We start from the raw sequence: 114,245 nt of genomic DNA, 5'->3' as shown, positions 1-114,245 counted from the left end.
TCTCGCGCTATACCGAACGGCGCTACGGCAAGCCGTTCGACGAGAGATTCTCGGCGATCATGGCGGACACGGCCCGCGCGCTGCTGGAGGAGCTCGGCGGACGCTACGCCTACACCGAGAGCGACGAGGTCTCCGTGGTGCTGGCGCCGGACTTCGCGATGTTCGGCCGCGGACTGCAGAAGCTGGTGTCGATCTCGGCCGCGGTGGCCGCCTCGGCGTTCACGCACGGGGCGGGCGAGCCGGTGCAGTTCGACAGCCGGGTGTGGCTGGGCGCGGACGTGGAGGACGTGATCGACTACCTGTCGTGGCGGCAGGCGGACGCGGCCCGCTGCGCGGTCAACGGCTGGTCCTACTGGACGCTGCGCGGCACCGGCCAGAGCCGGCACGAGGCCGCCAGGGCGCTGGAACGTACCAGCGTCGCGGCCAAGAACGAGCTGCTGTCCCGTCACGGCGTCGACTTCAACGCCCTGCCCGCCTGGCAGCGCCGCGGCGTCGGCCTGTGGTGGGAGAACCACGAGCACCCCGGCCACGACCCCATCCGCGGCGTGGACGTGATCACCCGGCGCCGGCGCGTACGCGTCGAGCGCGAACTGCCCATGAAGGACGACTACCGGCGGCTGCTCGCGCGGCTGCTGCACGAAAGGACGTGACCTTGCGCAACCCTCCCGCCGACATCCGTGCCGACGACCTGCTGCGCGCGCTGCGTGAGCACTGGGACCTGCCCTTCGAGCGGCTGACCCACGCCCCGGTCGGCTTCGGCGACCACCACTGGACGGCCGACGGCCGCTGGTTCGTCACCGCCGCGCGCCCGGCCCGCTCCTTCGCCGCCCTGGCCGCCGCGATGCGCACCGCCGCGAGCCTGGACCTCGACTTCGTGGTCCGCCCGCTGCCCGCCCGCGACGGGGCGCCGATCGCGGCCTTCCCGCCGCACTACGCGCTGACGGTCTACCCCCTCGTCGAGGGTACGGCCGGCGAGTTCGGCCAGGAGCAGACCGGCTCCGACCGTACGGCGATGGCCGCCCTGCTGGCCGACCTCCACGGCAGCACCGCCACCGGCGTCCCGGTCTTCGACCCGTCGCTGACCGGCCGCGCCACCCTGGAGCGGGCCCTGGACGAGCTCGACCGGCCGTGGACAGGCGGCCCGTACGCGGAACCGGCCCGCCGCCTCCTGTCCGGCCACGGCGCGGCGAAACTGCGCGAGGTCCTGGCCGGGTTCGACGCCCAGGCGGCCGCGCACGGCACCGGCACGGTGATCACGCACGGCGAGCCGCACCCGGGCAACGTCCTGCGCGCCGGGTCCAGGCGGCTGCTGATCGACTGGGACACGGTGGCGCTGGCCCCGCCCGAGCGGGATCTGTGGCTGGCGCTGGGCGAGTGCCGCCGGGCGCGGGAGGCGTACACGGCGGCGACGGGTCACGAGGTCGCGCAGCCGGCCATGGACTTCTTCCGGCTGCGCTGGCAACTGGACGACATCTCCATCTACGTCCAGGACTTCCGTTCCCCGCATGAGGACGACCCCGACACGAGGACGGCCTGGGCGGGTTTCCGCGAATACGTGGCGGCCGTGGCCCGCTGACCGGTCACAGGGACGCGGAGAGCCCGGCCTTCACCTCGCGCGTGAACACGTCGGCCAGGACCTCTTCGCGCCCCTGCTCTACCGCGTCGAGCGCCTGCGCGGCCACCTCGGCCGGGCTGATCTTGGGCTGGGTGACGCGGGCGGCCATGTCGGTGTCGATGAACGCCGCGTGGACCCCCACGACCAGGGTCTTCTGCTCGCGCAGCTCCTGGCGAATCCCGTTGGTCAGCGACCACGCCGCCGCCTTGGAGACGGAGTAGGAGGCGGCCTGGGGCAGGACCATCCAGGACAGCACCGACAGCATGTTGACCAGCGCGCCGCCGCCGTTGCGGGCCAGCACCGGGGCGAAGGCCCTGGACATCTCCAGCGTGCCGAAGACGTTCGTCTCCATCTCCGCCCGCGCGGCCCGCGCGTCGGGCTCGGTGACGAGCCCGCCGGTGCGGGAGATCCCGGCGTTGTTGATCAGGAGGGTGACGTCGCCGAGCTCCGTGGCCGCGGCGGCGACCTGGTCGGGGTCGGTGATGTCGAGCCGGACCGGCACGACGCCCGGTTGCGTGACGGCGCGCGGGTCGCGGGCGCCCGCGTAGACGGTCCGCGCGCCCCTGTCGAGCAGGGCCCGGGTGAACGCCCGGCCCAGCCCTCGGTTGCCTCCGGTCACGAGCGCGACCGCGCCTTCGATCGGCAGTCCGGTCATGGCGGCCCTCCTAGTGAGTTTGAATTTCCAACTCACTCTACACTCGGCGGATCACCTCAGGACGGGCACCTTGTCTCCGTGCTCGTTGACGGCCGACAGGGCGGGGGCCGCGCTCGTGGCCTTGGCGGCGTACCGGCCGGTGCTCTCGCGGCCGGCGAGCGTGATCCGGACGACCCGGCGGCTGCCCGCGCTCACGAAGTACCGCCTGCCGGAGGGCGCCGTCCACATCGCCCCCGCGACCACGTCCCTGCTCAGGCGGCTGCAGTCCCAGGTGCCGGTCCTGGCCGCGGTCGCCGTGCCCACGATGCGCCCGCCGCGCCGCGTGACCAGGACCGCCCGCACCGAGTTGCCACCGGTCGCGTCGGACAGCCGCAGGCACATCCACCGCCCGCCGACCCCCTCGGGCAGCCGCCCGGCCCAGAACTCCCACGCCGTCGCCGCCTGGATCTCCCCCGACGGCCGGTCGAGCACGCAACCCAGCGCCCGCCACGCGCCGAACCCCTCCTCCAGCGCGTCCAGCTCCCACGGCCCGTACCGGTTCACGTCGGCCGGTGGCGGCGGCTGGTAGGTGGCACTCGCCGACGACAACCTCCCGAAGTCCAGCATGGTGTACGGCATGCCGTGCGCGATCTCCGGCGCCCGCAACCGCAGCACCGGCCCCCGCCAGCACCCCTGCCCGGAGGCGGCCGATCCCGTGACATCGGGGGCGATCGGGGCGGTGACCCCGTCCTTCAGAGTGATCTTGCGCCAGCGTGGTTCCCCGCCCGACAGGGCCGCCGCCGACACCTCGGTCACCCACGGGGGCACCAGGTAACGGCTGCCGCGCGGGGTGAGGAGCAGCTTCAGCGGGCTCGTGCCATCGGGCTTGACCCGAGGCGCGGGCAACACCTCCAGCCCGTCCCGCCCTGCGTCGGCACCCTGCCCGCCCACAACCTCCCGCCCGCCCGTGACACCCTGCCCACCCGCAGCACCCTGCCCGCCCGGACCGCCCGCAGCGCCCTGCGCGCCCATGGCCTCCTTGCCGCCCGAAGTCCCCTGTCCGCCCGTAAGCCCCTTGCTGCCCGTGACGCCCTGCCCGGCCGGGGTGCCGTCCGGGGTGCCGTGCCCGTCCGGGGTGCCCTGACCGGCGGGGGTGCTCTGACCGGTCGTAGCGCTCTGCGCGCCGGTGGAGCCCGTGGAGGGCTGGCCGGTGGTGGGGTTGTGGCCGATGGTGGTGAAGCGGGCGATCCGGTCGTGGCGGCGGAGCAGGACGATCCGGACCCCGTCCAGCTCGCCCGCGTAGATCAGCTGGACGGGGCCGGAGCCCCAGGCTCGCTGGGCCCGCCGTACCAGCTCGACGTCGTCGGTGAGTGAGCCGCGCGGTGGCCAGGAGGCGAGCGTGAGGTCGGTGCCCGCGCGCCAGGCACCGGCCTGCGCGCGCTCGACCCGCAGCGGCGCGGCGCTGACCGGCCCGCCGGAGCCCACGTCGGGCGCGGCCACGGCCACCGCGCCGAGCAGCAGGAGGGCGGCGAAGGCGATCCGGGCGCGGCGCAGCGGGCGGCCGTAGACGCGGGCGACGGTCGGGTCCAGGGCGAGGGTGCCGTGCGCCCGCTCCACCGCCCTCGCCTCGGCCAGCGCGCCGCCGGGGTCGGCGGCTCCGGCGCCCGCGAGGATCTCCACCACCTCGGCGGCCGGGCGGCCCTCCAGCAGGAGCATCGCGTAGGCGGCACGGCCCGCCCCGGTGAGGCCGTTGAGCTCGCGCAGGAGCGCGACGTCGGACCTGGACACCACGACGGGCACCACCTCGACCGGCCCGAGCCGCCCCGACCACGGCATGAGGCGCAGCCGCAGCACCCTGCGCAGGAACACGCGGCGCAGGCCGGCCTCGTCCAGCCTGCCGTGGCGGGCGACGGCGGCGGCGGCCAGCCGGTGCGCCCAGGCCAGGCGGCGGTCCTCGCCGCCGGTCGCGGGCAGGGCGAGGTAGCCGAGCAGGACCAGGTCCCGGTAGGGCTTGGCGAGGATCCGGTTCCCCCGTATGGACCGCCGCATCACAACTTCACCGTCCGTGTCCGCATGCCTGCATATCGTGACTAGGAAGGTACGGCAGGCATTGCGGCCGTGAGGGCGTTATCAGGAAATCTCCGCCGGCGGCCTCAACGCTGAAACTTCAATCCCCCAGTAACAGCTCATGCCGCCGACCTGCCAGAACACAAGCCGTCTTCAGCGTTGAAGGCGGATTTATCAGCGTATTGGGGCGGCCGCCCCAGCGGGTGGTTGTTGCCCTGCCGCGGACTGGTGGACGGTACACGGCGAGAGACCGCCTCCGGAGTGAGAAGGAGAGCCTTCGATGAGGCACCGCCGTTTATCCACCGTTTTCGCAGTCATCGTCCTTTCCGCCGCGTCCATGGGCGCGGCGGCCCCCTCAGCCTCCCAGCCTGACCTCGACTCGACCGTCGTCCAGCTCATGACCGCCCGCAGCCAGGCCGACGGATCCCGACTCGCCGCCGCCGGCGCCGGCACCGAAGTCAACGTGCAGCGCCGCAGCCCACGGGGCGACTGGGTGTTCGGCTCCTCGGTGATCAAGGCGCCCAACGTCGAGGGCGCCTACCCCGAGGGCTGGCTGTTCGTCGCCCAGCGCACCGCCGCCGGATGGAAGGCCGGCCTGGACGGCACGCCCGAGTTCGCCGCCCTGGCGCAGCGGGCGCCCACGTCCGTGGTCAGCGACGGCGAGAAGCGTACCTTCGCCGGCAACGCCAGGGCCCAGACCCAGGCCGCCCCCACCGGCCTGTCCCTGCCCTACCAGCAGGGCGCCTCCTGGAAGATCATCGGCGGACCGCACGGCTGGTCGGGCCAGCCCAGGCCGTGGAGCTCGATCGACCTCGACAGCCGGGCCAGCGACCGCAGCGTGCTCGCCGCGCAGTCCGGCCGCGCCTACTGGGTCTGCTCCAACGGCGGGCACATCCGCATCATCCACGACAACGGCTGGACCACCGAGTACTACCACCTGCTCAACGAGATCCGCCCCAACGGCACCCAGCTCAAGATGGGCGACTACCTCGGCCTGACCAGCACCCGCATCCCCTGCGGCGGCTCGGCGGGCAGCAACCACGTGCACTTCGCGCTGAAGAGCGGCTCCTCGTGGGTCCCGCTGCAGGACAAGACCATCGGCGGCTGGACCTACTTCGAGGGCTCCGGCGCGTACGGCGGCGGCGCCCGCAGAGGCACCACCACCCGTTACGTCGGCGACTGGATCCAGAACTACGGCCCGGAGACCCCCGGCGGCCGCACGTTCGAGAACGCGGCCAACGTCGACGTCGCCGACCTGGGCCAGGGCGAGTCCCCGATCACGGTCACCGGCGTGCCGGGCAACGCGCCCGCCACGCTCAGCGTCTACGCCGACGTGCACCACGGCTGGCGCGGTGACCTGCAGCTCGACCTCGTCGGCCCGACCGGCGTGGTCTACCGGCTGCGCGATCCGGCGCCGGCCGACGACGGCACGATCATCCACGAGACGTACACGAAGAACGCCGCCGACTCGCCCGCGAACGGCACCTGGCGGCTACGGGTCAAGGACGTCGACTCCAACCACTCGGGCTACATCGACGCCTGGAGCCTGACTTTCTGACATATGCGCTGTAAATTCGGGCTGATCACTCCTGAAACAGGGGAGTTGTCCCGATGGAGCAGCATTTCGACCGCCTTCTCCGTGACGCGATCACCGCGCGCGGACTCAGCCTGGAGCGCCTGCACGCCCGCCTGTCCCAGCGCGGCATCAAGGTCAGCCTGGCCAGCCTCAGCAACTGGCAGCGCGGGAAGTGCCGCCCGGAGCGATCGCAGTCGCTCCGGGCGCTCCACGCGCTGGAGGAGATCCTCGCCCTGCCGGGTGACACCCTCATCGCCAGCCTGGGTCCGCCCAGGCCGAGGGGACGCTGGGTGAGCCATGTGCCGGGCGCGGTGCCGTACCGCGATCTGTGCCCTGAAGCGGGGAGCCTGCAGCGGCTTCTCGGCGAGATCAAGAACGTCACCGACGGACAGCTCGCGCTGCTGTCCTACCACGACCACATCACCACGGGGACGGACCGCGACGAGCGCTCGGTGCGCACCCGGGCGGTCTTCCAGGCCCGCTCGGACGGCGTGGACCGGCACGTGGCCATCCACTACAACGAGCGCTCGCACCTGCCCGAGGACTTCTCGGCGTCCTTCTGCCGGCTGGGCCGGGTCAAGAAGGACGAGCCCGCCGGGCTGACCGCGCTGGAACTGCTGTTCGACCGGCCTCTGGCGGCCGGGGAGACCTATGTGGTGGAGTACGAGTTCCGCTACAGGAAACGCGGGCCGCAGGCGCTGTTCTACAACCGCTGGTTCCGCTTCCCCGCGCACGCGTACCTGCTGACCGTGCAGTTCGCGCCGGGGACGACGCCGGTGCGCTGCTTCCGCACGCACCAGCCGACGACCGCGACCCCGCCCGCCGACGTGGGCGAGTTACGGCTGAGCGGCTGGGACTCGGTGCACATCGCCGACGTCGAGGTACGGCCCGGCGTGCACGGCGTCCGGTGGGAGTGGGCCTAGTGTTCCTCGCGGGTCATGGCGGCGCGGTAGGCGCCGACCAGGGACGCGAGGATGACCAGGTCGAAGATGATCTGCGTGGCGACCAGCGCGCGGGCCAGTTGCCCGACCGCGTGCACGTCGCCGAAGCCGACGGTGGCGATGGTGGAGACGGTGAAGTACAGGGCGTCCGTGCGTGTGCGCAGGCCGGCGAACTGGGCCGGGTCGATCGTGGCCACCATGAGGTAGCCGAGGGCGAAGAAGATCGTGACCACGTACAGCAGCAGCAGGAGCGTGCGCAGCCTGGCCTGCTTGTCGTGGTGGGCGACCGCGATCGTGTGCCGGCCGAACACCCAGACCAGCACCAGCACGCCGAGCATGAACAGCCCGGCCGCGACCCCGAGCCGCGCCACGTTGGAGCCGTCGCCCAGCGGGACCAGGTAGTAGAGGGCGACGAGTCCGGCCATGACGGCCAGGTGCTGCAGGCCGGTCAGCAACCGGCGGCGATCGGCCATGACTCACTGTGACCGCACGGTGGCTCCGGCTTCGGGCGGGACACGCCGGGGTAGTGGGAAAACGTGAAGGTGCTCCTGCTCACGATGGGCAGCCGGGGCGACGTGCAGCCGTACGTCGCGCTGGCGCGCGGGCTGCTGGCCGCCGGGCACGAGCCGGTCGTGGCGGGGCCGCGGCGTTTCGGGTCGCTGGCGGCGCCGTTCGGGATCGCCTTCCGGCCGCTGCCCGACGAGATGCTCGACCTTCAGGACCAGGTCAAGGGGCAGGGGGCGGGCGCGGCCATCACGGCGGCGCGCTCGGTGAAGCCGATGGTGCGCCGGGTGCTGGATGAGGAGGCCGCGCTGATCGAGCCGGGCCTCGACGTGATCGTCTACCACCCGAAGGCCCTCGGCGGACCCTATCTGGCGGAGAAGGCCGGGATTCCGTCGCTGGCCGGGCTGCTGCTGCCGCTGTACGTGCCGACCGCCGCCTTCGCCTCCCCCATCCTCCCGGTACGGCTGCCGCCCGCCGTCAACCGGGCCACCTGGCGGGTCGCGGCGGCGGTCGAGGCGCCCTACCGCTCGGTGGTGCGCACGTGGCGGACGGAGGTCCTGGGCCTGTGCGAGGGTTTCCGCCCGGCGGCGGAGCTGATCGCGGCCGGGCCGGTGCTGCACGCGTGGAGCCCGCGCCTGCTGCCGGCGCCGGCCGACTGGCCCCCGCGGGCGGATCCGATCGGCTTCTGGACCCTGCCCGCCGCCGGTGACTGGACCCCGCCAGAGCGGCTGGCCGCGTTCCTGGAGGAGGGACCGCCACCGGTCTACGCGGGGTTCGGCAGCATGGCGGGGCGTGATCCGCGCGGTCTCGCGGCGACCGTCGTGGAGGCGGCGCGGCTGGCCGGGCGGCGGGCGATCCTGGCGACGGGCTGGGGCGGCCTGCGCCCCGGCGAGGACGCGGAGGACGTCCTGGTGATCGAGGAGGCGCCGCACGACTGGCTGCTGCCGCGCGTGGCCCTGGCCCTGCACCACGGCGGCATCGGAACCGTCGCGGCGGCCCTGCGCGCCGGGATTCCGCAGGTCGTCCGCCCTTTCCTCGGCGACCAGCCGTTCTGGGCCGACCGCCTGCACCGGCTGGGCGTCGCGCCCCCGCCGCTGCGGGGACGGCCGCGCGCGCCGGAGGTGGCCGCCGCGTTCGCCTCAGCCCTGGAGCTCTCCGGTACGGCGGGCGCCGTCGCCGCCGACGTGGCCGCGGAGGACGGCGTGGCCGAGGCGGTCTCCCGCATCGAGGCCCTCGCGGCCCGCTAGGTTCATTCCTTCCGGAGGGCGGCGCGGCCCTCGGCGGCGCCGACGAAGCGCATCTTGCCCAGCGGCACCTCGGCCGGGCTCGGGTCGGGAGCCTGGCGGCGCTGCGGGCGGGGCCCGTCGCTGGGTAGCACGTACGGCCGCTTGAGCACCTCGTCCAGGATGAAGACGGTCTCCGTGGCCTTGACCGCGGGGATGCCGGCCAGGCGGTCGGTAACGAGCGTGTGCACCTCGGCCACGTCGGAGACCCGCACCTGGATCATGGCGTCGTGCTGCCCGGTGGTGATGGCGCAGTACTCCACCTCCGGCATCCGGGCCAGTTCCGCGCGGAACTGCTTCCACATCTGCTGGCGCACGGTCACGAAGATGAGCGCGGTGATGCCGAGCCCGGCCCTGACATGATCGATCTCGGCGGTGAAGCGCTTGATGGCGCCGTCGGCGCGCAGGGCCTCGAAGCGGGTGTAGGCGTTCGCCCGCGAGATGCCCACCCGCTCGGCCAGCGCGGCGACCGAGATGCGGCCGTTCTCGCGCAGGACCTGCAGGATCTTCAAATGGACGGCGTCCAGCTCAAGGCCGATGCCGATCCGTCCAGAGCGCAACCCACTCTCTCCACCATTTCTGGAAATTTCCGCCATCAGTACCACACTCCTCGACAAACCGTCTCACCGACGTGACACGGGCTGGACGTTCTGCCGGACAATCCACGACAACTTTCACAGAATATCTGGAGGACCCATGGCGACCCGCTCGCAGACGGCGGCTGTACTGCTCGCCGGTGCACTCGCCCTCGCCGCCTGCGGAAGCGGCGGCTCCAAGACCCCCGCTGCCGGTGGCACCGCAGCCGGCAAGACCCTCGTCATCGACACCTCCTTCGACCTCAAGACCGGCGACCCGGGCCGCACCTACGAGCCGACCGGCCTCATCATCGGCAAGGCGGCCTACGAGACGCTTCTCACCTTCGACGGCGCCGATGTGACCAAGCCCGTCCCGGCGCTGGCCGAGTCGTACGAGCTGTCGCAGGACGGCAAGACGCTCACGCTCAAGCTGAAGCAGGGCGCGGTCTTCGCCGACGGCTCCCCGGTCACCGCCGACGACGTGGTCTTCTCGCTGACCCGCGTGCGCGACATGAAGGGCACCCCGTCGTTCCTGCTGGACGGCGTGGAGGTGGCCAAGGACGGCGACTCGACGATCAAGCTGACGTCGAAGGCGGCCAACCCGGCGCTGCCGTTCATCCTGCCGAACCCGGCGCTCGGGATCATCAACAGCAAGGTCGCCCAGCAGCACGGCGCTACCGCCGACGCCAAGGACAAGGCGGAGCAGTACCTCAACTCGGCCTCGCTCGGCTCCGGCCCGTACGCGATCGAGTCCTTCAACGTCAGCAGCCAGGTCGTCCTCAAGGCCAACCCGAAGTACTACGGGACCAAGCCCGCCTACGACAAGGTCGTCATCCGCAACGTCGAGGCGGCCACGCAGAAGCTGAACGTCCAGCGCGGCGACAGCCAGGTGGCGCTCAACCTGTCCGGCGACCAGGTCACCGGCATGCCGAACACGCTGCAGGTCAAGAAGACCGCCTCGGCCAACGTCATCTTCCTGCTGGCCAACCAGAACTCCGAGATCAGCAAGACCACCACGAACGCCAAGTTCGTCGAGGCCGTGCGCAAGGGCGTCGACTACGCGGGCCTGCTGGAGCTGGCCGGCGAGGGCTCGACCCAGGCGCCGGGCGTGATCCCGTCGCAGCTGCTCGGCGCGCTGCCCGCCGACCAGGCCGCCAAGCGGGACGTCGAGGGCGCCAAGGCCGCGCTGGCCGCCAGCGGGCTGTCCAACCCGAGCGTCAAGCTGGAGTACCCGAGCGAGCTGACCGTCAACGGCCTGTCCTTCCAGCCGCTGGCCGAGCGCATCCAGGCCAACCTCAAGGAGGTCGGCATCACGGTCGAACTGGCCCCCGCGCCGGTCGCCACCGCCCTGGACAACTACCGCAACGGCAAGGAGGAGATGGGCCTGTGGTACTGGGGCCCTGACTACCCGGACCCCAGCGACTACCTGGCCTTCCTGCCCGGCAAGACGGTCGGCCTGCGCGCCGGATGGAAGCCCGGCGCGGCCAAGGAGATCGAGGCGGCCGGCGAGAAGGCGGCGGCCACCATCGGCGACGACGCCCGCAAGACCGTCTACCACGACGTCCAGACCAAGCTCAACGCGGGCGGCCCGTTCGTCCCGCTGATCCAGCCGAGCCAGAACATCGTGACCGCCGCCACGGTGACCGGCCTGGAGTACCACCCGGTCTGGACCGTCGACGTGGCCGACCTCGGCGTGAAGTGAAGGCCACCGGCACCCGGGCCAGGCACCCCCTGGCCCGGTTCCTGATCCGCCGGATCCTCATCGCCCTGCTGCTGGCCTGGGGGATCACGCTGGTCACTTTCGTCCTGACCAACATGGTGCCCGGCGACCCCGTCGCCGCCAACCTGGGCCAGCGGGCGCTCGGCGACCCGGCGATCGTCGCCCAGTGGAAGGCCGAGCACGGCCTGGACAAGCCGCTGCCGGAGCAGTACCTGCTGCACCTGCGGGGCATCCTCCAGGGCGACCTGGGCACCAGCCAGCAGAGCCACCGCCCGGTCAGCGACGACCTCGCCGAGTTCGTCCCGGCGACGCTGGAGCTGGCCGGGGCGGCGATCCTGATCTCGCTGGTGCTGGGCGTGGCGTTCGGCGTCGTGGCGGCCCTGCGCCGCGACCGGCTGCCCGACCACCTGCTGCGGGTGCTGAGCCTGATCGGCATCTCGGTGCCGACGTTCTGGCTGGCGCTGCTGGCCTTCTACGTCTTCTTCTACCGCCTGCAGCTCACCCCGGGCAGCGGCCGCATCGACCCCGGCATGACCGCGCCGGGGCCGATCACCGGCCTGCACACGCTCGATGCGGCGCTGACCGGGCAGTGGGACGTCTTCGCCAGCGCCGCCGGCCACCTCATCACCCCGGCGCTGGTGCTGGCCCTCTACACGATCGGGCTGCTGACCCGCTTCACCCGCAGCGCGGTGCTGGAGGTTCTGGGCCAGGACTACGTGCGCGCCGCGCGGGCCAAGGGGCTGCCCGGGCGGACGGTCCTGTTCCGTTACGTCCTGCGCTCGGCCCTGGTGCCCATCATCACCGTGGCCGGTCTGGCGTTCGGCTCGCTGTTGTCCGGGACCGTGCTGGTCGAGGCGATCTTCGCCTGGCCGGGGGTCGGCCAGTACGCGTACAAGAGCGCGACTTCACTCGACCTGCCCGCGGTGATGGGCGTCGGCCTGGTGGTCGGCGTCGTGTACCTGGTCATCAACCTGATCGTGGACGTCTTGTACGGGATCATCGACCCGCGAGTGAGGCTGCAATGAGGCGTGCTCTGAGGCGTGACCCGCTCGCGCCCCGCAGGCGGCGCGTGCCCGAGGCGTGGCGGCAGCCGCTGGCCGTCGCCGGGGCCGTCATCGCGGTGGCCTGGCTGGTCATCGCGCTGGCCGCGCCGTTCCTGGCCCCGCACGACCCGCTCGCGCAGGACCTGCCCCGCCTGGCCGAGCCGGGCCCCGGGCACTGGTTCGGGACCGACCAGCTCGGCCGCGACATCCTCAGCCGCGTCATGTACGGCGCCCGCGTCTCCATCCCGCTCACCCTGCTCCTGGTGGCCATGAGCGTGCTGGTCGGCGGGTTGCTCGGCGCCGCCGCCGGATATTTCGGCAGGTGGGTGGGTGAGACCATCATGCGGATCGCCGACCTGGTCTTCGCCTTCCCCACGGTCATCCTGGCCATGGTCGTGGCCGCGGCGCTCGGGGCCAGCCTGACCAACGCGGTGCTGGCCGTACTCGTGGTGGCCTGGCCCGCCTACGCCCGCGTCACCCGCGGCCTCGTGCTCGGCGTGCGCGAGCGGGAGTTCGTGCTCAGCGGGCGGCTGCTCGGCTTCTCGCCCTGGCGCTCGCTGCGCGTGGACGTGCTGCCCAACGTGACCGGCCCCGTCCTGGTGCTGGCCACGCTCGACATCGGCACCGCGCTGCTGCTCCTGTCCGGACTCAGCTTCCTGGGCCTCGGCGCGAAGCCGCCCTCGCCCGAGTGGGGCGCGATGGTCGCCTCGGGCGTGGAGGTCTTCGACTCCTGGTGGGTGGCGACCTTCCCCGGTCTCGCCATTCTGACCGTGGTGCTGGCCTTCAACTTCCTCGGCGACACCCTGCGCGACGCCCTCGACCCGCGTACGGCCCGCGCCATCAAGGAGCGCGCACTGTGAAGATCACCGACCTGAAGGTGGACATCCACGGACGGCAGATCCTCAAGGGCGTCTCCGTCACCCTGCGCGAGGGCCGCGTCCACGGCCTGGCCGGCGAGTCGGGCTCCGGCAAGACCATGACCGGCCTGGCCGCCCTCGGCCTGCTCCCGCACGGCGCGAGCGCGACGGGCTCGATCGTCCACAACGGCCGCAACCTGCTCGAACTGTCCGCCAAAGAGCTCAACAAGGTACGCGGCGGCGAGGTCGCCATGGTCTTCCAGGACCCCGCCACCAGCCTGCACCCCATGCTCACCGTCGGCAGGCAGCTCACCGAGCACATGCGCCACCACCTCGGGCTGGGCAAGGCCGAGGCGCGGGCGCGGGCCGTCGAACTGCTCGGCAAGGTCCGCATCCCCGGCGCCGACGAGGCGTACGGTCGCTACCCCCACCAGTTCTCCGGCGGCATGCGGCAGCGCATCGCCATCGCGATCGCGCTGGCCTGCTCGCCCCGGGTGCTGATCGCCGACGAGCCGACCACGGCGCTCGACGTGACCGTCCAGGCCGGCATCCTGCGGCTGCTGCGCGGGCTGTGCGACGAGCTGGGGCTGGCCGTGCTGCTGGTCACCCACGACCTCGGGGTGATGTCCGCGGTGGCCGACGAGGTCAGCGTCATGAAGGACGGCCTGATCGTGGAGAGCGGGCCCCGCTCCCACGTCCTGCGCACCCCCGACCACCCCTACACCCGCTCCCTCCTGGCCTCCCTGCCCGAGAGTCCGCTCGCCCCCGCACCCGACGAGGAGCGCTCATGAGCCTGCTCACCATCGACGACCTGGTCGTCGAGCACCGCTCCCCCGGCCGTCCCGTCGTCCGCGCGGTCGCCGGGGCCAGCCTCACGGTGCGCGCCGGTGAGGTCGTCGGCCTCGTGGGCGAGTCGGGATGCGGCAAGTCGACGCTGGCCAGAGCCGTCTGCGGGCTGAACCCGGTGACCGAGGGCGCCATCCGGTTCGAGGGGCAGCCGGTGACGCCGCTCGGGCTGCGGCGCCGTACGCTGACCGGGATTCAGATGGTCTTCCAGGACCCGTACGCCTCCCTCAACCCGCGCCGGCGCGTGGGCGACCAGATCGCCGACGGCCTGCGGGTGGCGCGCGGCAGCACCGCCACCCCGGCCGACCTGCTCGAACGCGTGGGACTGCCGAGAGAGTTCACCGATCGCCATCCGCACGAGTTCTCCGGCGGGCAGCGGCAGCGCATCGCCATCGCCCGCGCGCTGGCCGCCGAGCCCCGCCTGCTCATCGGCGACGAGCCCATCTCCGCCCTGGACGCCTCGGCGCAGTCGCAGGTGGCCCGCCTGATGCGCGACCTGGCCGTGGAGTCGGGGGCCGGGCTGCTGTTCATCAGTCACGACCTGTCCGTCGTACGCCTGATCGCCGACCGGATCGCCGTCATGTACCTGGGCAAGATCGTCGAGGTCGGCGGGACCGCCGAGGTGTGGGACAACCCCCGCCACCCCTACACCCAGGCCCTCCTGAACGCGATCCCCCTGCCCGACGGCCAGGGCACGCTGCCGGCGGAGCTGCCCGGCGACGTCCCCGACCCGGCCAGCCCGCCGGGAGGCTGCCGCTTCAACCCGCGCTGCCCGCACGTGATGGACGTCTGCCGCGACAAGGAGCCGGACTTCGGCCCGGTCGCCTGCTGGCTCCACGAGCCCACGTGACCCCCACACCCGACCCCGGCCCCTTCGGTTCCGGCCGTCCGGGGTCCGGCACCCCGGGCTTCGACCCCTCGGCCGCCACCCCGCACCCCTCCAGCTCCCCCGAGGCCACGGCCAAGCCCCGTCAGGGGGAAGGCGGTCAGGCTGCAGGCTGCCGGGCCAAGGACACGCCCGCCGAGGGTGGTTCGGCTGCTGGTGGCCTGGTCAGGGATGTGCCCGCCCCGCGCGGACTTCCCGAGGACGGCCCGCCCGGCGACGCACTTCGGGCGAGCGGACACGATCAGGACCAGCCACCCGGCGACGCGCTTCCGGCGAGCGGACACGACCAGGACCAGCCACCCGCGAGCGGGCTGAGCCAGGACCGTGGGCAGAGGCAGGACCGGCCTGTCGTGTGCGGGCCCAGGCAGGACGGGCAAGGCGCGGGGCCGGCTGAGCGGGTGGAGGCGGTGCGGGCCGCCATGACCGCGGCCGAGGTGGACGCGCTGGTGCTGCGGCCCTCGCCCGACTTCCGGTTCCTGGGCGGGCGGGGCGAGGGGTTCCTGGTGGTCACGCGGGACGACTACGCCGAGACCACCACCCCCGGTGCGCTCATCCCGGCCGCCGCCCGCCGGGTCGGGGTGGATCCGGAGATGCGGGTGCGGGAGCTGTTCGGACTGTCGGTGGACGCCGAGCTCGTGCCGGCGGGAGCCGTACTCGCGCCTCTGAGGTTGCGGAAGGACGCGGGCGAGCTCGACGCGATCGCCACGGCGGCCGCGGCGGCGGACGGGGTGGTGGCGCGGGCTCGGGAGTGGCGGTGGTTCGGGGCCACGGAACGCGCCATGGCCCGCCACCTGCGGGTCGCGATGCTGGAGAGCGGCTGCGAGGAGATCCTGGGCGTTCAGGTGGCGGCCGGGGAGCACACCGCGGTCCCCGCGCACCGCCCGACCGACCGGGTGATCAATCCGGGCGACGCGCTCCAGGTCGCCGTGCGCGGGCGGTGGGACGGCTACTGCGCCGAGGTGGCCAGGGCTCTCGCGGTGGCCGAGCCGCCGGAGGACTTCGACGCCCTGTACTCGGTGGTCCTCGCCGCTCAAAGCGCCGCCCTCGACGGTGTACGGCAGGCCCTCCCCGCCGCCTCCGTCGCCAGGTCCGCCCAGTCGATGATCGAGGAGTCCGGCTACGGCCAGTTCGCCGCCGGCCACTACGGCAGAGGCGTGGGCCTGGCCGACGACGAAGCGCCGCACCTGTCCCCCGCCGACCCCACCCCGCTGGCCCCCGGCATGGCGCTCTGCCTCGAACCGGCCGTCTACCTCCCCGACCTGTTCGGCGCCCGCCTCGCCGACGTGGCGGTCTGCACGGAGTCCGCCCCACGCCTCCTCACCACCCCGCCCCCGGCCCTCCTCGTGCTCGACCGCTGACGACCCCCAAGACCCGGGGCCGAGGTGCGCCTTTTCTCCCGGTGCCCTGTGGCACGCTGGTTGACGACGATCATCGGGGGGTGTCGTGGGCCAGTTCGTGCTGCTCATGCTCGTGCTGCTCGGGGCGCTGGTCACGGTGCCGCTCGGCGACCGGCTGGGGCTGCCGGCACCGGTGCTCATGACGTTGTACGGCATCGTGCTGGCGGTGCTGCCGTTCGTGCCGAACGTGGACATCCCGCCGGAGCTCGTGCTGCCGGCCCTGCTGCCTCCGCTGCTGTACGCGGCGGCCAGCCGTACCTCGTGGCGGCAGTTCGCGGCCAACTGGCGGCCCATCTTCCTGCTGGCCGTGGCGCTGGTGTTCGTGACCACGGCGGCGGTCGCGGGGGTGGCGCACGCGCTGGTGCCCGGCCTGTCGCTGGCCGCGGCGGCGGCGCTGGGCGCGCTGGTCGCCCCGCCGGACCCGGTCGCGGCCACCAGCGTCGCGGGCTCGCTCGGGCTGCCCAGGCGGCTGGTGTCGCTGCTGGAGGGCGAGGGGCTGTTCAACGACGTGACGGCCATCGTGCTCTACCACGTGGCGATCGCCGCGGCCCTCACCGGCAGCTTCTCGTGGCCGGTCGCGGCGGGCGAGCTGGTGTTGTCGGCGGTGGTGGCGGTCGTGGTCGGGTTCGGGGTGGGGTGGGTGGCGGCCCGGCTGGACAGCCTGCTCGGCGACCCCACGTTGCAGATCGGGCTGTCGGTGCTGGTGCCGTACGCCAGCTACGTGCTGGCCGACCAGTTGCTCGGCTCCGGCGTGCTGGCGGTGCTGACCACCGCCTTCTACCTGCGCGAGAAGACCAGCGACGCCGACGACTCGATCGGCCGGCTCACCGGCGCCGCCTTCTGGCAGGTCGTGGACACGCTGGTGACCGGGGTGGCGTTCGGGCTGATCGGGCTGGAGCTGCACAACGTGCTCGGCACCGTGACCAGCAGGTTCGGCGAGGTGATGGTGTGGAGCCTGATCGTGGTCGCCGTGGTCGTGGGGGTCCGGCTGCTGTGGCTGCTGCCGACCGCCTCGCTGGCCAGGCGGCTGCACCAGTTGCGCGGCGACGACTCCGAGACGCCGATGAGCTGGCGCGAGACGGTCGTGATGTGGTGGGCGGGCATGCGCGGCGTGGCCTCGGTGGCGCTCGCGCTGGCCATCCCGCTGGAGGTGCCGCAGCGCGACGTGCTGGTCTTCGTCGCGTTCGCGGTCATCCTCGCCACGCTGCTGGTGCAGGGCCTGACCCTGCCCTGGGTGGTACGCCTGCTCGGCGTCACCTCCGACACCGAGGCGGAACGCGCCTTCGAGCGCAGGCTCGCCAAGCAGGCCGCGGGCGCGGCGAAGCAGCGGCTGAGGGAGCTCGTCGACACCGAGCAGGTGCCCGACGACATGGTGGAGATTCTCGGCCGCCGCCTGTCCGACATCGCGGTACGGATCAGCCCCGAGCTGGCCGACGAGGAACGCCGCGAGGCGTTCGGCCAGCGCCTCGAACGTTTCAGGGTGGTGCGCCGGGTCAACGACGAGATGATGTCGGCGGCCCGGCGCGCCGTCCTGGACGCGCGCCGCGACCCGGACGCCGACCCGCAGGTCATCTCACGCGTGCTGCGCCAGCTCGACCTGCGGAATCTGGGCTAGAGCGTGATCCACTCGGTGGACGTGGTGACCTCGTCGAGTATCGCCTGGATCGGCTCGACGCCGAGCCCGGGTCCCGCGGGGACGTCCAGGTGGCCGTCGCGCAGCTCGAACGGCTCGGTGATGTCGGTCGCGTAGTAGCGGCGCGAGCCCGAGGTGTCGCCGGGCAGCGTGAAGCCGGGCAGCGCGGCGAGCGCCACGTTGGCGGCCCGGCCGAGGCCGGTCTCCAGCATGCCGCCGCACCACACCGCGACCCCGTGCGCCCGGCACAGGTCGTGGATGCGGCGGGCCTCCAGGTAGCCGCCGATGCGGCCGGGCTTGATGTTGACGATGGAGCAGGAGCCCAGCGCGATCGCGGCCGCCGCGTGCTCGGCCGACTCGATGGACTCGTCGAGGCAGATCGGGGTCCTCAGCTGCTTGGCGAGCTGGGCGTGCTGGACGAAGTCGTCGTTGGCCAGCGGCTGCTCGATGAGCAGCAGCTCGAAGTCGTCCAGTTTGGCGAGCTGGCGGGCGTCCACGAGTGTGTAGGCGGCGTTGGCGTCGACCTGCAGGAGCACGTCGTCGCCGAAGCGCTCGCGCACCGCGCGCACCGGCTCGACGTCCCAGCCGGGTTCGATCTTCAGCTTGATCCGGACGTAGCCTTCGTCCAGGTAGCCGCCGACGGCCTCCAGCAGTTCGGGGATGGAGTCCATGATGCCGACGGAGACGCCGCAGGGCACCCGGTCACGTTCGGCGCCCAGGAAGCGGCCGAACGACTCGCCGGCCGCGCGCAGCTGGGCGTCCAGCACCGCGGTCTCCACGGCCGCCTTGGCCATCCGGTGGCCCTTGATCGGCTCCAGGGCGCGGCCCACGCCGTACGCGTCGACCTCGGCGGGCAGCGACGGCAGCAGGAACCGCTTGATCACCTCGGCCGCGCCGTCGACGAACTCGGAGGAGTAGAGCGGCTCCGACATGGCCACGCACTCGCCCCACCCCTCGGCGTCCGGTGTCACCACGCGCACGAGCAGCACGTCGCGCGAGGTCTCGGTGCCGAACGAGGTGCGGAACGGCGCCACCAAGGGCATCGCGATCCTGCGCAGCTCTACTCCTGTGATTTTCACGCCTTCTCCACTACGTAGTACTTCTTGTCATGAAATCCAGTGACCTTGCGGCCTTCGGCCAGCATGCCGCCCAGCACGTCGCGTACGGCATGCCGCCACGCCTTGGCCGTTCCCGGATCAACGCCGCGCAACCCCTCCACATCGGCGGGGATCGCCACCAGCACGACCGGCGCGTCCATGTCACCGGGCACCGGCCTGCCGCCCTCGTTGCGCAGGGCGATCACCGTTCCCGTGGGGATGTCCGGCGTGTACGGCTCCCGCCGTACCGCCGCCTCGACGTGCGGCGCGGTCAGGTCCCAGACGGCGAGCACCCGATCGGACTCGTCGCCCTGGTTGATCGCATCGCCCATGACCCCGTAGAAGCTGGGCAGGTACTCGTGCGGCCTGGCCCCCAGCTTGGCGAGGTTGAAGTGCGCGTTGCGGCGCACCAGGGGGTCGTAGGTCCAGGAGATGCGCGTCAGCCCGCGCTCCAGTGCCCAGCGGCGCTGGTGCATCTTGAGCTCGAACCCTATGCCGCGCCCGACGGCCGCACCGGTGATGTGCGAGTGCAGTACGCCGCCGACCGCCATGAAGCCCACCGACGCGCCCACCAGTGTGGCTCCGTCGTATGCGCCGGTGATGTAGTTGCCGGCGTGCGAGAAGGCCCGCATCAGCTCGACCGAGATCGGCTCGCCGCCCGGGTCGAAATGCCAGATATCACCGAACAGCGCGTGGACCTCTTCCAGGTCCGCGATCTCGTGAAGCTCCCTGATCGCGATCACGCATGCCCTCCGAGTCGTCCGTTGTCACGGCGACGGTAAACCATCGTGAGGACGCGTCGATTCGTGCCAGCCCACCAAGCACCCCCGCACCCTTGGTGCGCGTGCCCAATGGCCCGATCTTCGTCGGGGCGGCGGGTACGGCGCGGTCCGTACCGCGCCGGGGCGGACGACCAGGTCGGGTCTCATAAGCGGGCGTTCCACCCTCCGGCTCGGGGCGGGCCGGAGAGCCCGCCTGGTCCGTACCAGGGATATTTCGTGACTTGTACTGGTATTGACCAGTTGCGGGGAGGATGATCCTATGGTGGCACCTTCTCGTCTAGGAGACAGTGTGCACCTGAACCGTCTTTTAGCCACCGCCCTCCTCGCGACTCCCCTGCTCATCGCCGCTCCCGCCGCGGCCGGCACCCTCCGGCTCGCCCCCGTGGCCCAGCAGCTGAAGCCCCGCTCCGACGGCTTCCCGATCCCGTCCGTCGTGGGACTGGTCCGTACCAGCGAGAGCGACCCCCACGCCGAGGCCGTCGTCAGGAAGGTCCTCGCCGACGCCGGCGTCAAGCGGGTGACCACCACCGACGGGACCGACCCCCGCACCCCCGTGACCGTCTGGCTCGGGGACGGCGACGCCCGCCTGACCAGGCTCGGCGTCAAGAACGCCGACGGCCTGCCCGCCGAGGGCTACGTCCTGGCCGCCGGGCGCGGCGACATCGTCCTGGACGGCGTGGACGCCGACGGCACCTACTACGCCGCCCTTTCGCTGCGCCAGCTCGTCCAGAGCCGCCACGGCCGCGACCGGATGCCCGGCGTGGAGGTCCGCGACTGGCCGTCGATGCGCTACCGCGGCTCCATCGAGGGCTTCTACGGCACGCCGTGGTCCCACCAGGACCGGGTGAGCCACCTGGACTACCTGGGCGCCCACAAGATGAACACCTACGAGTACGCGCCCAAGGACGACCCCTACCACCGGGACCGGTGGCGCGAGCCGTACCCACAGGACAAGCTCGCCCAGCTCGGCGAGCTCGTCACCCACGCCCGCCGGAACCACGTCGACTTCACCTTCGCCCTCTCGCCCGGCCTGTCCGTCTGCTACACCGACCAGGCGGACGTGGCCAAGCTGCTGGCCAAGTTCGAGGCGATCTACGGGCTCGGCGCGCGCGCCTTCAACGTCGCGCTCGACGACATCGACGCCGGCCGGTGGAACTGCGCCGGCGACCAGGCGAAATACGGCCCGCCCGGCGGCGCGGGCGCGGGACGGGCCCAGAGCGACCTGGTCAACGCCGCCCAGGCGTGGGCGCGCTCGAAGGGCGACGTCGCGCCGGTCCAGATGGTGCCGACCGAGTACTACGACGCCAGGGAGACGCCCTACAAGAAGGCCATCAGGGAGGTCCTCGGCAAGGACGTCGTCGTGCACTGGACCGGCCTCGGCGTCATCCCGGCCACCATCACCAAGGCCCACGCCGCCGAGGCGAGGCGTGTCTTCGGCCACGAGATCCTGATCTGGGACAACTACCCGGTCAACGACTACAACCCGGGCAGACTCCAGATCGCCGACTACGCCGGGCGCGAGCCCGGCCTGTCGGAACACCTGGCCGGCATCATCTCCAACCCGATGAACCAGGCGGCGGTCAGCGAGATCGCCCTGTACTCCTTCGCCGACTTCGGGTGGAACGACCCGGTCTACGACGCGCAGGCCTCGTGGCTGCGCGCGCTGGACGAGGTGGCGGGCGGCTCGCCGCAGGTCGTGCGGGCGCTGCGCGACTTCGCCGACCTCAACACCTACGACGGCACCGTCCACCACAGGCAGGCGCCCGCACTGGCCGCCGAGATCGCCCGCTTCTGGCCCGCCTGGCGAGCCGGCGACCGATCCTCACACAACGCCCAGACCCCCGCCAAACCCGATGAAGCCGGCGAGCGCGCGGAAGCCGCCGCGAGTGCCAGGGACGCCCTGCGGGAGCACGCGCAGCGGCTGCTGGCCGCGCCCGGCGTGATCGAGCGCGGCGTCGCCGACCGGGCCTTCCTGGAGGAGGCCGGGTCGTGGCTGGAAGCCGCCCGGCTCTGGTCGCGCGCGGTGCTCAAGGCCCTCGACGTGCTCGACGCCGTCCGCCGCGACGACGGACGTACGGCGGTGCGCGCCAGGCAGGAGGCGCTCGACCTGGTCACGCGGGCCAAGGCCATCCGCGACCCGCGCCAGCCGCACGCCGGCACCTTCCCCCGCGTCGGCGACGGCGTGATGGACCGCTTCGTCGAGGACGCGCTGAAGGAGCTCGACCGCTGGATCGGCGTGGCCGACGAGCGCCCGTCCGCCTCCAGCACCCTCGGCACCTACGCGGACAACACCCCGGACCGCATGACCGACCGCGACCCGGCCACCTTCTACTGGAGCAACAACGCCCCCGGCCCCGGCGACGCCGTCACCCTCGACCTCGGCTCCGTACGGTCCATCGGCGAGGTCGCGGTCCTCATGGGCAAGCAGGGCAGCCCTGACGACTACATCCGCGCCGGCGTCCTGGAGCACTCCCCGGACGGCGCCGCCTGGACGCCGCTGGCCACCGCTACCACGGCCGAGGTGAAGGCCACCGCCCCGGACGGCACCCGCGCCCGCTACGTCCGCTACCGCGCCACGGGCGCCAACGCCAACTGGCTGGTCGTGCGCGAGTTCCAGGTGTCGACGCCGGACGACGACCGTACCCGCATCACGGTCACCGGCACTCCGGCGGGCACCGGCCTGGCCGCCGCCGCGGACGGCAACCTCGCCACCGCCTGGACCGCCTCGGCCGCGCCCGCCGCCGGTGACGCGCTGGAGGCGGCGCTGTCGCGGCCCAGGGTGCTCGACCGGGTCGCCGTTGTGGGTACCGGGCAGGCGTCGGTGCAGGTCAGAGCAGGTGGGCAGTGGCGGACGATCGGGCGGCTGGCGGGGCCGTACACGGAGATCGATCTCGCGGACACCACCGCGGACGCGGTACGGCTGGCCTGGACGCCCGGCGGCGCGGCGCCGAGCGTCGCCGAGATCGTCCCGCGCTACGCGGACGTGCCCGGCGTGATCCTGGCGGCCGACCCGGCGGCGCTGGAGAGCGCGGCGGGTGCCGAGGCGACGACGACGCTGAGCGTCAGCGGCGAGCGGGCGGCCGACGTGGGCGGCACGCTGGCCGTCCGCGGCCCGCGGGGATGGAAGCTGCCCGCCGACCGGCGGCTGACGCTGCCGCGCGGCGGGCTGCTGACGGTGCCGGTCGTGTTCACGCCGTCGGGCTCGGGCACGCTGGAGATCTCCTTCGCCGGTGTGACGACCAAGGTCGAGGTCACCGCCCACCGGCCCGTCGGGACGGAGAACCTGGCCAGGGGCAGGACCGCCACGGCCTCCGGCGTCGAGGGCGGCACCACGTTCGAGCCGGGCAAGGCGGTCGACGGCGACCCCGCCACCCGCTGGTCGTCGCCGCCCGCGGACGGCGAGTGGCTCCAGGTGGACCTCGGTACCGCCGTGGACGCCGGCCAGGTGGTGCTGCGCTGGGAGACCGCGTACGGCGCCGCCTACCGCGTCGAGTCCTCCACCGACGGCGCCGCCTGGACCCCGCTGGCCGAGGTCAGCGCGGGCGACGGCGGCGTGGACACGCTCTGGATCGACCGGCCCAACGTCACCCGCCACCTGCGCGTCCAAGGGGTACGGCGGGCCACCGACTTCGGCTACTCGCTCTGGGAGGTGGAGGTCAGGGCGGCCGCCTGACCCCGATGGAACGGCCGTGGAACGGGATGTCACGCCCCTTCGCTGTGAAGCACGAAATCAGTGAGAGGAGCAGGCGTGGTGTCACGATGGAAGACCTGGGCGGCGGCGCTGGCCGTCGCCGGGGCGGCCCTGGCCGTTCCCTCCCACCGGGCCGCGGCACAGGCGGACCCGCCCGTGCACGCGGTCTCATGGGGAGACAACCACACGGGGCAGCAGGGCATCGGCTCCCTCATCCCGGACCGCAGGACCACGGCCGGCGTGGTGAACCGGATGGAGCTGCGCTTCGCCAAGGTCGCGGCGGGCTCGGCGCACGCCCTGGCCGTCGCCGGTGACGGCACCCTGTGGGCGTGGGGCCTCAACGGAAACGGCCAGCTCGGCGACGGCACCACGACCAACCGGCCGAACCCGGTCCAGGTGCCCGGCCTCACGGACGTGGTCGGCATCAGCGCGGGGTCCGGGCACAGCGTCGCGGTCACCGCCGACGGCGGCGTGTGGACGTGGGGCGACAACTTCGGCGGCCAGCTCGGCGACGGCACCACGCAGGACCGCCCGGCCCCCGCCAGGGTCGCGGGGCTGCCCAGGGCCGTCTCCGTGGCCGCCGGGATGGACCACACCCTGGCGGTGCTCGGCGACGGCACCGTGCGTTCCTGGGGCAGGAACCTGTCCGGCAAGCTCGGCGACGGCACCACGACCAACCGGCCCACCCCGGTGCCGGTGCTCGGCCTGACGCAGGTCCGCGGCGTCTCGGTCGGACCCGAGCACAACCTGGCGCTGCGCTCGGACGGCCGGGTGTTCGCCTGGGGCAACAACAACCACGGCCAGCTCGGCGACGGCACCTTCCAGACGCGGATCACCGCCCAGGAGGTGGGAGGGCTCCCGCCCATCGCGGAGGTCTCGGCCGGGTTCTTCTACGCCCTGGCCCGCGGGGTGAACGGCGCCGTCTTCGGGTGGGGCTCGAACACCAGTGGCCAGCTCGGCGACGGCACGTTCACCGACCGGCTGCTGCCGATCCGTGCCCAGGCAGGGCCGGTGTCGCAGATCTCCGCCGGTGACACGTTCGGGGCCGCGGTCCGCGCCGACGGGCGGGTGGTGGCGTGGGGCGCCAACCACAGCGGCCAGCTCGGCGACGGCACGCTGACCTCGCGGCCGGTTCCGGGACTGGTCACGGGGCTGGTCGACGTCCGCCAGGTCGCGGCGGGCGGCCAGTTCGCGCTCGCCGTCCAGAAGATCCCGCAGTTCACCCTCAAGGTGACCTCTGGCAGCGGAACCGTCGGTTCCGGCACCTCGATCACGATGACCATCGAGAACGTGCCGCGCAACGGCTTCTCCCCCACGGTCTCCCTGTCGCTGTCCGGCCTGATCGCCGGCCTGGACTTCACCCTCACGTCGGAGACGCTGGGCCCCGGTGAGATCGCCGAGCTGACCATCGCGGGCACGGGCGACGTCATCTTCACCCCGCCGCGCAAGATCCTCATCGGGATCCGGGGCAGCGCTCCCGGCGTGCCCACCGAACAGGCGGCCTTCATCCTGGTGGCCAGCGGCTGACCGGTGAAGCTCCGGCGGCGCCTGCCCGCCGCCGGAGCGGCTTCAGCGCTGCAGGCGGGGCACGGCCTCCAGCAGCGTGCGGGTGTAGTCGTGCGCGGGCCGGCCGACCACGGCCTCGGTCGGGCCGTGCTCGACGATGCGGCCCCGGTGCATGACCGCCACCGTGTCGCAGACGTAGCGGACCACCGCGAGGTTGTGCGAGATGAACAGGATCGACAACCCCAGGGTGTCGCGCAGGGAGCGGATGAGGTTGAGCACGGAGCCCTGGACGGAGACGTCCAGGGCGCTGGTGATCTCGTCGGCGACCAGCAGGTCGGGGCGGGCGCCGAGCGCGCGGGCGATGGCGACGCGCTGGCGCATCCCGCCCGACAGCTCCCGCGGGTAGCGGGAGGCGAGCTCCGCGGGCAGGGAGACGAGGCCGAGCAGGCGGGTCACCTCGTCGGGGCGGGCGGCCCTGGGCAGCTCCAGCAGGCCCTCGGCCACCGACTCGCCGACCTTCATGCGCGGGTCGAGTGAGGCGTAGGGGTCCTGGAAGACCATCTGCACCCGGGAGGCGCCGGTGATCTCCCCGGAGTACCGTACGAGGCCGCTGACCGCCTTGGCCAGCGACGACTTGCCGGAGCCCGACTCTCCCACCAGCCCGACGATGCCGCCGGGCGGCACCTCCAGGCTGACGGAGTCGACCGCGGTGAACGATCCGAATCGCACCGTCACGTCAGTAAATTTCATGAAACCTCCCAGCAGGCCACCGTGTGCGCGATGCCGTACTCGGTGACCGGCGGCAACGACGTCGAGCAGCGATCGGTCGCCAGCGCGCACCGTCCCGCGAACGCGCACCCCGCCCCCACCATTGCGGGCGCCGGCTGCGTGCCGGGGATGCTGGCCAGCGGCAGCGAGCGGTCGGTCTCCATGTCGGGCAGCGAGTCCACCAGGGCCTTGGTGTACGGATGCGCCGCCCCCTTGGCCAGCGCCGACACGGGCAGTTCCTCCACCACCCGCCCCGCGTACATGACCACGACCCGGTCGCACAGCTCCCCCACGACCGCGATGTCGTGCGAGATGAACAGCGCCGCCGCCCCGCTCTCGTCGACCACCTCGCGCAGGAGCTTGAGGATCTGCCGCTGCACGGTGACGTCCAGCGCGGTCGTCGGCTCGTCGGCGATGATCAGCTTGGGCGAGCCCATGAGCCCCATCGCGATCACCGCGCGCTGCCGCATGCCGCCCGACAGCTCGTGCGGATGCCGCCTGGCCTGCTTCTCCGGCTCCGGCAGGTGCACGTGACCGAGCCGGTCCACGGCCCGCCGGGCGGCCTCGGCGCGGGTGGCGCCCTGGTGCACGATCGCCACCTCGGCCAGCTGCCCGCCCACGCGCAGCGCCGGGTTGAGCGAGGCCATCGGGTCCTGGAAGACCATGGCCAGGCTCGTGCCGAGCTCCTTCTGGCTGAGCTCGGCGACCTCCCGGCCGTCCAGGCGCAGCGCGGCGTGCGTGACCGTGCCCGGATAGGGCACCAGGCCGCCGATCGCCGCCGCGGTCAGGCTCTTGCCGCTGCCGGACTCGCCGACGATGCCGACGATCTCGCCGGGCCGTACCGTCAGCGACAGGCTCCGCACGGGCGTGACGCCGCCGGGGAAGGTGACGGTCAGGTCCCGCACCTCCAGCACGGCCCGCGGATCGGGCGCGCCCGCCGGCTCCGGCGCGGCGAGCTCTTCCTTCCTCGCCGGTACGGCGGTGCGCGAAGCCCGCTTGGCCAGCGTGTCGCCGAGCAGGTTGAACCCGATGCCGGCCAGCGCGACCGCCACCGCGGGCCCGATCGCCACCTCCGGCGTGACGTAGATGCGGGCGAAGCCGTCGAACAGCAGCCGCCCCCAGTCGAAGTCCGGCGGCTGCACGCCGAGGCCCAGGAACGACATGCCGGCCAGCCCCAGCAGCGCGCCGCCGAGCGCCTGGGCGAGGTTGAGGATGAGCGGTTCGGCGATGTTGGGCAGCACGTGCCGGCCCAGCACGCGCCGGCGCGGGACGCCGAGCATGCGGGCGGCCAGCACGTAGTCGGCCCCGGCGACGGAGGCGGCCAGCGTCTGGGTGAGCCGGGCGAAGCTGGGCGCGATGGCCACGCCGATGCCGAGGACGGCGCCGCGCGCCCCCATGCCGGACACGACCGCGGTGAACATCGCCAGCAGCAGTCCGGGGAAGGCGACCAGCGCGTTGACGGTGCCGGTGACCAGGCGGGCGCCGCGCCGCGGCAGCACCGACGGCAGCGCGCCGAGCACGATGCCGATGACGGCCCCGATGAGCGTGGCGGCCAGGGCCAGCGCCAGCGAGTAGCGGCCGGCCACGAGCACGCGGGCCAGCAGGTCGCGGCCCAGGTTGTCGGTGCCCAGCGGATGGGCGGCCGAGGCGCCCTGCAGGATGGCGCCGGCGTCGATCTTCTCCGCGGCCTCGCCCCAGATCGGCGGGCCGATGATCGCCAGCACCACCATGAGGGTGACCAGCACCGCCGAGACGACGGCGGCGGGAGTGCGTGGCATCAGGTCTCCTTGATGGAGGAGGTCGGGTCGAGCTTGCCGAGGAGCAGGTCGACGGCGAAGTTGACGACCAGGACGATGGCGCCGTAGACGAGGATCACGCCCTGGGCCACGGGATAGTCCTTCTGGGTGATCGACTCGACGATCTTCAGGCCGAGGCCGGGCCAGGCGAAGACGTACTCCACCAGGACGCTGCCCGCGATCAGCGCGGTGAGCAGCAGGCCGCCGATGGTGAGGGTGGCGGTCAGCGTGTTCGGCAGCACGTGGCGCAGGTAGAGGCGGGCCGCGGGCAGGCGTTTGGCACGGGCCAGCCGTACGTAGTCGGTGCCGAGCTCGCGCAGCGTCTCCACGCGGGAGATGCGGGAGATCATCGCGATCGGCCCGATCGCGAGCGCGAGGATGGGCAGCACGTACGAGGCGGGCCCCGACTTGCCCGCGGGCGGGAACAGCCCGAGGCCGATGGCGAAGACGGTGACCAGGCCGATGGCGTAGAGGAACTCGGGAACGGCCACCGCGGTGCCGGTCACCGAGGTGAAGGTGGCCTCGGTGCCGCGGTTGCGGCCGTTCTCGGTCCTGATCGCCGCCCACATGCCGATCGGCACGGCCGCCAGCATCGCCACGACGGTGGCCAGCAGGGCCAGCCCGAGCGTGTTGGGCAGCCGGGTGAGGATCACCTGTCCGACGGGCTCGCCGGTCAGGAACGAGACGCCCATGTTGCCGGAGAACAGGTTCGCCACGTAGGTGGTGAACTGCTCCAGCAGGGGGCGGTCAAGCCCGAGCGCGGCCGTCCTGGCCTGAACCAGCTCGATCGGCGCGGCGGGGCCCAGCGAGGCGCGCACCGGGTCGCCGGGGATGAGGTGGATCATCGCGAACGACGCCACCAGCAGCACCCCCAGCGACACGATGAAGCGCACCAGATGCCGCAGCACTCAGCCTCCTTCGGTCAGGCGGATGGACGTGGGGATGAGGACCGTGGAGACCAGGTCGAACGTCGCGCCCTTGCCGGCCACGAGCACGGTGTTCTCGGTGACCGGGACCATGTCGGAGTTGCCGAACAGCGCGGACTCGGCCTCCAGCCAGAGCTTGCAGCCCTCCTCGCCCGGCTTGAGCTTGGCCTGGGCGATCAGCTCGGAGTAGCGGGCGTTGTCCAGATGGGCGAAGTTGGCGCCCTTGGGCGCGGCCGGGCCGGACAGGAAGCCTTCGAGCTGCGAGGGCAGGGAGACGCCGATGGGCAGCCAGACCACGTCCCAGTCCTGGGTGGCGTTGAGTGACTCCGACATCTTGGTGTCCAGCACGCCGTTGAGCTTGACCTCGGCGCCGGCGCTCTTCCAGGCAGCGGCCACGTACTCGGCGGCCGCCTGGACGCCGGCGCCCCTGGTGGTGCCGTAGAGGTAGCGCAGCGTCAGCCGCTTGCCGTCCTTGACCCGGACGCCGTCGGGACCGGGCTTCCAGCCGGCGGCGTCCAGCCCCGCGGCGGCCGCGGCGGCGTCGAAGGCGGGCACGTGGCCGGTGACGGTGTCGCCCTTGCACGGGCGGGGCTCCATGACCAGGCCGGTGGCGGGCCTGCCGGTGCCGCTGGAGGCGATCCCGGCCAGCTCCTTCAGGTTGAGCGCCTGGGTGAGGGCCTTGCGTACGGCCGGGTCCTTGGTGGGCCGGTCCTCGCCCTGGTGGTAGAAGAACTGGCCGTTGCCCGCCATCGGGGTCTTCTTGAGCAGGCCGGGCGTGGCCTCCAGGCGGGTGCGGTCGGCGCCGAAGAAGACGGCGGCGTTGAGGCCGCCGGAGATCAGCAGGTTGGCCGAGGTCTGCTCGTTCGGCACGATCTTCAGCACGACCTTGTCGGGCATACCCTCGGTGCTCGCGCCGCCGGGCGCCCATTTGTAGTCCTTGCGGCGGGTGAAGGTGTAGTGGTCGCTGGGCATCGACTCGCTCAGCACGTACGGGCCGCTGCCCGAGGTGGCGCGGGCGATGAGCGAACGGTCCTTGACCGCCTTGCCGCAGACGATGAACAGGTCACGGGCGCTCTGCAGGATGAAGGCGAACGGCTTGTCCGTCGCGAGCGTCACGGTCCCGGCCGCGTCGTCCGCGGTGGCCTTCATCCCGGACGGCAGGAGCACGCCGTAGACGGGCGACTTGGTGGCCGGGTCGGCGATGTGGTTGACGTTCTGGGCCACGTCGGCGGCGGTGAGCTTGGAGCCGTCGGAGCAGGTGACGTCCTTGCGCATCGTGAAGGTCACCGAGTCCGGCTTGACCTCCCACTTCTCGGCCAGGCCCGGGACGGTCCGCCCGTCGCGGTCGGTGCTGACCAGCGTGTCGTAGGCGAAGCCCAGCACGGTGTTGGTCACCGACAGGACGGCCGTCGCGGGGTCGAGCACACCGGGGTCGGCGGGGATGGCATAGGTGAAGGTGCCGCCGGCCACAGGCCGGCCGGAGGGCGCTTGGGCCGTTCCGCCGCCGCACGCGGAGGCGAACATGGCCAGGCAGGCGAGCGCCGCGACTTTCTTCATACGGGACTCCGTGTGAGCGGGTGGGGGGTTGGTCACCCACCTTCGTCCCTGCCCGGCGCGGGTTCTTCGTGCCCTGTGACGAAAACTACAGCCGCCCTCGTCCTAGGGCCCGAAGATCCGCATCTGGAGCATCACGGTGAGCCGGGCGTCGGGGTCGGCCAGGTCGAGACCGCTGATCTCGACCAGCCGCTTGAGCCGGTAGCGGAAGGTGTTGGCGTGCACGTGGACCTGCGCGCTGGCCAGGTTGACGTCGCCGAACGCGTCGAGATAGGCCCGCAGGGTGGCCACGAGGTCGCTGCCGTGTTCGGCGTCGTGCTCCAGCAGCCGCTGGTACGGCCCGGTGGGCGTCTGTTCCTCCGCCGTCACGACGTCGGCCACCTGCATGAGCAGCGACTCGAAGTGAACCGTGGTGTAGCCGGCGGCCTGCCCGGAGGTGCCGCGGGCACGCAGCACGCGCAGCGCCCGGTCGGCGTCGGCACGCGATCTGGCCACCTGGGCGAGGTTGGCGGCCAGCCGGCCCACGCCGATGTTGGCCTCGTAGCGCGGGCCCACCCGCGACAGGAAGCTCTGGGCGACCCGCACGGCCCGCTCCTCCTCCTCGCCGCCGGTGCTGAGCGGCAGCACGGCGTAGGCGACCGAGCCGACGAGGGCGGCGGCGGCCCGCGGGTGGATGGCGCCCACGTGCAGGGCGAAGGCGTCGCAGAAACGCTGGCGGTCGCTCTCCCCGCGCGCGGGGTCGGCGTCGGTCAGGTCGGTGAGCTGGGCGGCCAGCACGCAGAGCCGTTCGGTGGCGACGCCCAGCCGGCCCGCCGCCTCGGCGGCGTCCGCACCGCCGGCCAGCACGGTCGACAGCAGGTCGGCGCGCAGCCGCCGCTGGGTGTCGGCCCCGGCGCGCTCGCGCAGCAACTGCAGCGCGACGATCTTCGCCGCGTCGGCGAAGGCCCGCTGGCGCTGCTCGCTGAGCGGTTCGCGCACCGCAGCCCAGATCGAGCCGAGGATCTCGTCGCCCGACCGTACGGCGACCGCCGTCCTGTTGATGCTGGTGCCGTCGTGGAGTTCGATGTAGACCGGCTCGCGGCTCTGGTAGAGCTGCTTGAAGAAGCCGCGCTCGTCCAGCATGCGCTGGAAGCGCTCGGGCACCTGCAGGCCGAGCACGGTCTCGACGCGCCCGGGGTCGGCCTCGTCCTGCCGCCCTGAGTAGGCCAGCACCCGCGAGGAGCGGTCCTCGATGGTGACCGGCGCGTCCAGGAGCGCGCAGACCGCGTTGGCCAGCGCGAACAGGTCGCCCTGCGGCTCCTCGCCCGGCTCGTCGAGGTCGCCCTCGGCCAGCAGGGAACGCAGCAGCGCCGCCACCTGCGACCAGGACGCCGCCCTGGTCAGCCCGAGTACGGCGATGCCGGTCTCCAGGACGGCGGCGCGTACCTGCTCGTCCACCTCGACCGGCACCTTGACCACGATCGCCGCCGCGGTCCTGGCCCGGTAGAGCAGGTCGCGGATGTCCCCGGCGGCATGCACGCCGACGGCCAGCAGGATGCCGCCCGGCGGTACCAGCAGTTCGTCGAGCGGGTCGTAGATGTGCACGCCGGTGACCTCGGTGCCGAGGTCGCCTGGCGACGCGGCCACTCCCATCACGGTGGTGCCGAGGTCGAGCAGGATACGACCGAGGCTGGCGAGCGGGCGGTCGATCACCCGCTCACCATACGTCACCTCGGACATCAGACCCGCAACCGGTCCACCGCCACCCGCGCGGCGCGGCCGATGGCGGCGTCGGCCGCGGGGTCGCGCAGGCCGAGGCCGACGGTGCGCAGGAACACCGCGACGGCGTAGCGCCCGCCGTCGGGGAACTCCACCACGCCCACCTCGTTGCGCACGCCCCACAGCGTGCCGGTCTTGCCGGAGACCTTGACCTCGTCGCCGAAGCCGGAGCTGAGCCGGTGCGGCCACACCTGGTTGCCCATGATGCGCCGCACCTCCTCGCAGGCCTCGGCAGGGCCGGCCTCGTCGCGCCAGATCAGGCTGAGCAGCGTGGTGATCTCGCGCGGCGTGCCGGAGGTCGTGCGTTCCGGGTCGCGGATGGCCAGTGACCTGATCCGCTCCCCGGTCAGCTTCTCCAGGTCCACCGGGCCCAGCTCCTGCCTGACCTGCTCGAACAGCTCCGCGCAGCCGCCGATGAGCCGGGTGCGCGACAGGCCCAGCGACCTGAGCGTGGTGTGCACCCGGTCCAGCCCCACCCGGCGCAGCAGCACGTCGGTGGCGGCGTTGTCGCTCATCGTCATCATGAAGTGCGCCAGGTCGCGCAGCGTCAGCGAGATGTCGTCGGCGCAGCCGGAGGTGCCGATGCCGCCGTCCTTGTCGGCCGCGGTGACCATGAGGCGCTCGGTGCGCTCCAGCTCGCCGGCCGCCGCCTGCAGGGCGTACTCCAGCACGATCGGGATCTTGAACACCGAGGCCAGCACCACGGGGTCGTCGGCCCCGAAGGCCACCTCGGCGTCGCCGTCCACCTCGCGCGCGTGGACGAACCCGGCCGCGCCGGCAGCGTCGAAGATCTCACGCACGCGGGACCGCCCGGCTGTTGTGCAGGTAGGCGGCGACGCCGTCGCGCATCACGAACGTGACCGTGGCGTGCATCCCGCCGTCCGCCTGCTCGGCGACGAAGTGGTCGTCGCTCAGGTGGACGTACCGGGTGGTCCTGCGGGTCGCGCCCATACTGGCCATGAACGCGCCGGGGATCTCGGTGATGTCCAGGCCGCCGTCCGCGCCGGTGACCTCCAGCGACAGGACCGGCCCGGTGAACGTCCCGGCGTACGGCGCGGCGTCCACGGCCGAGGGCCGCTCGGGGGGAAGCGGCAGCCCCGGCACGTCGATCCCGGTCGTCTCGCGCAGCACCGGGAGCACCACGTCCTCGATGAGGCCGGCGAAGGCGCCGCCGTTCGCGCTCATCGCGAGCACGACGTCGCTGCCCGGCACGATCCGCCACAGCGTGCTCTGCCCGGGGGTGCCGCCGTCGTGGCCGAAGGCGCCCCAGTCGAACAGCTCGAAGCCCAGGCCCCAGGCGGTGGCCAGCAGTCCGGGCACGGTCGGCACCTCGGTCTGCGGCGCGCGCATGTCGGCCAGGGTCTGCTCGGCCAGCACGCGGGTGCCGTCCTCGGCCAGCCCGCCGGCCAGCGCCATGCGGCCGAAGCGGACCAGCTCGCGCGGCGCCAGGCACAGGGTGGACCCGGCGGGCCCGTTGGAGCGCGGCATCTGCCACTTGGGGTAGACGACCTGGTCGGGGCCGATGTGCCCGGCCGAGGCGCGGAACAGCACGGCCTCCTCGCCGAACAGCGCCGTCTGGGTGGCGCCGAGCGGCTTGAACAGGTGCTCGGCCATCGCCTCCTCCCAGGTGACGCCGCGTACCCTGGCCACGATCGCGCCGAGCACCGCGAACCCCGAGTTGCAGTAGGAGAACAGCGCGCCCGGCTCGTGCACCTTGGTGGTGCCGTGCAGGTAGGTCAGGTACTTGTCGAGGCAGTCGTCGCCGCGGCCGGTGTCCTCGAACAGGTCGCCGTCGAAGCCGCCCGTGTGCGTCAGCAGGTGCCGCACGGTGATCTCGGCCTCGTAGGCGAGACCGAACTCGGGCAGGTAGTCGGTGACCGGCCGGTCGAGCTCGACCTTGCCCTCCTCGACGAGCTGCATGATCAGGGCGGCGGTCCACACCTTGGTCGTGGAGCCGACCTGGAAGACGCTGTCGGGCGTGGTCTCCACGCCGGTGTTCTTGTTGACGACGCCGGTGGCGGCCTCGTGCAGCTCGCCACCCGCCCAGACCGCGATCGCGGCGCCGGGCACGCCGTGCTTGGCCGCCGCCTCGTCCAGGCGCTTCTGCAGGTCCATGGTCAGCTCACCTTCGGGGTCGCGCGGGCGCCCGCGTGCAGGTAGAGGGTTCCGTCGGGCAGCTCGAAGAAGACCGCCGACAGCCAGTCGGGGTCGCCGGGCCGGCGGCCGACGAAGGTGACGTCGTCCACGGCCACCAGCGGGATCTCCTCCGGCTGGTCCAGGCCGGCCAGTTCGCCGGTCGACTCCATGAGCAGCGACGGCCCGCCGTCCTTGAGGCCGACCGTCAGGCGGGCGCCGGCCCGCTCGTAGACGCCGAGGTAGCGGGAGAAGTCGGTCTCGACCGGCTGCGCGGGCGGCCCGAGCGTGGGCGGCACCTCCAGGCCGTCGAGCTCGGCGAACAGCTCGGTGGCCACCGCGTGGGTGAACGCGCCGCTGTGGCCGCCGTTGGCCACCACGCACACGACCGTGCCGGTGCCCGGCACCGCCCAGAGCATGGCGTGCTGGCCGATGGTGTTGCCGCCGTGGGAGATGACCCTCTGGCCGCTCCACTCGTCGAGGATCCAGCCGACGCCCCAGTGGGCGCCGAGCGTGTGCGGGTTGGGGATCGCGACCTGCGGCTCCCACATCGCCTGCGGGTTGTCCAGCAGCCCGCCTTCGAGGTGGGCGCGGCCGAAGGCGACCACGTCGGCGGGGCGGGCGCTGATGAGCCCGGCCGGGCCGCACGAGCGCATGAGGCCCCAGACCGGGGCGGGCTCGCCGCCGTCCATGTGGCCCATGGCCGCGCGGAAGCGCAGCGCCTCCTCGGGCAGCGTGACCGCGTGGGTGAGGCCGAGGGGCTCGAAGATCTGCTCGCGCAGGGCCTCGTCCCACGTCTTGCCGGTCAGCTTCTCCACGATGCGCCCGGCCACGATGAACCCGGAGTTGCAGTAGGACTGGGTGGCGCCCAGCGGGTGGTTCTGCGGCAGGTCCGCGCAGGCCGCCACGTACTTCTCCACGCAGTCGTCGCCGCGCCCGGTGTCCAGGAACAGGTCGCCGTCGATGCCGCTGGTGTGGGCGAGCAGGTGGCGTACCGTGACCGCCTTGGTCACCTCCGGGTCGGCCACCTTGAACTCGGGAAGCAACTCGGCCACCGGCGTGTCCAGCGTCAGCAGGCCGCGCTCGGCCAGCTGCATCAGCAGCGTCGCCGTCCAGACCTTCGTCACGGAGCCGATCTGGAAGAGCGAGTCGGTCGTGGTCTCGACGCCGGTGCCGCGGTGGAGCACGCCCGCGGCGTACTCGTGCAGCTCGCCGTTGTGCAGGTAGGCCAGGGCGGCGCCCGGGACCTCGTACTTCGCGATCAGTTCGGCGAGCCGCTGACCCATTGCTCCAGCCACGCGATGATCCTCTCGTTGTAGTCGTAACGGTGTGAGGGACGCCCCTGGACGATGAACAGGTGGGAGCCGCCCGGATAGCGAACCAGCCGGACCGGCACCTCCCGCTCGCGCAGGGCTTCGAACCACTGCTCGGCCTGTCCGACCGGGCAGCGTTCGTCGGCGTCGCCGTGCAGGATGAGCGTGGGCGTCGTGACCTCGCCCACGCGGGTGAGCGGCGACTGCGGCGCGGGGTCGCCCGAGCACTCCCACATCTTGAGGAAGTACCCCGCGTCGGAGGTTCCGGCCATGCTGGTCAGGTCGCTGACGAGGCCGCCGGGGATCGCCGCCCTGAACCTGCCGGTGTGCCCCGTCAGGTAGCAGGTCATGTAGCCGCCGTAGCTGTAGCCGGTGACCGCGAGCCGCTCGGGGTCGGCCGTGCCGTCGGCCACCAGCTCGTCGACGGCCGACAGGAAGTCCTGGGCGTCGGCCACGCCCCATTCGCCGAGGGCGGCGGTGTAGAAGGCCTCGCCGTACCCGTCGCTGGCGCGTGGGTTGAGGGTGAGGACGGTCCAGCCGCGGGCGGCGAGCACCTGGTGGTAGAGGTGGACCCCGTCGAAGACGGGGGCCCAGGCGTTGTGCGGGCCGCCGTGGATGTCGAGCAGCAGCGGGCCGCCCTTGCCCTCGCCGGTCAGGAAGCCCTCGACGCGGGTGCCGTCGGGCGCGGTGAACATCCGGCTGCGTGGCGGGTAGAGCTCGACGTCGGCGAGGGCGTAGGCGGTCAGCTTCTCGCCGTCGAGGTAGACCTCCCCCACCGTGTACGGCGAGGCCGCCACATAGGCCAGCAGCCCGCCGGCGACACCGGCGCCGGAGACGCTGAGCTCGCCGCCCACGATCTTCTCCGCGGCCGCGGCCCCGTCCCGGAGCCGGTACAGATGGGTGGCCCCGGCGTCGCGAGCGCAGAACAGCAGGTCGCCGCCGTCCAGCGCGGGCGGCGCGCCCGGGTAGCCGGGACCGCCGATCATCACGTTCCTGTCCAGCCCGGTGGCGATCTCCTCCTGGCCGTCCTCGCCCACGGCGAACAGCCGCGTGTGCCCGATCGGCCCGTCCTTGAACGCCGTCGCGACCAGCCTCCCGCCCAGCCACCACACGCCCGTGCAGACCACGTCCTGGGTGGTCAGGCGCTTGGGCTCGCCGCCGGTGGCGTCCACGACGTAGACGGCGCCGCTGGGGACGAGGTCGCGGTCGGGCTCCATGGACGTGGTGAACGCCAGCCGCTGGCCGTCGGGCGACCAGGCGGGCCCGGCGGCGTGGAAGTCGCCCTCGGTGACCTGGGTGAGCGCGCCGGAGGCGACGTCCGCCACGAACACGTGCGAGGTCAGCCCGCGCAGCAGCCCGGGGCCGTCGGCCTTGTAGTCGAGCCGGTCGGCGACGATGGGGGCGTTCGGATCGGGGCCGTCCGCCGAGGGCGCGAAGTGCGGCCCGCCGTACGCGATCTTGGTGCCGTCGGGCGACCAGACCGGCGCGCCGGCGCCGAGCGGAGCGGTGGTGAGCACGCGCGGCTCGCCCCCGTCCATCGGCAGCAGGTGGATCTGCGGCTTGCCGTCCACGGGGCGGACGAAGGCCAGCGTGCCGCCGTCCGGCGACCAGCGAGGGAGGTTGCCGGTCGCCAGACGGCGCGGCTCGGACCCGGGGGCGGCGAGCCAGATCTGGGTGATGTTGTCGTCGGTGTCACGCTCGGCGGTGGTGAGCGTGTAGGCCACGGCGACCCCGCCGGGACGCACCTGCGGATCAGACGGTACGGCCAGGCGGTAGAGGTCGTCCAAGGAGAGACGGGGCATGGCCGAACGCTAGGCGACCGTCGCGGGCCCATGCTTCGGCCTTTGCGACGAACCACCGCCCCTGTGTTGTGCGCCACACCAACGCGGCGGGAATATCCGTTTGCCTCCTGTTGCTCAGGTACGTCACTATGACGCTCATGTTCCGGCACGTTCACCCGATGACTCCCGCGATCGCCGCGGGTGTCTTCGAGCGTGCCTGCGACGGCCTGGAGCGCTGACCTCTCCCCGTAAGTCCTGACGGTGACCCGGCGGGGGGAGGTTGACCGGCCCGGCCACGGGTCACACATCCAAGGCTCTCGCGAACGGAACAAGATCATGGCCAAGCAGGCCTACGTGCGGAACAAGCCGCATCTCAACATCGGCACGATGGGACACGTCGACCACGGCAAGACGACGCTGACCGCCGCGATCACGAAGGTGCTCGCCGAGCGGGGCGGCGCCACGTACACGCCGTTCGAGAGGATCGACCGCACGCCCGAGGAGGCGCAGCGGGGCATCACGATCAACATCTCGCACGTCGAGTACGAGACGGCCACGCGCCACTACGCCCACGTCGACATGCCGGGCCACGCCGACTACGTGAAGAACATGATCACGGGGGCGGCGCAGCTCGACGGCGCCATCCTGGTGGTGTCCGCGCAGGACGGGATCATGCCGCAGACCCGCGAGCACGTGCTGCTCGCCAAGCGGGTCGGCGTCGAGCACCTCGTCGTCGCGCTCAACAAGGCCGACGGCGCCGACCCCGAGCTGGCCGACCTGGTCGAGCTGGAGCTGTCGGAGCTGCTGGCCGAGCACGGGTACGCGGACGTGCCCATGGTCCGGGTCTCCGGGCTGCGGGCGCTGGAGGGCGACCCCGAGTGGACGGCGTCGGTCGAGGCGCTGCTCCAGGCGGTGGACGACCACATCCCGGTGCCGGTGCGCTACGTCGACGCGCCGTTCCTGATGCCGGTGGAGAACGTGCTCACGGTCACCGGCCGTGGCACGGTCGTCACCGGGGCGATCGAGCGCGGCGTCGTGCGCGTCGGCGACACCGTCGAGGTCGTCGGCTTCGGCGAGACGTTCTCCGCCGTCGTGACGGGGGTGGAGACGTTCGGCAAGACGATGGAGCGGGGCGAGGCGGGGGACAACGCCGCGGTCCTGCTGCGCGGTGTGCGCCGCGAGCAGGTACGGCGGGGCATGGTCCTGGCCGAGCCCGGCACGCAGCAGGCGCGCAGTTCCTTCACCGCCCGCGTCTACCTCCTCACGGCCGAGGAGGGCGGCCGGCGCAAGCCGGTCGCCGACGGGTACCGGCCGCAGTTCTACCTGCGCACGACCGACGTGCCCGGCCGGATCGACCTTGCGGCCCCGGCCCAGCCGGGTGACACGGTCGAGGTCGAGGTGGAGCTCGGCAAGGCCGTCGCGCTGGAGGAAGGGCTCGGCTTCGCGATCCGCGAAGGCGGCCTGACCGTCGGCGCGGGCACGGTCGTCGCCGTGACCGGTTGAAGCACGGGACCCGTGGACGGGTCCCGTGTGCGCGAAGAAGGCTACGGCCGGGTTCTCAGGAGGGAGCCCGGCCGTAGCGCCGTGGCGAAGCGGACGGTGCGCGGCAGCACGTACACCTCCTCGGGCAGCGACGACTCCAGTGCGGCGCGCGCGGCGTTGTGCCGTTCCCGGGGGATGCTCTCCAGGGAGGCGCGGCGCGCGGCCGACCACAGCCAGTCCCAGACCTGGCCGCGCTCGACGCTGACCTCGAAGACGACCTCCTCGCATCGCACCCCGGCCAGCCCGTTGCCGGACAGCAGGTCGGCCAGCTCGCGTTCGGTGTTGAGGCGGTGGGTGAACGGCGCGCCGCCGGCCCCGGTGGTGAAGGGGGCCAGGGCGAGCGCCACCTGGCCGAGCAGGTCGGCCTCCGCGGGGCTGGGCTGGGCGAGGAGGCTGGCGGCCAGGCGGCCGCCGGGGCGGAGGAGCCCGGCCATCGCGCGTACGGCGGCCGCGGGGTCGGGCAGGAAGTACAGCATCATCCCGGCCAGCACGGTGTCGAAACGCGCGGCGGGCAGCAGGATGGACGCCTGTTCGACGTCGCCGGACAGCACGGTGGCGTTGGACAGGCCGTGCCGTTCGATCTCGGCGTTGGCGACGGCGAGCATGCCGGGCGCCAGGTCCAGCCCGACGACCAGCCCGAGCGGGCCGACGGCGCGGGCGGCGGGGATCAGGCTGGCCCCGGTGCCGCATCCGGCGTCCAGGACGCTCTCGCCTCGCCGCAGGCCCGCCTGGCGCACGAGCTCGGCGCCGACCGGCCCGAAGAAGGGCACTCCCACCCGCTCGTACGTCCCGGACGCCCGGTCGAACACCCCGGCCATATAGGTCTTGGCGTCCACGCAGCAACCCCCAACCCTGCCGATTCAACCCCGCCGATGATCCACCTAACTCGGCACTTTTCAACGCTGGAGGTGGTTTGTCAACGGCTGATTCTGGCAGAACGCGGCGCGTCCCCCTTGGGCAGGCCCGCACGGGCGAGGTGCAGGAGGCTCGCGGGATCGTCCACGCCCAGGTGAGCGGCCAGAAGCGCGCGCGTGGGCGGGCTGTCGATGATCTGGCTGAGGGGATGGGTGGTGTAGCCGCGCGTGGACAGCGTCAGCCAGAGCCGCATGAGCTCCCGCCCCATCGCGACCTCGCCCCCCGGCGGCCCGACGAGCACCAGCGCCTCGCCGTCGTAGTCGAGCAGCCCCTTACCGGCCGCCGCCAGAACCCTGGGCAGCCCGGCCCGGCGCAGAACGGGATGGACCGCCAGCGCCGCCCGCAGGCCGAGGGCCTCGGTCCTGGAGAGCGCGAGCGCCCGGTCCGTCAGCCCGTCGAGGTCGTAGCGCCGATGCCGCGGCGTGAGCCGCAGCCATTCGCGCAGCTCGGCGGTGACCGCCGCGTCCCCGAACTGGTGCAGGTCCGCCGCGTACAGCAGCGCCGCCAGATCCCGGCAGGCCACCCGCCGCACCCCCGGCACCAGGTCGGCGGGCAGCCGTCCCGGGTGGTAGGGGCCGCGGTTGGAGCCGCGCCCGCGCACGTCCGCCGTCGTGAACTCCGTCCGGTACGGCTGCGCCGTCTCGTGCAGCACCCCCACCCGCAGCGGCCCCGGATCGGCCCGGAACCCCACCCGCAGCCCCGCCGACGCGCAGACGATCAGGCAGGTCTCCACGAACGCCCCGAGCCCGAGCCGCAGGTCCCGCCCGGTGGGGTCGCTCACGGGCAGCGCCCGCTCCGGGTCCCAGCCGACGACCGCCCCGGTTTCGGTGTAGGTCAGAGTCCAGGGCTGGGTGTTGTGCGCGCTGGGAGCCCGCCAGAAGTCGGCCTCCAGCTCCCGCAACGCCTTCACAGCGCCTTCTCGTAGAACGTGTAGCCGTGCAGCGGCCGCCCGCCCATGGCCTGGAACTGGGCGGCGGAGCCGGGATTGCTCCGTTCGACGTAGGTGCTGCGCAGCGTGTGATAGCCGCCCTCGGCCAGCCCCCGGTGAAGCTCCCGCGAGAGCAGCCGCATGTAGCCGTGCCCCTGCTCGGCGGGGATCGTCCCCTTGATGATCAGGACCGCCTCGCGCCGGTACCGTCCCCGGGTGAGCAGCAGCCGGAGCTGGTTGACCAGGTGCAGATCCCCGCGAACGCGGGCCACGAACGCCGAGATGTCCGGCACGCACAGCACGAACGCCACCGGCCGGCCCGCCTTGGTCAGATACAGCAGCAGCGACTCGTCCAGCAGGAACGACAGCCCGTCGGTCTGCCGGGCGAGCTGCTCGGCGGAGATCTCCGTGTAGTACCCGAGCTGCGCGAAGGCGGCGTTGAGCATCTCCCGCAGAATCGGCAGCTGCTCCCCCAGCCGCCGCCGCTCGCCGCGATGCACCTCCAGCCCCTCGGCCGCCAGGCGGGCGTCATCGAAGCCGAAGACCGGTTCGCCCGGCACGGGACAGATCCACGTGTCGGCCTCGAACCGGCGCACGAACCCGTGCTTCTCATAGGCCGGCGGGTAGTAGGGGTGGTTCCAGGCGCTGTCGATGAACCCGCGATCCCCGAACCCGGAGGTGATCACCCCGCCGCTCTGGTTGGGCAGCAGCGAAACGGGCCCGAAGACGCTCTGCCGCCCCGCCGCCCGCCCCTCGGCCGCGATCGCCTCGAACAGCTCCCCTGCCGCATCCTCCTCGAACTCCGTCAGCCCGAACAACTGCGTCCTCCTGCCCAGCTTGGCGTCGAACGCGGCGTCGGTGTGCAGGGTCGTCCTGGCCACGACCCGGCCGCCGCGGCGCAGGACGGCCAGCCGTACCCCTTGGCGGTGCCAGGCCCGGACCTGCGCGCGCAACGGCGGCACGTACCCCGAACCCGCCGGATAGACCCGGTCGGCGAGGGCCAGGAACTCCGCCAGGTCCCGGCGCGACTCGACGGTGCGCAGACTCACGCCCGCGTCACCGCCGGCCCGTCGCCGTCCTCGCCGGACAGCGGAGTGAACGTCGCGATGTGCGCCATGGGCCCGCCCTCGGCCCGCCAGACGCCGTTGGAGTAGCCCTCGGGCTCGGCGTTGTAGAGCCGGATGTACCCGCCCGTGGCGTTCTTGGTCCCGTCGGTCACCCACCGCATGAGCTCGCGGTGGTGGCGGCTGCGCGCGAACACCAGCAGCGAGTCGCGGTCCTCGAAGAAGGCCAGGGTCCCGAGCGTGAACGGGAACTCCCAGTAGACCTTGTGCCAGCGGTATCCGCGCATGCGCTTCATGTCGCGCACCATGCGTACCCACGTGAAGGTGAGCGTGAGGATCGACAACGGCCCCCGATACCGCGTCGCGCCCACGAACATCGCCCCCGCCTGCCCTTGGGGCGGCGCCTTACTGAAGTCGGTGGTCCTCATCAGTCCTTCACCAGCTCGCCGGAATCACCCACGAGCACAATATCCAGCAAATCACCGCACGCCGGCCCCTCACTGATCGGGGGGAGAGGTCTGGTTGAGCTCGGCGAGCGTGATGAGCCCGTCGTCGAGGGCACGGCCGACGAGTTCGCTCTTGGTACGCGCCGCCCGTCCCACGTTGGCGTACTTCACCCGGACCCGCGCGATGTAGGTGTCGACGGTCTTCACGGTGATGTTGAGCTTGGCGGCGACCAGGTCCTTGGACGAGGACACGAACCACGCCCGCAGCACCTCGGACTCGCGCTGGGACAGGCGTGGCCGGCCGGGGTCCTCGTCGGCGATGAGCGCACCGGACAGCGACGGCGCGGTGTAGGACTCGCCCCGCGCGACCGCCCGGATGGCGGGTACCAGGTGCTCGGGCCCTTCGCGCTTGGTCAGGTAGGCGAGCGCGCCCAGGTCCACGCATTTGATCGCGGTCGCGTCGTCGGTGTGCTGGGAGTACACGATCACGCGCCGGCCGCTGTCGACCAGCCTGCGCAGTTCGCCGAAGTCCGGCCGGCGCGGCACCAGCTCCAGGTCGAAGATCACGACGTCGGCCTCGGCGCCGGGTCCGGTCCAGACGTCGGCGAGCCGGTCCCCGGCGTCGATGAGGGCGATCTCCGGGTCGGCCCGTGAGCACCAGGAGTGGACGCCCGCGCTAATGGCCGCGTGATCATCGACGATCACCGCGGTGATCAACTCGCCACCTGCCATCGGGCCTCCATCCAGACCGTGCCGCGCCGCCTCCCCGGCCGACCGTCACGCCCCACCGCTCGCGAACTCGCCCGCAGCCGCAGCCAGCCTAGATGATTGATTCCAAGGCTGCTGGCTATGATCAATGGTCGTAGGCGGTGAGGGATCGGGTGGTGGGCTGGCCGGTCTTGTCGTTGTGCCAGATGACTGCGGTCAGCGCCAGGATGCGGGTGATGACGCGGATGATGACGCCCGCAGGGGTTCGTCCGCCGTGTCGTTCCAGGTTGAGCTGGCCTTTGAGGGTCTGGTTGATCGACTCGATGGTCTGCCGCAGGGGTTTGAGCAACTCGCTGCCGGCCCGTGGGGGTTCGCCCTTACGGGCTTTGCGCAGCAGCCGCAGGTCGCTCTCGGTGAGGGCCTGTTCGAAGTCGCGGCCGTAGTACTGCATGTCCGCGATGATCGTCTGTTGCGGGTGGCCGGCTGCCAGGTCGGGGTCGGCCTCCAGCATGCCCAGCAGGGTGGTGCGTTCATCGGCCTTGGCGCCGGTCAGCGCGAACGCCACCGGCAGCCCGCTCAGCAGATGCAGCCGCAGCCCCCAGAAGAACCGGGAGTGCGAGGCGCAGTATCCGTACTCGGCCCAGCCCGCCAGCGCCGAGCGGCGGGCTGTCTGCCGGGACCGGCCGCACTCCACCGGGGTCGAGTCGGCCACCCACACGTCATCACTCCACAACGTGGTGTCCCGGCCCAGGATCTGGATCATGTGCAGGACCAGCCCGATCGCGGCCCGCAGTCGCTTGTTGTAGCCGGACTGACCCGGCAGGTACGGGAACATCCCGGCCAGATGCGCCCGCCCGTACCGCAGCCATCTGCGCTCGGAGGTGAACCCGAGCAGCGCCGACAGCACCGCCAGGGTCACCAGTTCCGCGTCGCTCAACTGGGGCTTGATCCCCACCGCAGGACGTTCGGGTGCCAGGTCCGGGAAAGCCCGCAACTGATCGTCGATCTTCACATACAGTGCCGTAGCGAGGGTGTTCAGTTCTGTCGTCACAAACGGATCTTGGACACCCTCGCTGCATGCCCGCAGCCGATCAACAAAACTCAGCCCTTGGAATCAATCATCTAGTGGCCGCCGCCGGCAGCGAAGCCGTGGCGTGCTCGTGGCTAGCCGGCCATGAGCCGGGCCAGCCGGTCGTAGGCCGGGGACGAGGCTCCGGGCTGGGACTGCGCGGCCAGCCGGGCGATCTCCGGGTTGTGGACGGGGCGGCTCTCGGCCCGGCTGGGGTGCCGGGCGAACCAGTCGCGGGTACGGTCCGCCAGGCCGGGCAGGCGGGGGTCGTCGGGCGACCAGTCGTAGGCGGCGTCATGGTCGAGGTAGAGAGCGCGGAACTCGGGATCGGTCATGAGCTCGCGTTTCTCCGCGATCCACACCAGGGCGTCCTCGGGCGAGGCCGTCTGCATGAGGATCCAGCCGTCGCGTTCGACCTGGACGGCGCGCTCGCTGGCGCCGAGGTCGCACAGGTCGTCGAGGTAGTCGGCGACCTCCGGGGAGACGAAGAGCCGGTCACCGCCGTGCAGCTGGGCGAGTTGTTCACGGGACCGGGTCAGCTGCGCGATGCGATCCTCGAGGTCGTGGTCGATCTCGGCGATGGCCACCGCGAGCGCCTCCGGGCCCGCGTCGAGAAGGTCCCTGACGCGGGCCAGCGGCACACCCGCGTGGGCCAGAGTCCTGATCTTGACGAGGGTGATGGCGTGCGCGGCGGTGTAGCGCCGGTAGCCGGAGGAGTCGCGGCCGGGCTCGGTGAGCAGGCCGCGCTCGTGATAGTGGCGGATGGCCTTGGTGGTCACTCCGGCGTAGTCCGCGAGCTGGCCTATCGTGAGCATGCCGGCCATCCTTCCACCTCGGCGTCAACCGGTCAGACCCGGCGGGTCAGGCGGCCGCCGCCGTTGCGGAAACGCGTCTGCCCGTCGCGGACGTCGTGGAAGGAGACGAGCAGCAGCCGCAGGTACCCGTCGAACACCTCCGTCGGGTAGCCGGCGGGCGCGAAGAGGCCGGGCCGGATCGGCACGTAGCGCTGCGGCGGGGCGGAGGTCGTGCCACCGGCGAACTCGGTGAAGATGCGCTCCTGAGAGGCGTCCGCCGGTTCGTAGGTCGTCCGCTCCTCGAGCTGGCCGTCGACGATGCTGACGTCGACGCGGAGCTGGTTGGAGCGGTAGGTGCCCACGTAGGGGGTGAGGTCGACGTCCTGCTCCCACTCGGTGATCAGCTTGGGGATCCGGACGCCGAGGTGCTCGCTCAGGAGCCACCCCAGGAGCTGGTCCTGCAGCATGATCGCCGCCGGGTTGTTGCCGTAGGCGGCGAAGACCAGGTCGTACTCGGGGATCACGCACAGGAGGGAGACGCCGCCGGGCGAGGCGCCCGACATGGCCAGGACGGTCGTGCCGCCGAACGGGTACAGCACCCAGCCCAGGCCGATCGGCGGGGTGTTGGGGCTGCCCATGTCGTGGGAGACCCGCTGCATCAGCGCGGTCGACTCGGCCGACAGGACGCGCGTACCGGAAGGCGACACGCCTCCCGCGAGGTGGGTGCGCCCGAACGCGAGCAGGTCGGCGATGGTGCCGATCGGGGTTCCGCCGGCCGGGCCCCAGGTGTCGGGCAGCGTGAACATGTTCGTGGGCCTGGGCTCCATGGTCTCCGGGTCGGGAAAGTGGCCGACGGCCGTGCTGCGCAGGATGGCCTGCTCGGCCGAGGTGCCGGAGTCCTTCATGCCGGCGGGGGCGTAGACGTCGCGTTCGAGCAGGTCGGGGAAGGACAGGCCGGTCACCACCTCCAGCAGGCGGCCCGCGACGATCATGCCGCCGTTGGAGTAGCTGAGCTGCTCGCCGGCTTCGAACAGCGTGCCGCAGCCGGCCAGGCCCTTGACGTAGGCGTCCAGGGCCCCGCGGCCCTTGTCGGCGGGGAAGTACAGGTCGGCGTCGATGCCGTTGGTGTGCCCGATCAGGTGCCGGACCAGGATCTTGTCCGCGGCCCCCGGTACGGCCAGCGCGAACTCGGGCAGGTACCTCGTCACCGGCGCGTCGAGGTCGAGCGCCCCGCGGTCGACCTGCTGGAGGACCAGGGTGGTGGTCAGGACCTTGGTGACGGAGCCGAACAGGAATCCGGTCTCGCCCAGCATGGGCGCGCCGGTGGCGACGTTGGCGGTGCCGTGGGCGACGATGATCTGCTCGCCGGCCTGGTAGACGCCGGCGACGAACCCGGGGATCCCGGCGGACTCGCAGTGGGCGGCGACCTGGTCGCGGATCTGGGCTTCGATGGTGTGCGGTGCGTTGTTGTTCATGTGGAGCATCCTCGAAGCTTGCCCCTGGGGCAAGGTCAAGCCGTGAGGTTCAATCGCCCGCGGAGGGCGCGGGCCCACGCAGCAGCCACTGCCCGAACGTCCGGCGCGGGGGCCGCACCACCACGCGGCCGTGGACCTTCTGACCGACCAGTTCCACCCGCAGGGTGACCGGCGCCTCGGGATGGCGGCGGTGCTTGACCTTGCTGTGCACCAGCTGCAGACCGTCGGTGTCGACCACGACGCCCGGCCGCGTGACCAGCGTCAGGGTCTTGCCCGCCATGCTCACGTCGATCCGCAGGGTGTCGTGCGTGATCACCGCGTCGGTGAAGTCGAGCGTCACGGCGCAGTAGGTGACGGCGAGCTCCAGCCTCCGGGGCACCACCCAGCGTCCCGTGCGCTCGATCGGCCCGCTGTGGACCTGCTCGATCCGCACCAGGTCCTTGACCTCCGCGACGGCCGCCCCGGAGGTGGCCGACACGGGCGGCAGGTCGGCGGTGAGCGGGGTCAGTTCGCTCAGGGTCCGCGCCGACAGGGCGGCCTCCACGCGCTCGTCCAGTTCGTCGGCGGTCAGCAGCCCTTCGCCCGCCGCGATGCGGAGCACGTCCACCACGCGGTCCCGGTCGGCATGAGAGGCTCGCAGCTCCGGCGACGAGCCCTTCCCGGTGGGCGGAGTCTCTCTCGGCATGCTTCCATCCTGGTCCTGTCGAGCCGGTGCGCGACGCGACCAAAGCCTAGCGCTCTCCTCAGCGGGGACGGCTGTGCGCGGCCTCGGCCAGATCCGTCCATTCCCCGGCCGAGGAGTGGGGCACGACCACCCAGTCCTTCATCTCCCTGCCCTCCCCCGAGGGGTCGAAGAGCGACGCCCCGGGCAGCTTGAGCGCGGTCGCGTGCTCGGTGGTGTCCCTGACCAGCCGGAACACCATCGCGCCGTCACGCTGCAGGCTCGCGAACACCTTCCCCGCCTGATCCTTGAGCGCCGGTCTCCCCATCATCCCGGAGATCCGCACACCCAGATCGGCCAGCTCGGCGCCGACCTGCTCGAAATCCTCTTCAGCGCTCATCGTCAGTCGATCCCCCACTCCATGGCGGGGTCGAGCGGCTCAGCCCCGTGACACGATCGCCTCGGCCCCCGCCTCCCGGCAACACGGCGATCAGGCTAGTCGTCGCGGGGACACCGATCAAGGCCGGGGTGGAGGCGCCGGTCAGCCGTCACGAGAGGTTTCGCGGCCACGGCGGTACGACCTCTGGCGGCACGCGGGCGAGCAGTACGTCCGGCGACGCCCCCGCGCGGGCTGGGTGAAGGGCTCTCCGCAGACCGCGCAGCGATCCACGGCTTTTTCGTCACGCGGTGGCGGTATTTCGTCACGTGCCGACCGGGCCGCGGCGACGAGACCCCGTACCGGGACGAGCCCGCGCGGCGTGTGGCTGACCAGTTCGCCGTCGAGATCCGGGCACTCGCCGACGATGTCGTCGTCCGGGCACAGCAGCAGGTGCACCAGATAGTCCTGCGCGCTGCGCAGATGCCTGATCCTCTCCTCGATCAGCTCGGCGTGGCGCCGCACCGTGTCCTGCCAGTGCCGGTTCCGGCTGCCCGCGGTGACGACGGACGCCTGTTCGAGCGGCATCGCCCCCGTCACGCAGCACAGGTACGCCAGCCCGATCCGGCGCAGCCCGGTCTCGGTGTAGACCCGGCGCCCGTTGACCCGCGGCGGCTCGGGCAGCACACCCTGGGACTCCCACCAGCGCAGCGTCGAGGGGGCGAGGCCGTAGAGGGCCGCCGCCTGGCCGATCGAGACGCCGAGAGGCTCATCCATGGAGCCCATTTGACATCAAGTCGCCTTCAAGTCTCAAGCTTGGACTGAGGTTAGGCATACCTAAGTCCCTGTGGTCCCAGGAGGAACGAAGACTTGAGCACGACAACAGCAGATCCCCCGGCCGCGCTCGCGAAGGCCGGGGCCCTGGCGCGGCTGCTCGCCCCGATCCGGGCCCACCTCGTGGTCTGCGCGACCCTGTCGACCTTGAGCGCGGCGGCGGGCATCGTGCCGTACATCGCCGTCGCCGAGATCGCGCGCGTCATGCTCGGCGACCCCGCCGGGGCCGGCGCCGCCATCTGGACCTGGGTGGGCATCGGCGCCGCCGGCGCCGCCCTGTGGCTCCTGCTGCTGGTGCAGTCCTCGCGCGTGGGGCACTACGCGGACGCGGCGATCCTGCACGACCTGCGGGTACGGATCGTCCGTCACCTCGGCGCGCTGCCCCTGGGCTGGTTCCGCGCCTCGGGCTCCGGCCGGGTCAAGCGGGCGATGACGGGCGACCTGGAGGAGATGCACGAGGTCATCGCGCACGCCCTGGGTCAGCTGACCGGAGCGGTCACGGTGACGGTCGTCGGCGCGGGATACCTGTTCTTCGTCGACGTCCCCATGGCGCTCATCGCGCTGGCCGTCCTGGGACTGATGGCGCTCTTCTACCGGGTCTCCATGCGTTCCATGACGACCCACATGAACCGGCTCATCGCCGCCGACGCCCGCATCAGCGCCGCCAGTGTCGAGTACGCCGACGGGATCCAGGTGGTCAAGACGTTCGGCACCGGAGGCCGCGTCCTGCGCCGGTTCGACGACGCCGTGGACGAGCACACCCAGGCGTTCGCCGCGTGGGTCGCCGAGGTGCGCTACAGCTCGGCGGTGTCACGGCTGCTCGGCTCGGAGATGGCCGTCCTCGCCGTCGTGACCGCCGCCGGGCTGGCCTTCCTCGGCCACGGGTCGCTCGCCGTCGCCGACCTCGTGGCGTTCCTGGTCGTCGCCGTCGGGCTGCCGAACTCGATCCTCCCGGCCGTGAGCGCCGCCCAGGGCGTACGCAAGGGCCGGATGGGCGCGGCCAACATCGAGCGGCTGCTGTCGCGCCCGCCGCTGCCCGAGCCCGCCCGCCCCGAAAAGCCGCGGGGGCACGGCGTGGAGTTCGACCGCGTCACGTTCTCCTACGACGGGGTGACCCACGCGCTCGAGAACGTCAGCGCCGTCTGCCCGCCAGGACAGGTGACCGCGATCGTGGGCCCGTCGGGCGCGGGCAAGACGACGCTCGCGAGCCTGCTGCCGCGCTTCTACGACGTGACGGACGGCGCGATCCGGATCGGCGGAACCGACGTGCGCTCGATCCCGTCGGCCGACCTGCTGGCGTCGATGTCGCTGGTGTTCCAGGACGTGGCGCTGCTGCGCGACAGCGTGGCGGAGAACATCCGCATCGGCCGGCCCGGCGCGAGCGACGCCGAGGTTCGCCGGGCGGCCACCGACGCGCACATCCACGAGGTGATCGAACGCCTGCCCGAGGGCTACGACACCCTGCTCGACGCGGGCGGCGGCAGCCTGTCCGGCGGCGAGCGCCAGCGGCTGACCATCGCGCGGGCGATCCTGTCCGGGGCGCCGATCGTCGTGCTGGACGAGGCGACGGCCGCGCTCGACGCCGACAGCGAGGCGGCGGTCCAGGACGCGCTGGCCACCCTGGCGATCGGCAAGACGGTGATCGTCATCGCCCACCGGCTGCACACGATCGCCGGCGCCGGCCAGATTCTCGTGCTCGACAGGGGGCGGCTGGCCGAGCGCGGCAACCACGACGACCTGCTCGCGAGCGGCGGCCTGTACGCCAGGATGTGGGCCGCGCAGGAAGGGGCGCTCGCATGATCCGGCGGCTGTACCGGCTCTGGCCGGAGCCGAAACTGCTGGCCCGGCTGTGGCTGCTCACCGCCGCGCAGGCCGTTCTGCAAGGTCTGCTGCTCGGCCTGCTGGTCCCGATCCTGGACGCCGTCGTACGGCCGGAGCCCGACCTCGCCGCGGCCACCCCCTGGCTCGTGCTCGGCGCGGTCGGCGCGCTCGCGTACGCGGTGCTGAGCGTCATCGCCACCCCCGTCGGGTTCGCGGCGTCGGGCGCGCTGGCGGCGCAACTGCGGCGGGGCCTGATGCGGCAGGTGAGCGCGCTGCCGCTGGGGTGGTTCACCGCCGAGCACAAGGCGCGGCTCGCCCGGGGCGTGACCGCGGACGTCGGCGACTCCGCGCACCTGGCCGTGACCGTCGCCGGTCCCGCGATCACCTCGACGTTGCTGCCCGCGACGATCGTCGCCGTGACGTTCGCCGTCGACTGGCGGATGGCGTTGCTGCTGTGCGCGATCGCGCTGATCGCCTTCTGGGCGCTACGGCGGGCCGCGCGCATCGCCGAGATCGCCGAGATCGAGCTGGAACGGGCCTCGGCCGGGGTCGCCGGCCGGGCGATCGAGTTCGGCCAGGCCCAGCCGGTCCTGCGCGCGGCCGGATACGCCGACGGCACGCCCAGGATGCGCGCCGCGCTCGTGGACCACCGCGAGACCTACCGCGACGGCATGCGCCGCGCGCGCCGGCCGTTCTTCGTCTACACCGGCGTGATCATGGGCGGCTTCGTCGCGGTGCTCGCGCTGGCGGCCGGGCTCGTGCTCGGCGAGCACGTCCCGGTTCCCGAGGCGATCGCGCTGCTCGTGCTCGCCGCCCGCTTCCTGGAGCCGCTCGGCAACCTCATCGACCTCATCGGGGCGCTGCGCGCGATGACGAACAAGATCACCCGCATCGAGGAACTGCTGGCCACGCCCACGCTGCCCGTGCCGGCCGACCCGGTGCGCGGCATCGAGGCGGCCGACGTCGAGTTCTCGCGCGTCAGCTTCACCTACCCGGGCGGCCGGGCCCCCGCGCTGCGCGAGGTGTCGCTGCGCTGCCGGCCGGGCACCACCACCGCGCTGGTCGGGCCCTCCGGCTCCGGGAAGACGACGGTGACCAGGCTCGTCGCCCGGTTCTTCGACGTCGGCTCCGGGCACGTGCGCGTCGGCGGCGTCGACGTCCGCGACCTCGATCCGGGCGCCCTGCTCGACGAGATCGCCATCGTCTTCCAGGACGTCTACCTGTTCGACGACACCATCGAGAACAACCTGCGCCTGGCCCACCCGGAGGCGAGCTGGCACGAGCTCGAGGAGGCGGCCGCCGCCGCCCGGCTCGACGAGGTGGTCGAACGGCTGCCCGACGGCTGGCGTACCCGCGTGGGCGAGGCCGGCGCCCAGTTGTCGGGCGGCGAACGCCAGCGCGTCGCGATCGCGCGGGCGATACTCAAGCGGGCGCGCATCGTGCTCGTCGACGAGGCCAGCTCCGCGCTCGACCCCGAGAACGAGGCCGCGATCACGCAGGCCATCGCCAACCTCGGCGACGACCCCTCCCGGACGGTGATCGTGATCGCCCACCGCCCCGCCACCCTGGCCGCGGCCGACCACGTGGTCTCGCTCGACGAGGGCCGCGTCACCGAGACCGGCACACCCTCGGAACTGCTGCGCACGGGCGGGGCGTTCGCGCGGCTGTCCCGGCAGTACGAGCGGGCACGGCACTGGCGCATCGCCGAGAAGGGACACCCGTCGTGAAGCCGCGCCTCCTGGCGATCGTGCTCGCGGTGGCGCTCTCGCTCGCCGCGTGCGGCACCGCGTCGCCGTCCGCGCCGGAACCAGGCGGTGGAACGGTGACCGTGACGTCAGCAAGCGGCGAGGTCACCGTGCCCGTCACCGACTCCGGGATCTGGGCGCTGGACTACCAGACCGCCCTCAACCTCCTGGCGCTGGGCGTCGTCCCCGGGCACGCCGGGAAGTACGGCTACGACACCGACCCGTTCGTGTCCGCCGCCTACACGATCCTGGAGAAGGCCGGGGTCGAGCTGGTCGAGCCCGGCAAGGCCGAACTCGTCGCCGCCGCCGGGCCGGAGCTCGTCGTCGGCCTGCCGAACACCGGCAGCGACACGATCGTTCCGCAACTGCGCGAGATCGCGCCGGTCGTGATCCTGCCCGGCCTGCCCGTGCTGGAGGACACCCTCGGCACCCTCGGCGCGATCACGGGACACCAGGCCCAGGCCGCGGCCGTGGCTGGGCGTCTCAAAACGGCACGCACCGACCTGGCGCGCCGCGTCAAGGGCTCGAAGTTCGCGGGCGCCGCCGTGTCGGCGCTGTCCGCGTGCGGCGAGGACACCTTCTGCGTGTACGGCAACGCGCGCGGCTTCGGCCCGATCCTTACCGAACTCGGCCTGAGGCGGCCCGCCGGGCAGGCGCTCAAGGGCAACGAGTGGGGATACGAGAACCTCTCGCCGGAGAAGCTCGGCGAGCACAAGGCCGAGATCATCATCGCGTTCGCCGGCTCGGTCACCTTCGGGGCTCCGTCTCCGCTCGAGAACCGGCTGCTCGACACCTCGGGATCGCGGACCGGCGAGGTGGACTTCTCCGCGTGGTTCGGGGTCGGCCCGCTGAACCAGCTCTGGGTGCTCCACGACCTCGACGCGCTGCTCTTCGGCGACGGCCGGGCCGCCGGGGCGGCGGACGGTCCCGCGCTGTGGTCGCAGGTCACCGCAGCCTCATGAGCGCGCGGCCGTTTCGCCTGGTCGTGGCCGCGCTCGCCCTGGTGGTGGCGGCGATCCTGAGTGTCGCCGTCGGGGCCAAGCCGATCGACCTCGCGGCGATCGCCGGGTCACTCACCGGCTTCGACGGGTCGGGCGACCACCACATCGTGCGTGACCTCCGTCTTCCGCGTACGGCCGCCGGGCTGCTGGCCGGGGCCGCGCTCGGCGCGTCGGGCACGCTGATCCAGGCGCTGACCCGCAATCCGCTCGCCGACCCGGGACTGCTCGGGGTGAACGCCGGGGCGGCGCTGGCCGTCGCGATCGGGATCGCCGTGTTCGGGGCCGGGTCGGCCGGCGGGTACCTGTGGTTCGCGTTCGCCGGCGCGCTGGCCGCGACGCTCGGCGTCTACCTGATCGGGTCGGCGGGGAAGGGAGCCGCCGACCCGATCAGGCTCACGCTCGCCGGTGTCGCGATGGGCGCGGTGCTGATGGGCGTCACCTCGGCGATGATGCTGCTCCAGCCCCGCGTCTTCGACCACATGCGCGGCTGGAACGCCGGCACGCTCGCGGGCCGCGGCCCGGACGTGCTGCTGCCCGCGCTGCCCTTCGTGGCCGCGGGCCTGCTGCTGGCCCTCGTGGCCGCGCGATCGCTGAACGGCGTCGCCCTCGGCGACGAGGTCGCCGCCTCCCTCGGCGTGCGGGTCGGCCGTACGCGGGCCCTCGTGGTCGTCGCGGTGACGTTGCTGGCCGGTTCGGCGACCGCGATCGCGGGCCCGGTCGCGTTCGCCGGTCTGATGACGCCCCACGTCGCGCGGTGGATCACCGGTCCCGACCAGCGATGGATCCTCCTCCAGACGATCGTCCTCACGCCGGTCCTGCTCCTGCTGGCCGACGTGATCGGCCGGGTCGTGACCGCACCCGGTGAGGTGCCCGTCGGCATCGTCACCGCCTTCGTCGGCGCGCCCGTGCTCATCGTCCTGGCCAGGCGCGCGCGGGCGAGCCGGCTGTGACCGGGGTCCGCGCCATGGTCGTGAGCCTGTCGCTCCTGCTGCTGTGCGGCGCGGTCGTCCTGTGGTCGCTGACCACCGGCGATCTCCGGCTCGGCATCGGCGAGGTCGCCGCCGCCCTGACCGGCGGGGAGGACCGCGTCACCCGCATGGTCGTGCTCACGTGGCGCCTGCCGCGCGCGGTGGCGGCCGTGGTCTTCGGCGCCGGGCTGGGCGTGGCGGGCGCGATCTTCCAGTCGCTGACCGGGAACCCGCTGGGCAGCCCGGATGTCATCGGGTTCTCCAGCGGCGCGTACACCGGCGCGCTGATCGTGATCATCGGCGTCGGCGGCGGCTACCTCGACGTGGCCGCGGGCGCGCTGATCGGGGGCCTGGCCACCGCCGCCGTGGTCTATCTGCTCGCCTTCCGTCGCGGCGTCCAAGGGTTCCGGCTCATCGTCGTCGGCATCGGCGTCTCCGCGATCCTCACCGCGGCCAACACCTGGATGCTCCTGCGCGCGCAGCTGGAGACCGCCATCACGGCGGCGGTCTGGGGCGCCGGAACGCTCAACGGCATCGGCTGGGATCGCGCCGCTCCGGCCTGCCTCGCGACCCTCTCCCTCTTGATCGCCCTCAGGCGGTTCCAGCCGTCCCTGCGCGTCCTGGAGATGGGCGCCGACACCGCGCGGGCCCTCGGCGTCCGCGTCGAAGGCAGCCGCCTCATCCTGCTGTTCACCGCCGTCGTGATCACCGCCGCCGTCACCGCCGCGGCCGGGCCGATCGCCTTCGTCGCCCTGGCCGCGCCACAGATCGCCCGCCGCCTCACCCGCGCTCCCGGAGTCACGTTGACCGCCTCGGCGCTGACGGGAGCGCTGCTGCTGGCGAGCGCCGACCACGCGGCCCAGCACCTGATGCCGCGGGTCCTCCCCGTAGGTGTCGTCACGGTGATCGCCGGCGGCGGCTACCTGGTCTGGCTGCTCATCCACGAACAGCGCCGCCGCTGACGAATTCCCGATGGGGTCCGAACCTTTGTCGCGCCGGTGCCATCCAACCCTACGAAAGATCCACATACGACCGGGGGCTGATATACATGCGGATCGCCATGGTGATGACCGGAGTAGCGGTGGCGGGAATGCTCACGAGCCAGGCGGCCGCGGCCGAAAGCCGGTCGATTCCGAAAAACTTCCTGCTTTACGAGAAGCAGGCGCGCCAGGACGTCAAGAACAAGCACTGGTATGTCAACGAGGGCGAGGGGCGCGATCTGGCCGAGGTCAACAACATTCAGTGTTCCGACGCCAGGCTCAAGGGCTGGATCGACCGGCGTGACGTCACCTTCAACCCGAAGAACGACGGCAACGAGAAAACCCACTCCTCCCGCGGCGAACAGGTCTTCCTCTTCGCCAGCACTCCGGGGGCCGAGAAGATGATCAAGCAAATACGCGAGCGCATGGCACGATGCGAAGGCGTCAAGGTCGTCCGGCCGGCGATCGGCGACGGCGCGGTGGGCGGATCGCGCACGGTCCGGCAGGCGGGTGCGGCCGCGCAGGTCCAGAAGTTCGTGGCGGTCCGCAAGGGTGCCGCGGTCGCGCTCTACTGGGACCTGCGCAACGACGCCGAGGCACTGCGCACCCTCGCCCAGCACGGCAAGGACGCCGAGCGGATGGCCGCCAAGCTCTGCCGGATCGGCGGCTGCTGAAACGCCTCCGGCTCCTATCGCGTCAGCGGCCTTCTTTCTTCCGGCCTGAAGTGCCATGAAGCTGCCGCGAGAATGAGAAGAAAGAGCGCCGGAAGCAGCTGATACCAGGCGTCGCCCGTGGCGATGTGCGAGAACATCCCTCCGGTGAACAGAAAGAACATGCCCGCGTACGCCCATTCCTTGAGCAGCGGATACTTGGGAAGCAGAATCGCCAGCGCCCCCAGGAGCTTCCACCCGCCCAGAATGGTGAGAATGTAGACGGGGTAACCCAGTTCCGCGATACCCCACGCATAGGGCGGCGCCAATGCCTCCTTTCCCTCGATCCTCAGAATTTGCTGAACTCCAGAACCGACCAGCCCCGATGCGAGCCCAATGGTGGAAACCCAGTAGACGATCCTCCGTGTCTTCGCCATATCGCATCGACTCCTCGCTGATTTCGTTCCGTGACTACCCAGGTCACGTTATTGCGAGGCGATCGGCCGACGCTTCTCGATTCCTGATCGATGCTTCGGTAGAGGCGCGTACCACCCATCGGTGTGCCTGCGGCGGCCGCCCCCCCTGAAGGTGAAGCTCAGACGAGGTAGACGTTCTTCATCTTGGTGAAGGTGGCGAAGGGGCCCTCGCCTTGGTCGAAGAGTTTGACGCGGAGGTCGGCCGCCGTCGGGTCCTCCTTGAGGGATTCGGCGAAGTCGCGGGAGACGTGGCTCAGGTGGGCGACGACGCCCTTGCGGCAGATGTCGGTCAGCGCCTCGCGGTCGGTGGTGGCGCCCTCGCGGAGTTCGATGTTGATGACGGGGCGGTATTCCAGGCCGGGAAGTTCTTCCAGTGACAGGCAGAAGCGGGCGATCGAGGCGGCGTAGGGGTTGCCTTGGTAGAGGCCGTATTCGACGTCCTGCGGGTACAGGTTGGCGCCCATGTAGGAGATGGTCGAGTCCTTGCGGCCGAACAGGAACAGCAGCGGCAGGTTCATGCGCTCGTCGGTCCACATGCCCGCGTAGTCGGCGCCCAGGGCGCGCTTCACCTCGGGGAGCGTTCTCAGCAGGGCCTCGTCGCCCACGTTGTAGCGGAGTTTGGGCTGCAGGCAGCTCTTGGTGTTGATCGTGCACAGGAGTTCGCCGGAGTCGTTGACCTCCAGGAACGTCTCCAGCGGGTTGTAGTGGAAGATCATGGGGAGGCGTTGCTCGTCCGGGCCCAGCAGGGTCTCGCGCAGGTGGCGGTCGGTGGCCAGGCGTTTGCGGAGCCGTACCGTGAAGCCGGTCTCCGCGCCCATCCCGATGGTGAGGTCGCTGGCGCCGTAACCCGAGCGGACCTCCTCGAAGCGCTCCTCCAGGTAGTCGCGCAGCGCCTCGGTCATGCCCTCGCCGCCGACCATGCCGCGGATGCGGTAGTCCGTCCAGGGGAAGCCGCTCGTGTCCAGGCGGTCGCGCAGATGTTTCAGGAACGGCGGGTACGCGGCCACCACGTAGTCGTAGCCGGGGCCGAAGTGTTCGAGGGTGTCGGCGATCTTCTCCAGGTCGGGGCCGGTGTTCTTGACCATGGCGATGCGGGCCATGGCGGTGCCCGTGGTGGTGCCGGTGGCCCAGGCGCCCATCGAGTACGCGTTGATCACGAACAGGCGGCGGCCGGGAAAGACCAGCTCGATGTAGCCGGCGGCGTTGCGGTAGATGCCCTTCAGCTCACGCGGGCCGCGCACCCAGTTGTACGGCTTGCCGCTCGAACCCGATGACTCGTCCACGATCACGCCCGGCCGGTGCAGGCGGCCCTCCTGGCAGCGGCTGCGCTCGTCGTAGGCGCCGGCGTAGTTCTGCTTGGTGGTCTCGGGGAAGTCGGCCAGGCGCCTGGCCTGCCCGGCACCGCGTTCGCGCAGGAAGTCGCGGTAGGCGGGCACGTCCACGGCGGCGAACTGGCAGGCCACGCGGGCGTGCCGGGCGGCCAGCCGGTCGAGCGCGGGGTGGTAGGAGCGGGCCACGAACTTCCACACCGCCGGGTGCATGGCGCCGAGCCGGTAGGCGCCGGTCAGCAGCCACGAGTAGGCCTGGAGCCGGGCTCTGCGCCAGTGCTGGCGGGGGGTGAGCGGTCCCAGACGCGGACTCAGTCGGGTCATGGCCGGTTAACCTAGCGAATCGCGATTGATGATCGCTTGATACGCACTGTCACGAAACAGCGGAGAACGCCCGGCGGCTGCGGCCACCGGGCGTTCTTGACGCCGTCAAGATCGGGGTGAGAGGTCAGGGGTGAGGGGTCAGGCGGCGGCTCTGGCGGTCAGGGCGATCGTGGCCTCGCGCTTGACGCCGTTGACCGTCACCGCCACCACGATCGAGCCTTCCCGCAGCGCGGTCAGGGTGCCGGTCTCGGGGTCGAGCACGGCCTTGTGCCACGGCCGGACGCCGGAGCGGGCGCCGATGTGCAGCGCGGGCGAGCCGCTCCACGACGCCGAGACCGGGTAGGCCACGGGCACCTGGCGCGCCCCCTGCTTGACGGCGGCGGTGACCGCCGCCGGACGGCCCACGGCCACGGTGGCGGGCGCGGTCAGCGTGAGCTCGTCCACGTGCGGGCGTACCTGGGTGCCGATCCACGCGGGCGCGTCCACGAACCAGTTGCGCCGCACGTGCTCGGCCTCGCGCGGGGTGACGGGGTCGACGCCCCACAGCGACCAGCCGGTGAAGCCGCCGTCGCCGGGCGCGGTGGCCGGGTTCTTGCCGGAGTTCCCGTTGATGAAGTACGGCACCGCGTCCACCCGGGAGGCGTGGAAGGTCCCGACGTGGGCCCCGATGTAGGCGGCGCCCTTGCCGGTCTCCCGCTGGAAGTCGGCCAGCCACTGCTCCACCAGCGCCGCTTCCTTGCGGTCGCCGAGCTGGCTGCCCTTGCCCGGCGTGGGGTCGCGCGGCGGCACGTGGAACAGCACCGCCACCGACCCGATCGCCGGGTCCTTCGCGGCGGCGTCGAGCCGTTCGCGCAGGAGGGCGACCTGGTCGAACCCGCCGCCGCGCACGTTCAGCCGCGAGGTGTCGAGGGTGACGAACCGGGTGCCCTTGTGGTCGAAGCTGCGGTAGGTGTCGCCGAAGACCGCCCGGAAGTTGTCGATTTTGCCGCCCATCACCTCATGGTTGCCGGGGATGTACTGATATTTCAGCTCACCGCCCAGCTCCTCATCGAGGATCTTCTTGGCCAGCGCGAAGTCCGCCGGCGACGCCTCGTCCACGAGGTCGCCGTTGATCAGCAGGAAGTCCGGCTTCGCCGCCTTGATCTCCCGCAGCGTACGGCGGGCGTTGCGCACGATGTCGCTGTCCGGGTCGCGCGCCACGAACTGGGCGTCCGACATGACCGCGAACCGCCACGGCATCGCCTCGACCGACGCCTTCACCACCGGGTCGGCGATCTTCTCCGCCGGCGGCGCCTGCACCGGCGGCGGCACCTTGGCCACGAGCCCGTCGATGAGGATCTCGTTGGTGTACGAGGCGTCCGCCTTCGTCTCGGCCACGTAGAACCGGCGCAGCTTGAGCGGGTAGGACACCCCGGGCGGCACCTGGAACTCCACGTACTTCCACCCGGTCCAGGTCAGGAACGGCCCGCGAAGGATCTGCGACTGCCCCTGGGCGTCGTAGAACTCCAGCGAGGGCCACTCCCCCTTGCCGGTGGAGTTGATCCAGAGCCCGAACGCCTGCGGCTGGCCGGGCACCACGATCTGCTGCGGCGGGCTGGCGTACGCCGCCCGGGTGGCCGTCGACTGGGTGAAGTCGTAGGCCAGCTTGAGCCCGCCGCCGCTCTGGCCGGGCGCGGCCGACAGCGAGCCGGTGGCCCGCGCGGCGGCGAAGGCCCAGGAGCCGGCGTCGTCGAAGGTGGCGACGCTCTGCTCCTCGGTGCCCACGGTCACGGGCACGGCGGTGGTGACGCGGCCGACCTTGGCGGTGATGAGCCCGGCGCCCTTGTCCTGCTTGGCCTTCACGGTGAAGAAGCCGTTGGGGCTGGGCGTGACCTCGAACAGCGCGCGGTCGTAGTCGAGCGACAGGTCGCCCGGCTCGATGGGCGCTGAGTTGCCGTTGCGGTCGTAGCCGACCAGGCCGAACGTGCCGGTGGCCTGCGCCGTGGCCAGGCCGACCCGGTCGGTGGTGGCGCCGAGGCGGGCCAGCGGCTGGAGCACGGTCAGCTCCAGCGTGCCCTTGGCCTCGCCGCGGGCGGCGGTGACGGTGGTCTGGCCGGGGACGAGGGCGCGGAAGACGCCCTTGTGGTCGACGACTCCGTGCACGACCGGCTTGGAGCGCCAGCTCGGGGTGCCGGCGGCGGGGCCGTACGTCTCGTCGAAACCGGCGGCGCTCAGCCGCCGCGAGAGCCCGGGGAAGACGCGGTCGGGGCGGCCACCGGCGACGGGGCCGACGCCGGGCGCCTTGGCGGGGTCGCTCGCGGTCTCCAGCCAGAAGCCCTTGAGCTTGCCGCTGCCCTCCGGGGCGTAGAGAGCCAGGCCGTTGGGGACGGGGCGCTCGCCGCCGTCGGAGGGGCTGTTCTCGACCTGGGGCTCGGCGGCGCCGGGCTCGCGGGCGAGCATCGTGGAGGAGCCGCCGCCGTCGAGGTTGAGCGCGTTGTGGGCGCCGAGCTCGATCATCATGGCGGCCAGCTCGTTCAGCGTGACGCCGCGGCTGTCGGCCTGGCGGCCGTCGACGGTGAGCAGGTACATCTTCCTGCCGTCGGCGGAGAAGCCGACCGCGGTGCGCGGGTGCGCCGCCTGGTCGGTGGAGTGCTGGACGGCCCCGTCCTTGACCAGGACGTAGTTGCCGCCGATGGCGGTCTCGACCTGGCCGCCGTCGGAGGGCTTGGGCGTGTACCTGACGTCGATCTTGTCACCGGGCTTGAGCGCGGCGAGGGCGACGGCCCCGGCGTCCCTGCCGAGCAGGATCGTGGTGCCGGCCGGGATCGGGCCGCTGCCCGCGGTGGTGCGGACCTCGGTGACGGCGCCGGCGGTGAGGACGACCTCGGTGACCTTGGCCGCGCCCTCGACCGCGCGGGCCCGGGTGTGGCTGCCCCACAGCGGGGTGAACAGGCCCACGCCGTCGTTCTGGATGAGCTGGTTGAACTGGGTGAGGGCGATCGGGGAGCCGGAGCTCGCGCCCTGCGGGGTGGCGCTGCCCTCGAAGTACATCTTGAGCACGCGGCCGACGCCCTCGCCGGTGAGGGCGACCGCGTTGTTCCAGCCGCTGGTGGGCGACTGGACGAGCGTGCCCTTCTGGACGCCGATGCCGAGCGCGGCGCCCGAGCGGTTGATGTCGAAGAAGTCGCCGTTGACCGCCGCGACCGCGCGGGCGCGCTTGGCGGGGCCGGACAGCGGCTCGGTCTTGGAGACCTCGCCCGAGTTCAGGTAGCCGGCCTTGACGCCGCCGGACAGGTCCGCCGACAGCGCGTCGGCGCGCAGCCAGCCCGCCGCGTCGTAGCGGTCGAAGGCGGTGAAGGTGATGCCGGGCGCCACCGGCCGGCTCTTCTTGGCCGTCTGCAGGTGCTTCGGGGCGGGGGCCGCGAGGAGGGTGGAGGCGGGCGGGTAGGACGACGCGGGGGGCGCGTCCTCGATGGGGGCTTGGGGGTCCACCGCCGCTGTTAACACCAAGGCCGCGGCGGCCACGACTTTGAGGGTGATCACGCCCCGAACTCAATCGCTCGCGGATATAACTTTCAAGACCCAGGGGTGAACTAAAAGAAAATTTCATCGTCCGAGATGGGTAGGTCTGGGCGAAGATGGGCCCTGTGGATCTCCAGGCCTTGTACCGCGACCCGTTCCCCACCTACGAAGCCGCCCGGCGCGAACCGGGCCTCACCTTCGTCCCGGAACTGCAGGCATGGCTCGTCTCCCGGTACGAGGACGTGCGCGAGGTGCTCGGCCGCCCCGAGGACTTCTCCTCCGAGGGCGCGCTCCGGCCCGACCACCTGCCGCGCCGCGCCGCGCTGAGCGAGCTGGTCAAGGGCTTCGGCGGGCGGCCCGCGGTGCTGAGCAGGGACGGCGAGGAACACCGCCGCCTGCGCAAGCCGCTGGTGCGCGGCCTGTCGCCCGCGCGGGTCGCCACCGCCGTGCCGTTCATCGCCCGCCGCGCCGCCGAGCTCGTCGACGCCTTCGCCGCCGACGGCCGCGTGGAGTGGATGTCGGCGTACGCGCGGCCGCTCGCCGCCGACGTCATCGGCCACCTCATGGGCCTCGACCCCGCCGACGTACGGCCGGCCGTCGAAGCCGGGAACCGGGCCGAGGACCTGCTGTTCCAGCCCATGACCGACGACGAGCAGGCCGCGGCGGCCCGCGACATCGTCCGGCTCCAGCACCTGCTCGACGACTACGCCCGTGCCCGCAGGAAGGAACCGCGCGACGACCTGACGACCGAGATGGTGCGGGCGCTGGCCCCCGGCACCGCCCTGCTGACCACCGAGGAACGCAACGAGATCGTCTCCAACCTGCAGAACCTCCTGCTGGCCGGGCACCTGACCACGACCGCGCTGATCGGCTCCGCCGTACACCATCTGCTGCGTGACCGCGCGCAGTGGGAGACGTTGTGCGCGCGCCCGGAGCTCATCCCGGCCGCGATCGAGGAGACCGCCCGCTTCGAGGCGCCCGTGCAGGGCTTCCGTCGTACGGTCACCCGCCCGCTCACCTTCGCCGGAACCGAGCTGAAGGCCGGAGACGCGGTCTTCGTCTCCTACGGCTCCGCGGGCCGCGACGGCGCCGGAGGGTTCGACATCACCCGGCCGCCCGCCCGCCACCTCGGCTTCGGCCACGGCGTGCACGGCTGCCCCGGCTCGCAGCTTGCCCGCGAGCAGCTGCGGATCACGCTGGAGGAGCTGATCCGCAGGCTGCCCGGGATCCGGCTGGAGAGCCCCGAGGTCACGATGGCGCCGACGTTGATCCACCGCGCCCCGGAGGCGCTCCATCTGGTCTGGTGATCAGCGGGTGCCGGTCACCTTCCAGACCTTGCCGTTGGCCTTGGACAGCACGAACAGGTCTCCCGCGCGGTCCATGCCGAAGCGCAGGTCCACGCGGGAGTTGCCGGCGAGCGTCTGCATGGTGACCTGGCTGCCCGCGGCGTTGTAGATCTTGAGCTGGTGCAGCGGCGCGAGGTCGGTGCCGCCGCGGGTCATCTCGGTCTCGTTGGTCGCGAAGATCCAGCCCTGCACGAGGTCGCCGAACAGGTACTTGCCCTGCAGGGCGGGCAGCGCGGCGGCGCGGTAGACGAAACCGCCGGCGATGGCGCGGCCGAGGTCGCCGGTGCAGCCGGGCGGGCCGTTGTGGTCGTAGGCGGCGACCGGGTAGGTGTAGCCGAACCGGCTGTCGTCGGCGGGCAGCGGGTAGAGGTAGCAGGGTTCGTTCCGGTCGAAGCGGAAGGCGCCCTCACGCTCGCTCCAGCCGAAGTTGTCGCCGGCCCGCACGTCGTAGACGGCCTCGATGTCGTGCTCGCCGATGTGGCCGAGGAACATCCGGCCGCTGCCGCCGCGGTCCCAGCTGAAGCGGTGCGGGTCGCGCATGCCCAGGGCGTAGATCTCGCCGAGCGTGCCCTGCTGGCCGGTGAACGGGTTGCCGGGCGGGATGCCGTACCGGCCGTTGGCGCTGTCGCTCCCGCGCGGGTCGATGCGCAGGATCTTGCCGAACGGCTGGTTGCGGGCCTGCGGGACGGTGCCGCTCGTGCCCCTGCCGCCGTCGCCGGCGGCCACGTAGAGCAGGCCGCGGTCGGGGCTGCCCGGCGCGGCGTTGGGGTTGAAGTCGATCTGCTGGATCCCGTGGATGTAGGTGCCGAAGCCGAGGCGGAGCAGTTGCCTGCGGGTGCCGCTGAAGACGGGCGCCGCCGGGTCGCTCGCGGTCCACTCCGTGACCACGCCCTGCACGACCGCTCCGGACTGCGTCCAGTCGGCGCGCTGGGTGTTCAACGCCTGGAACGCCTCGCTGTGCGCGGTGTAGAAGCGGCCGTTGGCCGCGAAGTCCGGATGGAAGGCGACGAAGCCGAACCCGCTGCCGAGGCCGCGGCCGGAGAAGAAGTTGCCGCCCACCGCGGCCCGGAGGTCGAGGTAGACGCTGGGTGCGCCGCCGCCCGCGGGCAGGGTGTAGAGCCTGCCGTTGAGATCGGGGACGTACCTGCGGCCGTCGGCGAGCTGGCCCAGGTGGTTGATCCGGGCGTGGCGGCGCAGGCGGGAGTCGGTGGGCGAGGGTACGGGGTCGGTCTTGGGGAACTGGGCGTACTCGGTGAGGACCAGGCCGAGGCTGGACTGGATGGGGTTCTGCGGGATCGGGTCGGCGATGGGACCGGTGCCGCCCCCGTCCTGCGCGCCCTCGGTCAGGGCGTCGACGTTGGGCAGGCCCGCCGCGGTGGTGGCGGTGAGGCGGACGCTGTTGGCGCCCTGGGCGAGGCCGGCGGCGACGGTCTCGTTGTTCCACGTCGTCCACGCGCCGGTGCCCGCGAACCGCAGGGTCTCGATGGCTGATCCGTTGATCGTGAGCGTGGCCGGACGGTCGGTGGCCGTTCCGTTGGCGTACCTGAAGGCCAGGTTGGTGTCACCGGCGCCGGTCACGGTGAACTCCACGTACGCGCCCGCCGCGTTGGCGCTGTTGACGAAGCCGGTGCCGGAGAAACCCGCGTGGTTGCTCTCCACCACGCCGTTGCCGATGGCCGCGCTCTCGGCCTCGTAGACGACCGAGGCCGCGGATGCCGTCTGGCCGGGCCAGACGAGCAGGCCGGCCACTAAGATCATGGCCAGCGTGGTTCTGTGCATGGGGGCCCTTTCCCGCGAAAGATGGGATCTCTTATGAGAGATCGCTTCCCACTCCTCCGATGTTTCGAGGGGCCGGAGGCGAGTGCCTCCGGCCCCTCCCGTCACTCAGGTCAGCGGGTGGACGCGTTCGAGTTGCCCGCCAGCTTGGTCGAAGCCAGGTCGCGGGCCAGGATCGCGCTCTCCACCGCCGCCACCGACGAGCCGGAGGTCACGCCCGGCAACGTCGCGGTGTCCAGCGCGTAGAGCGTGAACTCGTACTTGTGGGTCGAGCCACCGGGGCAGGGCCCGAAGTACTGCAGCGACTTGTTGCCGCTGCTCATCGCCTTCTGCTTGGCCGGAGCCTGGTTCGGCACCTCGAACCCGAGCCCGAGCCCCTCCGGCAGCGACGACTTGGCGGCGGGGATGTCCCAGATCGCCCAGTGCTTGCCGCCGTTGGCCGTGTCGATGAAGGTGATCGCGTAGCTCTGCGTACCGGCCGGCGGGCTGGACCAGGCCAGCTGCGGCGAGATGTCGTTGCCCGACACCCCGTCCTGCGCGCAGGTGAACCGCGCCGGGATGTTGCCGTTGTTCGCGAAGGCCGTGCTGGTCAGCGCGAACGGCGGGCCGGCGAACTTCAGCCTGACGATGTCGTTGTCGATGGTGCTGGGGGTGCCCCCGTTCTTGTCGTTGTTGGTCGAGGTCAGCCAGAGGCCGCCGTCGGGGGTCTTGACCACGGTGCGCAGCCGGCCCCAGTTGCCGTTGAAGAAGGCGCGGGGGGTGTCGGTCGTGTTGCCGGTGATCTTCATGACCCACAGGCGCGAGCCGCGTACGGCCGCCATGTAGATCCAGTCGCCCACGATCTCCAGGCCGCTCGGGGAGGCGCTGGAGACGCTCCACGTCCTGACCGGGTTGACGTACCGGCTGTCGCTACAGGTGCCCTCGCAGGTCGGCCAGCCGTAGTTCTTGCCCGCCTGGATGATGTTGAGCTCGTCCCAGGTGCCGTCGCCGAACTCCGACTCCCACAGCCTGCCCTGGGAGTCCCAGGCGATGCCCTGCGGGTTACGGTGGCCGAGGCTGTAGACGCGCGGGGCGTTCGGGAACGGGTTGCCGGGAGCGCCGGCGCCGGTCGGCGTGACCCTGAGGATCTTGCCGTTGAGCGAGTTGAGGTCCTGCGCCCTGCTGCTCGTCTGGGCGTCGCCGGTGGTGATGTAGAGCATCCCGTCCGGGCCGAACTTGATCCGGCCGCCGTTGTGGAACTTGGCCTTGCTGATGCCGGTCACGACCGGCTCGCGGGCGCCGATGGCGTTGTTCTCGTACTTAAAGCGGACGACCCGGTTGTCGCCCGAGGCGGTGTGGTAGGCGTAGACGTAGTGGTCGGTGGCGAAGTTCGGCGACAGCGCGAGCCCGAGCAGGCCGCCCTCGCCGACGGTGCCGACCGCCTCGGTGATCTTGCCGACCACGGTCTTCTGGCCGGCGGCCGTGACCCGGACGATCTCGAACCGGTCGCGCTCGGCGACCAGCGCGCTGCCATCCGGCAGGAACGCGATGCCCCACGGCAGGTCGAGCTGGGTGACGTCACGGTCGAAGACCGGGTCGCCGCCGGTCGCCTGCGTCGAGGTCCTGACGTTCAGCGCGGGGCTCTTGGCCGAGATGTTGCCGTTGGCGTCGAAGGCCTCGACCTGGAAGGAGTACTGCGTGTTCTGCGTGAGCCCGTCCGCGGTGGCGGTCAGGTCGGGCACGGTCGCGAACTTCGTCCCGTCGCGGTAGACGTTGTAGCCGGTGACCTCGACGTTGTCGGTGGAGGCGTTCCAGGCCAGCGTGATGCTGGTGGCGGCCACGTTGGTGGCGCGCAGGTTGCCCGGCACCGTCGGCGCCTGGTGGTCGTCGCTCGGCGGGGTGGTGAAGGGGACGTTGTCGCTGGCGGGCGAGCCGTTCCCGGCCGCGTCGTAGGCCAGCACGCTCAGCACGTAGCCGGTGTTCGGCGTCAGGCCGGTGACCGTGGCCGTGGTCTGGTTGCCGCCCACGGTCTTGATCACGTTGCCGCCGTTGTAGATGACGTAGCTGGAGACGCCCACGTTGTCGGTGGAGGCGTCCCAGGCCAGGTCCACGGCGTTCGGCCGGACCTCGCCGACGAGGCGGAAGTTGCCCGGCGCGGTCGGCGGCTCCGGGTCGGGCGGCACGGTGGTGCTGATCCGGTCGAGGTTCGGCCCGCCGTTCGCGGTGGTGGCGGTGGCCCTGATCTTGTTGGCGCCCGCGATCAGCGAGGCGGTCACGGACTTCTCCACCCACGTGGTCCAGGCCCCGGTACCGGGGAAGCTCACGTTCTGGGCGGCGCCGCCGTTGGCGGTGATGGCCATGGCCCGGTCGGCGGTGGTGCCGTTGGCGAAGCGGAACTTCACCTCGTAGTTGCCCGCGGTGGGCGCGTTGACCGTGAACTCCACGTAGGAGCCGACGACGTTGTCGTAGTTGACGAAGCCCGTGCCGGTGAACCCGGCGTGGTTCGACTCCACCACGCCCTGGACGATCGTGGCGTCCTCGGCCTGCAGGTCGGAGCTGGGCGCGGCCACCTCGACGTCGACGTAGTCCAGGTTGGGGTTGCCGTTGGCCGTGGTGGAGGTGATCCGGATCTTGTTGGCGCCCGCGGTCACGGGTGCGGTGAGCGTGGAGGTCGCCCACGTGGACCACGCGCCGGTGCCGTTGAACGCGCGGGCCGCGGAGACCACGGTGCCGTTCACGGCGATGTCGGCGGCCCGGTTGACGGCGGTGCCGTTGGCGTAGCGGATGGCGATCTCGGCCTGGCCCGCCGCCGCGGCGTTGACGGTGAACTCGGTGTAGCTTCCGGCCACGTTGTCGCCGTTGACGAACCCGGCACCGGAGTAACCCGCGTGGTTGGATTCCACGAGGCCCTGAGAGATGGTGGCGTTCTCCGCTTCGTGGCGGGTCGGCGCGGCCGAGGCCGGCACGGCCGTCACCACGCTCATCAGTAACGCCGCCACAAGCGCGCCGGCTAACACGCGCATGGATCCTCCTTGATGGGGGGTGATAGTTAGGAAAACTTCCTAACTCGTATTGATGGGATCACTCCCCACCATCACTGTCAAGCGAGTTGACTCCGTTCCCAAGACCTCCCACCACTGGCTTCTCGCGCGACAGGAGCGCAGACTGGAAAGACAGGCGAACGTGGAGTAGTGGAGCATCCGTGGACAACCACCTCGACCACATGCCGGTTCTGTCGCGAGGCAGGCACCGCAATCCGAAACGCGGCGCGTGCTTCATGGAGCTGGCTTCCTACCTGGCAGGAGAGCGCTGGAGCGACCATCCGGCCTGCACGCACCCGCTGCTGGCCGCGCTCGCCCGGCTCGTCAACGACAACACCGGCGACGAGAACCGCAACGGCCTGGCCGAACTCGTCCCGTCCATCATCGGGCTGTCCAGCGACGACCTGCGGGTCGACGCCACGATCGCCCTGCGCTGCGCGACCACCGCCCTGCCCGTGGCCGCCGCGGAACGCCAGCTCGCGCTGGCCGTCTCCGTACTGGCCGCCGAGGAGATCCTCGCCCGGCTCGACGGGCGACCGGCCGGGCAGTTGTCGGCCGTGAGCCGGCGGGCCATGGACCAGGTCCCGCAGACGGCGCGCGAGGCACGCAGGTTCAGCCGGGCGGCGCGGATCACCGAGAAGGGCTTCCGCCGGTACGCGGCGCCGAACGCGGTGCAGTTGTCGGTGGTGGGGATCGTGCAGGCGTGCATCCCCCATCCCGACCAGGTGCTGCGGACGTTGCTGGAGTCGGCCATAGCGGACTGCCGCCGCCTCATCCCCACCCCCGACCCCCACCCCCACGCCCTCCCCACCCCGGTCTGACCACCCCCCACACCCCCGGGCCCGCCCTTCGACACGCCCTTGCCCTCATCCGCGTCCGCGCGATGGGGGCAAGCTCGCTTTCGGGCCAGGCAGCTCCGCGACTGCCTCCCTTCGCACCGCGCCCCCTGCGGATCGCACCCGGCCTCGCGGGCTCGCGGTCCTCCCCTTGCCATGCGCCGCGTTCGCCTCCGAACCTTCGCCGGTTTTCGGGAAGATGTTCGCGTCATGGTGTCACCATCGGGTCTTCCCGCAGGTCAGGCTAGCCTCCCCTTCGTTGCGGATCTTCCTGAAATATGCCTAGATTTGGCGACAAGGTGTCATCATGTGGAGGAAGTCATGACTGTCGAGCTGGCCGCGCCGTACTCACCTGAGAGACATCGCCATCACCGCGATGTCACCGGCGGGTGGTTGCGACCGGCGGTGTTCGGGGCGATGGACGGGCTGGTGTCCAACTTCGCGTTGATCGCCGGGGTGGTCGGTGCGGCGGGGGCCGAGCGTGGGGCGGTGCTGGCCGGGTTCGCGGGTCTGGTCGCGGGGGCGTGCTCGATGGCGGCGGGCGAGTACACGTCGGTGAAGTCCCAGACCGAGCTGATGCGTGCCGAGATCGCCGTGGAGCGCCGTGAGCTGGCCCGCGACCCGGAAGGCGAGCAGGCCGAGCTCGCCGCCCTCTACCGTGCCCGCGGGCTCGAACCCGATCTGGCCGCCAAGGTGGCCGCCGGGCTGTCGGTCAACCCGGAGCAGGCCCTGCGCGTCCATGTTCGTGAGGAACTCGGCGTGGATCCTGACGACCTTCCCTCGCCGTACCTGGCCGCGGCCTCGTCGTTCGGCGCGTTCGCGGTGGGGGCGCTGGTGCCGTTGGCGCCGTTCCTGTTCGGGGCTTCCGGAATGGTGGTGGCGGTGGTGCTGAGCTTGCTGGGGTTGTTCGGGTTCGGGGCGGTGGTGGCGCGGATGACGGCTCGTCCGTGGTGGCTGGGCGGCCTGCGCCAGCTCGCCCTGGGCGTCGTGGCCGCGTCGGTCACGTTCGGCCTCGGACATCTGCTCGGCGTCACGATCTCCTAGCCGGTACGGCTCCCGCCCAGCTCCCCCGGGGCATGGTGACCCCCATGCACCGTGTCCCGGGGATCACCACCACGGGCCACCCCGCTCCATGCCGGCGGCCGAGTTCAGCGCGAGCGGTCGCCGAGGTGGCGCGGACCGCACCGCTGCCGACGCGCATGGGGAGGGCCGCTCCCCCGGAATGCGTGCATGAGTGATGGAGCGCCCCGTGTTACCCGGGGCACGTGGGCAGGGCAACGGGGCAGGACATATGGGCAGGGATCTGACGCGACGGCGGCGGACGGGGTGGGGCCGGTGGTTTTCGGTGCGGGTTGGAGGTCGCGGTCCAGGAGCCGACGGCAAGGTCGTGGCGGCGTGGGGTGGTTACTCGGCCATGGCCGGGGTGCGGCGGAGGGTTGGGGAAAGGGTGGCGATGGCGCAGCAGACGGCCAGGTAGCCGCAGATCACGAGGATGGCGACGACCGGCCCGCCGTACTGGGTGAGGACTCCCCCGACCAGCGGGGCCAGCGGCGTGATGCCCATGGTGGCGACGTTGAGCAGCGACTGGACGCGGCCCTGCATGTGGTCGGGGACGGACCTGGCCACCTCGACCACCAGCGCGATGTTCAGGGCGGGCGCGACCAGGCCGGTGACGAACAGGACGCTCGCGGGCCAGTACCAGCCGAGCGGCAGCACCATCAACGGCAGCGCGATCGTGAGGAACCAGCACCCGGCCAGCATGAGCGCGCCGATGGGCAGCAGCCTGATGAGCCGGCCGGAGATCGCGGCGCCGATCAGGCCGCCGACGCCCAGGGCGGCCATGACGAGGCCGACCTGTTCCGGGGCGCCGACCAGGACGATCAGCGGGATCGTGGTCGCGTTGAACGCCAGGTTGACCGCCAGGACGAGACCGCAGACGGCGCGCAGCAGGCGGCGGCCCCACATCCAGCGGACGGCTTCGGCGATCCCCTGGTACATGCTCTGGCGCGGGGCCGGCTCCTCCGGCCGGCGGGGTACGCGCACGAGTGCCACGCAGACGAAGGAGACCAGGTAGGTGAGCGCGTCGACGACGAACGGTAAGGCCCGCCCGATGGCGAACAGGAGGCCGCCGAGGGGTGGCCCGGCCAGTTCGGCGGCGTGCTGGCGGGTCTGTTCCTGGGCGTAGGCACTGGGCAGCTGCTCTTCGTGCACCAGTGTGCGCAGGGAGGCGGCGTGGGCGGGTTCGAAGATGGCGCCGGCGGCGCCGTTCACGATGGCCACTACCACCAGGTGCGGCAGGACCAGGCTGTCGCTCACGGCGGCCAGCGCGACGCTCGCCATCGTGGCGGCGCGGACGAGGTCGGCGCCCAGCAGGACGCGGCGGCGGTCCCAGCGGTCCACCAGCACGCCGGCGGGCAGCGCGAAGAGCATCCCGCTCGCCAGGCTGACCGCGCTGATCAGCCCGGCCTGGCCCGGTGAGCCGGTCAGCGCCAGGACCAGCAGCGGATAGGCCAGCAGGGTGAGGGTCGAGCCCAGTCCCGAGGCGGCCGAGCCCAGCCAGAACAGCTGGAAGCGGAGGTTCTTTCTCAACGGCTGCACGATCGACGACAATAGTTGTACAAGAATCCTTGTACAACCTTTCCAGTAGGGTGACGGCATGGAACAGGCTCGCCGCCACCTAGGCCCCAAGGACGCCGGCACGCTCAAGGCGCTCAGCCACCCCGTGCGGATGCGGCTGCTCCTGCTGGTGCACGAGGCCGGCCCGGCCACGGTGGGCATGCTCGCCGAGCGGCTGGCGCAGCCCGTGGGCGTGGTCAGCTACCACATGCGCCAGCTCGCGCTGCACGGGCTGGTGACGGAGGTTCCCGAGCTGGCCCGCGATCGGCGCGAGCGCTGGTGGCGGCTGGTGCCGACCGAGAGCGTGTCGATGACGCCCTCGGAGTTCGTCGGCGACCCGGTCGGCCGCGTCGCCTCGCGGGCCACGATGCTCCAGCTGATCGACGCCACGGCCGAGCGGATGCGGGACTGGGTGAACGGCATGCACACCTGGCCCCCCGAGTGGCAGGACGCCTCGACCCTCGCCCGCAAGGGCCCGATGCGGCTGACCGCACAAGAGCTGAGCCGCTTCGACGAGGAGCTCGACGACCTGGTGATGCGCTACCAGACGCTCGGCGAGAACGCCGGGGACGACCCGGCCGAGCGCCGTCCGGTCATCTTCTTCTGCTACACCGAGCCGATCGGCCCGCCGGTCAGCGAGTGACCCGTACGGCCAGCGGCGTGCAGGCGTAGCCGTTGGTCGGCCAGTTGTCCACCGAGCACGAGGTGAGGACGAACCACAGGTCCCGCAGCGCGCGGAAGGTGATGCCGTCCCCCGCCTTCGAGGCCGCCGTGCCGACGGGCAGGGTGCCGTCGGGCCGTGGCGGGGAGTTCTGGAAGAGGTTGACCGGATCGGGCACGACCGGCAGCGACAGGCCGGCCGCCGACACCGCGCCCAGGAAGTTGTCGTGGCAGTTGGGGTGCCCGAACAGGCCCTCGGCCTCGTACAACGGGGCGTTGCACGGCGGGTAGAGCATGTCGTGCGGGCCGGGCGAGGTGTCGGCGACCAGTTCGAGCATGGGCTCGCCGGCCTGATCCCTGAACGCCTCGCCGGTTGTCGGGAACAGGCGCTCCAGCCGGTCGCGGGTGTGCGCCGTGGACAGCCAGCGCTCCGGAGCGGCGCTGTCGATGGCCCACATGTCACCGACCTGACGGCCTTCCAGGTCGACGACCTCGATCAGGCTGCCGCGCGCCACCTCAAGCGCCCGGCCGGTCTGCGGTTCAATGATCACGTTTTCCATGGGGACCAGCCTACGGTAATTTGTTGTACGCACGTTCAATTAGCAGGGGAGGACGGCATTGAACGAGGCCGTGGCCGGCACGGACGGGCGTAAGGCCAGAGGAGAACGACGCCGGCGGGAGATCATCGAGGCCACGCTCAGGGTGATCGAGCGGGAGGGCGTCGCCGGGGTGACGCATCGCTCGGTCGCGGCCGAGGCGGGCGCGCCGCCGAGCCTGGCGCTCTACTATTTCGCCACGCTCGACGACCTGCTGGTCGCGGCGCTGACCGCGGCCTCCGGCGAGTACGCCCGCCAACTGCGCGCCATCATCGACGAGGGCCGCGACGGCGTGGACGGCCTGGCCCAGCTCATTTCCGACGCGGCGGGACCCGGCCGCGCCCGTGCGCTGGCCGAACGCGAGCTGACCATGCTGGCGACCCGCCGCCCGGCGCTGCGCCCCATCGCCGGGCACTGGCGCGCCACGGTCGCCGAGATGGCCCGCCAGTACACCGACGACCCGATCCTCATCCGCTCCCTGGTCGCGGCGTCGGACGGTGTCTGCGCCGGGGTCCTGCTCGACGACAACCCGATCCCCTACTCCGAGATCCGCGCCCTCCTCCGCCACGCGCTGGGGCTCCACGGCTCAGGCGCGGACCAGCACCCGTCCCTCGGGCATGAAGGCTGACAGCTGCCACGTCCACGTACCCACCGTGACGATCTCCGCGTCCCCCGGCAGCGGCACCGGAGCGTCCCGCAGCCACGACAGCGGCGACAGTGCCAGCCCGCCCGGCGGGATGACCACGCTCTCCAGCGGCGTCCGCGTCGTGGGCCCGTCGGCCTCGTCCAGCAGGCTCGGCACCCACGTGGGCGGGCCGGCGAAGTGGGCCAGCGCCACGGCGCCGTCCGGGGCGGCGGAGTCGTGGCGGAGCGTGCCGGCGGGCAGCCAGGCGTGGTGGCCGGGCAGGTAGGTGACGCCGGAGACGTGAAGGGCGCCGGCCAGGATGACGAACTCCTCCCCCGCCAGATAGTGGCCGCGCCCGCGGCGTTCCCACCCGGCGGGGAAGCGGACCACGGACGTGGCGCCGTGCAGACGGGCCAGGCGGACCGGCAGCGTGGAGCCGGGAATGTGGAACTCGGGCCCCGGCGCGGCCGTCAGCAGGTCGATCATCACCCCAGTGTCTCGTACGCGCCGTCCTCGTCGTTGAGCAGCACCTACCCGGGCCGCCCGCTCGCCTCCAGCAGCCGGGCCAGCACCTCGCCCACCGGCGGAACGGCCGGCGCGAGCATCCAGGACACCACCGAGCGGCCACCGCCGAGGTCGTACTCGCTCTCCAGCCCGGGGACTGCCGCCTCCATCTCCGCCACTCCCCCGAGGCCCAGGCAGTCGGCCCAGTAGGGCACCCGCACGACGAGCCGCAGCGCGGCGGTCAGGTCGCCCGCGGCCGCTCGAGGGGGTCGCCCGAGGCCGGCCGTACCGCTTCGACATGCTCGGTGCGCGTGACGTCGAACCCGAAGGGCCAGGCGAGCAGCCGGGCGGCCTCGGGGGTGCGGCGGACGAGGTCGAGGAGGGGTTCCGTCATGGCGGGCAAGCTCTCTCACCCCTCCCGTGGTACGGCGGGCCGCGCCCGCAGGGCGGCGGGCAGAAACGCCGCGCAGGCGATCAGCAGCACGACCCCGGAGGCGACCAGCGACCCGGCCACCCCGAACGCGCTCGCGGCGGGCCCGCCCAGCGCCACCCCGCCCAGCGTGAAGTTGACCATGACGGTGTTGAGCAGCCCCACGCCTCTGCCCCGCAGCTCCTCGGGCAGGTCGCTGAGCATGGTGTTGGCCAGCGGCACCTGGAAGAGGCTGGCGAAGAGGCCGACGACCAGGCACCAGCCGACGATCACGGCCAGCCCGGGGCTGCCGCCGAGGAGGGCGGGGGTGAGCAGGGCCAGGCCGAACAGGGTGACGGTGGCCACCAGCATCCGGGGCGTCGAGCCGTAGCGGCGGATCAGGGCGGGGCCGAGGAGGGCTCCGGCGATCGAGCCGCCGGCGAACAGGGCCTGGGCGGTGCCGTACTCCATGGCTCGGAGGTCGAAGACGGTCAGGAGCTGGGCGTTGAAGCCGGTGGTGAACAGGCCGGTCACGAGCGTGACGGGGACGAGGAAGGCGAGCAGGAAGCGCAGGGACGGGATGGCGAGCACGCCGCTGACCCCGGCCCGCAGCGCCTGCCAGTACGGCTGCGCCGCGGCCCGCGCGATCGGCCCGTCGCGCAGCACGCCGAGGCTGCCCAGCAGCACGGCCGAGACCACGAAGGTCGCGGCGTTGAGTCCCAGCACGACCGGCACGCTGCCCAGGGCGACGAGCAGGCCGCCGAGCGCGGGACCGATCATGTTGACCGTCTGGTTGGTGCTCTGGAACAACGCCACCGCCGAGGCGATGTCGTGACCGCCGACGACCCTCGGGATGGCGGTGATCCTGGCGGTCTCGAAGAACGCCTTGCCCACGCCTTCGAGCAGGATGAGCGCGAGCAGCAGCCCCATCGAGTCGAGCGCGGGGATCATGGCGAGCACGACGGGGACCCGGGCCAGGTCGGCGCCGATGAGCAGCGTCCGGGTGGGCAGCCGGTCGGCCAGCGGGCCGACGAACGCGCCGAGCACCCCGGAGGGCAGCAGTTGTGACAGCACGACCAGCGAGATGACGACCGGGCTGTCGGTCAGCCGGCCGGCCAGGAAGATCAGCGTGACGCGGGTCATCGCGTCACCGAGGAAGGAGATGACCACCGCCAGCCAGTAGCGCAGGTAGGTGCCGTCCTTGAGGAGCTCGATCATGATGCGCTCGACGCTACTGGCGGGGCGGACGGCCGGGACAGGCGTTACGCCGGGCGCGGATCCGCCGTGAGCGTAGTGATGACGGTCAGCGTGAACAGGTCGAGCGCCAGGTCCTCGGTGGTCCGGGCGAGCACGGTCAGTCCGAACGGGCGCTCGGAGGAGGTCGCGGTGGGATCGGCCGTGAGCGTGAGCTCGGCGGACTCGCCCGCCACCACGGCCGGCGGGTCGAAGGTGGCGCCGACCCGCGGCGGCAGCCCGGTCACCGCCAGGTGCACGGGCCCGGTGAAGCCGGCGACGGGCTCGGTCCGCACCCGCACGGTGATGGAGCCGCCGGGCGGCAGCTTGCCGTCGGCGGGGTCGAGGGCGATCACGATGCCGGGCTTGGCCGGGGGCACGGGCGTGCCGAGGTCGCGCAGGGCCAGGACGTGGCGCGAGGTCGCGGAGGCGGCGAAGGAGGTGAAGCCGGGCTGCGCGATCGCCTTCGGCAGCGTGCGCGTGGTGAGTGTGGCGTCGCCCGCCTCGCCCAGGCCGTTGGCGCCCCAGGCGAACGTGGTTCCCGCCGCGCTCTGGGCATAGCCCGACTGGCTGCCGGCGGCGATGCGCGCGATCCCGGTCAGGCCGGGCACCTGCTGCCTGACCAGGCGCTTCTGCTGGGTACCGTCACCGAGCTGGCCGGCCTCGTTGGCGCCCCACGCCCACACCCGGCCGAGGTTGTCGCGGGCCATGCTGTGCGCGCCGCCCGCGTCGACCGAGGTCACGCCGGTCATGCCGAGGCTGACCGGGGTCGTCCGCTTGACCAGGGTGCCGTCGCCGATCTGGCCGTTGTTGTTGTGGCCCCACGTGATCACGTTGCCGTTGGACAGCGCCGCCATGCCGTGGACGCCGCCGGCCGCGATGTCGGTGACGCCGCCGACGTTCGGCATCTGGATCGGCAGGGGGCGCGCCAGGATGGTGCCGTCGCCGAGCTGGCCCAGGCCGTTGGCGCCCCAGCCGTAGGCGTTGCCGGTGGCGCCCCTGGCCAGGCTGAAGGCGGCGCCGGCCTCCAGTTCCACGATGTCCTGCGGCGCGGCGACGCGGCGCGGGCTGAGCCGTTCCGTGGTGGTGCCGTCGCCGAGCTGGAAGGAGGAGTTGAGTCCCCACGCCCAGACCAGGCCGCCGGTGTCGACGGCGAGGCTGAAGCGCTGGCCGGCGGCGACGTCCACGATGTTCGCCAGCCCCGGCACCTGGGCCGGAGTCAGGCTGGGTGAGCGGGTGCCGGTGCCGAGCTGGCCGTTGGAGTTGTCTCCCCAGGCCCACACGGTGCCGTCGTCGGCGATGGCCAGGCTGTGCGTGAAGCCCGGCTCGACCTGCTTGAAGCGCGAGTCGCCGGCGGCGGCGACGGGCTGGTTGACCGCGACGCGGGCGTCGCCGAGGCCGAGCTGGCCGAACTGGTTCCACCCCCAGCCCCAGGTCTGGGCGGGCGCGAAGACCGCCGACGGAGCGAATGCGGTGACGGCGGCGGTGAGCGCCGCTGCGATGGTGTGCACGGGTCTGCCTCCCGGGTCTGGTCCCTCACGTAGAGGCGTTCCACCCCGTTCCAGCCCGTTCCGGCGGCGTCAGCGCGCGCCGGACGCGCCCCATCCCGGCACCCTGAAGTCGGCCGTCAGCGAGCCCGGCGCCACGCTCTCCCCGCAGCCGCGGCAGGTCACGACCGGGTCGAGCTCCTGTCCGCAGGCGTGTGAGAAGACGACCGGCGGGTCGCCGGGCAGGTGCCGGTCGCCCCACTGGCGCAGCAGGTGCAGCACGCCCTGCAGCTCCACCCCGGCCGCCGTCGGCCGGTACTCGAAGCGCGGCGGGCGCTCGCTGTAGGCGACCTTCTCCAGCAGCCCGGCCTCGACCAGGCGCTTGAGCCGCGCGGTCAGGATGTCGCGGGGCGCGCCGATGTTGCGGGCCATCGCGTCGAAGCGGCGCACGCCGAAGAAGACCTCGCGCAGGATGAGCAGGGAGTACTTCTCGCCGACCACCGCGAGGGTGTCGGCGATCGTGCAGGGCCGTGCCGTCGTCATCATCCCAGGGTACGGCAGTGCGTTGGAAAACCGGACGAACTCGGTCTACAGTAGGTCCAGTTTTCCAACTAACAGCAGGAGGGCTCATGCGTGACGCCGTCATCGTGCAGGCCGTGCGCACCCCCATCGGCAAGGGCAAGCCGGGCGGTGCCCTGGCCGGGGTCCATCCGGTCGAGTTGCTCGCCCACACGCTGCGTACCCTGGTGGAGCGTTCGGGAGTGGACCCCGCGCTGGTCGACGACGTGATCGGCGGGACCGTCGACCAGGTCGGCGAGCAGGCCATGAACACCACCCATTACGCGTGGCTGTCGGCCGGTTTCCCCGACTCGGTTCCCGCGGTGACCGTGGACCGCCAGTGCGGCTCGTCCCAGCAGGCCGTGCACTTCGCCGCCCAGGGCGTCATCGCCGGCGCCTACGACCTGGTGGTGGCCTGCGGCGTGGAGTCGATGAGCCGGGTGCCGATGTGGTCGAACGTGCCGCCGGGCAAGGACCCGTTCGGGCCCGGCGTGGCCGGGCGTTTCCCCGGCGGCCTGGTGCCCCAGGGCGTCAGCGCCGAGCTGATCGCCGCCAAGTGGTCGCTCGGCCGCGAGCAGATGGACGCCTTCTCCGCCGCCTCCCACGCCAAGGCCGCCGCCGCCGACTTCACCGGGGAACTCGCCCCGATCGCCGGTCTCGCCCACGACGAGTCGGTACGGCCCGCCACCACGCCCGAGATCCTGGCCGGGCTGAAGCCCGCCTTCGCCGACCCCGGCTACGCCGAGCGCTTCCCGCAGATCGACTGGTCGGTCACCGCGGGCAACTCCAGCCCGATCAACGACGGCGCCGCCGCCCTGCTCGTCACCACGAGCGAGAACGCCGCCCGCCTGGGCCTGCGCCCGCTGGCCAGGCTGCACTCCTTCGCCGTGACCGGCTCCGACCCGCTGCTCATGCTCACGGGCGTCATCCCGGCCACCGACAAGGTGCTGCGCAGGGCCGGGCTGCGCCTGGACGACATCGACCTGTTCGAGGTCAACGAGGCGTTCGCGAGCGTGGTGCTGGCCTGGCAGCAGGAGACCGGCGCCGACCCGGCCAAGGTCAACGTGAAGGGCGGCGCGATCGCGCTGGGCCATCCCCTCGGTGCCAGCGGCGCCCGCATCATGACCACCCTGGTCGGGGCCATGCGCGAGCGCGGCGCCCGCTACGCCCTGCAGACGATGTGCGAGGCGGGCGGGCTGGCCAACGCGACGATCCTGGAGGCGCTCTAATAGTCGTACTCGACCGGCTCCAGGTACGGGCCGTAGGCCCAGCCCTCGGAGTCGCCGGTCCACACGCGCATCCAGGCGCGGCCGCCTCCGCAGGAGCCCTCGACGGTCTCGCCGTAGCCCACCGCGCCCACGCGCTCGTACTGCGTGCCCGGCCCCGACCTGATCCACAGATTGGCCGGGTACGGCGGCGCCACCTCGTACACGCACGGCGAGGCGGCGGACGCGGGCGTGAGGGCGAACAACGACAGCGGTGCGGCGGCGGCCAGCGAGGCCACGAACAGGATGAACCGGCGCATCACATACCTCCCCTTAAGGGGGGATATGTCTTATATATCCCGATCAAGAGGACGCTAAGCTGCCGAGATGCCTCTCCGCAGTGCTCAGTGGTACGCAGGCGACGACAGAAACTCCTACATCCATCGCGCCTGGATGCGCCGCGGCACCCCGGCCGACGCCTTCGAGCGCCCCCAGATCGCCATCGCCAACACCGCCTCCGACCTCACCCCCTGCAACGCCCACTTCGACGAGGTGGCCAAGAGCGTCGCCGCCGGCGTCTGGGCGGCCGGAGGCGTACCGCTGAACCTGCCCGTCGTCTCGCTCGGCGAGACCAACGTCCGCCCGACGGCCATGCTCTGGCGCAACCTCGCCGCCATGGCCACCGAGGAGATGCTGCGCGCCAACCCCGTGGACGGCGTCGTGCTGCTCGGCGGCTGTGACAAGACGATCCCCTCGCTGCTCATGGCCGCCGCCTCCGTGGACCTGCCCGCGCTGGTCGTGCCCGGCGGGCCGATGCTGACCGGCCACTTCCAGGGCATGCCGCTGGGCTGCGGCACCGACGTGTGGCGGCTCAGCGAGGAGGTGCGGGCCGGCACGCTGACCCGCGCGTCGTTCCTGGAGTCCGAGTCCTCCATGATCCGCAGCCGCGGGCACTGCAACACCATGGGCACCGCCTCGACGATGGCCTGCGTGGCCGAGGCGCTCGGCATGACCATCTCCGGCACCGCGGGCACTCCAGCGGCCGACAGCCGCCTGCTCGAACGCGCGCACGCGAGCGGCGCGCTCGCGGTCGAGCTGGTCCGGGAGGACCGGCGGCCCAGCGCGGTCATGACCCGCCCCTCCTTCCTCAACGCGATCGTCACGCTGGCCGCGATCGGCGGCTCCACCAACGCGGTCGTGCACCTGCTGGCCATCGCCGGGCGGCTCGGCGTGGAACTGGACCTGGACGACTTCGACCGGACCGGCGCCGGGGTGCCGCTGCTGGCCGACCTGCAGCCGGCCGGGCGGCACCTCATGGACGACCTGTTCAGGGCGGGCGGGCTGCGGGCCGTACTCCATCAGGTGGAGGACCTTCTCGACCCCGCGGCGCGCACCGTCACCGGACGCCCGCTCACCGGCTACCTCCGCGACGCGCCGATCTGGGACGCGGGCGTGATCCGGCCGCGCGCCGACCCGCTGCTGCCCGACGCGGGCATCGCCGTGCTGCGCGGCAACCTGGCCCCGGACGGCGCGGTGATCAAGCCCGCCGCCGCCTCGCCGGAACTGCTGCGCCACCGCGGCCGGGCGATCGTCTTCGACAGCGTCGAGGACCTGCACGCGCGCCTGGACACCGTGGACGCCGACGAGAGCTCCGTGCTGGTGCTGCGCGGCTGCGGCCCCAAGGGCTACCCGGGCATGCCGGAGGTCGGCAACCTGCCGCTGCCCGCCAAGCTGCTGGCCAAGGGGGTGCGCGACATGGTGCGCATCAGCGACGCGCGGATGAGCGGCACCGCCTACGGCACCGTCGTCCTGCACGTCGCGCCCGAGGCCGCCGCGGGCGGGCCGCTGGCCAGGGTCAGGACCGGCGACCCGATCGTGCTCGACGTGCCGGGCAGGACGTTGCGGGTGGACGTGCCCGACGCCGCCCTGGCCGCCCGCGAGCCGGTCACGGCCGGTTTCGCCCGCCCGGCCAGAGGCTGGGAGAAGCTCTACGTGGAGCACGTCCTGCAGGCCGACCGGGGCTGCGACCTGGACTTCCTCACCGGTTCGAGCGGCTCGTCCGTGGCCAGGGAGTCGCACTGAGCACGGCAAAGAGTCTTCTGCGCCATGCGCGGAAATGGTCAGGCTGGGTACGGCGTTACGGGACGATGTGATCGGTTTGACGGCCCGAGGAGGACACATGAACAGCGGCGACATCACCCAGAGCCAGGAGTGGACGGCACTGGCCAAGCACCACGAGGAGATCGCGGGCACCACCCTGCGCGAGCTGTTCGCGGCCGACCCGGGCCGGGCGGAGCGGCTGAGCGTGCGCGCCGGCGACCTCTACCTCGACTACTCCAAGCACCGCGCCACCGCCGAGACCTTCGACCTCCTGCTACGGCTGGCCGAGCGCGCCGGGCTGAGCGACCGCATCGAGGCGATGTTCCGCGGCGACCACATCAACGTGAGCGAGGACCGGGCGGTGCTGCACACGGCGCTGCGCCTGCCCGCGCACGCGGAGCTGGTGGTCGACGGCCAGGACGTGGTGGCCGACGTGCACGCCGTCCTGGACAAGATGAGCGCCTTCGCCGACCGGGTACGCGCGAAGGAGTGGCGCGGCGCGACCGGCGAGCCCATCGCCACCGTGGTCAACATCGGCATCGGCGGCTCCGACCTGGGCCCGGCGATGGCCTACGAGGCGCTGAAGGACTACGCCGACGCCGGGATCACGGCCCGGTTCGTCTCCAACATCGACCCGGCCGACATCCACGGCAACCTGCGCGGCCTGGACCCGGCCACGACGCTGTTCGTGATCAGCTCGAAGACGTTCACGACGCTGGAGACGCTGACCAACGCCCGTGTGGCGCGCGACTGGCTGGTCTCGGCACTGGGCGAGGACGCGGTCGGAAAGCACTTCGTGGCCGTCTCCACCAACGCGGAGAAGGTGGCCGGGTTCGGCATCGACACCGCCAACATGTTCGGCTTCTGGGACTGGGTCGGCGGCCGCTACTCCTTCGACGGCGCCATCGGCCTGTCGCTGATGATCGCGGTCGGGCCCGCGCGCTTCCGCGAGATGCTGGCCGGCTTCCACGCGATCGACGAGCACTTCCGCACCACGCCGTTCGAGCGGAACATGCCGGTGCTGATGGGGCTGCTCGGCATCTGGTACAACGACTTCTTCGGCGCACAGACCCGGGCGGTGCTGCCCTACAGCCAGCGGCTGCACCGCTTCCCCGCCTACCTGCAGCAGCTCACGATGGAGTCCAACGGCAAGTCCGTGCGCGCCGACGGCACGCCGGTCACCACCGACACCGGCGAGATCTTCTGGGGCGAGCCGGGCACCAACGGCCAGCACGCCTTCTACCAGCTCCTGCACCAGGGCACCCGGCTCGTGCCCGCCGACTTCATCGGCTTCGCCGAGCCGTACGAGGACGCCGCGGGCATGCACGACATCCTCACGGCCAACCTCCTGGCCCAGACCACCTCGCTGGCCTTCGGCAAGACCGCCGAGGAGATCGCCGCGGAGGGCACCGCGGCCGAGGTCGTGCCGCACAAGGTGATGCCGGGCAACCGGCCCACCTCGACGATCCTGGCGCCGAAGCTCACCCCGTACACCCTCGGCCAGCTCGTCGCCCTCTATGAGCACATCGTCTTCGTCGAGGGCGTCATCTGGGGCGTCGACTCCTTCGACCAGTGGGGCGTCGAGCTGGGCAAGAAGATGGCGCTCGGCCTGGAGCCCCTGCTGACCTCGGAAGAGCCGCCTGTGGCGTTCCCCGACGCTTCCACCGCCCAGCTGGTAAAGAAGTACCGGGAACTCAGAGGAAGGCGCATTTGACATGACGCGTGCGGGCGCGATGGTCCTGTTCGGGATCACCGGTGATCTGGCCTACAAGATGTTGCTGCCCGCGCTCTACCGGCTGACCGCCGACGGGGTGCTCGACCTGCCCATCGTCGGTGTCGCCAAGACCGACCTCGACCTGGCGGGCCTGCGCGAGCGGGCCCGCCAGGCCTGCGGCGGGGCGAGCGACGCGGCCTTCGAGAAGTTCGCGGGCAACCTGCGGCTGGTGGCGGGCGACTACCGCGAGGAGTCCACGTTCGCCGCCATCCGCGACGAGGTGGACGGCGCGGGCTTCCTCGTGCACTACCTGGCGGTGCCGCCGGCGCTGTTCGGCGCCGTCGCGCAGGGCCTGGCCGGCGTCGGGCTCCACCGCGACGCGCGGCTCGTGGTGGAGAAGCCGTTCGGCCACGACCAGGCCTCGGCCCGCGAGCTCAACGCCGAGCTGCTCAAGTACTTCGACGAGGACCACCTGCGCCGCGTCGACCACTTCCTCGGCAAGGAGCCGGTGGAGGACCTGCTCGTCTTCCGGCTCGGCAACATGCTGCTGGAGCCCATCTGGAATCGCAACTACGTGCGCAACGTCCAGATCACGATGGCCGAGAGCTTCGACGTCTCCGACCGCGGCGCCTTCTACGACGCCAACGGCACCATCCGCGACGTCGTCCAGAACCACCTGATGCAGCTGCTGGCCATCCTCGCGATGGACGCGCCGCCCTCGAAGGACGCCCGCGCGCTCATCGACGAGAAGTGGCGCGTGCTGCGCGCCGTGCAGGACATCCAGCCCGCCGACGTCGTACGCGGCCAGTACACCGGCTACCTCGGCACCGCAGGCGTGCGGCCCGGCTCCACCACCGAGACGTTCGTGGCCATGCGTGCCGCCATCGACAACTGGCGCTGGGCCGGCGTGCCCTTCTACATCCGCTCCGGCAAGGCGTTGCCCACCACCGACCTGGAGATCGTCGCCGAGCTGCGGATGCCGCCGGTCACGCTGTTCCACGGCGAGGTCAAGCCCAACCTGATCAGGTTCCGGCTGCAGCCCGACGCGGGCGTCACCTTCGACCTGCTGGCCAAGGAGCCGGGCCGCGACGCCACCCGGCAGGTGCCGGTGAGCGTCGACTTCACCAAGGTGCTCGGGCCCATGGAGGCCGCCTACCAGCGCATCCTCACCGACGCGGTGTCGGGTGACCCGCGGCGCTTCGTCCGCTTCGACCTGGCCGAGGAGTCGTGGCGGATCGTGCAGCCGGTGCTCGACCTGCCGCAGGCGCCGCTGCCGTATGAGAAGGGCACGTGGGGTCCCGCGGCGGCGGCCGGCATGGTGCGCTGGCACGAGATCTCCACCACCTTCGACTGACCCCCTCCGCGGTGGGAGTGTGGAGGCATGGACATCATGGAACTGGTGGAGAAGACCAAGGACGCGGCGACCGTCAAGCGGGTCTTCGGCGAGCCGATCCGGCACGGCGACGTCACCGTCATCCCCGTCGCCAAGATCGGCCAGGGCGGGGGCGGCGGATCCGGCACCTCCGAGGGCGGCGAGCACCCCGGCCAGGGCGCCGGCGGCGGGTTCGGCTTCGGGGCCGCCCCGGCGGGCGTCTTCGTGATCAAGGACGGCGAGGTGCGCTGGCAGCCGGTCGTCGACGTCAACCGCATCGTGCTCGGCGGCCAGATCGTGGCGGTCGTGCTGCTGCTGACCATCCGGGCCATCGTGAAGCGCCGCCGTAAGCGCTGAGATCTCCCGCGCCTTCCCCAGGCGCCTGTCCGGGGAAGGCGCATCGGACGTCAGTGGCGGCCCCAGGCGCCGCGGTGCACCACCTCGCCGGTGGGCTTGCGGCCGCGCTTCAGGGACGGCGAGGCCTTGTCCTGCGCCCGGTAGCCCACGCTGATCACGCCGATCGGGGTGTAGGGGCCGGGCACGCCGAACGACTCCTTCAGCAGCGCCGTCCGCTCACCCGGCGGGACCCCGAAGAAGCACGCGCCGAGCCCCTCGTCCACCGCGGTGAGGAGCATGAGCAGGGAGGCCATGCCGGTGTCGATGTCCCAGTACGGCACCGGCCAGCGGCTCTCGTCCTTGTCCGTCCAGCCCTTGTCGGGGGCGGCGTAGCGGTCGAGGTAGGCCTGCTTGTGCGAGAGCGGGATGATCAGGAGCGGGGCGCGGCGCAGCCCTTTGCCCCAGTCGTCGGCCTCGTCGCCGGACACCTTCCAGAACCGCTCGATGTCCTGCGGCTCCTCCAGCACCAGGAACGCCCAGCCCTGGCTGAACCCTGCGGAGGGCGCGTGCAGCGCGTTGCCGAGGATGCGCTCGCGGATCTCGGCCGGAACGGGGCGGTCGGGGTCATAATTGCGGACCATGCGCCGGCGCCGTACCACTTCCTGAAATTCCGTCATGCGCCCAGCTTCCCAGACCCGGCCCCGCGGCACCCGTGGCGTGGGCGGCTGCGACGATGACGGGGTGAAGGTCTTGACGATCGCCCCCGCCGCCTGGTCGCCCGACGGGCACGACAACTTCGACGCCGCGGACGAGCTGCTGGAGGAGAGCGATCTGGTTCTGCTGCCGGAGCTGGCCGGGTCGCGGTTACCGAGGGCGGAGTATCTGGAGCGGGTGTCCGGGCTGGCGCGGCGGGCGGGGGCGTACGTGGTGGGCGGGTCGCACTACGACGCGGTCGACGGCGGGAGCGTCAACCGGGGCGTGGTGGCCGATCCGGCCGGGCGGGTCGTGGCCGAGTACGAGAAGGCGCATCCCTACGGGGTCGAGCATCGGGCGGGGGTGCTGCCGGGGCGGCCGTCGCAGACGTTCGAGCTGGCGGGGCGGCGGGTGCGGGTGCTGGTGTGCGCGGACCTGTGGTACTCGGCCCGGCTGGCCGCGCCGGTGGACGCGGTGCTGGTGCCGGCCTTCTCGGTGACGCAGTGGGACTCGCCTGATCCCTCGCGGGCGCTGTGGCAGCACATGAGCGTGGCCAGGGCGTACGAGTTCATGACGTACGTGGCGGTGAGCGACTGGCAGCACGGCGCCAGCTACCACGGGGCGCCGTGCGCGGGGGTGACGGGGTTCGCCGACCCGTATCCGGCGCGGCCGGCGGAGTACTACGTCCGGGGCGCCGGTGTGCGGGTCATGGACTTCGACCGGCTGGACGCGCTGCGGGCCGACCGGGCGGGGCGCGGGTTCGTGTCTTGACCGGACGACTTGGGGAAGTAAAGCTTACTAACCATTAACCGGGAGCATCCGCGGAGGACCGCCATGGGCCGTTCCAGGATCGGCACGCTCGCCACTCGCACCCTGCTGGCGGGGGTGCTGCTGGCCGCGCTGGGGACGTTGCCCACCGGGGCCGCCGGCGCGGGCGGCCTGGTCGCCTCGGCCGGCGCGGCCCAGGCGGTCGGGGACGTGATCCCGGCGCCGGTGTCGGTTCAGGCGGCGGCCACGCCGTATACGCTGGCCGCGGACGCGACGATCGCCAGCGACGACGCGGGCGTGGGCGGCTACCTCGCGGGGCTGCTGCGCCCTTCTACGGGGTACGCGCTGCCGCTGCGCAGCGGCGGCCAGGGCAGCGTGTCGCTGCTGCTGTCCGGCGCTGACCCGAGCGTCGGCGACCAGGGCTACCAGCTCGACGTCGCCACGAGCGGCGTCACGATCCGGGCGCGGACGGCGGCGGGACTGTTCAACGGCGTGCAGACGCTGCGCCAGCTCCTGCCGCCCCGGGTGGAGAGCGCGAGCGTGCAGCCGGGGCCGTGGACGGTGCCGGGCGGGCGCATCGTGGACCATCCCCGCTTCGCCTACCGGGGCACCATGCTCGACGTCGCCCGGCACTTCCACCCGGTCGCCACCGTCAAGCGGCACATCGACAGGATCGCGCTCTACAAGATCAACTATCTGCACCTGCACCTGTCCGACGACCAGGGCTGGCGCATCGTCGTCGACTCCTGGCCGCGCCTGGCCACGTACGGCGGCAGCACCCAGGTCGGCGGCGGGCCCGGCGGCTATTACACCAAGGCCCAGTACCAGGAGATCGTCGCCTACGCCGCCCAGCGCCACATCACGGTCGTGCCGGAGATCGACGTCCCCGGCCACACCAACGCCGCGCTGGCCTCCTACGCCGAGCTCAACTGCAACGGCGTGGCGCCGCCGCTGTACACCGGGACGGGCGTGGGCTTCAGCTCGCTGTGCGCCACGAAGGAGGTCACCTACACGTTCGTGGCCGACGTCGTCAGGGAACTGGCCGAGCTGACGCCGGGGCCGTACCTGCACATCGGGGGTGACGAGGCGGACGCGACACCCGACGCGCAGTACGCGACGTTCATGAACCGGGTGCAGCCGATGGTGGCCGGGCGCGGCAAGGCGGTCGTGGGCTGGCACCAGATCGGCGCGCCGGCGGTGCGGCACTCGCCCGGCCGGGTGGCCCAGTTCTGGGGGACGACGACGTCGGACTCGCTGATCACGAACGCCGTGTCCAAGGGCGCCAAGGTGATCATGTCTCCGGCCAACAAGGCGTACCTGGACATGAAGTACACCGCCTCGACGCCGCTCGGGCAGGACTGGGCGGCGCTCATCGAGGTGAAGACCGCCTACGAGTGGAACCCCGGCAGCCACCTCAGCGGCGTGCCCGCCTCCGCCGTGCTCGGCGTCGAGGCGCCGCTGTGGACCGAGACGCTGGTCACCGAGGAGCACATCGAGTTCATGGCCTTCCCGCGCCTGCCCGCCATCGCCGAGCTGGGCTGGTCGCCCTGGTCGACGCACAACTGGACCGCCTTCCGCGCCCGCCTGGGCGCGCAGGCGCCGCGCTGGGCGGTCATGGGCATCGGCTTCTACCGCTCGCCGCAGGTCTCGTGGGCGGTGACCCCGCCGCAGGGCCGCCATGAGGCCGAGAACGCGGTGATCTCGCGTGGCGTGGTCGAGTCCAACCACGCCGGATACTCGGGCACCGGGTTCGTCAACTACGACAACGCCACGGGTGGCTATGTCGAGTTCACCGTCACCGCCGCCACGACGGGCCCGGCCACGGTCCGCCTGCGCTACGCCAACGGCACCACCGCCAACCGCCGCATGAACGTGGCCGGCACGGTGCACGACTTCCCCGGCACCGGCGCGTGGACCACCTGGCAGACGAAGACGCTCACGCTGCCCCTGAACGCGGGTTCCAACGTCATCCGGGCCACCGCCACCACGCCCGACGGCGGCCCCAACCTCGACTACCTGGAAGTGGCGCCCTAGCTCTCCCGTGTGTGCTACCCCGCGTGCGTGGTCGTCTCCAGGGACATCAGCCGCCAGGGCAGGCTGGGCAGGGGGTCGCCGCCGGTCACCGGCAGCAGCGAGCCGGACGGGCGGCGCGGGGAGTTGGCGGCCACGACGCGGCCCTCCGCGTTGACCAGCGCCACCTCGGCCGAGCAGGCGCTCAGCACGCCGAGCAGCAGTTCCTCGAAGCGGGCCGCGCGCACGTCGGCGCCGACCACGCCGAGGAAACGGCGCTCGACCTCGACGGGCGTGGTGAGCGTGAGCATGTAGGTGTCGGTGCCGCCGTAGTCGACGTACGGGCCGACGACGTGGCGGCGGCGGGTGCGCTCGGGCACCGCGAACCACTCGGCGGCGGTGTAGTCGTAGAAGTCGAGGCTGTCGGGGTTGAGGTCGACGTCGAGGAAGGTCGGGTCGGGCGCCTGCCACCACTCCAGCCAGCGCGGCCGGTCGGCCAGCACGCCGGGGGCCAGGATGAGCCCGGCTCCGGCCAGCACGTCCGGCGAACGGCGCAGGCAGCCGAAGATCTGCGGCCGGATCGCCACCAGGTCGGAGGTGGACAGCTCCGGCCGGTAGCAGGCGACGGCGGCCGTCCTGATCTCCTCAAGGGAGCTGAAGATGTCTTCGATGATCGTGTGAACCCGGTCGGCCACCCGGTCAACGCGTGGATCCTCCATCGTCACCTCCCGCTGTCGCGACGAGCCGCCAATGGAACTCCATCAGACGCTGGACGCCCTTGTCGATGTGCGCTTCGGTGAGGCGTCTGGCGCTCTCTGCGTCGCGGGCGGCCACGGCGTCGATGACCGCGGTGTGGCTGTGCACGACCTCGGCGGGGTCGACGGCCTCGCCGTACGGGAGCCAGAGCAGTTCGCCCGCCTCGGCCTGGATGTCGATCTCGGCGCGGGTGAGCCGGACGGACTGGGCGGCGGCGGCGAGTTCGATGTGGAAGCGGCCGTCGGCGCGGCGGCGCTCACCCATCGTGGTGGCCTTCTCCAGCTTGGCGACGACCTGGCGCAGGCGCTGGACGTTCTCCCCCGAGGCGCGCAGCGCGGCCAGGCGGGCGGCGGTTCCGGCGATGGCGGCGCGGTAGTCGCCGATCTCGCGGAGTTCGGAGCTGCTCAGCTCGCGCAGGCGCTGGCGCAGGCGGGCGGCGGACGGGTCGGCGGGGCCGCGGACGAACGTGCCGCCGCCCCTGCCCCGCCGCGTCTCGACCAGTCCGCGCTCGCGCAGGGCGGCCAGGGCGGCGCGCAGGGTGACGGTGGAGACGTTGAGCGCTCCGGCCAGCTCCAGCTCCGAGGGGAGCTGGTCGCCGTCGGCGACGAGGCCGAGGGCGATGGCCTCGGCCAGGCGGCGCACGACGACCTCCACGCGGCCCGATCCGTCGTCGAGCGGGGCGAAGACGGCCGACACCGGCAGCTGGGTCACGGGCACCAGCATATTGCCTTTTGAAATATGAACTCATAGTTTTAAGCGCAACCCTGAAACGTTGGGAGGCCCCCCGTGCCCGACGCCGATAAAAGGTTCGCCGAGGAGTGGCGCGACGCCGCCTACAACTGCTTCTCCTCCGGCCACAAGTTCTGCCGCGAGGTCTGCCCGGTCATGCAGGTCACGCGGAACGAGTCCTGGAGCCCCACCGCCTTCCACGCCAACGTGGTCGCGATGGAGAAGGGCGAGCTGGAGATCTCCGAGGTGGCGGCGGACTACGTCAACTGCACCGGCTGCGGAGCCTGCGAGCTGCGCTGCCCCAACTCCCTGTTCACCGGCGACTTCTACCGCTTCCGCACCCGGACCGTCGACCTGGTCAAGGCGGCGCGGGCGCTGGCCGTCTCGCAGGACGTCCACCAGGACGCCTGGCGGCGCTGGAACACCGAGACCGACCAGCGCTCCCACGAGCCCGTCACCGAGGCCGCCGGGCAGGAGCGCGTGCGCGACTGGGCCGAGGGCCTGGAGCTGGCCATCGGCGGGGAGACGATCCTGTTCGTCGACTGCGAGGCCGCCTTCCACCGCACGAGCGTGCCGCGCGCCGTGGCCCGCATGCTCAACCTGGCCGGATACAAGTTCGGGCTGATGAACGAGCAGTGGTGCTGCGGCGGACCGGCCGCCGAGATGGGCTACGAGGAGCAGGCCAGGCGCTTCGCCCGGCACAACCTCGACGACTGGCGGGCCTCGGGCGTGCGGCGGGTGCTGGTGCTCGACCCGCACGACTACATCACCTTCACCGAGGACTACCCCAAGTACTTCGGCGACGACTACGACATCGAGATCGTGCTGGTCGTGGAGCTGCTCGCGGAACTGGTCCGGGAGGGACGGCTCACGCCGCACGTCCCCGTCGAGCGCAGCGTCACCTACCACGACCCCTGCCGCCTCAACAAGCGCAAGGGTGTCTGGCGGGAGCCGCGCGAACTGCTGCGCGCGATCCCCGGGCTGACCTTCACCGACGTGGACCGGGTCACCCAGTGGTCGTACTGCTCGGGCGGGGGCGGCGGGCTGCCGATCGAGAAGCCGGAGCTGACCGCGCGGATCAGCGCGAGCCGCATCGACAGGGCCGCCGAGCTGGGGGTGGACACGCTGGTGAGCGCCTGCCCGTGGTCGGAGCGGCCGCTGTCGGAGGCGGGCAGGGCCCGCTCGATCGACGTGGTGGACCTGTTCGAGCTGCTGGCGCTCTCCCTGGGGGTGGCGCCGTGACCGTCACCGCGCTCAGCGACCCCGTGCTCGGCGAGCTGCGCCAGATCCTCGGCGACGGGCAGGTGCTCACCGGCAGGGCCGACCGGCTGAATCGGGCCCGCGTGCCCGCGCCGTTCCCCGTGCACCGCTGGGCGGAGCGGCTGCCCGACCTGGTCGTCCTGCCCGGCAGCACCGAGGAGGTGGCCGAGGTGCTCAAGCTGGCCAACCGCCTGCGGATCCCGGTGGTGCCGCGCGACGGCGGCACCGGGCTGACCGACGGGGCGGTGCCGCTGCGGGGCGGCATTCTCGTGGACGTGAAGCGGATCAACCACATCAAGGATCTTGATCTGGACAACCGCACCTGCACGGTCGGCACCGGCATCAACGCCCTCAAGCTCAACGAACGGCTGGCCGTACACGATCTGATCTATCCGGACGATCCGGCCTCCTACCCGTGCTCGCTGGTCGGCGGCCGGATCGGCACGAGCGGCTGGTCGCTCATCGGCTCCCGCTACGGGCACACGCGCGACCTGGTCCTGAGCTTCGACCACGTGCTGCCGAGCGGGCAGGTCATCCACGTAGGGGATGGCATAGGCCGGAAAATCACGAAGTCGTCGAGCGGCTACCAGCTCAAACACCTTTTCATGGGCCATCAGGGCACACTCGGCATCGCCACCGAGGCCACGCTCAAGCTCTTCCCCAAGCCGGAGGCCGAGTTCTCCCCCTTCTGGGCCTTCGCGGACTACGCCGACGCCTACCGCTGCGTCGGCCTGCTGGCCCGCGCGGGGGTGGCCACGTTCGCCGGGGCGGTGCTGTTCGACGAGTGGAAGGTCGCCTACCTGCGCCGCGACGACGAGGCCTACATCCCGCAGCCGTCGTCGGTGAAGGCCCTGGTCTGCGCCGCCCTGTACGGCTACGCCGACGAGGTCGAGGCGGGCGGCAGGCGGCTCATGCGCATCGCCCGCGACGCCGGCGCCCGCTACCTGGGCGACGAGATCTCCCAGGGCGACTGGGCGGCCCGCCACGACCGCTACGCCACCCCGCTGCACGGGCGCACGAAGTCCGGCCAGGTGGCGCCGATGAGCTGGCACTGCGAGGACGCCTCGATCAACTACACCAACCTCCCCTCGGTCCGCCTGGCCTGGCACGAGATCGCCGACCGGCTGCGCCGCGAGAGCGACGTCTTCGACGACTGGGGCATGTTCGCCTACACCAACGGCGCGACCGGCGCCGACTACCTGACCGAGATCGACATCGGCATCTGGGAGCAGCGCCTGGACGACCGGGCGTGGGCGGCCTGGGTACGCGCCAAGCGGGACCTGGCGGCGGTGGCCCTGGCCCACGGCGGGTCGATCAGCGCCTGCCACGGCTCGTGCCGCGAGGGCGAGGTGGACCTGGTGCCGCAGGAGCTCGGCGGCGGCTTCGAGGTGATGCTCCAGATCAAGCGGGCGCTGGACCCCAACAACATCATGAACCCAGGCAAGTACCTGCTCGACCAGGCATACGGAGCACCATCATGAAATATCGCCGGTCGGATGAAATGTCGCCACCGCCTGCCGTACCTGTGACCGAGGTGGCGATCACCCGGTTCGAGCACGTCTACGAGGTCGCGCCGGAGCTGATGACCGAGCACGTCCTCCAGCAGGAGTTCCCCAACTGGGACACCCTGCGGCTGGTCCACTCCCGGGCCGGCCACCTGGCCTGGATGCACCGCCACTTCGCGCACACGGTGGTCTCGGGCGAGGAGCTGCTCCATGAGCTCGACGGATGACCGGCGCCTGGCCGACCTCGGCTACACCTCGGAGTTCCGCAGGGAGATGAGCCTGTGGGCGAACTTCTCGCTCGGGTTCACCTATCTCTCCCCCGTCGTCGGGATCTACACGCTCTTCGCCACCTCGCTGGCGGCGGGCGGGCCGCCGATGATCTGGAGCCTGGTGCTCGTGGGCGCCGGGCAGTTCCTCGTGGCGCTGGTCTTCGGGGAGATCGTCTCGCAGTACCCGCTGACCGGCGGCATCTACCCGTGGGCACGACGGCTGTGGGGACGGCGGTGGGCGTGGATGACCGGGTGGGTCTACCTCGTGGCGCTCCTGGTGACGATCGCCAGCGTGGCCTACGGGGCGGGGCCGTACCTGTCGGCCTTCCTCGGCATCGGGGTGAGCACCTGGAACACGATCCTGGGCGCGGTCGTGATCATCGGGGTGGCGCTGGCGATCAACCTGGCCGGGACGCGGGCGCTGGCGGTCGCGGCCATCGTCGGATTCGCGGCGGAGCTGGCCGGGGCGCTGGCCGTGGGCGGCTGGCTGCTGCTGACGCAGCGCCATCACGGGCTGGGGGTGCTGTTCGACACGTTCGGCGCGGGCAGCGGGTCCGGATACTTCACCGCCTTCCTGGCGGCCGGGCTGATCGGGATCTTCCAGTACTACGGGTTCGAGGCGTGCGGCGACGTCGCGGAGGAGGTGCCCGACCCCACCCGGCGCATCCCCAAGGCCATGCGCATGACCATCTACGTCGGCGGCGCCGCGGCCACCTTCGTCTGCCTGGCGCTGCTGCTGGCCGTGCCGGACTTCGCCGCGGTGATCGGCGGCACGAGCACCGACCCGGTGACCGGCGTGCTCACCGCCGCGTTCGGCGAGGGCGGGCTGCGGGTGGTGCTCGGCGTGGTGCTGCTGTCGTTCCTGTCGTGCGCGCTCAGCCTGCAGGCCGCCGCCGGCCGCCTGCTCTACTCCTACGCCCGCGACGACATGATCGCCGGCAGCCGGATCTTCAAGCGCTTCTCCCCCGTGCGCCACATCCCGCCCTACGCGCTGCTGGTGGCGGCCGTCGTGCCTGCGCTCGTGGTGCTCGGCTCCGTCATCTCCGCGGACGCGCTGGTGAAGATCATTTCGTTCGCGGTCCTCGGCATCTACCTGGGCTTCCAGATGGTCGTCCTCGCCGCGCTGCGGGCGCGGCTGCGCGGCTGGCGTCCGTCCGGGCCCTTCACGCTGGGCGCCGCCGGGCTCGCGGTCAACATCGCGGCCCTGGTGTACGGCGTGCTGGCCATCCTCAACATGGTCTGGCCACGCACACCCGACGCGCCCTGGTACGACGACTACCTCGTGCTGCTGTCCGGCGTGGCGGTCGTCGCCGCCGGGCTGGTCTATCTGGTGGCCGCCCGGCCGTACGAGCACGGCGCCGCCCCCGCCGGCGACGCCATCCCCCAGAAGGCAGGTTCCCCATGAAGTTCAGCTACGTGATGCTCCCCGACTACCCGCTGACCGACTCCCTGCGTTCGATCAAGCTCGCCGACGACCTGGGCTTCCACGCCTGCTACGCGGCCGACGAGACCTGGCACAAGGACCTGTGGCTGCTGTTCGCCGCCGCCTCGCTCCAGACCTCGCGCATCCGGTTCGGCCCGAGCGTCTCCTCGGTCGTGCTACGCGAGCCGTCCCTCATCGCCCAGGCCGCCGCCACGCTCGACGAGCTCAGCGGCGGGCGCGCCGAAGTGGTGCTGAGCTGCGGCAACTTCGGGCTCCTCGCCCAGTACGGCATCGACTGGACCGTCTCCAAGCCCCTGTCGCGGGTCAAGGAGGCGGCCCACGTGGTCCGCACCCTGCTCGACACCGGCGCCATCACCCACCAGGGCGAGTTCTTCACCTACAACGGCCTGTTCACCTTCGCCCGGCCGGTGCAGGAGCGGGTGCCGGTCAAGTTCGGCGCCATGCGCGGCCCGCGCTCCTTCCAGGCGGCCGGCGAACTGTCCGACGGCGTCCACCACGCCCTCAGCTACACCCGCGAGGCCTACGACTACCTGGTCGAGCAGTTCGGCGCCGGCGCGGCGAAGGCGGGCAAGGACCCGTCCACGCTGGACATCGGCGCCTGGGTCGTCTTCGCCACCGGCCCGGACTCGGCCGTCGCCAAGGAGGCCGCCCGCAGCATGGTCGGCCTGTACGCCTCCTCGATGCCCGCCGAGCAACTGGAGCGCAACGGCGTCAACCCCAACGCGATGAAGCCCGTGGTGGAGGCGCTCGGCGCCGGGGACCTGGCCCGCGCCATCGAGCTCACCACCCCGGAGATCGGCGAGCGCCTGTCCATCGCCGGCACGCCCGAGGAGTGCGTGGCCAAGATCAAGCGAGAGATCGAGCCGGCGGGGGTCAACCACATGATCCTGGCGGTGACCGACGCGACGCTGGTCAAGCAGTTCATGGGCCGCGACCTGCCGGACGTGGCCGACGTGGACACCCAGCTCCGGCTGATCCACGACCGGATCATGCCCGCCTTCGCGGGCTGAGGGCGCCGCCCCGCCGTACCGTGGAGGGCAGGGTACGGCGGGGCCTACAAGGAGTCCAGCCAGGCCAGCAGGCGCGCGCCCTCGCGGTCCATGACGCCGGGTTCGCGCAGGGCGTTGGCCAGGAGCGACATGCCCTGGTAGGCGCCGACGAGCGTGAGGGCGAGGCCGTCAGGGCCGGGCAGGCCGAGCTCGCGGAACTGGCGTTCGGCCCAGTCGAGCAGCAGCCGGATCACCCGCCCCGCCTCGGCGTCGAGCCCGCCTTCGGCGCGCTTGTCGAGTTCGGCGGCGAGGGTGCCGGTGGGGCAGCCGTAGCGGGCGGCGAGTTCGCGCTGGCTCACCCAGGCCTCGACCAGCCCCTTGAGCCGGGCCCGCGGATCGGGCAGCTCGTCCAGGCGGCCGGTGAGCTCGCCCAGCCGTCTGGCGTGCTCCGACAGCGCGGCGGCGACGAGTTCGTCCTTGGTCTTGAAGTAGTAGTACACGTTGCCCACGGGGACGTCGGCGGCGCGGGCGATGTCGGCGATCGTGGTCCGCTCGGCGCCCTGCCGGTGAACGACCTCGGCGGCGGCGCTCATGAGCCGCTGCCGCTTGGCGCCGGCCGCCCGCACCCGCGTGGAACCCTTCGAGTCAGTCACCTGACTCACTATAGCGGCGAACCTGTGCTACGGTTCTTTTCAGTCAGCCAACTAACTAACTGGAGAACCTCATGTTCGTTGTCACGGGAGCCACCGGGAACGTCGGCCGCGCGCTGGTGCGCACGCTGCACGAGGCGGGCGAGCAGGTCACCGCCGTCGCCCGCCGGATCACCGCCGCCGACGCGCCCCAGGGCGTCCGCACGGTCGCCGCCGACCTGACCGACCCGGCCACGCTCGGCCCGGCGCTACGGGGCGCGCGGGCGGCGTTCCTCATGGTGCCGCCGGTGCTGGCGCCGGAGACCGACGCCGCGGTGATGGCGGCGGTCAAGGCGGCGGGCGTCCGCCGGCTCGTGGTCCTGACCTCGCAGTCGGCCGCCACCCGGCCCGAGTCACCCGGCCACGGCCTGCGGGTGCGGCACTTCGAGGACCAGGCCAAGGCCGGCGGCCTCGGCTGGACGGTGATCAGGCCCGGCGGCTTCGCCTCCAACGCCTACGCCTGGGCCGAGACGGTGCGCGCGCGGCGGGAGGTCTTCGCGCCGTTCGCCGACGTGCCGCTGCCGGTCGTCCATCCGGACGACATCGCCGAGGTGGGAGCCGCCGCGCTGCGGGACACGGCCCACGACGGACGAACGTACGTGCTGACCGGGCCGGAGCTGATCACGCCCCGTCAGATGGCCGCGGCCCTGGGCGACGCGCTGGGCGAGGAACTGGCCTTCACCGAGCTGACCCGCGCCGAGGCCAGGGCCCGCATGCTCGCGTACATGCCCGAGGCGGTGGCCGACGGCACGCTGGACATCCTCGGCGAGCCGACGGCCGAGGAGCAGAAGATCAGCCCGGACGTCGAACGGGTGCTCGGCCGGGCGCCGCGCTCCTTCGCCACCTGGGCCCGGCAGAACGCCGCCGCGTTCGGGCTCAGCGCAGTTCGCCCTCCAGCAGCCCCATGACGATCTGGTCGTGCCACTGTCCGTCGCGCCGGAACGACTCGCGCTGGCAGCCCTCTTCGACGAAGCCCACCTTCTCGTAGACGCGCCGGGCCGCGGCGTTCTCGGCGACGACGGTCAGGCCGATCCGGTGCAGGCGCATCTTCTGGAAGCCGTAGCGGCAGATCACCCGCATCGCGTCGGTCGCGTAGCCCTGCCCCCAGGTGTCCTTCTCGCCCAGGTAGATGTCCAGGGTGGCGTTGCCGGTCTCGGGTTCGGCGCCGCGCAGCGCGCAGATGCCGATCGTCCGCCCGTCCAGGTCGTCGATCATCAGGGTGAGGCTCTCGTAGGAGTCGGGCTTGCGCTCCTCGAGCTGCCGGGTCAGCGCGGCCAGCGAGGGCGGGTACGGGTCCTCCAGCCAGCGCATCACCTCGGGATCGGTGTGCCAGCGCAGCAGGAAGACGGCATCCGACGGTTCGATGGCGCGCATGCGCACGCGGTCTCCGGTAAGCACGTGCGCATTCCTAGCAGAAGGGCGGACAGGCGTGATAATCAAGCCATGAGGCAGGCGCGGGAGGCCATGGTCCGGCAGTTGCTGCAGCATGCGGAGATCAGCGAGCGGGTGGCCGGGGTCCTGCGCACGGTGCCGCGGCACCTGTTCCTGCCGGAGGTGGACCCGCGCGAGGCCTACCGCGACGAGCCCATCGTCACCAAGCGCGACGAGGACGGCCTGCCGATCAGCTCCTCCTCCCAGCCCGCCATCATGGCCACGATGCTCGACCAGCTCGGCGTGGAGCCCGGCCACCGGGTGCTGGAGATCGGCGCGGGCACCGGCTACAACGCCGCCCTGCTGTGGTCGCTGACCGCGCCCGGCGGCCGGGTGATCACCGTCGACATCGACGGCGATCTGGTACGGCGGGCTCGCGACCACCTGGCCGGTGCCGGATTCCCCGAGGTCCGCGTGGAGTGCGCGGACGGGGCGGCCGGTTTCCCCGGCGGCGCGCCGTACGACCGGATCATCGCGACCGTCGGCGTCTGGGACCTCGCGCCCGCGTGGGCGGCGCAGCTCGCGCCGGGCGGACGGCTGGTCGCCCCGCTCGACCTGCGCGGGGTGCAGGTCTCCGCGGCGTTCGAGCGCGCGCCGGGCCGCTGGAGCAGCGTCTCGGTGGTGCCGGCCGGCTTCATGCGGATGCGCGGCGCCGCGGCGGGACCGGAGCGGCTGTGGCAGGCGGCCGACGGGCTCACGTTGTTCCTGCCCCAGCCGCGCGAGGTGGGCGACGTGGCGCGCGCCCTGGCGCAGGAGCCCGTCGCCGAGGTGCGCACCGGCGTGCGCGCCGGGATGGGCGAGGTCAGCGTCGGGCTGAGCCTCTGGCTGGCGATCCACGATCCCCGCTGGTGCACGCTCTACGGCGACTCCAAGCTGCTGCCGCCCGCGCCGGTCGCCCATGGTGGCGTCAGGATGACCTCGGGCCTGGCCGTGGACGGCGGGCTGGCGGTGCTCACCGGCGAGCTGGCCGCGCTCGGCTTCGGCCCGCGCGGGCCTGAGCTCGCCGACGGCCTGGCCGCGCACGTGACCGCCTGGCAGGAGGCGGGCCGCCCCGCCGCGGACGGCCTGCGCGTCGAGGCGTGGGACCTGCCCGCGTCCGTCACGCCGCCCGCCGACTGCCTGGTGATCGACAAGCGCGACACCCGGCTCCTGATCTCCTACGGGGCCGCTGAGCGGCCGTGATCCCGGAAGTCACCACCGGCAAAGAATTTTCGTCAGGATGATTGGGGCGCGCGATAACGGGAAGGGCAGGCAACTCATGCACGCCGAGAACGAGGAGGAGCCCTAGTGCTCACCCTGACACCTACCGCAGCCCAGGCCATCCGGGATCTCACCGCGACCACGCCGGAGCCGGCGCAGAGCGGCGTCCGCATCTCGTCGAAGGGCGAGAGCGCGGGATCGCTGACCCTGACACTGGCCTCGGCGCCCGAGCCGCTGGACGAGGTGGTCGAGACCGAGGGCGCCCGCGTCTACCTCGACCCGGTGGCCGCGAGCGTCCTGGAGGACAAGTCCCTGGACGCGGGCGCCGACGACCAGGGCGGCGTCTCCTTCGTCGTGATGGAGAAGCCCGCCTGATCCGCGGGCGGGGCCCCGCGCGCCGGGGCCCCGCCCGTCCTCAGGACGTGAAGAGCCTCAGGACGTGAAGAGCCTCAGGACGTGAAGAGCCTCAGGACGTGAAGAGCTTGGACAGGTAGCGCACCTGCTCCTCGCGCTGGAAGCCGCCGCCGCCCTCGTGCTGGTTCCAGGGCCAGACGGTGATCTCCTTGGGGCCCTGCCAGTGGTTGTAGGCGGCGAAGACGGTGGACGGCGGGCAGACGTCGTCCATGAGCGCCACCGAGTACAGAGCCGGAGCGTTCCCGCGGGCGGCGAAGTTGAGCCCGTCGAAGTAGGACAGCGTACGGAAGACCTGGTCGGCGTTGCCGCGCAGGCTGGCCAGATAGCGGACGATCTCCTGGTACGGGTCGCGGCCGGTGATCTCCAGGGCGCGCCGGAAGTGGGTCAGGAACGGCACGTCGATCAGGGCCCCGGCCACGTCGTCGCGCAGCCCGGTGACCGCCTGCGCGATGCCGCCGCCCTGGCTGCCGCCGGAGGCCACGACGCGCGAGCCGTCCACGAGAGGGTGGGCGAGGGCCACGTCGACGGCGCGGACGGCGTCGGTGAAGACGCGGCGGTAGTAGTAGTCGTCCGGGTCGAGGATGCCACGGGTCATCATGCCGGGCGCCTGGGCGGAGGCGCCGCCACGCGGGTCGGGGGTGGCTCCCGGGCTGCCCACGCTGGCGCCGCCCTGTCCGCGTGTCTCCACGACGAACACCGCGTAGCCCGCGTTCGGCCACAGGAGGTGGTCGTGGGGGAAGCCGCGCCCGCCGCTGTAGCCGATGTAGTGCATGACGCACGGCAGCGGCCCCTCGGCGCCGCGCGGCGCGATGAACCAGCCGTTGATCCGGTCCCCGCCCCAGCCGGAGAACTGGACGTCGAACACCTCCACCCCGGCGAGCGGGAGGTCATAGGGCGTGTAGACGGGGTCGGCGGGGAAGGCGCGGGCCTCCTCCAGGGTCCGGGTCCAGAAGGCGGCGAAGTCGGCGGGCTCGTCGCGCTCGGGGCGGTAGCCGCGCAGGCGTTCCAGCGGCAGGTCGAACAGCGGCATGGGGGGATCTCCAAACCTCTCGTAGAGTTCCCCGATATTTCACCGCATTCACCCCGGAAACCGCTATCCCACCCACCACGGGAGCCGCGAGTCGGTAGTTTCGGCCGGTGTGAGGCGCTTCTTCCGCGTAGCGGGTCGGCTGGTCTGCGGGCTGGCCGTGCTGCTGCTGTCACCGGTCCTCGGCCTGGCCACGCTGGCCGGGATGGCGACGGTGATGGCCGGGCCGCAGGTGTTCAGCGTCGCTGGCCTGGCCGTCTTCGCCTCGGTGTTCTACCTCGGGCTGCTGCTGTGCGTGCCGCGGCCGGCGGCCAGATGGGCGCGGTGGGTGCGGGCGGTGGCGCTGCTCGGGGTGGAGGCGGTGGTCGTCTGGCACGTCTGCGCGCAGGTGCTGACCGAGCCGCCGGGCACGCCGCCGCCCGCCGCCCGGGTGGAGGGCCAGCGGGAGTGGGAGCTGCCGACCGGCTCGCGGCTGGCGTACGTGCGGGTGGCCGACGGCAAGGCGGACGCGGCGCCGGTGGTCGTGCTGCAGGGACGCGGCGACCTGGCCGGGGACGCCGCGTTCTTCGGGCAACTGGCGGGCGGCGGGCGCGAGGTCTACGTCTACGACGCGCTCGGCACCGGGCGCTCGGAGCGCCTGCGCGACCCTCGCGGGTACGGCCTGCCGCGCGACGTCTCCGACCTGGAGGCGATCCGCGACGAGCTGGGCGCCGAGCGCCTCGTACTGGTGGGCCACGGCGAGGGCGCCCGGCTGGCGGCGGCCTACCTGGGCGCCTTCCCCGGCCGGGTGGAGCGCGTGGTCTTCTCCTCCCCCGCCCCGCTGCGTCCCCCGCCGACCGTGCTGGGCTTCCCCGCCCCCGGCGAGTCGCTGCGGATGGCGGACGTCGACGCCCGCATGCTGGTCACCCACGCGCTGCTGCGCGTGGAGCCCACGGCCGCGCTCTCGTTCGCGGGTGACGGCGAGCTGGACGCCCGCCTGGACCGCGCCCGCGCGCTGGCCGCCGCCTCCCACCACTGCCCCGGGGCCAAACCCGCGCCGCATCCGCGCGGGTCGGGCGGGTACGCGAGCCTGGCGCCGCGCGACGTCGAGCCGCCGGGCGCGAGCGGGGTGCCGGTGCTGGTGGTCAAGGGGTCGTGCGACTTCCAGCCGTGGTCGTCGATCCGTGACTATCCGCCGGGCGCGCTGGTCTACGTCGAGGGCGCCGGGCACGCGGTCTACGCCGATCGGCCGGGGCCGTACCTGAAGGCGCTGCGTTCCTTCCTGGCCGGGCGCCAGACGGGTACGCCCGCCGGTGACCGCCCGCCGCCCGGCTACCTCGGCCCGGCTTGAACTCAACCGCACTTGAGGTTGCAGGATGCCGTCATGAAACTTGAGATCTACGCCGACATCCTTTGCCCCTGGTGCTACATCGGCAAGCGCCGCCTGTCCCGGGCGCTGGAAGGGCTGGCCGATCCGCCGGAGATCGTGTGGCGTAGCTTCGAGCTCGACCCGGGGGCGGGCCGTACTCCCGGGCCCACGGCCGAGGAGGCGTTGCGGGAGTGGTGGGGCGAGCGCGCTCCGGCCCGCGCCGAGCTGATCAGGACGACCGGCGCGGCCGACGGGCTGGAGCTCAACCTGCATCTGGCCAGGCCGGTGAGCACCTTCGACGCCCACCGGCTCTGGAAGCTCGGCCGGGATCACGGCAAGGGCGAGGAGATGGTGGAGCGGCTGCTGCGCGCGTACCACACCGAGGGCGCGAACATCGCCGACCCCGGGGTACTGGACGCGCTGCGTGAGGAGGTGCTGCCCGGTGTGCCCCTGCCCGGCGACGCCTACGCCGAGGAGGTGCGCGACGACGAGCGGCGGGCCGCGGCCCAGGGGGTGAGCGGCGTGCCGTCCCTGGTGATCGACGGCGCCCGGCCGGTCTCCGGCGTGCAGCCGCCCGAGGCGATCAGGCGGCTGCTGACCGGCTGAACGGCAAAGGTGCCCGTCGCGGCGAAAGCCCACGGGCCCTGCCGGTCGAGCCGACGTGGATCGGCGACCGGGCAGCCATCGGACGGCGACGAGACACGGTTCCGTCCGGTTCATGTGGTAGGTGGGGAGGTGATCGACGGTACGCGGCGGGCGGGCGCGGCGCCACCGAATAAACCCGTCTATATAAGCATTGACTAATATAAGCGGGCACTGCGATAGTGGGGCCGTGCACGCATTCGACGTCCTCGGCGACCCGGTCAGGCGCCGGATCCTGGAACTGCTCGCCGGCGGCGAGCAGACCTCCGGCTCGCTGACCACCGCCATCCAGGCGGAGTTCGGCATCTCGCAGCCGGCCGTGTCCCAGCATCTCCGGGTCCTGCGGGAGTCGGGGTTCGCGACCGTGCGGGCAGAAGGCGTGCGGCGGCTCTACGCCGTCAACGCCGCCCCCCTGCAGGAGGTCGACGTGTGGTTGCAGCCGTTTCGCAGGTTCTGGGCCCAGCACCTCGACGCCCTGGCCACCGAACTCGCCCGCGGCAAGCGCGAGCGCCGCAAGACCGCCGAAGAAGAAACCGACGAGAAGAGAGAATCATGATCGACATCGCCGCCCACATCAACGCCACCCGCCGCGACGTCACGCGCGACGAGGAGAGCGTGTCCGTCGTCATGAGCCGCACCTACGACGCCGCCGTGGACGACGTCTGGGAGGCCCTGACCGACCCCGACCGCATCAAGCGCTGGCTCATGCCGATCAGCGGCGACCTGCGCGTCGGCGGAACGTTCCAGCTGGAGGGCAACGCGGGGGGCGAGATCCTGGAGTGCGAGCCGCCCGCCCGCTACAAGGTCACCTTCGGCGACGCCACCAGCGTCATCGAGGTACGGCTCAGCCAGGCGGGCGACGAGCGCACCGACTTCGTCCTGGAGCACACCGTCCCGCTGGCCATGGCCCAGAGCGGCGCCGGCGCGTTCACCGTCGGCCCCGGCTGGGACGGCGCCCTGCTCGGCCTCGCCCTGTTCCTGGCCGGGGAGGTCAAGGAGGGCGACGACCCGGTCGAGGCGGCGAACTCCGAGGAGGCCCAGCGCTACTCCCTCGCGTCGGTGCTGGCCTGGGAGACGGCCATCACGGCGTCGGGCACGGCCACCCCCGAAGAGGTCGCGGCGGGCAAGGAGATGTCGATGGGGTTCTTCGCGCCCGGCGTCGACTGACCAGGCGGCCTTCACCGGCGTCAAGGGCCTTTGTGATGGGTCACAGGAAACCCGCCCCAGGTTTGCCGCCCCACCCAATTCACAGATCCGCGAGCCCGCCTCATGGTGTGTGCCATGCAGCGACGCACGTTCCTCCTCGCCGTCTCCGCCGCCGCCTTCTCCGGTTCACTCTGGCAACAAGCCGCCCACGCCTCCGCAGGGCTGAGTCCTTACGGCCCGCTGGGCCCGCCCGACGCCAACGGCATGGCGCTGCCCGCCGGGTTCACCGGCCGGATCATCGCCCGCTCCGGCCAGACCGTCGGCGGCGCCCGATGGCATCCCGCCCCCGACGGCGGCGCCTGCTTCCCCGACGCCACCGGCTGGATCTACGTCTCCAACTCCGAGATCCCGCTCGCCGGCGGCGCCTCGGCCATCAAGTTCAGGGCCGACGGGTCGGTGGAGCGCGCCTACCGCATCCTGTCCGGCACCAACCTCAACTGCGCCGGCGGGGCCACGCCGTGGAACACGTGGCTGTCGTGTGAGGAGATCTTCCGCGGCAGGGTCTACGAGACCGACCCGTACGGCGTGCGCTCCGCCCAGCCGCGCAACGCCATGGGCCGCTTCAAGCACGAGGCGGCCGCCTGCGACCCCGACCACGGGGTCATCTACCTGACCGAAGACGAGTCGGACGGCTGTTTCTACCGGTTCGTCCCCAACACCTGGGGCGACCTGTCGAGCGGCCGTCTCGACGTGCTCTGCGCCGGGCCGGCCTGGAAGCGGGTGCCCGATCCCGGCCCCGCCGTACTGGAGCGTCAGACCAGGCACCAGGTGAGCGACGCCCTGCACTTCAACGGCGGCGAGGGCTGCCACTACGCGGGCGGCGTCTGCTACTTCACCGCCAAGGGCGACCGCAAGGTCTGGTTCTACGACGCCGGCCGCAACGTGCTCGGCACCGTCTACGAAGGCGGCGGCTCGCTCGACGGCGTCGACAACATCACCGGCAGCAGCGCCGGAGACCTGTACGTCGCCGAGGACGGCGGCAACATGGAGATCAACGTCATCACGCCCGACCGGGTCGTGGCCCCGATCATGCGCCTGGACGGCCAGTCGCGCTCGGAGATCACCGGCCCCGCCTTCTCCCCCGACGGCAGCCGCCTGTACTTCTCCTCCCAGCGCGGCACCAGCGGCGAGACGGCGGGCACGGGCGGCATCACCTACGAAGTCACCGGTCCGTTCCGACGCTAGGGAGCGCACGATGATCCGTCGATTACTCACCCTGTGCACAGCCGCCGCCCTCGTCCTCACCGTGGCGCCGCCCGCGCACGCGGCCGCCGAGGTGTACGTGGCGCTCGGCGACTCGGCCGCCTCCGGCCCGCTCATCCCGAACCAGATCCTGCCCCAGCTCGGCTGTTTCCGCTCTGACCGCAACTACGCCCACCTGTCGTCGCGCGATCTCGGCGGCTCCCTGCGTGACGTCACGTGCTCCGGCGCCGATATCCAGGACATGTACGAGTCGCAGCGCACCGACCTGGGCAGCGTGCCGCCCCAGCTCGACGCCGTCGGCCCGGACGCCACCCTGGTCACGGTCCAGATCGGCGCCAACGACCTCGACCTGACCGGCTTCATCGAGGACTGCCTGAGCCTGCTGCCCGGCGACCCCTGCCACGACGAGTACCAGGACAACGGCCGCGACCGCTTCCGCGACGGCACCGACGCCCTGCGCCCCCGCCTCGACCAGCTGATCCGCGACATCCGCTCCCGCGCTCCCCAAGCCCGGATCTTCGTCGTAGGCTACGGCACCTACGCCCCCAGGAACGGCTGCTGGCCCCGGGTCCCGGTGCTCGCCGTCGACGCCAACTACATCCGCGCCACCATCGCCTACTTCAACCAGGCCCTCCGGGAGCAGGCGGCGGCACAGGGAGTCGGTTTCGTCGACTTCCAGACACCGAGCGAGGGCCACGATCCCTGCAAGTCCTCCAGCGTCCGCTGGATCGAGCCCTACGTCCCCGCGTCGGCGGCCACGCCGTTCCATCCGAACGCCCTCGGCATGCGGAACTTCGCGGCCATCGTCACCCGTACAGTCAGGACCCCGCTTCTATGAGCCTTGCCAGCGTCCTCCTGCCCATCGCCCTGGCCATCATCATGCTCGGCCTGGGGCTCGGCCTGACCGTGGCGGACTTCCGCCGCGTGCTGGCCTATCCGAAGGCGAGCGTGATCGCGCTCGTGTGCCAGATCCTCCTGCTCCCCGCACTGTGCCTCGGCCTGGTGCTGCTGTTCGACCTGCCGCCCGTGCTGGCGGTGGGCATGATGCTGCTGGCCGCTTCCCCCGGCGGGACGACCGCCAATCTCTACAGCCATCTGTTCGGCGGCGACGTCGCGCTCAACGTGACGCTGACCGCCATCAACTCGCTGCTCGCGGTGTTCACGATGCCGCTGGTGACGAACCTGGCCATCAACTACTTCGGCGCGGAGTCGGGCGCGCTGGGCCTGCAGTTCGACAAGAGCCTGCAGGTCTTCGCGCTCGTGCTGGTGCCGGTGGCGATCGGCATGCTCGTGCGGGCGCGGTTCGGCGCGTTCGCCGAGCGCATGCACAAGCCCGTCAAGATCGCCTCGGCGATCATCCTCTTCCTGGTCGTCGTCGGCGTGGTCCTGCAGGAGCGCGCCAACATCGGCGGCTACATCCGCGACGTCGGGCTGATCACCCTGGTCTTCAGCGTGCTCAGCCTGGCGATCGGCTACTGGGCGCCGCGCCTGTTCAAGGTGGGGCGCGAGCAGGCGATCGCGTCCTGCATGGAGATCGGCATCCACAACGCCACCCTGTCGATCACGGTGGCGATGGGGCTGCTGGCCATCCCGCAGATGGCCGTGCCCTCGGCCACCTACGGCGTGATCATGTTCTTCACCGCGGCCGCGGCGGGCTTCCTGCTCAGGCGGCGGAGTCCGGCAGAGGTCCCGGCCGGTTCGTGACGCGCCGGGCGGCCAGCGCCGCCCCGATGCTCTGCAGCTGCGCCGGGTCCACCGGGTCGAGACCGGTCAGGGTGACCGCCCGGCGCAGCCGGTAGTCGACGGTGTTGGGGTGCACGTGCAGCCGTTCGGCGGTGCGCCTGCGGTCCAGGCCGGTCTCCAGGTAGACGGTGAGCGTCTGCAGGAGGTCGGGGTTGTCGGTGAGCGGGTCGAGCAGGGTGGCCAGCCCGCTCATCGCCTCGCTCGGCCGGGTCAGCTGGTATTCCAGCAGCACGTCGGCCAGCCGGTAGAGCCCGGCCGGGTGGTGGAAGAGGTGGACCACGTCGAGCACCTCCTGGGCCAGCCGCGCCGCCGCGGCCACGCCCTCGGGCGCGGCGACCTCCGCCGCCGCCCGCACCTCGACCCCGGCCGCCTCCGCCATCGAAGCGACCAGCGCCGCCGCGGCGCACCAGTCGAGGTCGGGCACCAGGATGAGCCCGCCGGCGGGTTCGAGCAGCGACAGCACCGGCTCGGCGGCGTGCTTCTGGACGGCGTCGCGCACGCGGTGCAGCTTGCGCCGCCCGGCGACCGCGCCGAAGCGCTCGTCGGGATGGACGCCGAGCGTCACCGCCAGCACCAGGTAGCGGGCGGCCAGCCGGATGCCGGCACCGGCCTGGGTCTCGCCGCTGAGCAGCGCGGTGATGGCGGCGTGCCGGGCGTGCTGGTCCTGGCTCACCATGCTCTCGCGTTCCTGCTGGTAGGCGGCGCAGACGGCGGTGGTCACGGCCTCGGTGTAGCCGAGCATGATCCGGCCGGCGGCCAGCGCGTCGGACACCTCCTCCGGCCGCGCGTCCGTCGTCACCAGGTTCCAGATGCGGCCGGCGCCCAGGTGGTAGGCGGCCAGGATGGCCTCCAGCGGCACCCCTTCCTGGGCCCGGCGGGCGGCCGAGGCGCAGGACGGCTCCAGTTCCTCCGGCCTGGGCAGGCGCCGCTCGCGAAACAGCCGGGACACCAGGCGCAGGTTCTCCTCGGTGATGCGGAAGATGTCGTCGCTGAGCTCTTCCGCGGGTAACTCGCGGTAGAAGGGGATCTCGGCCACGAAGCCGGAGACGAGCTCGCGCGCCAGCCGTACCTTCTGCTTGTCCAGGAGCTCGTGCACGGCCCGTCCGGCCACGCGCAGCGGCTCGCCCATCGGTCAGCTCCCGCGACTCAGCGACACATCCCCCTCTAGTAAGTCAGATCCGGGCATTCCTCAGCCACACTTCCCGGCTTTCACCCCGGCCACCTGCCAGTCCGCGCCCGGGAACGGCGACATGAAGTGGGTGAGCAGGTCCACCGCGTAGTCGGGCGCGCGGCCGCCGGGGTCGAGCAGGGAGACCATCTGCGGGCCGTCGGCGCCGCGCAGCGTGATGGCGTTGGCGCCGCCCGCGGCGAAGCCCGGCTTGGCGTCCAGGGTCAGGCAGGCCAGTTGCAGCCCGGCGGTGCTGATGCGCTGCTTGGCGCCGATGCGGCGCATGCGCTGGTCGTAGCGGCGCAGCGCCAGGTCACCGGTCGGGACGAGGCGCACGCTCTCCTTGAACAGGTCCTCGCCGATCTTCCTGCTCAGCTTCACGTCCAGCCGTACGTCCGGGCGCAGGTCGACGCCGTCGGCTCGCAGGTCCAGGCGGGTGTACTGGCCCTCGAAGCCGGGCGTCACGTACCCGAGCGCGGGCGGCGCCTTGAGCCCGAACGGGACCTTCCCCGGCCGGATCTTCAGCCACGACAGGCCCCTGATGCCCAGCGACAGGTCATCGACCGTGCTGCGCCCCAGCCCGAAGGCGCCGCCGACGTGGTAGCTGAGGAACCCGGCCGCGTGCGGCACCTCCTTGCTGACGGCGATCCGCTGCGGCGCCATGGCCTCGACGGTGAGCCCGGCGCGCACCTTCAGCAGCCCGGTCGGCTTCGGCCGCGACACCAGGTCCAGCGACTGGTCCGGGTTCAGCCGGACGGTCGTCTCCGCCGCCAGATCCTTGACGGCCAGCGACACGTCACCCAGCCTCCCGCTCGGATCGGCCAGCCCGCGTTCCACCCCGATGAACCCGTCCAGCGTCCCCGCGTCCGCCTTGTAGGTGACCGCGGGAACCTTGAGCCCGGCGGCGGAGGCGTCGGCGTCCACGGAGAAGGTCTTGGGCACGTCGCCCAGCCGCAGTTCGCCGCTGCCCTTGCCCTTGACCGTCACCTTGGCCGCGAGCCGCCGCACGGCCGCGGAGTTCCGCACGCGGACGCGGGTCTGCGCCCCATAGCTCCCCTGTACGGCCACCGCCGCGGGCACCGGATCGATCGACAGGCTCCCCCTGATGTCACCCGTCTCGGCCCGCAGGTCGAGCGAGCCCAGCGTGGCCGCGGGCTCGATCCGGTAGGCGGCGTTGCCCGCCTCGAACGGGCCCAGGTCCAGCTTCGTGATCCGCTCCGGCAGGCCGCGCAGGGTGGCCGACGCCGTGACCTGGGCCAGGACGGTGCTGTGGAGGTAGAGGCGCAGGGTGCGGCTCTTGGGACGGTAGCCGGAGAACGTGAACGTCTTGGCGGCGGTGTCCACGGTGACCTGCTCGGGCAGCCCGGTCAGGTCCAGATGCGCCCGCACCCCGAAGCACCCCTTCCCCGCCACGCAGAACGCCCCGTCCCCGGTGGCTCCGGCGGCGGTCAGGGAGAGTCCGTTCTTGAGTACGGGGGCGGGGCGGAGGGCGCGCAGCGCGGCGGACTTGCCGAGCCAGACCTGGCCCTTCACGTCCAGGCGGGTGCCCGCATAGGTGATCTTGCCGCCGCCCGCCGAGACCGCCAGCCGGCCGGGGAACGGACCCACGGTGCCCAGGGCGCCGTAGCGGAGGTCGGCCACGGACAGGTCGGCGTCCAGGGCCAGGGTCTGGGGGGCGCCGCGTACCTCGGCGGCGAAGCCCTCGCCCGAGGGGGCGAACGTGGCCGTCCGCAGTCCCTTGATCCGCACGCTGGCGTCCAGGTCGCCGGTGGCCTGGTCGTAGTGGGCGGCCAGGTGGGGGCCCGCGGGCGCCTGGGCGCCGTCGTGGTTGGTGACCGCCAGGGCGGCCTCGCCGACGGGGCCGCCGGTGCCGTCGAAGCGGTAGCCGTCCGGGCCCCAGGACGCCTCGAACCGGGCGGGCATGCCCTTGACCTCGGCGGCGGCGCGGAAGTCCCGTCCGCCCACCGCGGCCCTGGCGCTGGCGGAGACGGATCGGACGGAGGCGTCGGCGTCCCAGGTGAGGGAGGTGGGGCCGGTCGTCAGCGTCACCCGCTTGCGCAGCCCGGCGACCTCCGCGCGCAGTTCGGCGCCGCCCTTCGCGCTCTGGTCCGGGGACAGGGTCTTGGTGACGTGTGCCCGGTTGGCGTACAGGGTGATGTCGCGCAGCCGGGAGGCGGTGCTGACCTCGACCGTCGAGCGCTCGCCCAGTTCCCACGTGGCCTTCACGCGGTCCCGGATGCCGCGCACGGTCCCCTCGACGGTCGGGCCGGTCTTCACGTTCGTGTACGCGGCCCGCAGCGTGTCGATGACGCCTTTGGCGGTGTATTCGGCGGTCCGTGCGGCGGGGTCGAGGGCGACGTCCACCTCGGCGGGCGTGTTGGAGATCTCCAGGCGGGCCAGGTGCGTGCCGTCGATGCTGGCGGCGCCGGTGAAGGAGTTGCCGCCCGCTCCGGTCTTCAGGTGGGCGCGGGGCGCGGCGCCGTAGGTGACGTCGAAGCCGGACAGGCCGCTCATCAGGGCCGACACCCCGACGGCGGCGCCGTTCTTGATCATGGTGACGTGGCCGCCGCGCGGGGTGGCGATCGCGCCCTCGTTGCGCTGCAGCAGGACCTCGAAGCGGCCGAGCGCCGAGCTGGAGGTGTGGGTGACGCGGTGGGCGGCGAGGTCGTGCTGCAGCGTGACGCTCGCGGGCAGCCCGCGCAGCGCCGCCTTCAGCACGGTCTTGTCGGCGGCGCGGTCGAAGTAGGTGATCGTCGCCGAGCGGGCCCGCGGCGTGCCGGAGTCGACGGACAGGCGCTGCCTGCCGTAGCGGGCGGTGAAGGTGGGCGGCACGCGGTCGACGGCGATCTCGGCCAGGCGGGCCAGACGGCCGTCGCGGTAGGCGTAGGTGCGCAGTTCGGCGCGGCCGATGGCGGCGCCGGAGCGGAAGCGCGCCTCGGTGGCGGCGCCCCTGACGAGCTCGACGGTGGTACGGGCGCGCAGCTTGTCCAGGACCACCTGGGTGGTCTGGCCGCCGCTGACGGCGAGCGCCTCCAGCTTGGCCGGGGCCGAGCTGGTCACCTCCAGGCGCGGGCGGTCGAGCCGCGCGGTGGCGGTGAAGCGGGTGGCGGCGGGCGTCTGGGTCAGGCGGACCGCGCTCTTGCCGGGCAGCCCGGCGATGGTGGCGACGCGGTCGCCGGGTTCGGTGCGCTTGACGCTCGCCCTGACGCTCTTGCCGTCCAGGTCGACGCTGAACGTGCCCTGGTCGGCACGCGAGAGGTCGCCGGAGAAGCCGATGGCCACGCGGCCGTCGTACTCGGCCCAGACCGTCGCCTCCAGCGGCTCCTCGCTGAGCCGCCGCGTCGTGAAGCCGAGCCCGACCGTGCCCTCGGCGCCGGCGGTGGGCACCAGGTTGGCGGCCAGGTCGGGCGCGCCGTCGCCGGTGACGTCCGCGACCACGGGCTTGACCAGCGGCTGCGTGGCCGAGCAGGCGATCTCGGCGGTCTTCACGCACAGCCGGTAGGTGAGCAGCGGGACGCCCTTGAGCGGGTCGAGCCCGTCGAACAGCTTCGTGACGGAGGCGAGCGGGCGCGACAGCGCGAGCGTCCCGGCCTGGCGGGTGTCCGGGATCAGATCCGGTACGGCATGGCGGCGCCGGTCGGCGGCGGCGCCGAGCTCGTCGATGAGCGCGGGCCCGGCAGGTGTGGTCACCTCGGGGGCGGCCGGGCCCACGGGCCGTCCGGGAACCGCCGCGACGGCCGGAGACGGTTGCCGCTTCACGGCGCTCCCGTCCGCGTCCTGAGGCGCGACCACCTCGGGCACCGGTGTGATCACCGGTTTGACCTGCGCGGAAGCCGGAGCCGGAACCGGCACGACGACCAGCGCGCAGACGGCCAGGAACGCGGTAGTGGTGTGGACACGCCACGACATCGAAGAGCTATCCCCCGGAAACGGTTCTCATCATCCCATCAGAAACATAAGTAACGAGCCGACCACAGGTCCCAACTCACCGTCAATTCGTCCCCGACTTGGGGTCCCAACTACCCGGCCACCGGGCGGCAGAATGTGCCGCCGCCAGGGCTTTACGTGAAGAAAAATTTCGCATTGGATACGCGCATGGCACCCGAGATCACCCGCCGATCCGCCATCGCGGCCGGTGCGGCAAGCGCCTTATTCCTCCCCCACCTCCCCGCCGCCGCCCGGACGACGACCGGGCTCCAGGATCTGGAGCAGCGTGCCCTGGCCATGGACCCGCCGGTGTTCCTGCTGGAGACGGCGGTGCCTCCGCAACTGTCCGGCGCCGGGCTCAGCCTGTCGGGCGAGGTGGCGGTCTGCGGCACGCGTTCCCTGCGCTGGGAGCACGGCAGCCGGGACGTGATCACGGTCAGCGCGCCGCTGCGCTGGCGGCCCGACCCCTACCGGCTCGGCGACGACCAGGCCTGGCAGGGGCTCGTGGACGCCTTCTGCGTCTGGATCCACAACACCGAACCGGCCGACGACGTGGTGCGCTTCGAGTTCGGGCGGGGGACGCGTACCGACGTCTGGTTCGAGTTCCGGCTCGGGTTCACCGGCTGGCGTACCGCCTGGCTGCGGCACGCCTACGACATGCGCGGCCGGCCGCACCCGGACATGGACACGCTGCGGATCATCGCGCCCCGGCGCAGCGGGGTGCTGCACCTCGACCAGCTCATGCCCAACGTGCCGCTGCGCCCCGACGCGCCCTGCCGCGACCACCAGCTGCCGGAGATCGCCCCCGAGGGCGACGAGTACGACAACCAGCACTGGCAGGCGCTCTATCGCTTCGACCAGCTACTTAAGACGAACAAGCCGGACATGTCGCCGCCGTCCGCCGCCGAAACCGCCGACCTCCACGCCCTGCGCGCCCGCTACCTCGACGAGTACCTGATCGCCCCGGTCACCGTCGACGTGCCCGGCCTGACCGCCCAGGCCGCCGCCCTGCTCGGCCGTCCCGTCCACGCCTACCAGGCGCAGATCTACCCGGCCGAGATCGCCGCCGAGCTGAGGGCGTTCGTCAACCCGGCGACCCTGCGCGCCGTCACCGACCTGCTGCGCGCCGTCGCCCTGGCCCACCACGCCAGCCCGCCCGACCGCCCCGCGCTCGCCGCCCTGTACGTCAGGCTGCTGCGCCACCTGCGCGAGCAGGGCTGGACGCGCGGCAGCTGCCAGGGCACCATCCACCACCTCGGCTACGACGTACGCGGCTACTACGACTCCGCCTACCTCATGCGCGACGCCCTGCGCGACGCCGGGATGCTGGAGGAGATCCGCGCCGACCTCGACTGGCTGACCGGGCTCGGCCGGATGTTTCGCGGATTCGGCTTCCGGATGGCCCGCGGCAGCATGATGGACCTCTACAACACGACCGTGCGCGGCATGCTCGCCACCATCCTGCTGCGCGACGGCGACACCGAGCAGGTCGCCTACCTCCGTGTCCTGCGCGACTGGCTCAGCGCCACCCTCCTGCCCACCGACGGCATCCAGGACGGCATCAAGGTCGACGGCACCGCCTTCCACCACGTCGGCTTCTTCCCCGACTACGTGCGCGACGGCTTCGCGGGCCTGGCGCCCATCGTCTACCTGCTGCACGGCGGTGGTTTCCGCCTGTCCGCGCAGGCGTACGGCTGGCTCAAGAAGGCCCTGCTGGCCCAGCGCGTCTACGCGGGCAGGACCCAGTGGCCCATCTCGTGCAGCGGCCGCAACCCCAGCGGGCTGACGGCGTTGTCGGTGGTGCCCTTCCAGTGGCTGGCCCAGGTGGACGACGAGATCGGCGCCGCGTTCCTGCGGTTGCTGCCGGCCGTACCGACGCCGCAGCAGAGGGCGATCGCAGAACGGCTGGCCGCGCGCGGCGTCAAGCCCGAGGCGGCGCCCACGGGAGCGTGGGCGCTCAACTACGCCGCGCTGGCCGTGCACCGGCGCGAGGACTGGCAGGTGACGGTACGCGGCCACAACCGCTACCTGTGGAGCACCGAGATCTACGTCGGCGCGAACTGGTACGGCCGCTACAACACCTACGGCCAGATCCAGGTGGTGAACAAGGGCACCAACCTCGACAGCGGCTACGCGCACAACGGCTACGACTGGAACCGCAGGCCCGGCACCACCACGATCCACAAGTCCTGGGACGACCTCAAGGGCGACCTGACCGGCGCGATCGAGGAGATGCTGCTCACCGACGCCCGTTTCGCGGGGGCGCACAGCATCGACGAGCGCAACGGGATGTTCGCGATGGACCTGCGCGAGCATCCGAAGTACGAGGGCTCGCACCGGGCCAGGAAGTCCGTCTTCCTGTTCGACGACCGGATCGTGGCGATCGGCACCGGCATCGGCAACGACGAGACCCGCGACGAGACCGAGACCACGCTCCTCCAGACCACCCGCACCGCCGGCGCCCTGCTCATGGACGGGGCCGAGGTCCCCTGGGGCCACGACGCCCGCGACCTGTCGCCGCGCTGGCTGCTGGACGACAAGGGGATCGGCTACTACCTCGCCCCGGGCCAGCGGGTCGCGCTCACCCGCACCACCCAGGCCTCCCGGCACAACGCCACCGAGGCGCCGACCAGCGGCGACTTCTCCACCGCCTGGATCAGGCACGGCACCGCGCCCAGGGGCGCCCGCTACGAGTACGCGATGATCGTCAACGCCACCGCGGCGCGCATGGCCGCCTTCGCCGCCGAGATGGCCGATCCGGGGCGCGCGCCGTACACCGTGCACCGGGCGGACGAGGGCGCCCACATCGTGACGGACCGCGCGAGCGGCATCACCGGGTACGCGTTGTTCGGGCGGCTGACGGACGGCGACGGCCTGGTACGCGCGGTCGACACGCCGTCCATGCTGCTGACCAGGCAGGAGGCGGATGGTCTCATGCTCGCCGTGTGCGACCCCGACCTGCGGCTGTACGGCGGCATCGACCCCGACCAGTACGAGCGGGGCCGCTACGTCGGCCACTACAGCCCGTGGTCGCGCCGCTGGCTGGACGATCCGAGCCGTCCGCACCTGCTCCGGGTGACGCTGTCGGGCCGCTGGAGAGCCTCCGGCGGGCAGCCGTGCCGCGTACGGCCGGCGGGAGCGCGCACGGTGGTCGAGTTCGAGACCGTGCACGGGCGGCCGCTGCAGGCCCGGCTGGAGCGGGCCTGAGAGGTCAGGTTGGCGGGTCGAAGCGGCCGTCGACGGCGGTCCAGCCGCCGTCCACGTACAGGACGGAGCCGGTGACGAAGCTCGCGGCGTCACCGGCCAGGTAGACGACGGCGCCGGCCATCTCCTCCGGGCGGGCCCAGCGACCCAGGGCCGACTTGGCGGCGTAGGCGTCGTACCAGGCCGGGTTCTCCTTGATCTGGCGGGTCAGCGGGGTCTCGACCACGCCGGGCGCGACCGCGTTGACCCGTACCCCCGAGGACCCGAACTCGGCCGCCGCGGTCCGCAGAAGCTGCACGAGCCCGGCCTTCGTGGCCGAGTACACGCCCTGGCCGGGCTCGGTCACCGCGGCGCGGATGGAGGCGAAGCCGATGATGGAGCCGCGCCCGCGCTCGACCATGCCGGCGCCGAAGGCCCGCACCACCTCGAAGGAGGCGCGCAGGTTGAGGTCCACCACGCGGGCGAACTCCTCGCCGGAGTAGTCGAGCAGCCGCTTGCGCACGTTGGTGGCGGCGGTGAAGACGAGCACGTCGGCGGGCGCCTGGGCGGCCAGCGTCCACACGGCCGCGGCGTCGAGCACGTCCACCTCGTACGCGCTCGCGCCGCACAGCTCGGCCGTCCGCTCGGCGGCGGGCAGGTCACGGTCCGCGCAGACCACCTCGGCGCCCTGGGCGGCCAGGGCCAGCGCCGACTCCCGCCCGATCCCGCTACCGGCGCCGATCACGACCGCCCGCCGTCCGTCCAGGCGGAACAACCTCTCGTAGCTCGTCATGGTCAGCACTCTAGTGACTGGTCCGACCAGTGCACCAGGTGACCTGTCCGCTAGTCCATGGACCAGCGGACCACGACCCATTCGGCGGCGATGTTCGAGCACTGGCCGGGGTGGACGTGGCCCCTGTAGTTGCTCACCAGGCACTGGCCGTTCTTCCAGGAGATCCGCAGGTGCTCGCCGTCCATGCCCCGGCGGACGCGGGCGAAGGTGAGCCGGTCGGCCTTGCCGCAGCGCCGTACCAGGACTCTCCGGTTGTCCTGGGGCCCGGTCGGCGAGGACAGGCAGGTCGTGCGGTTGGCGAGCTGGGAGCGGGTGGTGCGCTTCCACAGCATGTACTTGGAGCGGGGGTCGCAGTTTCCGGTGGCGGCGATCGTCTTGCCGGTCGAGACCTGGGTGCCCCAGGTCAGGCAGAGCCCGGAGTCGCGGTTGCGGAACATGCGGGGGCCGGGCGCTTCACCGGCCGGGACGAGGGTGGCCGTCAGGGCGACGGCTAAGACCGCGTGAGTGATCATGCGCCAGCCTAGACAGGAATTCCTTACCCGCCGCAAGATCCCTCTTCACCGCCAAGATCGCAGCCTGTAGGGTCGAAGGAAAGTTTCAGGTATGGAGGGACAGTGGGCAAGAAGCTTCACCTGTTGGCGCTCCCGATCGCGGCCGTGGCCATGGCCGCCCTGACCAGCACCCCCGCCCAGGCGGCCGACGGTTACGACCGCTGCCGCGACGGCTACTACTGCATGTTCTCCGGGCTCGACGGCACCGGCGACATCATCGAGATCCAGGGCGACACCCCCAGCCTCGCCGCCCTCGGCATGGGCAGCAGGGGCAAGTCCGACTGGAACCGCACCGACTCGTGGATCCACCTCTACTCCGAGGACGGCTACGGCGGCTGCTCCGCGGTCACCCGGCCCCGCGACAAGGGGAACTTCTTCATCACCTTCCGCGACTTCTTCAACTCCGTCAGGTTCGACGGACCCAACGGGCCCTCCTGCTTCGGCCTGGCCCGCACCTCCCCCGACTCCCACGGCTAGAACACGGCTGGAACACGTCTGGAGCCGTGGGGGGGGGGGGGGGGGGGGCCCCCCCCCCCCGGGGGGGGGGGGGGGGGGGGACGGGGGGGGGGGGGGGCGAGAGGGGGAAGCGCGGGGGGGCCCCCCCCGGGGGCGCGGG

General features: G+C 72.2%; 100 protein-coding genes (1 of these 100 running past the window's edge). 50 read left to right on the top strand and 50 right to left on the bottom strand.

Features of this window, described 5'->3' with window-relative positions; all coding sequences use genetic code 11:
- Both ACFWY5_RS40285 and ACFWY5_RS40280 read left to right on the top strand, forming a co-directional pair.
- Positions 1–650, top strand: the 3' portion of a protein-coding gene (locus ACFWY5_RS40285; protein ID WP_379637957.1) for a tRNA(His) guanylyltransferase Thg1 family protein. It extends 106 nt beyond the left edge of the window; only the last 650 of its 756 coding nucleotides appear in the window; the start codon falls outside the window, past its left edge; its stop codon occupies positions 648–650.
- Positions 651–652: 2 nt separating this feature from the next.
- On the top strand, positions 653–1,576 hold the full coding sequence (locus tag ACFWY5_RS40280; protein WP_379637956.1) for a phosphotransferase: 924 nt from the start codon (positions 653–655) through the stop codon (positions 1,574–1,576).
- Between the two features lie 4 nt (positions 1,577–1,580).
- Here the strand turns inward: ACFWY5_RS40280 and ACFWY5_RS40275 are convergent, their stop codons facing one another.
- Together ACFWY5_RS40275 and ACFWY5_RS40270 are read right to left on the bottom strand one after the other, a co-directional pair.
- Positions 1,581–2,270 carry an SDR family oxidoreductase gene (locus ACFWY5_RS40275; protein WP_379637955.1) on the bottom strand — a complete coding sequence of 230 codons (690 nt, stop codon included), beginning with the start codon at positions 2,268–2,270 and terminating at the stop codon, positions 1,581–1,583.
- A gap of 51 nt (positions 2,271–2,321) precedes the next feature.
- A complete protein-coding gene (locus ACFWY5_RS40270) occupies positions 2,322–4,298 on the bottom strand; it encodes a hypothetical protein (RefSeq protein WP_379637954.1) in 1,977 nt (658 codons plus the stop codon).
- Between the two features lie 298 nt (positions 4,299–4,596).
- On the opposite strand from ACFWY5_RS40270, the gene ACFWY5_RS40265 reads away from it, so the two are divergent.
- Both ACFWY5_RS40265 and ACFWY5_RS40260 read left to right on the top strand, forming a co-directional pair.
- Complete coding sequence (locus ACFWY5_RS40265) at positions 4,597–5,874, top strand: proprotein convertase P-domain-containing protein (protein WP_379637953.1); 1,278 nt, start codon at positions 4,597–4,599, stop codon at positions 5,872–5,874.
- Between the two features lie 53 nt (positions 5,875–5,927).
- Positions 5,928–6,815: a multiprotein-bridging factor 1 family protein gene (locus ACFWY5_RS40260; RefSeq protein ID WP_379616901.1), complete on the top strand. Its 888-nt coding sequence runs from the start codon at positions 5,928–5,930 to the stop codon at positions 6,813–6,815.
- Here ACFWY5_RS40260 and ACFWY5_RS40255 read toward each other — a convergent pair.
- Positions 6,812–7,306 (bottom strand): ion channel, encoded by a 495-nt coding sequence (locus tag ACFWY5_RS40255; protein WP_379616899.1) that lies wholly within the window; start codon positions 7,304–7,306, stop codon positions 6,812–6,814. The two genes, ACFWY5_RS40260 and ACFWY5_RS40255, sit on opposite strands and share 4 nt — an antisense overlap.
- Before the next feature lie 63 nt (positions 7,307–7,369).
- Between ACFWY5_RS40255 and ACFWY5_RS40250 the strand changes: the two genes are divergently transcribed.
- Positions 7,370–8,584: a glycosyltransferase gene (locus ACFWY5_RS40250; RefSeq protein WP_379637952.1), complete on the top strand. Its 1,215-nt coding sequence runs from the start codon at positions 7,370–7,372 to the stop codon at positions 8,582–8,584.
- A gap of 2 nt (positions 8,585–8,586) precedes the next feature.
- Here ACFWY5_RS40250 and ACFWY5_RS40245 read toward each other — a convergent pair whose 3' ends face one another.
- Complete coding sequence (locus tag ACFWY5_RS40245) at positions 8,587–9,180, bottom strand: Lrp/AsnC family transcriptional regulator (RefSeq protein ID WP_246509277.1); 594 nt, start codon at positions 9,178–9,180, stop codon at positions 8,587–8,589.
- Positions 9,181–9,316: 136 nt separating this feature from the next.
- Here ACFWY5_RS40245 and ACFWY5_RS40240 point away from each other — a divergent pair, with 136 nt between their 5' ends.
- The 7 genes from ACFWY5_RS40240 to ACFWY5_RS40210 all read left to right on the top strand — a co-directional run bounded on the left by ACFWY5_RS40240 (position 9,317) and on the right by ACFWY5_RS40210 (position 17,559).
- Positions 9,317–10,897, top strand: a complete 1,581-nt coding sequence (locus ACFWY5_RS40240) for an ABC transporter substrate-binding protein (RefSeq protein WP_379637951.1) — start codon at positions 9,317–9,319, stop codon at positions 10,895–10,897.
- Complete coding sequence (locus ACFWY5_RS40235) at positions 10,894–11,940, top strand: ABC transporter permease (protein ID WP_379637950.1); 1,047 nt, start codon at positions 10,894–10,896, stop codon at positions 11,938–11,940. The genes ACFWY5_RS40240 and ACFWY5_RS40235 overlap by 4 nt, the downstream gene beginning before the upstream one ends.
- Complete coding sequence (locus tag ACFWY5_RS40230) at positions 11,937–12,818, top strand: ABC transporter permease (RefSeq protein ID WP_379616891.1); 882 nt, start codon at positions 11,937–11,939, stop codon at positions 12,816–12,818. Before ACFWY5_RS40235 ends, ACFWY5_RS40230 begins: the two co-directional genes overlap by 4 nt.
- Positions 12,815–13,606 carry an ABC transporter ATP-binding protein gene (locus ACFWY5_RS40225; RefSeq protein WP_379616889.1) on the top strand — a complete coding sequence of 264 codons (792 nt, stop codon included), beginning with the start codon at positions 12,815–12,817 and terminating at the stop codon, positions 13,604–13,606. Before ACFWY5_RS40230 ends, ACFWY5_RS40225 begins: the two co-directional genes overlap by 4 nt.
- Positions 13,603–14,511 carry an ABC transporter ATP-binding protein gene (locus ACFWY5_RS40220; RefSeq protein WP_379637949.1) on the top strand — a complete coding sequence of 303 codons (909 nt, stop codon included), beginning with the start codon at positions 13,603–13,605 and terminating at the stop codon, positions 14,509–14,511. The genes ACFWY5_RS40225 and ACFWY5_RS40220 overlap by 4 nt, the downstream gene beginning before the upstream one ends.
- Positions 14,508–15,905 carry a M24 family metallopeptidase gene (locus tag ACFWY5_RS40215; RefSeq protein ID WP_379637948.1) on the top strand — a complete coding sequence of 466 codons (1,398 nt, stop codon included), beginning with the start codon at positions 14,508–14,510 and terminating at the stop codon, positions 15,903–15,905. The genes ACFWY5_RS40220 and ACFWY5_RS40215 overlap by 4 nt, the downstream gene beginning before the upstream one ends.
- A gap of 85 nt (positions 15,906–15,990) precedes the next feature.
- A complete protein-coding gene (locus tag ACFWY5_RS40210) occupies positions 15,991–17,559 on the top strand; it encodes a Na+/H+ antiporter (protein ID WP_379616883.1) in 1,569 nt (522 codons plus the stop codon).
- On the opposite strand, the gene menC is transcribed toward ACFWY5_RS40210, so the two are convergent.
- Positions 17,556–18,656, bottom strand: a complete 1,101-nt coding sequence (menC, locus tag ACFWY5_RS40205; RefSeq protein WP_379637947.1) for an o-succinylbenzoate synthase — start codon at positions 18,654–18,656, stop codon at positions 17,556–17,558. The genes ACFWY5_RS40210 and menC overlap by 4 nt on opposite strands.
- Positions 18,653–19,417 (bottom strand): GNAT family N-acetyltransferase, encoded by a 765-nt coding sequence (locus ACFWY5_RS40200; RefSeq protein ID WP_379616878.1) that lies wholly within the window; start codon positions 19,415–19,417, stop codon positions 18,653–18,655. The genes menC and ACFWY5_RS40200 overlap by 4 nt, the downstream gene beginning before the upstream one ends.
- A gap of 328 nt (positions 19,418–19,745) precedes the next feature.
- Here ACFWY5_RS40200 and ACFWY5_RS40195 point away from each other — a divergent pair, with 328 nt between their 5' ends.
- Positions 19,746–23,129, top strand: coding sequence for a beta-N-acetylglucosaminidase domain-containing protein (locus tag ACFWY5_RS40195; protein WP_379637946.1), 3,384 nt, complete (start codon positions 19,746–19,748; stop codon positions 23,127–23,129).
- Between the two features lie 78 nt (positions 23,130–23,207).
- Complete coding sequence (locus tag ACFWY5_RS40190; protein ID WP_379637945.1) at positions 23,208–24,674, top strand: RCC1 domain-containing protein; 1,467 nt, start codon at positions 23,208–23,210, stop codon at positions 24,672–24,674.
- A gap of 42 nt (positions 24,675–24,716) precedes the next feature.
- On the opposite strand, the gene ACFWY5_RS40185 is transcribed toward ACFWY5_RS40190, so the two are convergent.
- The 9 genes from ACFWY5_RS40185 to ACFWY5_RS40145 all read right to left on the bottom strand — a co-directional run bounded on the left by ACFWY5_RS40185 (position 24,717) and on the right by ACFWY5_RS40145 (position 36,703).
- The gene (locus tag ACFWY5_RS40185) at positions 24,717–25,403 is read right to left on the bottom strand and encodes an ABC transporter ATP-binding protein (RefSeq protein ID WP_379637944.1); all 687 of its coding nucleotides are present in this window, start codon (positions 25,401–25,403) and stop codon (positions 24,717–24,719) included.
- Positions 25,400–27,199, bottom strand: coding sequence for a dipeptide/oligopeptide/nickel ABC transporter permease/ATP-binding protein (locus ACFWY5_RS40180; RefSeq protein ID WP_379637943.1), 1,800 nt, complete (start codon positions 27,197–27,199; stop codon positions 25,400–25,402). The genes ACFWY5_RS40185 and ACFWY5_RS40180 overlap by 4 nt, the downstream gene beginning before the upstream one ends.
- Positions 27,199–28,125 carry an ABC transporter permease gene (locus ACFWY5_RS40175; protein ID WP_379616868.1) on the bottom strand — a complete coding sequence of 309 codons (927 nt, stop codon included), beginning with the start codon at positions 28,123–28,125 and terminating at the stop codon, positions 27,199–27,201. Before ACFWY5_RS40175 ends, ACFWY5_RS40180 begins: the two co-directional genes overlap by 1 nt.
- The gene (locus tag ACFWY5_RS40170; protein ID WP_379637942.1) at positions 28,126–29,700 is read right to left on the bottom strand and encodes an ABC transporter substrate-binding protein; all 1,575 of its coding nucleotides are present in this window, start codon (positions 29,698–29,700) and stop codon (positions 28,126–28,128) included.
- A 102-nt stretch (positions 29,701–29,802) separates the two neighbouring features.
- The gene (locus tag ACFWY5_RS40165) at positions 29,803–31,407 is read right to left on the bottom strand and encodes a PucR family transcriptional regulator (protein ID WP_379616864.1); all 1,605 of its coding nucleotides are present in this window, start codon (positions 31,405–31,407) and stop codon (positions 29,803–29,805) included.
- Between the two features lie 8 nt (positions 31,408–31,415).
- On the bottom strand, positions 31,416–32,255 hold the full coding sequence (locus ACFWY5_RS40160; protein WP_379616862.1) for a serine hydrolase: 840 nt from the start codon (positions 32,253–32,255) through the stop codon (positions 31,416–31,418).
- Positions 32,248–33,570: a serine hydrolase domain-containing protein gene (locus ACFWY5_RS40155; RefSeq protein ID WP_379637940.1), complete on the bottom strand. Its 1,323-nt coding sequence runs from the start codon at positions 33,568–33,570 to the stop codon at positions 32,248–32,250. Before ACFWY5_RS40155 ends, ACFWY5_RS40160 begins: the two co-directional genes overlap by 8 nt.
- Positions 33,571–33,572: 2 nt before the next feature.
- Positions 33,573–34,886 (bottom strand): serine hydrolase domain-containing protein, encoded by a 1,314-nt coding sequence (locus ACFWY5_RS40150; RefSeq protein WP_379637939.1) that lies wholly within the window; start codon positions 34,884–34,886, stop codon positions 33,573–33,575.
- Positions 34,850–36,703: a S9 family peptidase gene (locus tag ACFWY5_RS40145; RefSeq protein ID WP_379637938.1), complete on the bottom strand. Its 1,854-nt coding sequence runs from the start codon at positions 36,701–36,703 to the stop codon at positions 34,850–34,852. Before ACFWY5_RS40145 ends, ACFWY5_RS40150 begins: the two co-directional genes overlap by 37 nt.
- Positions 36,704–37,018: 315 nt before the next feature.
- Here ACFWY5_RS40145 and tuf point away from each other — a divergent pair, with 315 nt between their 5' ends.
- Positions 37,019–38,185, top strand: coding sequence for an elongation factor Tu (gene tuf / locus ACFWY5_RS40140; protein WP_379616854.1), 1,167 nt, complete (start codon positions 37,019–37,021; stop codon positions 38,183–38,185).
- A gap of 41 nt (positions 38,186–38,226) precedes the next feature.
- Here the strand turns inward: tuf and ACFWY5_RS40135 are convergent, their stop codons facing one another.
- From ACFWY5_RS40135 to ACFWY5_RS40085, 11 genes are all read right to left on the bottom strand, one after another.
- Positions 38,227–39,060, bottom strand: coding sequence for a class I SAM-dependent methyltransferase (locus tag ACFWY5_RS40135; RefSeq protein WP_379637937.1), 834 nt, complete (start codon positions 39,058–39,060; stop codon positions 38,227–38,229).
- Positions 39,061–39,140: 80 nt separating this feature from the next.
- Positions 39,141–40,049, bottom strand: a complete 909-nt coding sequence (locus ACFWY5_RS40130) for a hypothetical protein (protein ID WP_379616850.1) — start codon at positions 40,047–40,049, stop codon at positions 39,141–39,143.
- A complete protein-coding gene (locus ACFWY5_RS40125) occupies positions 40,046–41,116 on the bottom strand; it encodes a hypothetical protein (protein WP_379616848.1) in 1,071 nt (356 codons plus the stop codon). The genes ACFWY5_RS40130 and ACFWY5_RS40125 overlap by 4 nt, the downstream gene beginning before the upstream one ends.
- On the bottom strand, positions 41,113–41,559 hold the full coding sequence (locus ACFWY5_RS40120) for a DUF4188 domain-containing protein (RefSeq protein WP_379616846.1): 447 nt from the start codon (positions 41,557–41,559) through the stop codon (positions 41,113–41,115). The genes ACFWY5_RS40125 and ACFWY5_RS40120 overlap by 4 nt, the downstream gene beginning before the upstream one ends.
- A gap of 69 nt (positions 41,560–41,628) precedes the next feature.
- Positions 41,629–42,309 carry a response regulator gene (locus ACFWY5_RS40115; protein ID WP_379616844.1) on the bottom strand — a complete coding sequence of 227 codons (681 nt, stop codon included), beginning with the start codon at positions 42,307–42,309 and terminating at the stop codon, positions 41,629–41,631.
- Between the two features lie 121 nt (positions 42,310–42,430).
- A complete protein-coding gene (locus ACFWY5_RS40110) occupies positions 42,431–43,336 on the bottom strand; it encodes an IS982 family transposase (protein ID WP_379637936.1) in 906 nt (301 codons plus the stop codon).
- A gap of 113 nt (positions 43,337–43,449) precedes the next feature.
- Positions 43,450–44,169: a MerR family transcriptional regulator gene (locus ACFWY5_RS40105; protein ID WP_379616842.1), complete on the bottom strand. Its 720-nt coding sequence runs from the start codon at positions 44,167–44,169 to the stop codon at positions 43,450–43,452.
- A 32-nt stretch (positions 44,170–44,201) separates the two neighbouring features.
- Positions 44,202–45,623: a serine hydrolase domain-containing protein gene (locus ACFWY5_RS40100; RefSeq protein ID WP_379637935.1), complete on the bottom strand. Its 1,422-nt coding sequence runs from the start codon at positions 45,621–45,623 to the stop codon at positions 44,202–44,204.
- 49 nt (positions 45,624–45,672) lie between these two features.
- The gene (locus ACFWY5_RS40095) at positions 45,673–46,308 is read right to left on the bottom strand and encodes a DUF1707 domain-containing protein (RefSeq protein WP_379616838.1); all 636 of its coding nucleotides are present in this window, start codon (positions 46,306–46,308) and stop codon (positions 45,673–45,675) included.
- A gap of 58 nt (positions 46,309–46,366) precedes the next feature.
- Positions 46,367–46,684: a hypothetical protein gene (locus ACFWY5_RS40090; protein ID WP_379637934.1), complete on the bottom strand. Its 318-nt coding sequence runs from the start codon at positions 46,682–46,684 to the stop codon at positions 46,367–46,369.
- A gap of 141 nt (positions 46,685–46,825) precedes the next feature.
- Entirely contained in the window at positions 46,826–47,437 is a 612-nt protein-coding gene (locus ACFWY5_RS40085) for a MerR family DNA-binding transcriptional regulator (RefSeq protein WP_379616834.1), read from the bottom strand.
- 93 nt (positions 47,438–47,530) lie between these two features.
- Between ACFWY5_RS40085 and ACFWY5_RS40080 the strand changes: the two genes are divergently transcribed.
- The 6 genes from ACFWY5_RS40080 to ACFWY5_RS40055 all read left to right on the top strand — a co-directional run bounded on the left by ACFWY5_RS40080 (position 47,531) and on the right by ACFWY5_RS40055 (position 54,683).
- Positions 47,531–49,294 (top strand): ABC transporter ATP-binding protein, encoded by a 1,764-nt coding sequence (locus tag ACFWY5_RS40080; protein ID WP_379616832.1) that lies wholly within the window; start codon positions 47,531–47,533, stop codon positions 49,292–49,294.
- Positions 49,291–51,042, top strand: a complete 1,752-nt coding sequence (locus ACFWY5_RS40075) for an ABC transporter ATP-binding protein (protein WP_379616830.1) — start codon at positions 49,291–49,293, stop codon at positions 51,040–51,042. Before ACFWY5_RS40080 ends, ACFWY5_RS40075 begins: the two co-directional genes overlap by 4 nt.
- The gene (locus ACFWY5_RS40070; RefSeq protein ID WP_379616828.1) at positions 51,039–52,022 is read left to right on the top strand and encodes an ABC transporter substrate-binding protein; all 984 of its coding nucleotides are present in this window, start codon (positions 51,039–51,041) and stop codon (positions 52,020–52,022) included. The genes ACFWY5_RS40075 and ACFWY5_RS40070 overlap by 4 nt, the downstream gene beginning before the upstream one ends.
- Positions 52,019–53,011: an iron chelate uptake ABC transporter family permease subunit gene (locus ACFWY5_RS40065; RefSeq protein WP_379616826.1), complete on the top strand. Its 993-nt coding sequence runs from the start codon at positions 52,019–52,021 to the stop codon at positions 53,009–53,011. Before ACFWY5_RS40070 ends, ACFWY5_RS40065 begins: the two co-directional genes overlap by 4 nt.
- Positions 53,008–53,991, top strand: a complete 984-nt coding sequence (locus tag ACFWY5_RS40060; protein ID WP_379616824.1) for a FecCD family ABC transporter permease — start codon at positions 53,008–53,010, stop codon at positions 53,989–53,991. The genes ACFWY5_RS40065 and ACFWY5_RS40060 overlap by 4 nt, the downstream gene beginning before the upstream one ends.
- 86 nt (positions 53,992–54,077) lie before the next feature.
- Positions 54,078–54,683: a hypothetical protein gene (locus ACFWY5_RS40055; protein ID WP_379637933.1), complete on the top strand. Its 606-nt coding sequence runs from the start codon at positions 54,078–54,080 to the stop codon at positions 54,681–54,683.
- Between the two features lie 14 nt (positions 54,684–54,697).
- Here the strand turns inward: ACFWY5_RS40055 and ACFWY5_RS40050 are convergent, their stop codons facing one another.
- From ACFWY5_RS40050 to ACFWY5_RS40040, 3 genes are all read right to left on the bottom strand, one after another.
- On the bottom strand, positions 54,698–55,096 hold the full coding sequence (locus ACFWY5_RS40050) for a DoxX family protein (protein WP_379616820.1): 399 nt from the start codon (positions 55,094–55,096) through the stop codon (positions 54,698–54,700).
- Between the two features lie 158 nt (positions 55,097–55,254).
- Positions 55,255–56,787: a phenylacetate--CoA ligase family protein gene (locus ACFWY5_RS40045; protein WP_379637932.1), complete on the bottom strand. Its 1,533-nt coding sequence runs from the start codon at positions 56,785–56,787 to the stop codon at positions 55,255–55,257.
- A gap of 138 nt (positions 56,788–56,925) precedes the next feature.
- Complete coding sequence (locus tag ACFWY5_RS40040) at positions 56,926–60,309, bottom strand: phosphodiester glycosidase family protein (RefSeq protein ID WP_379637931.1); 3,384 nt, start codon at positions 60,307–60,309, stop codon at positions 56,926–56,928.
- Positions 60,310–60,413: 104 nt separating this feature from the next.
- Here ACFWY5_RS40040 and ACFWY5_RS40035 point away from each other — a divergent pair, with 104 nt between their 5' ends.
- Positions 60,414–61,595, top strand: a complete 1,182-nt coding sequence (locus ACFWY5_RS40035) for a cytochrome P450 (protein WP_379637930.1) — start codon at positions 60,414–60,416, stop codon at positions 61,593–61,595.
- Here ACFWY5_RS40035 and ACFWY5_RS40030 read toward each other — a convergent pair whose 3' ends face one another.
- Both ACFWY5_RS40030 and ACFWY5_RS40025 read right to left on the bottom strand, forming a co-directional pair.
- On the bottom strand, positions 61,596–63,413 hold the full coding sequence (locus ACFWY5_RS40030; RefSeq protein ID WP_379637929.1) for a PQQ-dependent sugar dehydrogenase: 1,818 nt from the start codon (positions 63,411–63,413) through the stop codon (positions 61,596–61,598).
- 110 nt (positions 63,414–63,523) lie between these two features.
- Positions 63,524–66,412 (bottom strand): YbhB/YbcL family Raf kinase inhibitor-like protein, encoded by a 2,889-nt coding sequence (locus tag ACFWY5_RS40025; protein ID WP_379637928.1) that lies wholly within the window; start codon positions 66,410–66,412, stop codon positions 63,524–63,526.
- Positions 66,413–66,591: 179 nt separating this feature from the next.
- On the opposite strand from ACFWY5_RS40025, the gene ACFWY5_RS40020 reads away from it, so the two are divergent.
- Together ACFWY5_RS40020 and ACFWY5_RS40015 are read left to right on the top strand one after the other, a co-directional pair.
- Complete coding sequence (locus ACFWY5_RS40020) at positions 66,592–67,251, top strand: hypothetical protein (RefSeq protein WP_379616808.1); 660 nt, start codon at positions 66,592–66,594, stop codon at positions 67,249–67,251.
- A gap of 336 nt (positions 67,252–67,587) precedes the next feature.
- Positions 67,588–68,310 carry a VIT1/CCC1 transporter family protein gene (locus tag ACFWY5_RS40015; protein WP_379637927.1) on the top strand — a complete coding sequence of 241 codons (723 nt, stop codon included), beginning with the start codon at positions 67,588–67,590 and terminating at the stop codon, positions 68,308–68,310.
- Between the two features lie 360 nt (positions 68,311–68,670).
- Here ACFWY5_RS40015 and ACFWY5_RS40010 read toward each other — a convergent pair whose 3' ends face one another.
- Entirely contained in the window at positions 68,671–69,855 is a 1,185-nt protein-coding gene (locus tag ACFWY5_RS40010) for an MFS transporter (RefSeq protein WP_379637926.1), read from the bottom strand.
- Between the two features lie 67 nt (positions 69,856–69,922).
- On the opposite strand from ACFWY5_RS40010, the gene ACFWY5_RS40005 reads away from it, so the two are divergent.
- Positions 69,923–70,525, top strand: coding sequence for an ArsR/SmtB family transcription factor (locus ACFWY5_RS40005; protein WP_379637925.1), 603 nt, complete (start codon positions 69,923–69,925; stop codon positions 70,523–70,525).
- On the opposite strand, the gene ACFWY5_RS40000 is transcribed toward ACFWY5_RS40005, so the two are convergent.
- Positions 70,515–71,102, bottom strand: coding sequence for a DUF1989 domain-containing protein (locus tag ACFWY5_RS40000; protein WP_379637924.1), 588 nt, complete (start codon positions 71,100–71,102; stop codon positions 70,515–70,517). The two genes, ACFWY5_RS40005 and ACFWY5_RS40000, sit on opposite strands and share 11 nt — an antisense overlap.
- A 58-nt stretch (positions 71,103–71,160) precedes the next feature.
- Between ACFWY5_RS40000 and ACFWY5_RS39995 the strand changes: the two genes are divergently transcribed.
- Positions 71,161–71,766 carry a TetR/AcrR family transcriptional regulator gene (locus tag ACFWY5_RS39995; protein WP_379637923.1) on the top strand — a complete coding sequence of 202 codons (606 nt, stop codon included), beginning with the start codon at positions 71,161–71,163 and terminating at the stop codon, positions 71,764–71,766.
- Here ACFWY5_RS39995 and ACFWY5_RS39990 read toward each other — a convergent pair.
- The 6 genes from ACFWY5_RS39990 to ACFWY5_RS39965 all read right to left on the bottom strand — a co-directional run bounded on the left by ACFWY5_RS39990 (position 71,725) and on the right by ACFWY5_RS39965 (position 75,939).
- Complete coding sequence (locus ACFWY5_RS39990; RefSeq protein ID WP_379616796.1) at positions 71,725–72,249, bottom strand: hypothetical protein; 525 nt, start codon at positions 72,247–72,249, stop codon at positions 71,725–71,727. The genes ACFWY5_RS39995 and ACFWY5_RS39990 overlap by 42 nt on opposite strands.
- Positions 72,250–72,293: 44 nt before the next feature.
- A complete protein-coding gene (locus ACFWY5_RS39985) occupies positions 72,294–72,437 on the bottom strand; it encodes a hypothetical protein (RefSeq protein ID WP_379637922.1) in 144 nt (47 codons plus the stop codon).
- A gap of 71 nt (positions 72,438–72,508) precedes the next feature.
- Complete coding sequence (locus tag ACFWY5_RS39980; protein WP_379637921.1) at positions 72,509–72,661, bottom strand: hypothetical protein; 153 nt, start codon at positions 72,659–72,661, stop codon at positions 72,509–72,511.
- Between the two features lie 15 nt (positions 72,662–72,676).
- Complete coding sequence (locus tag ACFWY5_RS39975; RefSeq protein ID WP_379637920.1) at positions 72,677–73,894, bottom strand: MFS transporter; 1,218 nt, start codon at positions 73,892–73,894, stop codon at positions 72,677–72,679.
- A 44-nt stretch (positions 73,895–73,938) separates the two neighbouring features.
- A complete protein-coding gene (locus tag ACFWY5_RS39970; protein ID WP_379616790.1) occupies positions 73,939–75,420 on the bottom strand; it encodes an RCC1 domain-containing protein in 1,482 nt (493 codons plus the stop codon).
- A 69-nt stretch (positions 75,421–75,489) separates the two neighbouring features.
- Positions 75,490–75,939, bottom strand: a complete 450-nt coding sequence (locus ACFWY5_RS39965; RefSeq protein WP_379616788.1) for a winged helix-turn-helix transcriptional regulator — start codon at positions 75,937–75,939, stop codon at positions 75,490–75,492.
- Positions 75,940–76,025: 86 nt separating this feature from the next.
- Between ACFWY5_RS39965 and ACFWY5_RS39960 the strand changes: the two genes are divergently transcribed.
- Entirely contained in the window at positions 76,026–77,183 is a 1,158-nt protein-coding gene (locus tag ACFWY5_RS39960; protein ID WP_379637919.1) for a thiolase family protein, read from the top strand.
- On the opposite strand, the gene ACFWY5_RS39955 is transcribed toward ACFWY5_RS39960, so the two are convergent.
- Positions 77,180–77,479 (bottom strand): SH3 domain-containing protein, encoded by a 300-nt coding sequence (locus tag ACFWY5_RS39955; RefSeq protein WP_379616784.1) that lies wholly within the window; start codon positions 77,477–77,479, stop codon positions 77,180–77,182. The two genes, ACFWY5_RS39960 and ACFWY5_RS39955, sit on opposite strands and share 4 nt — an antisense overlap.
- A gap of 67 nt (positions 77,480–77,546) precedes the next feature.
- On the opposite strand from ACFWY5_RS39955, the gene ACFWY5_RS39950 reads away from it, so the two are divergent.
- The 4 genes from ACFWY5_RS39950 (at position 77,547) to ACFWY5_RS39935 (ending at position 82,702) form a co-directional block, all read left to right on the top strand.
- Positions 77,547–79,241 carry an IlvD/Edd family dehydratase gene (locus ACFWY5_RS39950; protein WP_379637918.1) on the top strand — a complete coding sequence of 565 codons (1,695 nt, stop codon included), beginning with the start codon at positions 77,547–77,549 and terminating at the stop codon, positions 79,239–79,241.
- A 97-nt stretch (positions 79,242–79,338) separates the two neighbouring features.
- Entirely contained in the window at positions 79,339–80,973 is a 1,635-nt protein-coding gene (pgi, locus tag ACFWY5_RS39945; RefSeq protein ID WP_379637917.1) for a glucose-6-phosphate isomerase, read from the top strand.
- A gap of 1 nt (position 80,974) precedes the next feature.
- Entirely contained in the window at positions 80,975–82,327 is a 1,353-nt protein-coding gene (gene zwf, locus ACFWY5_RS39940) for a glucose-6-phosphate dehydrogenase (protein ID WP_379637915.1), read from the top strand.
- A gap of 27 nt (positions 82,328–82,354) precedes the next feature.
- Entirely contained in the window at positions 82,355–82,702 is a 348-nt protein-coding gene (locus ACFWY5_RS39935; protein WP_379637914.1) for a spore germination protein GerW family protein, read from the top strand.
- Positions 82,703–82,752: 50 nt separating this feature from the next.
- On the opposite strand, the gene ACFWY5_RS39930 is transcribed toward ACFWY5_RS39935, so the two are convergent.
- Entirely contained in the window at positions 82,753–83,358 is a 606-nt protein-coding gene (locus ACFWY5_RS39930; protein ID WP_379637913.1) for a nitroreductase family protein, read from the bottom strand.
- Between the two features lie 64 nt (positions 83,359–83,422).
- Between ACFWY5_RS39930 and ACFWY5_RS39925 the strand changes: the two genes are divergently transcribed.
- Entirely contained in the window at positions 83,423–84,145 is a 723-nt protein-coding gene (locus ACFWY5_RS39925; RefSeq protein WP_379637912.1) for a carbon-nitrogen hydrolase family protein, read from the top strand.
- Between the two features lie 63 nt (positions 84,146–84,208).
- Entirely contained in the window at positions 84,209–86,176 is a 1,968-nt protein-coding gene (locus ACFWY5_RS39920; RefSeq protein ID WP_379637911.1) for a family 20 glycosylhydrolase, read from the top strand.
- 14 nt (positions 86,177–86,190) lie between these two features.
- Here the strand turns inward: ACFWY5_RS39920 and ACFWY5_RS39915 are convergent, their stop codons facing one another.
- Both ACFWY5_RS39915 and ACFWY5_RS39910 read right to left on the bottom strand, forming a co-directional pair.
- A complete protein-coding gene (locus ACFWY5_RS39915; RefSeq protein WP_379616768.1) occupies positions 86,191–86,871 on the bottom strand; it encodes a cache domain-containing protein in 681 nt (226 codons plus the stop codon).
- The gene (locus ACFWY5_RS39910; protein ID WP_312896444.1) at positions 86,852–87,619 is read right to left on the bottom strand and encodes an FCD domain-containing protein; all 768 of its coding nucleotides are present in this window, start codon (positions 87,617–87,619) and stop codon (positions 86,852–86,854) included. The genes ACFWY5_RS39915 and ACFWY5_RS39910 overlap by 20 nt, the downstream gene beginning before the upstream one ends.
- A gap of 75 nt (positions 87,620–87,694) precedes the next feature.
- On the opposite strand from ACFWY5_RS39910, the gene ACFWY5_RS39905 reads away from it, so the two are divergent.
- From ACFWY5_RS39905 to ACFWY5_RS39885, 5 genes are read left to right on the top strand one after another with little or no spacing between them, the layout of a single operon-like run.
- Entirely contained in the window at positions 87,695–88,879 is a 1,185-nt protein-coding gene (locus tag ACFWY5_RS39905) for a (Fe-S)-binding protein (protein WP_379637910.1), read from the top strand.
- Positions 88,876–90,378 carry an FAD-binding oxidoreductase gene (locus ACFWY5_RS39900; RefSeq protein WP_379616764.1) on the top strand — a complete coding sequence of 501 codons (1,503 nt, stop codon included), beginning with the start codon at positions 88,876–88,878 and terminating at the stop codon, positions 90,376–90,378. Before ACFWY5_RS39905 ends, ACFWY5_RS39900 begins: the two co-directional genes overlap by 4 nt.
- Complete coding sequence (locus ACFWY5_RS39895; RefSeq protein ID WP_379616762.1) at positions 90,375–90,629, top strand: hypothetical protein; 255 nt, start codon at positions 90,375–90,377, stop codon at positions 90,627–90,629. Before ACFWY5_RS39900 ends, ACFWY5_RS39895 begins: the two co-directional genes overlap by 4 nt.
- Complete coding sequence (locus ACFWY5_RS39890; RefSeq protein ID WP_379637909.1) at positions 90,613–92,076, top strand: APC family permease; 1,464 nt, start codon at positions 90,613–90,615, stop codon at positions 92,074–92,076. The genes ACFWY5_RS39895 and ACFWY5_RS39890 overlap by 17 nt, the downstream gene beginning before the upstream one ends.
- On the top strand, positions 92,073–93,125 hold the full coding sequence (locus tag ACFWY5_RS39885; protein WP_379616758.1) for an LLM class flavin-dependent oxidoreductase: 1,053 nt from the start codon (positions 92,073–92,075) through the stop codon (positions 93,123–93,125). Before ACFWY5_RS39890 ends, ACFWY5_RS39885 begins: the two co-directional genes overlap by 4 nt.
- A 44-nt stretch (positions 93,126–93,169) precedes the next feature.
- Here ACFWY5_RS39885 and ACFWY5_RS39880 read toward each other — a convergent pair whose 3' ends face one another.
- Positions 93,170–93,757 (bottom strand): TetR/AcrR family transcriptional regulator, encoded by a 588-nt coding sequence (locus ACFWY5_RS39880; RefSeq protein WP_379616756.1) that lies wholly within the window; start codon positions 93,755–93,757, stop codon positions 93,170–93,172.
- Between the two features lie 71 nt (positions 93,758–93,828).
- On the opposite strand from ACFWY5_RS39880, the gene ACFWY5_RS39875 reads away from it, so the two are divergent.
- Positions 93,829–94,701: an NAD(P)H-binding protein gene (locus ACFWY5_RS39875; protein ID WP_379637908.1), complete on the top strand. Its 873-nt coding sequence runs from the start codon at positions 93,829–93,831 to the stop codon at positions 94,699–94,701.
- Here ACFWY5_RS39875 and ACFWY5_RS39870 read toward each other — a convergent pair.
- On the bottom strand, positions 94,670–95,191 hold the full coding sequence (locus ACFWY5_RS39870) for a GNAT family N-acetyltransferase (RefSeq protein WP_379616749.1): 522 nt from the start codon (positions 95,189–95,191) through the stop codon (positions 94,670–94,672). The two genes, ACFWY5_RS39875 and ACFWY5_RS39870, sit on opposite strands and share 32 nt — an antisense overlap.
- Before the next feature lie 45 nt (positions 95,192–95,236).
- Between ACFWY5_RS39870 and fxlM the strand changes: the two genes are divergently transcribed.
- Both fxlM and ACFWY5_RS39860 read left to right on the top strand, forming a co-directional pair.
- Complete coding sequence (gene fxlM, locus ACFWY5_RS39865; RefSeq protein WP_379637907.1) at positions 95,237–96,406, top strand: methyltransferase, FxLD system; 1,170 nt, start codon at positions 95,237–95,239, stop codon at positions 96,404–96,406.
- A 105-nt stretch (positions 96,407–96,511) separates the two neighbouring features.
- Positions 96,512–96,799 carry an iron-sulfur cluster biosynthesis family protein gene (locus ACFWY5_RS39860; RefSeq protein ID WP_184963581.1) on the top strand — a complete coding sequence of 96 codons (288 nt, stop codon included), beginning with the start codon at positions 96,512–96,514 and terminating at the stop codon, positions 96,797–96,799.
- Between the two features lie 91 nt (positions 96,800–96,890).
- On the opposite strand, the gene ACFWY5_RS39855 is transcribed toward ACFWY5_RS39860, so the two are convergent.
- Positions 96,891–97,868 carry an acetylxylan esterase gene (locus ACFWY5_RS39855; RefSeq protein WP_379637906.1) on the bottom strand — a complete coding sequence of 326 codons (978 nt, stop codon included), beginning with the start codon at positions 97,866–97,868 and terminating at the stop codon, positions 96,891–96,893.
- Between the two features lie 109 nt (positions 97,869–97,977).
- Here ACFWY5_RS39855 and ACFWY5_RS39850 point away from each other — a divergent pair, with 109 nt between their 5' ends.
- The 7 genes from ACFWY5_RS39850 to ACFWY5_RS39820 all read left to right on the top strand — a co-directional run bounded on the left by ACFWY5_RS39850 (position 97,978) and on the right by ACFWY5_RS39820 (position 103,968).
- Positions 97,978–99,195, top strand: a complete 1,218-nt coding sequence (locus ACFWY5_RS39850) for an alpha/beta fold hydrolase (RefSeq protein WP_379637905.1) — start codon at positions 97,978–97,980, stop codon at positions 99,193–99,195.
- Between the two features lie 33 nt (positions 99,196–99,228).
- The gene (locus ACFWY5_RS39845; protein ID WP_379637904.1) at positions 99,229–99,819 is read left to right on the top strand and encodes a DsbA family protein; all 591 of its coding nucleotides are present in this window, start codon (positions 99,229–99,231) and stop codon (positions 99,817–99,819) included.
- Positions 99,820–100,045: 226 nt separating this feature from the next.
- Positions 100,046–100,411, top strand: coding sequence for an ArsR/SmtB family transcription factor (locus tag ACFWY5_RS39840; protein WP_379617799.1), 366 nt, complete (start codon positions 100,046–100,048; stop codon positions 100,409–100,411).
- Positions 100,408–101,022 carry an SRPBCC family protein gene (locus ACFWY5_RS39835; RefSeq protein ID WP_379617801.1) on the top strand — a complete coding sequence of 205 codons (615 nt, stop codon included), beginning with the start codon at positions 100,408–100,410 and terminating at the stop codon, positions 101,020–101,022. Before ACFWY5_RS39840 ends, ACFWY5_RS39835 begins: the two co-directional genes overlap by 4 nt.
- Before the next feature lie 114 nt (positions 101,023–101,136).
- Positions 101,137–102,246 carry an alkaline phosphatase PhoX gene (locus tag ACFWY5_RS39830; protein WP_379637903.1) on the top strand — a complete coding sequence of 370 codons (1,110 nt, stop codon included), beginning with the start codon at positions 101,137–101,139 and terminating at the stop codon, positions 102,244–102,246.
- Positions 102,247–102,256: 10 nt separating this feature from the next.
- A complete protein-coding gene (locus ACFWY5_RS39825; RefSeq protein WP_379617805.1) occupies positions 102,257–103,102 on the top strand; it encodes an SGNH/GDSL hydrolase family protein in 846 nt (281 codons plus the stop codon).
- Positions 103,099–103,968 carry a bile acid:sodium symporter family protein gene (locus ACFWY5_RS39820; protein WP_379637902.1) on the top strand — a complete coding sequence of 290 codons (870 nt, stop codon included), beginning with the start codon at positions 103,099–103,101 and terminating at the stop codon, positions 103,966–103,968. Before ACFWY5_RS39825 ends, ACFWY5_RS39820 begins: the two co-directional genes overlap by 4 nt.
- On the opposite strand, the gene ACFWY5_RS39815 is transcribed toward ACFWY5_RS39820, so the two are convergent.
- On the bottom strand, positions 103,928–105,136 hold the full coding sequence (locus ACFWY5_RS39815; RefSeq protein ID WP_379637901.1) for a PucR family transcriptional regulator: 1,209 nt from the start codon (positions 105,134–105,136) through the stop codon (positions 103,928–103,930). The genes ACFWY5_RS39820 and ACFWY5_RS39815 overlap by 41 nt on opposite strands.
- A 60-nt stretch (positions 105,137–105,196) precedes the next feature.
- Complete coding sequence (locus ACFWY5_RS39810) at positions 105,197–109,084, bottom strand: hypothetical protein (protein WP_379637900.1); 3,888 nt, start codon at positions 109,082–109,084, stop codon at positions 105,197–105,199.
- A gap of 186 nt (positions 109,085–109,270) precedes the next feature.
- Between ACFWY5_RS39810 and ACFWY5_RS39805 the strand changes: the two genes are divergently transcribed.
- On the top strand, positions 109,271–112,309 hold the full coding sequence (locus ACFWY5_RS39805; protein WP_379637899.1) for a chondroitinase family polysaccharide lyase: 3,039 nt from the start codon (positions 109,271–109,273) through the stop codon (positions 112,307–112,309).
- Positions 112,310–112,313: 4 nt separating this feature from the next.
- Here ACFWY5_RS39805 and ACFWY5_RS39800 read toward each other — a convergent pair whose 3' ends face one another.
- Together ACFWY5_RS39800 and ACFWY5_RS39795 are read right to left on the bottom strand one after the other, a co-directional pair.
- On the bottom strand, positions 112,314–113,078 hold the full coding sequence (locus tag ACFWY5_RS39800; protein WP_379617816.1) for an SDR family NAD(P)-dependent oxidoreductase: 765 nt from the start codon (positions 113,076–113,078) through the stop codon (positions 112,314–112,316).
- Positions 113,079–113,128: 50 nt separating this feature from the next.
- Positions 113,129–113,590, bottom strand: coding sequence for a hypothetical protein (locus ACFWY5_RS39795; protein WP_379637898.1), 462 nt, complete (start codon positions 113,588–113,590; stop codon positions 113,129–113,131).
- Positions 113,591–113,692: 102 nt separating this feature from the next.
- Here ACFWY5_RS39795 and ACFWY5_RS39790 point away from each other — a divergent pair, with 102 nt between their 5' ends.
- Positions 113,693–114,106, top strand: a complete 414-nt coding sequence (locus tag ACFWY5_RS39790) for a peptidase inhibitor family I36 protein (RefSeq protein WP_379617820.1) — start codon at positions 113,693–113,695, stop codon at positions 114,104–114,106.
- The last annotated feature ends 139 nt before the right edge of the window (positions 114,107–114,245 follow it).

Source organism: Nonomuraea sp. NPDC059007 (assembly GCF_042740555.1).
In the GTDB taxonomy this organism is placed as follows: domain Bacteria; phylum Actinomycetota; class Actinomycetes; order Streptosporangiales; family Streptosporangiaceae; genus Nonomuraea.
The sequence above is the reverse complement of the archived record's forward strand: the minus strand, read 5'-3'. Positions and strand labels throughout refer to the sequence as shown.

Excerpts from the sequence above, each read along its gene's own strand:
- ACFWY5_RS40265 (WP_379637953.1), top strand. The coding sequence starts at position 4,597 with ATGAGGCACCGCCGTTTATCCACCGTTTTCGCAGTCATCGTCCTTTCC.
- ACFWY5_RS40100 (WP_379637935.1), bottom strand. The coding sequence starts at position 45,623 with ATGAACAACAACGCACCGCACACCATCGAAGCCCAGATCCGCGACCAG.
- zwf (WP_379637915.1), top strand. The coding sequence starts at position 80,975 with ATGACGCGTGCGGGCGCGATGGTCCTGTTCGGGATCACCGGTGATCTG.
- ACFWY5_RS39915 (WP_379616768.1), bottom strand. The coding sequence starts at position 86,871 with ATGGAGGATCCACGCGTTGACCGGGTGGCCGACCGGGTTCACACGATC.
- ACFWY5_RS39885 (WP_379616758.1), top strand. The coding sequence starts at position 92,073 with ATGAAGTTCAGCTACGTGATGCTCCCCGACTACCCGCTGACCGACTCC.
- ACFWY5_RS40230 (WP_379616891.1), top strand. The coding sequence starts at position 11,937 with ATGAGGCGTGCTCTGAGGCGTGACCCGCTCGCGCCCCGCAGGCGGCGC.
- tuf (WP_379616854.1), top strand. The coding sequence starts at position 37,019 with ATGGCCAAGCAGGCCTACGTGCGGAACAAGCCGCATCTCAACATCGGC.
- ACFWY5_RS40015 (WP_379637927.1), top strand. The coding sequence starts at position 67,588 with ATGACTGTCGAGCTGGCCGCGCCGTACTCACCTGAGAGACATCGCCAT.
- ACFWY5_RS40105 (WP_379616842.1), bottom strand. The coding sequence starts at position 44,169 with ATGCTCACGATAGGCCAGCTCGCGGACTACGCCGGAGTGACCACCAAG.
- ACFWY5_RS40155 (WP_379637940.1), bottom strand. The coding sequence starts at position 33,570 with ATGGACCTGCAGAAGCGCCTGGACGAGGCGGCGGCCAAGCACGGCGTG.
- ACFWY5_RS39975 (WP_379637920.1), bottom strand. The coding sequence starts at position 73,894 with ATGATCGAGCTCCTCAAGGACGGCACCTACCTGCGCTACTGGCTGGCG.
- ACFWY5_RS40095 (WP_379616838.1), bottom strand. The coding sequence starts at position 46,308 with ATGCCGAGAGAGACTCCGCCCACCGGGAAGGGCTCGTCGCCGGAGCTG.
- ACFWY5_RS39965 (WP_379616788.1), bottom strand. The coding sequence starts at position 75,939 with ATGACGACGGCACGGCCCTGCACGATCGCCGACACCCTCGCGGTGGTC.
- ACFWY5_RS39930 (WP_379637913.1), bottom strand. The coding sequence starts at position 83,358 with ATGACGGAATTTCAGGAAGTGGTACGGCGCCGGCGCATGGTCCGCAAT.
- ACFWY5_RS40255 (WP_379616899.1), bottom strand. The coding sequence starts at position 7,306 with ATGGCCGATCGCCGCCGGTTGCTGACCGGCCTGCAGCACCTGGCCGTC.
- ACFWY5_RS39800 (WP_379617816.1), bottom strand. The coding sequence starts at position 113,078 with ATGACGAGCTACGAGAGGTTGTTCCGCCTGGACGGACGGCGGGCGGTC.
- ACFWY5_RS39825 (WP_379617805.1), top strand. The coding sequence starts at position 102,257 with ATGATCCGTCGATTACTCACCCTGTGCACAGCCGCCGCCCTCGTCCTC.
- fxlM (WP_379637907.1), top strand. The coding sequence starts at position 95,237 with ATGAGGCAGGCGCGGGAGGCCATGGTCCGGCAGTTGCTGCAGCATGCG.
- ACFWY5_RS39835 (WP_379617801.1), top strand. The coding sequence starts at position 100,408 with ATGATCGACATCGCCGCCCACATCAACGCCACCCGCCGCGACGTCACG.
- ACFWY5_RS39960 (WP_379637919.1), top strand. The coding sequence starts at position 76,026 with ATGCGTGACGCCGTCATCGTGCAGGCCGTGCGCACCCCCATCGGCAAG.
- ACFWY5_RS40240 (WP_379637951.1), top strand. The coding sequence starts at position 9,317 with ATGGCGACCCGCTCGCAGACGGCGGCTGTACTGCTCGCCGGTGCACTC.
- ACFWY5_RS39875 (WP_379637908.1), top strand. The coding sequence starts at position 93,829 with ATGTTCGTTGTCACGGGAGCCACCGGGAACGTCGGCCGCGCGCTGGTG.
- ACFWY5_RS40075 (WP_379616830.1), top strand. The coding sequence starts at position 49,291 with ATGATCCGGCGGCTGTACCGGCTCTGGCCGGAGCCGAAACTGCTGGCC.
- ACFWY5_RS40055 (WP_379637933.1), top strand. The coding sequence starts at position 54,078 with ATGCGGATCGCCATGGTGATGACCGGAGTAGCGGTGGCGGGAATGCTC.
- ACFWY5_RS39820 (WP_379637902.1), top strand. The coding sequence starts at position 103,099 with ATGAGCCTTGCCAGCGTCCTCCTGCCCATCGCCCTGGCCATCATCATG.
- ACFWY5_RS39895 (WP_379616762.1), top strand. The coding sequence starts at position 90,375 with ATGAAATATCGCCGGTCGGATGAAATGTCGCCACCGCCTGCCGTACCT.
- ACFWY5_RS40180 (WP_379637943.1), bottom strand. The coding sequence starts at position 27,199 with ATGCCACGCACTCCCGCCGCCGTCGTCTCGGCGGTGCTGGTCACCCTC.
- ACFWY5_RS40270 (WP_379637954.1), bottom strand. The coding sequence starts at position 4,298 with ATGCGGCGGTCCATACGGGGGAACCGGATCCTCGCCAAGCCCTACCGG.
- ACFWY5_RS39890 (WP_379637909.1), top strand. The coding sequence starts at position 90,613 with ATGAGCTCGACGGATGACCGGCGCCTGGCCGACCTCGGCTACACCTCG.
- ACFWY5_RS40030 (WP_379637929.1), bottom strand. The coding sequence starts at position 63,413 with ATGCACAGAACCACGCTGGCCATGATCTTAGTGGCCGGCCTGCTCGTC.
- ACFWY5_RS39980 (WP_379637921.1), bottom strand. The coding sequence starts at position 72,661 with ATGACGGAACCCCTCCTCGACCTCGTCCGCCGCACCCCCGAGGCCGCC.
- ACFWY5_RS39985 (WP_379637922.1), bottom strand. The coding sequence starts at position 72,437 with ATGGAGGCGGCAGTCCCCGGGCTGGAGAGCGAGTACGACCTCGGCGGT.
- ACFWY5_RS39845 (WP_379637904.1), top strand. The coding sequence starts at position 99,229 with ATGAAACTTGAGATCTACGCCGACATCCTTTGCCCCTGGTGCTACATC.
- ACFWY5_RS40260 (WP_379616901.1), top strand. The coding sequence starts at position 5,928 with ATGGAGCAGCATTTCGACCGCCTTCTCCGTGACGCGATCACCGCGCGC.
- ACFWY5_RS40005 (WP_379637925.1), top strand. The coding sequence starts at position 69,923 with ATGGAACAGGCTCGCCGCCACCTAGGCCCCAAGGACGCCGGCACGCTC.
- ACFWY5_RS39935 (WP_379637914.1), top strand. The coding sequence starts at position 82,355 with ATGGACATCATGGAACTGGTGGAGAAGACCAAGGACGCGGCGACCGTC.
- ACFWY5_RS40045 (WP_379637932.1), bottom strand. The coding sequence starts at position 56,787 with ATGACCCGACTGAGTCCGCGTCTGGGACCGCTCACCCCCCGCCAGCAC.
- ACFWY5_RS39830 (WP_379637903.1), top strand. The coding sequence starts at position 101,137 with ATGCAGCGACGCACGTTCCTCCTCGCCGTCTCCGCCGCCGCCTTCTCC.
- ACFWY5_RS40090 (WP_379637934.1), bottom strand. The coding sequence starts at position 46,684 with ATGAGCGCTGAAGAGGATTTCGAGCAGGTCGGCGCCGAGCTGGCCGAT.
- ACFWY5_RS39855 (WP_379637906.1), bottom strand. The coding sequence starts at position 97,868 with ATGCCGCTGTTCGACCTGCCGCTGGAACGCCTGCGCGGCTACCGCCCC.
- ACFWY5_RS39990 (WP_379616796.1), bottom strand. The coding sequence starts at position 72,249 with ATGATCGACCTGCTGACGGCCGCGCCGGGGCCCGAGTTCCACATTCCC.
- ACFWY5_RS39795 (WP_379637898.1), bottom strand. The coding sequence starts at position 113,590 with ATGATCACTCACGCGGTCTTAGCCGTCGCCCTGACGGCCACCCTCGTC.
- ACFWY5_RS40085 (WP_379616834.1), bottom strand. The coding sequence starts at position 47,437 with ATGGATGAGCCTCTCGGCGTCTCGATCGGCCAGGCGGCGGCCCTCTAC.
- ACFWY5_RS40185 (WP_379637944.1), bottom strand. The coding sequence starts at position 25,403 with ATGAAATTTACTGACGTGACGGTGCGATTCGGATCGTTCACCGCGGTC.
- ACFWY5_RS39815 (WP_379637901.1), bottom strand. The coding sequence starts at position 105,136 with ATGGGCGAGCCGCTGCGCGTGGCCGGACGGGCCGTGCACGAGCTCCTG.
- ACFWY5_RS39805 (WP_379637899.1), top strand. The coding sequence starts at position 109,271 with ATGGCACCCGAGATCACCCGCCGATCCGCCATCGCGGCCGGTGCGGCA.
- ACFWY5_RS40050 (WP_379616820.1), bottom strand. The coding sequence starts at position 55,096 with ATGGCGAAGACACGGAGGATCGTCTACTGGGTTTCCACCATTGGGCTC.
- ACFWY5_RS40145 (WP_379637938.1), bottom strand. The coding sequence starts at position 36,703 with ATGCCCCGTCTCTCCTTGGACGACCTCTACCGCCTGGCCGTACCGTCT.
- ACFWY5_RS40220 (WP_379637949.1), top strand. The coding sequence starts at position 13,603 with ATGAGCCTGCTCACCATCGACGACCTGGTCGTCGAGCACCGCTCCCCC.
- ACFWY5_RS40115 (WP_379616844.1), bottom strand. The coding sequence starts at position 42,309 with ATGGCAGGTGGCGAGTTGATCACCGCGGTGATCGTCGATGATCACGCG.
- pgi (WP_379637917.1), top strand. The coding sequence starts at position 79,339 with ATGAACAGCGGCGACATCACCCAGAGCCAGGAGTGGACGGCACTGGCC.
- ACFWY5_RS40170 (WP_379637942.1), bottom strand. The coding sequence starts at position 29,700 with ATGAAGAAAGTCGCGGCGCTCGCCTGCCTGGCCATGTTCGCCTCCGCG.
- ACFWY5_RS40025 (WP_379637928.1), bottom strand. The coding sequence starts at position 66,412 with ATGCGCGTGTTAGCCGGCGCGCTTGTGGCGGCGTTACTGATGAGCGTG.
- ACFWY5_RS40000 (WP_379637924.1), bottom strand. The coding sequence starts at position 71,102 with ATGGAAAACGTGATCATTGAACCGCAGACCGGCCGGGCGCTTGAGGTG.
- ACFWY5_RS40275 (WP_379637955.1), bottom strand. The coding sequence starts at position 2,270 with ATGACCGGACTGCCGATCGAAGGCGCGGTCGCGCTCGTGACCGGAGGC.
- ACFWY5_RS39955 (WP_379616784.1), bottom strand. The coding sequence starts at position 77,479 with ATGCGCCGGTTCATCCTGTTCGTGGCCTCGCTGGCCGCCGCCGCACCG.
- ACFWY5_RS39810 (WP_379637900.1), bottom strand. The coding sequence starts at position 109,084 with ATGTCGTGGCGTGTCCACACCACTACCGCGTTCCTGGCCGTCTGCGCG.
- ACFWY5_RS40120 (WP_379616846.1), bottom strand. The coding sequence starts at position 41,559 with ATGAGGACCACCGACTTCAGTAAGGCGCCGCCCCAAGGGCAGGCGGGG.
- ACFWY5_RS39950 (WP_379637918.1), top strand. The coding sequence starts at position 77,547 with ATGCCTCTCCGCAGTGCTCAGTGGTACGCAGGCGACGACAGAAACTCC.
- ACFWY5_RS40065 (WP_379616826.1), top strand. The coding sequence starts at position 52,019 with ATGAGCGCGCGGCCGTTTCGCCTGGTCGTGGCCGCGCTCGCCCTGGTG.
- ACFWY5_RS39920 (WP_379637911.1), top strand. The coding sequence starts at position 84,209 with ATGGGCCGTTCCAGGATCGGCACGCTCGCCACTCGCACCCTGCTGGCG.